96 protein-coding genes, 3 tRNA genes, 1 other RNA gene and 1 pseudogene are annotated in these 104,395 nt (G+C 71.8%); 46 read left to right on the forward strand and 55 right to left on the reverse strand.

All coding sequences use genetic code 11. The features are described 5' to 3' along the window. Positions 1-138 precede the first annotated feature (138 nt). The 14 genes from BCR15_RS01210 to BCR15_RS15045 all read right to left on the reverse strand — a co-directional run bounded on the left by BCR15_RS01210 (position 139) and on the right by BCR15_RS15045 (position 16,405). On the reverse strand, positions 139-1,797 hold the full coding sequence (locus BCR15_RS01210; RefSeq protein ID WP_141679974.1) for an alpha/beta hydrolase: 1,659 nt from the start codon (positions 1,795-1,797) through the stop codon (positions 139-141). Beyond that, entirely contained in the window at positions 1,790-2,641 is an 852-nt protein-coding gene (locus BCR15_RS01215) for a PSP1 domain-containing protein (RefSeq protein ID WP_068749642.1), read from the reverse strand. Before BCR15_RS01215 ends, BCR15_RS01210 begins: the two co-directional genes overlap by 8 nt. Positions 2,642-2,718: 77 nt before the next feature. Then, a complete protein-coding gene (locus BCR15_RS01220; RefSeq protein WP_068749644.1) occupies positions 2,719-3,843 on the reverse strand; it encodes a DoxX family protein in 1,125 nt (374 codons plus the stop codon). Between the two features lie 81 nt (positions 3,844-3,924). Then, on the reverse strand, positions 3,925-5,073 hold the full coding sequence (locus BCR15_RS01225) for a DNA polymerase III subunit delta' (RefSeq protein ID WP_385900596.1): 1,149 nt from the start codon (positions 5,071-5,073) through the stop codon (positions 3,925-3,927). A gap of 31 nt (positions 5,074-5,104) precedes the next feature. Continuing rightward, a complete protein-coding gene (gene tmk / locus BCR15_RS01230; RefSeq protein ID WP_068749648.1) occupies positions 5,105-5,719 on the reverse strand; it encodes a dTMP kinase in 615 nt (204 codons plus the stop codon). After that, positions 5,716-7,098: a hypothetical protein gene (locus BCR15_RS14835; protein ID WP_068749649.1), complete on the reverse strand. Its 1,383-nt coding sequence runs from the start codon at positions 7,096-7,098 to the stop codon at positions 5,716-5,718. The genes tmk and BCR15_RS14835 overlap by 4 nt, the downstream gene beginning before the upstream one ends. Before the next feature lie 24 nt (positions 7,099-7,122). Beyond that, complete coding sequence (topA, locus tag BCR15_RS01240) at positions 7,123-9,783, reverse strand: type I DNA topoisomerase (RefSeq protein ID WP_068749650.1); 2,661 nt, start codon at positions 9,781-9,783, stop codon at positions 7,123-7,125. Between the two features lie 86 nt (positions 9,784-9,869). Beyond that, positions 9,870-11,339, reverse strand: a complete 1,470-nt coding sequence (locus BCR15_RS01245; protein ID WP_228383375.1) for a methyltransferase — start codon at positions 11,337-11,339, stop codon at positions 9,870-9,872. Positions 11,340-11,379: 40 nt separating this feature from the next. Next, positions 11,380-12,429, reverse strand: coding sequence for an L-glyceraldehyde 3-phosphate reductase (mgrA, locus tag BCR15_RS01250; RefSeq protein ID WP_068749655.1), 1,050 nt, complete (start codon positions 12,427-12,429; stop codon positions 11,380-11,382). A 46-nt stretch (positions 12,430-12,475) separates the two neighbouring features. Then, complete coding sequence (locus BCR15_RS01255; protein WP_141679975.1) at positions 12,476-12,835, reverse strand: Rv3654c family TadE-like protein; 360 nt, start codon at positions 12,833-12,835, stop codon at positions 12,476-12,478. Beyond that, positions 12,832-13,188 (reverse strand): TadE family type IV pilus minor pilin, encoded by a 357-nt coding sequence (locus tag BCR15_RS01260; protein ID WP_141679976.1) that lies wholly within the window; start codon positions 13,186-13,188, stop codon positions 12,832-12,834. The genes BCR15_RS01255 and BCR15_RS01260 overlap by 4 nt, the downstream gene beginning before the upstream one ends. 10 nt (positions 13,189-13,198) lie before the next feature. Further along, a complete protein-coding gene (locus BCR15_RS01265) occupies positions 13,199-13,405 on the reverse strand; it encodes a DUF4244 domain-containing protein (RefSeq protein WP_068749663.1) in 207 nt (68 codons plus the stop codon). Positions 13,406-13,553: 148 nt separating this feature from the next. Beyond that, positions 13,554-15,803: a DEAD/DEAH box helicase gene (locus tag BCR15_RS01270; RefSeq protein ID WP_068749664.1), complete on the reverse strand. Its 2,250-nt coding sequence runs from the start codon at positions 15,801-15,803 to the stop codon at positions 13,554-13,556. 191 nt (positions 15,804-15,994) lie between these two features. After that, positions 15,995-16,405 (reverse strand): hypothetical protein, encoded by a 411-nt coding sequence (locus BCR15_RS15045; protein WP_068749666.1) that lies wholly within the window; start codon positions 16,403-16,405, stop codon positions 15,995-15,997. On the opposite strand from BCR15_RS15045, the pseudogene BCR15_RS15055 reads away from it, so the two are divergent. After that, positions 16,395-16,948 (forward strand): annotated as a pseudogene (locus BCR15_RS15055) (polysaccharide deacetylase family protein). The gene BCR15_RS15045 and the pseudogene BCR15_RS15055 overlap by 11 nt on opposite strands. A 5-nt stretch (positions 16,949-16,953) precedes the next feature. Here BCR15_RS15055 and BCR15_RS01285 read toward each other — a convergent pair. Genes BCR15_RS01285 through ssd form a run of 4 tightly spaced genes read right to left on the reverse strand, consistent with a single transcriptional unit; the run spans position 16,954 to position 20,453 of the window. Further along, positions 16,954-17,541, reverse strand: a complete 588-nt coding sequence (locus BCR15_RS01285; RefSeq protein ID WP_176715164.1) for a type II secretion system F family protein — start codon at positions 17,539-17,541, stop codon at positions 16,954-16,956. Next, positions 17,538-18,320: a type II secretion system F family protein gene (locus tag BCR15_RS01290; protein ID WP_068749670.1), complete on the reverse strand. Its 783-nt coding sequence runs from the start codon at positions 18,318-18,320 to the stop codon at positions 17,538-17,540. The genes BCR15_RS01285 and BCR15_RS01290 overlap by 4 nt, the downstream gene beginning before the upstream one ends. After that, on the reverse strand, positions 18,317-19,459 hold the full coding sequence (locus BCR15_RS01295) for a TadA family conjugal transfer-associated ATPase (RefSeq protein ID WP_068749672.1): 1,143 nt from the start codon (positions 19,457-19,459) through the stop codon (positions 18,317-18,319). Before BCR15_RS01295 ends, BCR15_RS01290 begins: the two co-directional genes overlap by 4 nt. Beyond that, a complete protein-coding gene (gene ssd / locus BCR15_RS01300) occupies positions 19,452-20,453 on the reverse strand; it encodes a septum site-determining protein Ssd (RefSeq protein WP_176715165.1) in 1,002 nt (333 codons plus the stop codon). The genes BCR15_RS01295 and ssd overlap by 8 nt, the downstream gene beginning before the upstream one ends. Before the next feature lie 123 nt (positions 20,454-20,576). Here ssd and BCR15_RS01305 point away from each other — a divergent pair, with 123 nt between their 5' ends. The 7 genes from BCR15_RS01305 to BCR15_RS01330 all read left to right on the forward strand — a co-directional run bounded on the left by BCR15_RS01305 (position 20,577) and on the right by BCR15_RS01330 (position 24,496). After that, a complete protein-coding gene (locus tag BCR15_RS01305; protein ID WP_061620511.1) occupies positions 20,577-21,320 on the forward strand; it encodes a class I SAM-dependent methyltransferase in 744 nt (247 codons plus the stop codon). Positions 21,321-21,394: 74 nt separating this feature from the next. Continuing rightward, complete coding sequence (locus BCR15_RS14840) at positions 21,395-21,889, forward strand: phage holin family protein (RefSeq protein WP_068749676.1); 495 nt, start codon at positions 21,395-21,397, stop codon at positions 21,887-21,889. 40 nt (positions 21,890-21,929) lie between these two features. Continuing rightward, positions 21,930-22,091, forward strand: coding sequence for a Sp36 family protein (gene sp36 / locus BCR15_RS14845; protein WP_176715166.1), 162 nt, complete (start codon positions 21,930-21,932; stop codon positions 22,089-22,091). Beyond that, positions 22,091-22,546, forward strand: a complete 456-nt coding sequence (locus tag BCR15_RS01315; protein ID WP_068749681.1) for a RidA family protein — start codon at positions 22,091-22,093, stop codon at positions 22,544-22,546. Before sp36 ends, BCR15_RS01315 begins: the two co-directional genes overlap by 1 nt. After that, complete coding sequence (nth, locus tag BCR15_RS01320) at positions 22,546-23,226, forward strand: endonuclease III (RefSeq protein ID WP_068749683.1); 681 nt, start codon at positions 22,546-22,548, stop codon at positions 23,224-23,226. The genes BCR15_RS01315 and nth overlap by 1 nt, the downstream gene beginning before the upstream one ends. A 20-nt stretch (positions 23,227-23,246) precedes the next feature. Then, entirely contained in the window at positions 23,247-23,864 is a 618-nt protein-coding gene (locus BCR15_RS01325) for a TlpA family protein disulfide reductase (RefSeq protein WP_078920069.1), read from the forward strand. Next, positions 23,861-24,496: an NUDIX hydrolase gene (locus tag BCR15_RS01330; RefSeq protein WP_228383374.1), complete on the forward strand. Its 636-nt coding sequence runs from the start codon at positions 23,861-23,863 to the stop codon at positions 24,494-24,496. The genes BCR15_RS01325 and BCR15_RS01330 overlap by 4 nt, the downstream gene beginning before the upstream one ends. 51 nt (positions 24,497-24,547) lie before the next feature. Here BCR15_RS01330 and BCR15_RS01335 read toward each other — a convergent pair whose 3' ends face one another. After that, positions 24,548-24,859, reverse strand: coding sequence for a WhiB family transcriptional regulator (locus tag BCR15_RS01335; protein ID WP_068749685.1), 312 nt, complete (start codon positions 24,857-24,859; stop codon positions 24,548-24,550). A gap of 146 nt (positions 24,860-25,005) precedes the next feature. On the opposite strand from BCR15_RS01335, the gene BCR15_RS01340 reads away from it, so the two are divergent. From BCR15_RS01340 to BCR15_RS01355, 4 genes are all read left to right on the forward strand, one after another. After that, positions 25,006-27,414 carry a transglycosylase domain-containing protein gene (locus BCR15_RS01340; protein WP_068749687.1) on the forward strand — a complete coding sequence of 803 codons (2,409 nt, stop codon included), beginning with the start codon at positions 25,006-25,008 and terminating at the stop codon, positions 27,412-27,414. Further along, a complete protein-coding gene (locus tag BCR15_RS01345; RefSeq protein ID WP_068749689.1) occupies positions 27,414-28,322 on the forward strand; it encodes a metallophosphoesterase in 909 nt (302 codons plus the stop codon). Before BCR15_RS01340 ends, BCR15_RS01345 begins: the two co-directional genes overlap by 1 nt. Positions 28,323-28,367: 45 nt before the next feature. Further along, positions 28,368-28,441: transfer RNA gene (locus BCR15_RS01350), tRNA-Pro, on the forward strand. A 301-nt stretch (positions 28,442-28,742) separates the two neighbouring features. After that, entirely contained in the window at positions 28,743-30,182 is a 1,440-nt protein-coding gene (locus BCR15_RS01355; protein ID WP_068749692.1) for an NAD-dependent succinate-semialdehyde dehydrogenase, read from the forward strand. A gap of 7 nt (positions 30,183-30,189) precedes the next feature. Here the strand turns inward: BCR15_RS01355 and BCR15_RS01360 are convergent, their stop codons facing one another. Beyond that, entirely contained in the window at positions 30,190-30,801 is a 612-nt protein-coding gene (locus BCR15_RS01360) for a hypothetical protein (protein WP_141679980.1), read from the reverse strand. A gap of 130 nt (positions 30,802-30,931) precedes the next feature. Between BCR15_RS01360 and BCR15_RS01365 the strand changes: the two genes are divergently transcribed. Continuing rightward, positions 30,932-32,815, forward strand: coding sequence for a phosphoenolpyruvate carboxykinase (GTP) (locus tag BCR15_RS01365; protein WP_068749697.1), 1,884 nt, complete (start codon positions 30,932-30,934; stop codon positions 32,813-32,815). Between the two features lie 9 nt (positions 32,816-32,824). Here BCR15_RS01365 and BCR15_RS01370 read toward each other — a convergent pair whose 3' ends face one another. After that, positions 32,825-34,102 carry a thymidine phosphorylase gene (locus BCR15_RS01370; RefSeq protein ID WP_068749699.1) on the reverse strand — a complete coding sequence of 426 codons (1,278 nt, stop codon included), beginning with the start codon at positions 34,100-34,102 and terminating at the stop codon, positions 32,825-32,827. 195 nt (positions 34,103-34,297) lie between these two features. Here BCR15_RS01370 and BCR15_RS01375 point away from each other — a divergent pair, with 195 nt between their 5' ends. Both BCR15_RS01375 and BCR15_RS01380 read left to right on the forward strand, forming a co-directional pair. After that, the gene (locus BCR15_RS01375) at positions 34,298-35,488 is read left to right on the forward strand and encodes an MFS transporter (RefSeq protein WP_068749700.1); all 1,191 of its coding nucleotides are present in this window, start codon (positions 34,298-34,300) and stop codon (positions 35,486-35,488) included. 18 nt (positions 35,489-35,506) lie between these two features. Next, entirely contained in the window at positions 35,507-36,553 is a 1,047-nt protein-coding gene (locus tag BCR15_RS01380; protein ID WP_068749701.1) for a Gfo/Idh/MocA family protein, read from the forward strand. Here the strand turns inward: BCR15_RS01380 and ptsP are convergent. The 9 genes from ptsP to BCR15_RS01425 form a co-directional block, all read right to left on the reverse strand. Further along, positions 36,550-38,211, reverse strand: coding sequence for a phosphoenolpyruvate--protein phosphotransferase (gene ptsP, locus BCR15_RS01385; RefSeq protein ID WP_068749703.1), 1,662 nt, complete (start codon positions 38,209-38,211; stop codon positions 36,550-36,552). The two genes, BCR15_RS01380 and ptsP, sit on opposite strands and share 4 nt — an antisense overlap. Further along, entirely contained in the window at positions 38,208-38,483 is a 276-nt protein-coding gene (locus BCR15_RS01390; protein WP_068749705.1) for an HPr family phosphocarrier protein, read from the reverse strand. The genes ptsP and BCR15_RS01390 overlap by 4 nt, the downstream gene beginning before the upstream one ends. A gap of 15 nt (positions 38,484-38,498) precedes the next feature. Then, entirely contained in the window at positions 38,499-39,827 is a 1,329-nt protein-coding gene (locus tag BCR15_RS01395) for a sn-glycerol-1-phosphate dehydrogenase (RefSeq protein ID WP_068749707.1), read from the reverse strand. Beyond that, entirely contained in the window at positions 39,820-40,182 is a 363-nt protein-coding gene (locus BCR15_RS01400; protein WP_068749709.1) for a PTS glucitol/sorbitol transporter subunit IIA, read from the reverse strand. Before BCR15_RS01400 ends, BCR15_RS01395 begins: the two co-directional genes overlap by 8 nt. Before the next feature lie 21 nt (positions 40,183-40,203). Further along, positions 40,204-41,253: a PTS glucitol/sorbitol transporter subunit IIB gene (srlE, locus tag BCR15_RS01405; protein WP_068749710.1), complete on the reverse strand. Its 1,050-nt coding sequence runs from the start codon at positions 41,251-41,253 to the stop codon at positions 40,204-40,206. Further along, positions 41,246-41,809, reverse strand: a complete 564-nt coding sequence (srlA, locus tag BCR15_RS01410) for a PTS glucitol/sorbitol transporter subunit IIC (RefSeq protein WP_068749711.1) — start codon at positions 41,807-41,809, stop codon at positions 41,246-41,248. Before srlA ends, srlE begins: the two co-directional genes overlap by 8 nt. A gap of 109 nt (positions 41,810-41,918) precedes the next feature. Beyond that, positions 41,919-42,389 carry a transcriptional regulator GutM gene (locus BCR15_RS01415; protein ID WP_078920064.1) on the reverse strand — a complete coding sequence of 157 codons (471 nt, stop codon included), beginning with the start codon at positions 42,387-42,389 and terminating at the stop codon, positions 41,919-41,921. Further along, positions 42,389-44,290, reverse strand: coding sequence for a BglG family transcription antiterminator (locus BCR15_RS01420; protein ID WP_068749719.1), 1,902 nt, complete (start codon positions 44,288-44,290; stop codon positions 42,389-42,391). Before BCR15_RS01420 ends, BCR15_RS01415 begins: the two co-directional genes overlap by 1 nt. Before the next feature lie 46 nt (positions 44,291-44,336). Beyond that, on the reverse strand, positions 44,337-45,410 hold the full coding sequence (locus tag BCR15_RS01425; RefSeq protein ID WP_068749721.1) for an NAD(P)H-dependent glycerol-3-phosphate dehydrogenase: 1,074 nt from the start codon (positions 45,408-45,410) through the stop codon (positions 44,337-44,339). Between the two features lie 213 nt (positions 45,411-45,623). Between BCR15_RS01425 and BCR15_RS01430 the strand changes: the two genes are divergently transcribed. Next, a complete protein-coding gene (locus tag BCR15_RS01430) occupies positions 45,624-46,430 on the forward strand; it encodes an HAD-IIA family hydrolase (RefSeq protein WP_068749722.1) in 807 nt (268 codons plus the stop codon). A gap of 214 nt (positions 46,431-46,644) precedes the next feature. On the opposite strand, the gene BCR15_RS01435 is transcribed toward BCR15_RS01430, so the two are convergent. The 8 genes from BCR15_RS01435 to pdxS form a co-directional block, all read right to left on the reverse strand. Then, positions 46,645-48,360 (reverse strand): NAD-dependent malic enzyme, encoded by a 1,716-nt coding sequence (locus tag BCR15_RS01435; RefSeq protein ID WP_068749811.1) that lies wholly within the window; start codon positions 48,358-48,360, stop codon positions 46,645-46,647. A gap of 45 nt (positions 48,361-48,405) precedes the next feature. After that, a complete protein-coding gene (locus tag BCR15_RS01440) occupies positions 48,406-49,863 on the reverse strand; it encodes a SulP family inorganic anion transporter (protein ID WP_141679982.1) in 1,458 nt (485 codons plus the stop codon). Positions 49,864-49,926: 63 nt separating this feature from the next. Further along, on the reverse strand, positions 49,927-50,748 hold the full coding sequence (locus tag BCR15_RS01445) for an ABC transporter permease (RefSeq protein WP_068749726.1): 822 nt from the start codon (positions 50,746-50,748) through the stop codon (positions 49,927-49,929). Continuing rightward, a complete protein-coding gene (locus BCR15_RS01450; RefSeq protein ID WP_083196554.1) occupies positions 50,745-51,587 on the reverse strand; it encodes an ABC transporter permease in 843 nt (280 codons plus the stop codon). The genes BCR15_RS01445 and BCR15_RS01450 overlap by 4 nt, the downstream gene beginning before the upstream one ends. Further along, positions 51,584-52,510, reverse strand: coding sequence for an ABC transporter ATP-binding protein (locus tag BCR15_RS01455; protein WP_068749729.1), 927 nt, complete (start codon positions 52,508-52,510; stop codon positions 51,584-51,586). The genes BCR15_RS01450 and BCR15_RS01455 overlap by 4 nt, the downstream gene beginning before the upstream one ends. Before the next feature lie 350 nt (positions 52,511-52,860). Further along, complete coding sequence (locus BCR15_RS01460) at positions 52,861-54,900, reverse strand: PhoX family protein (protein ID WP_083196555.1); 2,040 nt, start codon at positions 54,898-54,900, stop codon at positions 52,861-52,863. 175 nt (positions 54,901-55,075) lie between these two features. Further along, a complete protein-coding gene (gene pdxT, locus BCR15_RS01465) occupies positions 55,076-55,747 on the reverse strand; it encodes a pyridoxal 5'-phosphate synthase glutaminase subunit PdxT (protein WP_068749731.1) in 672 nt (223 codons plus the stop codon). Then, positions 55,741-56,634: a pyridoxal 5'-phosphate synthase lyase subunit PdxS gene (pdxS, locus tag BCR15_RS01470; protein ID WP_068749733.1), complete on the reverse strand. Its 894-nt coding sequence runs from the start codon at positions 56,632-56,634 to the stop codon at positions 55,741-55,743. The genes pdxT and pdxS overlap by 7 nt, the downstream gene beginning before the upstream one ends. An 83-nt stretch (positions 56,635-56,717) precedes the next feature. Between pdxS and pdxR the strand changes: the two genes are divergently transcribed. Continuing rightward, complete coding sequence (pdxR, locus tag BCR15_RS01475) at positions 56,718-58,088, forward strand: MocR-like pyridoxine biosynthesis transcription factor PdxR (RefSeq protein WP_068749735.1); 1,371 nt, start codon at positions 56,718-56,720, stop codon at positions 58,086-58,088. Between the two features lie 18 nt (positions 58,089-58,106). Here the strand turns inward: pdxR and recR are convergent, their stop codons facing one another. From recR to ffs, 4 genes are all read right to left on the reverse strand, one after another. Continuing rightward, on the reverse strand, positions 58,107-58,760 hold the full coding sequence (gene recR, locus BCR15_RS01480; protein ID WP_068749737.1) for a recombination mediator RecR: 654 nt from the start codon (positions 58,758-58,760) through the stop codon (positions 58,107-58,109). A gap of 7 nt (positions 58,761-58,767) precedes the next feature. Beyond that, entirely contained in the window at positions 58,768-59,097 is a 330-nt protein-coding gene (locus BCR15_RS01485) for a YbaB/EbfC family nucleoid-associated protein (protein WP_078920051.1), read from the reverse strand. 42 nt (positions 59,098-59,139) lie between these two features. Beyond that, positions 59,140-61,251 carry a DNA polymerase III subunit gamma and tau gene (locus BCR15_RS01490; protein WP_083196560.1) on the reverse strand — a complete coding sequence of 704 codons (2,112 nt, stop codon included), beginning with the start codon at positions 61,249-61,251 and terminating at the stop codon, positions 59,140-59,142. 113 nt (positions 61,252-61,364) lie between these two features. Next, an RNA gene (ffs, locus tag BCR15_RS01495) (signal recognition particle sRNA small type) lies at positions 61,365-61,461 on the reverse strand. 56 nt (positions 61,462-61,517) lie between these two features. On the opposite strand from ffs, the gene BCR15_RS01500 reads away from it, so the two are divergent. From BCR15_RS01500 to BCR15_RS01535, 7 genes are all read left to right on the forward strand, one after another. Further along, positions 61,518-62,498, forward strand: a complete 981-nt coding sequence (locus BCR15_RS01500; protein WP_068749739.1) for an asparaginase — start codon at positions 61,518-61,520, stop codon at positions 62,496-62,498. A 77-nt stretch (positions 62,499-62,575) separates the two neighbouring features. After that, complete coding sequence (locus tag BCR15_RS01505; RefSeq protein ID WP_068749740.1) at positions 62,576-63,925, forward strand: Na+/H+ antiporter family protein; 1,350 nt, start codon at positions 62,576-62,578, stop codon at positions 63,923-63,925. A gap of 132 nt (positions 63,926-64,057) precedes the next feature. Further along, a complete protein-coding gene (locus tag BCR15_RS14225) occupies positions 64,058-65,224 on the forward strand; it encodes a L,D-transpeptidase (protein WP_232087636.1) in 1,167 nt (388 codons plus the stop codon). 48 nt (positions 65,225-65,272) lie between these two features. Beyond that, positions 65,273-65,360, forward strand: a tRNA-Ser gene (locus tag BCR15_RS01520). 228 nt (positions 65,361-65,588) lie between these two features. Further along, the gene (locus BCR15_RS01525) at positions 65,589-67,034 is read left to right on the forward strand and encodes an alanine/glycine:cation symporter family protein (RefSeq protein WP_068749742.1); all 1,446 of its coding nucleotides are present in this window, start codon (positions 65,589-65,591) and stop codon (positions 67,032-67,034) included. Next, positions 67,031-67,714, forward strand: a complete 684-nt coding sequence (locus BCR15_RS01530) for a 2'-5' RNA ligase family protein (protein ID WP_068749744.1) — start codon at positions 67,031-67,033, stop codon at positions 67,712-67,714. Before BCR15_RS01525 ends, BCR15_RS01530 begins: the two co-directional genes overlap by 4 nt. Positions 67,715-67,832: 118 nt before the next feature. Further along, positions 67,833-68,243, forward strand: coding sequence for an Hsp20/alpha crystallin family protein (locus BCR15_RS01535; RefSeq protein ID WP_068749745.1), 411 nt, complete (start codon positions 67,833-67,835; stop codon positions 68,241-68,243). A gap of 4 nt (positions 68,244-68,247) precedes the next feature. Here the strand turns inward: BCR15_RS01535 and cobS are convergent, their stop codons facing one another. From cobS to cobA, 3 genes are read right to left on the reverse strand one after another with little or no spacing between them, the layout of a single operon-like run. Further along, positions 68,248-69,033, reverse strand: a complete 786-nt coding sequence (cobS, locus tag BCR15_RS01540) for an adenosylcobinamide-GDP ribazoletransferase (protein WP_256094424.1) — start codon at positions 69,031-69,033, stop codon at positions 68,248-68,250. After that, positions 69,030-69,659, reverse strand: a complete 630-nt coding sequence (gene cobU / locus BCR15_RS14530) for a bifunctional adenosylcobinamide kinase/adenosylcobinamide-phosphate guanylyltransferase (RefSeq protein ID WP_256094425.1) — start codon at positions 69,657-69,659, stop codon at positions 69,030-69,032. The genes cobS and cobU overlap by 4 nt, the downstream gene beginning before the upstream one ends. 1 nt (position 69,660) lies before the next feature. Next, on the reverse strand, positions 69,661-70,407 hold the full coding sequence (gene cobA, locus BCR15_RS01550) for a uroporphyrinogen-III C-methyltransferase (protein WP_068749747.1): 747 nt from the start codon (positions 70,405-70,407) through the stop codon (positions 69,661-69,663). A 131-nt stretch (positions 70,408-70,538) separates the two neighbouring features. On the opposite strand from cobA, the gene BCR15_RS01555 reads away from it, so the two are divergent. The 3 genes from BCR15_RS01555 (at position 70,539) to serB (ending at position 73,919) form a co-directional block, all read left to right on the forward strand. Beyond that, positions 70,539-71,531: a class I SAM-dependent methyltransferase gene (locus tag BCR15_RS01555; protein ID WP_068749750.1), complete on the forward strand. Its 993-nt coding sequence runs from the start codon at positions 70,539-70,541 to the stop codon at positions 71,529-71,531. Between the two features lie 85 nt (positions 71,532-71,616). Beyond that, positions 71,617-72,975, forward strand: coding sequence for a S1C family serine protease (locus BCR15_RS01560; protein WP_068749752.1), 1,359 nt, complete (start codon positions 71,617-71,619; stop codon positions 72,973-72,975). A gap of 59 nt (positions 72,976-73,034) precedes the next feature. Next, entirely contained in the window at positions 73,035-73,919 is an 885-nt protein-coding gene (serB, locus tag BCR15_RS01565; RefSeq protein WP_068749754.1) for a phosphoserine phosphatase SerB, read from the forward strand. Here the strand turns inward: serB and BCR15_RS01570 are convergent, their stop codons facing one another. After that, positions 73,920-74,519, reverse strand: coding sequence for a histidine phosphatase family protein (locus tag BCR15_RS01570; RefSeq protein ID WP_068749756.1), 600 nt, complete (start codon positions 74,517-74,519; stop codon positions 73,920-73,922). Positions 74,520-74,791: 272 nt separating this feature from the next. Here BCR15_RS01570 and scpC point away from each other — a divergent pair, with 272 nt between their 5' ends. The 4 genes from scpC (at position 74,792) to BCR15_RS01590 (ending at position 79,207) form a co-directional block, all read left to right on the forward strand. Then, a complete protein-coding gene (gene scpC / locus BCR15_RS01575) occupies positions 74,792-76,306 on the forward strand; it encodes a succinyl-CoA:acetate CoA-transferase ScpC (RefSeq protein ID WP_068749758.1) in 1,515 nt (504 codons plus the stop codon). Between the two features lie 106 nt (positions 76,307-76,412). Continuing rightward, positions 76,413-77,006 carry a MarC family protein gene (locus BCR15_RS01580; RefSeq protein ID WP_068749760.1) on the forward strand — a complete coding sequence of 198 codons (594 nt, stop codon included), beginning with the start codon at positions 76,413-76,415 and terminating at the stop codon, positions 77,004-77,006. A gap of 13 nt (positions 77,007-77,019) precedes the next feature. Further along, on the forward strand, positions 77,020-78,192 hold the full coding sequence (locus BCR15_RS01585) for a M20 metallopeptidase family protein (RefSeq protein WP_068749761.1): 1,173 nt from the start codon (positions 77,020-77,022) through the stop codon (positions 78,190-78,192). 28 nt (positions 78,193-78,220) lie between these two features. Then, entirely contained in the window at positions 78,221-79,207 is a 987-nt protein-coding gene (locus BCR15_RS01590; protein WP_068749762.1) for an ATP-dependent DNA ligase, read from the forward strand. Positions 79,208-79,211: 4 nt separating this feature from the next. On the opposite strand, the gene BCR15_RS01595 is transcribed toward BCR15_RS01590, so the two are convergent. Next, a complete protein-coding gene (locus tag BCR15_RS01595; protein WP_078920041.1) occupies positions 79,212-79,805 on the reverse strand; it encodes a class I SAM-dependent methyltransferase in 594 nt (197 codons plus the stop codon). A 64-nt stretch (positions 79,806-79,869) separates the two neighbouring features. On the opposite strand from BCR15_RS01595, the gene BCR15_RS01600 reads away from it, so the two are divergent. The 8 genes from BCR15_RS01600 to BCR15_RS01635 all read left to right on the forward strand — a co-directional run bounded on the left by BCR15_RS01600 (position 79,870) and on the right by BCR15_RS01635 (position 86,414). Further along, positions 79,870-80,445, forward strand: a complete 576-nt coding sequence (locus tag BCR15_RS01600; RefSeq protein WP_068749763.1) for a hypothetical protein — start codon at positions 79,870-79,872, stop codon at positions 80,443-80,445. A gap of 19 nt (positions 80,446-80,464) precedes the next feature. Then, positions 80,465-81,019 carry a type II toxin-antitoxin system PemK/MazF family toxin gene (locus BCR15_RS01605; RefSeq protein ID WP_068749765.1) on the forward strand — a complete coding sequence of 185 codons (555 nt, stop codon included), beginning with the start codon at positions 80,465-80,467 and terminating at the stop codon, positions 81,017-81,019. 105 nt (positions 81,020-81,124) lie between these two features. After that, on the forward strand, positions 81,125-82,144 hold the full coding sequence (locus BCR15_RS01610; protein WP_068749767.1) for a methionine ABC transporter ATP-binding protein: 1,020 nt from the start codon (positions 81,125-81,127) through the stop codon (positions 82,142-82,144). Next, a complete protein-coding gene (locus tag BCR15_RS01615) occupies positions 82,141-82,821 on the forward strand; it encodes a methionine ABC transporter permease (protein ID WP_068749768.1) in 681 nt (226 codons plus the stop codon). Before BCR15_RS01610 ends, BCR15_RS01615 begins: the two co-directional genes overlap by 4 nt. Before the next feature lie 91 nt (positions 82,822-82,912). After that, complete coding sequence (locus BCR15_RS01620) at positions 82,913-83,758, forward strand: MetQ/NlpA family ABC transporter substrate-binding protein (RefSeq protein ID WP_068749769.1); 846 nt, start codon at positions 82,913-82,915, stop codon at positions 83,756-83,758. Between the two features lie 190 nt (positions 83,759-83,948). Further along, positions 83,949-84,611: an HAD family hydrolase gene (locus BCR15_RS01625; RefSeq protein ID WP_068749770.1), complete on the forward strand. Its 663-nt coding sequence runs from the start codon at positions 83,949-83,951 to the stop codon at positions 84,609-84,611. A gap of 11 nt (positions 84,612-84,622) precedes the next feature. Further along, positions 84,623-85,177 (forward strand): dihydrofolate reductase family protein, encoded by a 555-nt coding sequence (locus BCR15_RS01630; RefSeq protein ID WP_068749774.1) that lies wholly within the window; start codon positions 84,623-84,625, stop codon positions 85,175-85,177. Positions 85,178-85,187: 10 nt separating this feature from the next. Continuing rightward, on the forward strand, positions 85,188-86,414 hold the full coding sequence (locus tag BCR15_RS01635) for a glucose-1-phosphate adenylyltransferase family protein (RefSeq protein ID WP_068749775.1): 1,227 nt from the start codon (positions 85,188-85,190) through the stop codon (positions 86,412-86,414). Here the strand turns inward: BCR15_RS01635 and BCR15_RS01640 are convergent. Then, positions 86,411-87,469 (reverse strand): GNAT family N-acetyltransferase, encoded by a 1,059-nt coding sequence (locus tag BCR15_RS01640; protein ID WP_068749776.1) that lies wholly within the window; start codon positions 87,467-87,469, stop codon positions 86,411-86,413. The two genes, BCR15_RS01635 and BCR15_RS01640, sit on opposite strands and share 4 nt — an antisense overlap. Before the next feature lie 117 nt (positions 87,470-87,586). Between BCR15_RS01640 and BCR15_RS01645 the strand changes: the two genes are divergently transcribed. Next, positions 87,587-88,531, forward strand: a complete 945-nt coding sequence (locus BCR15_RS01645) for a DUF368 domain-containing protein (protein ID WP_068749777.1) — start codon at positions 87,587-87,589, stop codon at positions 88,529-88,531. 48 nt (positions 88,532-88,579) lie between these two features. Here BCR15_RS01645 and BCR15_RS01650 read toward each other — a convergent pair. Then, positions 88,580-88,650 (reverse strand) — tRNA-Gly (locus BCR15_RS01650). A gap of 85 nt (positions 88,651-88,735) precedes the next feature. Here BCR15_RS01650 and BCR15_RS01655 point away from each other — a divergent pair. Further along, on the forward strand, positions 88,736-91,477 hold the full coding sequence (locus tag BCR15_RS01655) for an FAD-binding and (Fe-S)-binding domain-containing protein (RefSeq protein ID WP_068749779.1): 2,742 nt from the start codon (positions 88,736-88,738) through the stop codon (positions 91,475-91,477). A gap of 75 nt (positions 91,478-91,552) precedes the next feature. Here the strand turns inward: BCR15_RS01655 and BCR15_RS01660 are convergent, their stop codons facing one another. Then, the gene (locus tag BCR15_RS01660) at positions 91,553-92,680 is read right to left on the reverse strand and encodes a 6-phosphofructokinase (RefSeq protein ID WP_068749780.1); all 1,128 of its coding nucleotides are present in this window, start codon (positions 92,678-92,680) and stop codon (positions 91,553-91,555) included. Between the two features lie 67 nt (positions 92,681-92,747). Between BCR15_RS01660 and BCR15_RS14535 the strand changes: the two genes are divergently transcribed. Genes BCR15_RS14535 through ppgK form a run of 4 tightly spaced genes read left to right on the forward strand, consistent with a single transcriptional unit; the run spans position 92,748 to position 96,167 of the window. Next, positions 92,748-93,410: a DUF1707 SHOCT-like domain-containing protein gene (locus BCR15_RS14535; protein WP_068749782.1), complete on the forward strand. Its 663-nt coding sequence runs from the start codon at positions 92,748-92,750 to the stop codon at positions 93,408-93,410. Beyond that, entirely contained in the window at positions 93,407-93,898 is a 492-nt protein-coding gene (locus BCR15_RS01670) for a PH domain-containing protein (RefSeq protein ID WP_068749784.1), read from the forward strand. Before BCR15_RS14535 ends, BCR15_RS01670 begins: the two co-directional genes overlap by 4 nt. Beyond that, positions 93,898-95,280 carry a PH domain-containing protein gene (locus BCR15_RS01675; protein ID WP_068749791.1) on the forward strand — a complete coding sequence of 461 codons (1,383 nt, stop codon included), beginning with the start codon at positions 93,898-93,900 and terminating at the stop codon, positions 95,278-95,280. Before BCR15_RS01670 ends, BCR15_RS01675 begins: the two co-directional genes overlap by 1 nt. Positions 95,281-95,330: 50 nt before the next feature. Then, the gene (ppgK, locus tag BCR15_RS01680) at positions 95,331-96,167 is read left to right on the forward strand and encodes a polyphosphate--glucose phosphotransferase (RefSeq protein WP_078920036.1); all 837 of its coding nucleotides are present in this window, start codon (positions 95,331-95,333) and stop codon (positions 96,165-96,167) included. A gap of 22 nt (positions 96,168-96,189) precedes the next feature. On the opposite strand, the gene argS is transcribed toward ppgK, so the two are convergent. Both argS and BCR15_RS01690 read right to left on the reverse strand, forming a co-directional pair. Beyond that, positions 96,190-97,824: an arginine--tRNA ligase gene (argS, locus tag BCR15_RS01685; protein ID WP_068749793.1), complete on the reverse strand. Its 1,635-nt coding sequence runs from the start codon at positions 97,822-97,824 to the stop codon at positions 96,190-96,192. A 157-nt stretch (positions 97,825-97,981) separates the two neighbouring features. Continuing rightward, positions 97,982-99,571, reverse strand: a complete 1,590-nt coding sequence (locus tag BCR15_RS01690; RefSeq protein ID WP_256094426.1) for a xylulokinase — start codon at positions 99,569-99,571, stop codon at positions 97,982-97,984. A 139-nt stretch (positions 99,572-99,710) separates the two neighbouring features. Between BCR15_RS01690 and BCR15_RS01695 the strand changes: the two genes are divergently transcribed. Then, the gene (locus tag BCR15_RS01695) at positions 99,711-101,054 is read left to right on the forward strand and encodes a UDP-glucose dehydrogenase family protein (RefSeq protein WP_068749795.1); all 1,344 of its coding nucleotides are present in this window, start codon (positions 99,711-99,713) and stop codon (positions 101,052-101,054) included. A 94-nt stretch (positions 101,055-101,148) separates the two neighbouring features. On the opposite strand, the gene BCR15_RS01700 is transcribed toward BCR15_RS01695, so the two are convergent. The 3 genes from BCR15_RS01700 to BCR15_RS01710 form a co-directional block, all read right to left on the reverse strand. After that, positions 101,149-101,880, reverse strand: coding sequence for an L-ribulose-5-phosphate 4-epimerase (locus tag BCR15_RS01700; protein WP_068749797.1), 732 nt, complete (start codon positions 101,878-101,880; stop codon positions 101,149-101,151). 87 nt (positions 101,881-101,967) lie between these two features. Beyond that, positions 101,968-103,641: a glucose-6-phosphate isomerase gene (pgi, locus tag BCR15_RS01705; protein WP_068749799.1), complete on the reverse strand. Its 1,674-nt coding sequence runs from the start codon at positions 103,639-103,641 to the stop codon at positions 101,968-101,970. 21 nt (positions 103,642-103,662) lie between these two features. Further along, positions 103,663-104,292: a VldE C-terminal domain-containing protein gene (locus tag BCR15_RS01710; protein WP_083196559.1), complete on the reverse strand. Its 630-nt coding sequence runs from the start codon at positions 104,290-104,292 to the stop codon at positions 103,663-103,665. Positions 104,293-104,395: the final 103 nt, after the last annotated feature.

Genomic DNA, 104,395 nt, shown 5'->3' on the forward strand with positions numbered 1-104,395 from the left:
CGTCCAACGCCGCGCCAAGACCAACCACGTCTACCTCTCCCGCCGGAAGATCAGCGATCCGAAGCGGGCAAACCCAGATGAGTCAACGACTCAAACCAAGCGGGCATCTTGACATGAGGCAACAGGAGCGCCCGCGGCTCACCCGCAGGTGGTGCCGTCCTCGGGGACCTCTCCGTCGAAGAGGTAGCGGTCGACGGCCTCCGCGATGCACTCGTTGTCGCCGGTGACGGCGCCGTGTCCCGCGCCGTCCAGGGTGAGCAACACCCCGGACTCGAGCTGCTCCGCCATGGCCACGGCCTGCTCGTACGGAGTCGCGGAGTCGCCCGTGGTGCCCACCACGAGGATGGGTGGGGCGCCGGCCGCTGTGATGCGGATCTGGGGCGCGGGAGCGGCGGTCCACGTCTCGCAGGTGTAGCTCATGCCGAGATGCGGCGCCATGAGCGGCGCGTCGTCGAAGGTGTCGCGCCACTCGTCGGGGACGGCGTCCATGCCGCGGTCCGCGACGTCGGCGCACACCATGGCGGGGAAGGCGTAGGCGATGGTGTCGTACCCGCCCGGGCTGCGGCCGTTCATGAGGTCGGCGGCCTGCAGGAGCGCGCCCCCGTCGCCGCCCTGGCCCTGGGCGATCACCTCGGCGAGGGTGCGGTAGGCCTCCTCGTCCTCGTAGAGGAACAGCGCGATGCCGGCGGCCGCCAGCGTCTGCGTGAGCTCGCGGTCGCCGACGGGCAGGGGGCGGGCGTCGAGGCCGCTGAGGAACGCGCCGATGCCGTCGACGATGGCGTCGCGATCGTCGCCGAGGTCACACAGCTCGGACTCGGCGCACCACTGCGCGAAGTTGCCCAGGGCCCGCTCGAAGCCGGCCGACTGCGGTGGGGCCTCGTCGTCGCCGGTGATGTCGACGGCCGCGTCGAGCACGAGCCGGCCCACCGAGCCCGGGAAGAGCTCGGCGTACATGGCGCCGACGTAGGTGCCGTACGAGACGCCGACGTAGGTGAGCTTCTCCGCGCCGAGGAGGTGGCGCAGCAGGTCGAGGTCGCGGGCGACGTCGATGGTCGTGAGGTGGTCGAGGAGGTCCCCGGACGCGTCGCGGCAATCCTGGGCGAAATCGGCCGATCCGTCGCGCAGCGCCCGATCCTCGGCGGCGTCGTCGGGGCTGCCGTCGAGCGCCATGAAGTCGTCCGTCTCGGCCAGGCCGCCGCACACCACCCGGGTCGACTGCCCGGTGCCGCGGGGGTCCCACCCGACGGTGTCGTAGTTCTCCCAGCGTCCGGCGAGACGCTGCGCCATCTCCTGGCCTCCGAAGCCGGGGCCGCCGGGGTTGACGAACAGCGGGCCGCGCGACGAGTCGCCGCCGATGACGCGGCGGACGGCGATCTCGACGGCGTCACCGTCGGGATCGTCCCAGTCCAGGGGCGCGGTGACGGTGGCGCACTGGGCGCCGGAGCCGTCGTCGCACAGCGCCCAGTCGACGACCTGGGTCGCGTAGTCGGCGTGGCCGCCCAGCCCCTCGGCGAGGTCGACCTCGGGGGCCCCCTGCGGCTCGTAGGCGAGCTGGCGGTCGGCGTTGGCGCCGGGCTCGGCGGGGAACGTCTCGTGCTGGGCGACCGGGATCTCGGGCACCCCAGGCAGCCGCTCCCCGGACGGCACGGGCGACGGCGTCACCGGGCCGGGCGTGTTGGGCGAGGCCGGAACGTCGCGGCTGCGACCCCCCACCATGCCGCCGAGGAAGAGGGTCGACACGAGCGCGAGGGCGATCATGGCGAGGATCGCCTGCGTGATCCGCACCCGCCTACTCATCCGCGACCTCTCCGGCACCCGCGAAGGCCGGGCGCCTCCGCGCCGTCGAACATACCGACTCCAGCGGGCAGCGGACGACCTCGCCGCCAGGATGGCGCACGCTGACTGCCCCCGCGGGCACGTGGTGGGCCGTCACGATCCCCTCCCGCCCTTCGACGTCGACCCAGTCCCCGACGGCGGGCGCGCGCAGCACGAAGTCCACGTAGAGCGGGTGTTCGTAGGTCAGGCAGCACATCAGCCGCCCGCACGCCCCAGCGATCTGGAGCGGGTTCGGCGGGAGACCCTGCACCCGCGCCAGGCGCATGGAGACCGGATCGATGTCGTCGAGGAACGTGGTGCAGCACAGCTCGCGGCCGCACATCCCGACGCCGCCGATGAGGCGGGCGGCGTCCCGGGCGCCGATCTGGCGCAGGTCGATCCGGGAGCCCAGCGCGCGGGCGAGGTCGCCCAGTAGCGTCCGGAAGTCGACCCGCCGCGGCGCGGTGTAGTAGACGGCGACGAGCCTGTCGAACTGGGTGGACTGGTCGACGTAGTCCACCGCCACGACCTTCATGGGCAGTCCGTGCCGGGCGATGATGTCGCGGGCCACCTCCGCGGCGTGCGCCCGCTGTGCGCGGTTCGTCTCGTCGCGCCGGAGGTCCTGCACCGTGGCCGGGCCCGGGCACAGGGGCAGACCCTCGACGGGGCCCGCGACGTCGTCGGCGGCCCAGACGACCTGGGCCACCTCCACCCCGTCGGGCGTGGGGTACCGCACCCAGTCGCCGACTCGGTACGCGCGGTCGCCGGGGTCCAGGTAGTGCAGCTGGCCGTAACGCTCGAACGCGACCGCCATCACCCGTGCCATGGGCCCAGCGTAGTCAGGCCGCCAACAGGCGAAAGCGGCGGGCCGGTGTCCCCGACCCGCCGCTCTCGTGCCTGAACTCAGACCCGCGCCTCGCGGGCGTTCTGCCGCGCCTTGGCGAAGGCGCCGTCGATGCCCCAGCGGCCCCCGCCCAGCGTGAGGAAGACGATGCCGACGGCGAGGAGCAGCAGGTCGAGATCCCCCAGGAAGCCCTCCATGCCGTCGACGAAGGGGCTGAACTGTCCCCAGCGGATGAACGCGAGCGAGCAGCCGGCGACGATCGCCAGCAGCACGCCGACGACGCGCACCGCGAGGCCGATCACCAGCAGCACCGCCATGGCGGCCAGCCCGAAGCCGACGCTCCAGGCCACAGTCACCGGCTCGGGGATGAGCGTGCGGCCGATGAACTCGGCGGTGGCGTCGACGTCGCTGAGGATCTGGTAACCCACCACGCCCAGGATGGACGCGGTCACGAGGCGCAGCACGAACAGCCCGAAGCTGCCGAAGTGGCCCACACCGCGCGGCCGGGCGGCGGGAGCCTCCCGGACCGCGTTGGCCTCTGAGGTCGCGACCAGGCCGAGCCGCTGCGCCCGCGCCTCGCGATCGGCGCGGAGCTGCTCGGCGAGCCGCTCCTCCTCCGCGAGTTCGTCGGCGAGCCGCTGGTGCTGCGCGCCGTCGATGACCTGCGTGCGCTCAGGATCGGTGTCGCCGCGGTACAGGCCGGCCATGGCGGCCGCGCCCGCGGCGGCCCCGGCGGCGAGGGGCACAGCGGCCGGGCCGACGCCCGCGCCCGTCCCCGGCGCCACAGGGGGCAGGTGGTGCTGCGTCGGTTCGTCGAGGGCCGTCTCGTCCCGCTCGTGAAGGGTCTCCTGCTCGCCGGCCTCGGCCTCCTGCGCCGCGGTCGTGTCTTCGGCCGTCTCCTGGAACTCGGGCGACGCCGGCTCCTCGTCCCACGCATCGGGCTCGCCGGCCGGATCCGTCGGTGCCGGCTCCGGGACCGGCGTCGCGGCGGCCGGCTCCTCGATCTGGTCCGCCGGCTCTTCGACTGGCTCCGGCTGCGCCGGCGCCGGGGGAACGGGCACGGTCTGCTCCGAGGCGTAGTCGTCCCACTCGGCCGGCTCCACGGGGACGCCGTAGTCGTCCTGCTCCGCGGTCCATTCGTCGTCGCGGGGCGTCCCCTGCTGGACCCAATCGTTGTTCGACATCAGTTCCCCTATCGGTGGGCGGACTTCCCTCTCATCTTGGCACCGGCGCCGCGCCGCCCCCGCCGGGACACGCCCGGCCCGTCAGGTCCGCGACGCCCGCGACACCGACAGCAGCATGGCTTCGACCGCAAGCAGCGGGGCGACGTTGCCCTCCAGGGCCGTGCGAGCCTCGAGGATCGCGTCGAGCGCGTGGACGGTCTGTTCCGGAGTGGAGTGCCGGGCCAGCGGCTCGATCTCGTCGGCGAGGTCGGCGTTGACCAGTTCCACGCCCGGCGCCGTCTGCACGGCCAGGACGTCGCGGTAGTAGGCCGTGAGTTCGGTGAGGACGCGGTCCAGGGCGTCCCGCTGCAGGCGCTTGGCGCGGGCCTTCTGCTGGTCCTCCAGGTCCCGCACCGCCGCCTGCGCCGATCGCGGCTTCGCGCCTCGGCCGCCCAGGCCCAGCGCCTCCTGCAGCGCAGCCATCTCCTTGGCGTCGAGCTCGGCGGTGGTCTGCGCGGCCTCCTCCGAGGCCGCCGCCACGAGGTTCTCGGCGGCGTCGAGGCAGGCCGTCATCGACGTGAGGCTGCCGGGCAGCGCCAGCACCTGGCGCCGCCGGATCCGCGCGTCCTCCGAGCGCACCAGCATGCGGGCGCGGCCGATGTGGCCCTGGGCCGCCCGGGCCGCGTGCGCGGCGAGCGCCGGCGAGGCACCGTCGCGGGTGATGAGCAGCTGCGTCACGGCGTCGTCGCTGGGCGTCACCAGCTTCACCACGCGGCAGCGCGAGCGGATGGTGACGATGACGTCATCAGGGCTGGGGGCGCACAGTAGCCACACCGTGCGCGGGGACGGTTCCTCCAAGCCCTTGAGCAGTGCGTCGGCGCCGCGCTCCGTGATGCGGTCCGCGTCCTCGATCACGACGATCTGGTGGCGGCGCTTGACCGGCGACACCCCGGCCCGACCGACCAGCGAGCGCACCTCGTCGACGCCGATCGACAGCTGCTCGGTGCGCAGCAGGGTGACGTCGGGGTGCGCGCCGGACAGCGTCGTGCGGCAGTCCTCACACCTCCCGCACCCGCCGTCGGCGCACTGGAGCGCGGCGGCGAAGGCCTTGGCGGCATTCGACCGGCCCGACCCGGGTGGTCCGACGAACAGCCAGGCGTGCGACATGGCATGCCGACGCCCTTCGACCGCCCGGCGCAGCGTCGCCACCGCACGGTCCTGCCCGACGAGCTCCGCCCACACCTGACCCATGCGGGACATCCTGCCACGCCGCGCCGACGGCTCAGCCGAGCAGGCGGGCCACCCCGTCCGCGATGGCCGCGGCCAGGTCGTCGCGGCCGGAGCGCGCCGGCAGCACGAGATAGCGGTCCGGCTCCGCCGCCGCGAGGTCCAGGAAGAAGCGCCGCGCGCGCCGGTGCAGCTCGATGCCCGCGCCCTCGAGGCGGTCCTTGTCCGCGATGGCCTCGACGGCGTCCGCCGGGTCGGCGTCCAAGAGAATTGTCAGGTCGGGGCGTCGGCCGGCGACGGCCCACCAGGCGATCCGGGCCACGTCGTCGATATCCAGCGCCCGCCCGGCGCCCTGGTAGGCGATCATCGAGTCCACGTAGCGGTCGCACACCACCACCTCGCCGCGCAGCAGCGCGGGCTCGATCACCTCGTGCACGTGCTGCGCCTTGTCGGCGGCGTACATCAGCGCCTCCGCGCGGGCATCGACGTGCCCCATGGCAGGGTCGAGCACCAGGCGGCGCAGCTCGGAGCCCACCGGAGTCCCCCCGGGCTGGCGGGTGACGAGGTGGGGCGTGCCCCGGCCCGTCAACCATGCGGCGAGCCGGGCCACCTGCGTCGTCTTGCCGACGCCGTCGCCGCCCTCGAAGACGACGAACGCGCCGCCGCTCACTTCCGCGACCGCTTCTTCTTCGCCTTCGCCAGGAGCCTCCGGGCCTCGATGACCCGCTCGGGCCAGCGCTCGATGAACGCCGCGCGGGCGGCGCCGACCTTGACGCGGCGACGTTCCACGTCGCGGCCCAACTGGAACGCCTGCTGCAGGCTGACGCCGTCGAGCGCCGGCTCGCCGGCGAACGACCCCAGCGAACAGCCGCGCAGATCGTGGGTCACGTCGCCCAGCCGGCGCAGGATGCGGCCCATGACCGCGGGGAACAGCGGGGCGGCCACCGCGGCGACCACCTCGAGCTGTTCGGCAGCCCGCAGCGCGCTCTGCCACTGCTCGTCCGACGAGTCCTCCGTGAGCGACCGGCACCGGTCCGCCAGGATCAGGGTGGCCTGCTCCGCACGCTGGAACATGACCTCTGCGGCCGGCCGGTGCGCCAGATCTCCGAGCCGCGGGGCCCGGGCGGCTCCGGCCAGCGCGTCGATGATGGTCAGCAGCGGCGACTCCGCCTCGGCAGGGGTCGCGAACGGCAGACCCTTCAGGGCCGCCTCCGTCGCCTCGCGCCACTCCGGCTCCAGCACCCACGACAACCCGCGCAGGTCCCGGCCCATCGACCACAGCTTGGCGTTGATGTCGCCGACGTCGTCGCTCGCCGCGGCGCGCCGGGCGAGCTCCGCCCGCACGAGTTCGTCGAGGTGCCGGGTGAAGACGGCGGCCACGAACTCCTCCAGGCTGGCGTCGGGACGGATCTCCCGGGGCCGGGGGAAACTGGTCAGGCCCGTCGCCGGCGCCCCCAGCCGCTGCTGGATGGTCGGGAACTCCTCCAGCACGGTGGCGTTGACCGACTGGGCGGCGCTGAGCAGGAAGTCGCGCTGCTGGCCCGTCAGGTGCGCGGTGGGGGTGATGGTGATCTCGCGATACCGGGCGGTGGTGATCCCGCTGCGGCGGATGGTGACCTTCTCGTCGCGGACCACGGCGGCCATCTCGCCGGCGGTGGTCCGCAGCACCCACTCGTCGCGCTCACAGCGCAGCGCGGCCAGCGCCCCCAGCACCCCGTGGCGCAGCAGCGGCCGGATCAGCCGGGCGAACTCGTCCGGCAGATCTCCCGAGGCGCCCACCGGTTCGGCCCGCTCGGCCGGCAGATGGGGGGTCCAATCGGGCGCCGCGAGATACCACTCGCCGAAGCCGTCGACCACGCGGTGCGCCAGGGTCACCCCGGCGCGGAGGAGCCGCGCATCGACGACGTCGAGGATCGTCACGTCCATGGCGTAGCTCGCGGCGGGTCGGCGCAGGATGCGGGCGAGCCCGACCGCCTCCGACGTCAGCCGCGGGGGCTCCGCGCTGAAGGGGACCTCCAGGCGCAGTACCGCGCGACGCTTCTTGCCCATGGAGACACCCTAGTGCCCGCGCTGTCAGGACTTCTTCGCGGCGCGGGCCTTGGTCGTCGTGGTGCGCTTGGCGGCGGGACGCTTGGCGGCCGGCTTCTTGGCCGGCCCCTTGGCGCGCTTCTCGGCGATGAGCTCGAAGGCCCGCTCGGGCGTGAGGGCCTCGGGCGCGTCGTCCCGGCGCAGGGTGGCGTTGGTCTCGCCGTCGGTGACGTAGGGGCCGAACCGCCCGGACTTCAGCACCACCGGCTTACCGGAGACGGGATCGGCGCCGAACTCCTTCAGGGGCGCCGCGGCTGCGGCGCGACCTCGGGTCTTGGGCTGGGCGTAGATCTCCAGCGCCTCCTCCAGCGTGATCGTGAACAGCTGGTCCTCCGACGTCAGCGACCGGGAGTCGGTGCCGCGCTTGAGGTACGGACCGTAGCGCCCGTTCTGCGCGGTGATCTCTGCGCCGTCCGCGTCGGCGCCGAGCACCCGCGGCAGGCTCATCAGCTGCAGCGCCGTGGGCAGGTCGACGGAGTCCAGGGACATCGACGAGAACAGGGACGCCGTGCGGGGCTTGGCGGACTTCGGTGCGTCCTCGGGAAGCACCTCGGTGACGTAGGGGCCGTAGCGGCCGTTCTTCGCGACGACGAGATGCCCCGTGGCCTCGTCGACGCCGAGCTCGCGCTCCTCGGCGAGCGGACGGCTCAACAGCTCCTCGGCGACCTCGGCCGTCAGCGCGTCCGGCGGCAGGTCGTCGGGCACGTTGGCGCGGCGACCGTCGGCCGCCTCGACGTAGGTGCCGTAGCGGCCGACCCGCACGTCGATGCCGGAGTCGCCCAGGGGGAAGGTCGACAGCGCGCGGGCGTCGATCTCGCCCAGCTCGGTGACGAGGGTCTCGAGACCGTGGTGCGCGCTGCCGTCGGGGCCCCGGTAGAACTCGGACAGCACCGTGAGCCGCTGGGCCTTGCCGGCGGCGATGTCGTCGAGCTGGTCCTCGAGCTGCGCGGTGAAGGCGTAGTCCACGAGCTCGGAGAAGTGCTCCTCCAGCAGCCTCGTGACGGCGAACGCGAGCCAGGTGGGCACCAGCGCGGAGCCCTTCTTGAAGACGTAGTCGCGCGCCGTGATCGTGCGGATGATCGACGCGTACGTCGACGGGCGGCCGATCTCCAGCTCCTCCAGCTTCGCCACCAGGGACGGCTCGGTGTAGCGCGCCGGCGGCCGGGTTTCGTGGCCCGACGCGGCGACCGCCGCCACCTCGAGGGCCTGACCCTGCGCCAGGATCGGGAGACGCGTCTGCTGATCATCTGAGGCGGAGTCGTCGTCGACGCTGACCACGTACGCCTTGAGGAAGCCGGGGAAGGTGATGGTGCGGCCCGAGGCCACCAGCGCCGCCGTCGTCACGTCGGCGCCGCCGACCTGCGCGGTGTCGAACGCGGCGTCCACCCGGATGCTGAGGGACTCGCCCTTGGCGTCGGCCATCTGGGAGGCGAGCGTGCGGCGCCAGATCAGCTGGTACAGGCGGAAGGCGTCGCCGACCAGTCCCGTCTCGTCGGGGTGGCGGAAGGTGTCGCCCGCGGGGCGGATGGCCTCGTGCGCCTCCTGCGCGTTCTTCACCTTCGACGCGTACACGCGGGGCTGAGCGGGCAGGTACTTCTCGCCGAACAGCTCCTTCACCTGCCGGCGCGCCGCCTGGATGGCCTGGCCGGCGAGCGTCACCGAGTCGGTACGCATGTAGGTGATGAAGCCCTTCTCGTAGAGCTCCTGCGCCACGGACATCGTGCGCTGAGACGTGAAGCCCAGCTTGCGGCCGGCCTCCTGCTGCAGCGTCGTCGTCCGGAACGGCTCGTAGGGCTTGCGGGTGTACGGCTTGGCCTCGACCGAGCCGACGGTGAGGCGCGCGGAGCGCAGCGCCTCGGCGAGCCGGCCCGCGGAGGCTTCGTCGAGGATGAGGGCGTCCTGGCTGGTCAACTCGCCGGCCGCGTTGAAGTCGCGGCCCTGGGCGACCTTGGCGTCGCCGACCGTGGTGAGCCGCGCCGGGAAGGTCCGCGGGTCGGCGTCCGGACCGGCGTCCAGCGTGGTGTCGAGGTCCCAGTAGGCGGCGGGCACGAACGCGATGCGCTCACGCTCGCGGTCCACGACGAGCCGGGTGGCCACGGACTGCACCCGGCCGGCCGACAGCCGGGGCATGACCTTCTTCCACAGGACCGGCGACACCTCGTAGCCGTAGAGGCGGTCCAGGATCCGGCGGGTCTCCTGCGCGTCGACCAGATCGACGTCCAGCTCGCGGGGGTTGGTGACGGCCTCGTCGATGGCGGACTTGGTGATCTCGTGGAACACCATCCGCTTGACGGGCACCTTGGGCTTGAGCTCCTCCATGAGGTGCCACGCGATGGCCTCGCCCTCGCGGTCACCATCGGTGGCGAGCAGGAGTTCGTCGACTCCCGCGAGCTTGGCTTTGAGATCCTTGATCGTTGACTTCTTGTCGGGTGACACCACATAGATGGCGCGGAAGTCGTGGTCGACGTCGACGCCGGTGCGGGCCCACTTTTCGCCCTTGTACTTGGCCGGCACCTCTGCGGCCGACGTGGGCAGGTCGCGGACGTGGCCACGGCTCGACTCGACGATGTAGTCCGAGCCGAGGTAACCGGCGATCTTGGTCGCCTTGGTCGGTGACTCGACGATCACGAGACGCTTGGTTGCCATGGGTGTGGTCTGCCCTCCGGTCGGGAAACTCCTCGAACAATAGCTGAGGGTGTCAACGGCGCCGCCCCGCCCGGCCCCCGCGGGGGTCAGCGCCCGGGCAGCAGCAACTGGTCGAGCAGCGCGTCGCGCAGCGCCGGCACCACGGACGCGGCGAGCTCCGCGGCGTCCACCTCGAGGACCTGGGCCACCGCCGCGAGGACCTGCCCGACGGCCAGTTCTCCGTCGAGCGCGCCCAGGGTCGCGGCCAGGGCGGTGTCGGCCTTGAGCGCGCGGCGCAGCCCCGTCCGCTGCCGGAAGACGATGTGCTCGGGGTCGTCGGCGCCCGGGCGGCCGATGGTCTCCTGGTCGACGTCGAGGAGCCGGGGCCGCGACGCCAGGAGTTCGGCGGTGGGCATGGTCGCGGCGTCGACGGCGGCCGCGTGGCGATCGAAGACCTCGCCGACGGGCTGGGCGACGGCGTGTGGCCACGTCTCCAAGCGCAGGTGCGGCTCGGCGCGGCCCGCGGCGGTGACAAGGATCCAGCCCATCCCGACCCCCTGGACGCCCAGACGGTCGAAGTAGGCGAGCCACTCGTCGTAGGCGGGTCGCCAGCGCGGGGTACCGGCCAGGCCGGCGTCGGCGAGCCACATCTCGATGTAGGCGTAGACGTCGAGCCGCTCCCGCTCGACGACCCAGGCGTCACACCCTCGCGGCACCCACTCACGCAGCCGGTCCTCCCACGGCCCGTCGAGGATGGCCCAGTTCGTGAGCAACTGGAGGCTTCCACCGGGGCTGAGGTGGTCGGCAGAACCCCGCACCAGGGTTTCGACGAGGGAGTCGCCGACGAAGTTGGTCTCCCGATAGGTGAGTCGCTGCGAGTCCTCCCCCGGCGGGCTCATGACGAACGGCGGGTTGGACACGATGAGGTCGAAGCGCTCGCCGCGCACCGGCTCGTACAGCGAGCCCGCGCGCAGGTCGACGGCGACGTCGTTGATCCGCGCGGTGAGGGCCGCCAGCTCGAGCGCCCGGGGATTGACGTCGGTGGCCACCACCCTCCGGGCGTGCCGGGCAAGGTGCAGGGACTGCACACCGCACCCGGTGCCGAGGTCGAGGGCCCGCTCGACGGGGCGGCGCATCGTGATCTGCGCGAGCGTCGTCGACGCGGGCGACACGCCGAGGACGTAGTCGGGCCGCGTCGGCGTCATGAGCGTGTCGAGCCCCGGGGTGGGGTCGGCCACGATCCATCCGCTGGCGCCGTCGTCGGCGGAGCCGTACGGCCGGATGTCGATCGCGGCGCTCACGTCCGCGCCGCGGTCGCGGAGGTACCCGGCCGCGGTGAGGGCCGGGACATCGATCACGCCGGTGAGGGCGGCCGTCGGCACATCCTGCTGCAGGATGAAGAGCCGCACCAACAGCGCGAGAGCGTCGTCGGCCGGGCCCAGCGCCCTGTCAGCCGGGACCGTGGAGTTCCGCAGCAGGCCGTCCTGCCCTGCCTCCCCGATGCGGTCGAGGACAGCATCGACGGTGAAGCGGGCCGAGGTGAGAGCGTCGCGGAGCGCGGCTGCGTCGAGGGGCATGCGCGTCATCCTACGAGGCCGGCATCCCCGCGCCGCATCCTCAGCGCACCGAGTCGGTGGCGCCCTGCCAGATGTTGACGCCCTGCACGCCGGCGTGGCCGTCGATCCGGGCCAGTTCATCCGCGCTGAACTCGAGGTTGCCCAGGGCGCCGAGGTTGTCGTCGAGTTGGCGGACCGACGACGCTCCCAGCACGACCGAGGTCACCGACGTGTCTCCCTGATCCCGCAGGGCCCAGGCGATGGCCATCTGCGCCAGGCTCTGGCCGCGGTCGGCCGCCATGTCGTTGAGGGCGCGCAGGTGTGCGATGTTCTCATCCGAGAGCATGTCCGCGTCCAGCGACTTGCCCTGGGCCGCTCGGGAGTCGGCCGGGACTCCGTGGAGGTAGCGGTCGGTCAGCATGCCCTGCGCCAGCGGCGAGAAGGCGATGACCCCCATGCCGGCGTCGCGGCACGCCTCCAGCAGCGACGGCGACCCCTCCTCGATCCAGCGGTTCAGCGCCGAGTACGACGGCTGGTGGATGACCAGCGGCGTTCCCAGGCTGATGGCGATCTCCTGCGCCCGCCGGGTCAGGTCGGCCGAGTAAGAGGAGATTCCGGCGTAGAGCGCCTTGCCGGACCGGACCGCCTGGTCCAGCGCGGCCATGGTCTCCTCGAGCGGCGTCTCGGGGTCCGGGCGGTGGTGGTAGAAGATGTCGACGTAGTCCAGCCGCATGCGCGCCAGGGAGTCGTCGAGCGAGCTCAGGAGGTACTTGCGCGAGCCGCCGAACCCGTACGGTCCCGGCCACATGTCCCAGCCCGCCTTGGTCGAAATGACGAGCTCGTGCCGGTAGCGGGCGAAGTCCTCGGTGTAGATGCGGCCGAAGTTGATCTCGCTGGATCCGTACGGCGGGCCGTAGTTGTTGGCGAGGTCGAAGTGGGTGACGCCGCGGTCGAAGGCCCGGCGCAGGATGTCGCGCTGGGTCTGCAGTGGCTTGTCGTCGCCGAAGTTGTGCCAGAGCCCCAGCGAGATCGCCGGCAGCTTCAGCCCGGACGAGCCGAGCCGGCGGTAGGGCATGGTCGAATAGCGGTCTTCAGCGGCGACGTAGGTCATGGACTTCACTCTAGCCACGCCCGCGCGCCCGGGCCGGAGGTCGCGGTCAGGTGCCGGCCGTCGCGGTGCGCCGTGCCTCGCGGGGGCCGCCCGGGAAGGACGGTTCCAGGGCCACCAGGACCGAGATCTCGACGACGACGTGGCGACCCGACCCGCGCACGACGCAGCCGCTGACGGCCGCCCCGTTCCGGGTGCCGGAGGCGGCCGCCGCGGCGCACGGCGACTCGCCCTCCACGGCCGCGGCGACCGCGGCGAGCGCGGCCAGCTCCGCGGCCTGTTCCCCGTCTCGGATCAGCGCGAACCACTGGATGAGCACGCCAGCCGCAAGGAACACGGACACGACGGCGAGGCAGGCACCCGCGACGAGAACACTCCCCGCGGCACCCCGCTCGCCCCTCCTGCTCACGGTCCCACTCCGGGCTCGTAGGCCGCCCATGAGTCCGCGGAGACGGTGAACCTCCCCAGCAGCGGAACGGCGACGGGGACGACGACCGCCACCCGGACTCCGTCCGACTCCTGAGACACCTCGACGGCGGCGCCGTCGGGCACCCGCTCCCGCGCCAGCTCGACCGCGGCGTCGTCGCCCCGAGCGGTCTGTCTCGCGATCTGGGCGCTGGACTCACCCGCCGCGGCCTGCGCGACGCCCAGGAGGGAGAGCCCGGCGAGGCAGGCGGTGAGCAGCGCCGCTGTCAACACCCCGATGGCCAACTCGACGGTGACCATCCCCCGCTGCGACCGGGCCCTCCGTCCCGACGTCATGCTCGCGGCCCTACCGCTGCCGTGCGACCTGGGTGAAGACGCTGAGCACCCAGTCGGTGAGGGTTTCCAGGAAGCTGTTGTCGTTGAAGACGCGCAACAGGATGAGCGCGGCGGTGGCCGCGGCGAGCAGGCCGATGGCGTACTCGACGGTGGTGAGCCCTCGCTGCGCGAGGGCACGCGCCCGGGCGGCGCGGGTGGTGGTGGCGGGCAGATGCATGGTGGATCCTCTCGGGCCGGGGCCGGCTGCCGGTCAGCCGACTGCACCCGTGATGGCGGGGAAGGCCTCGCAGCTTTCACGCTCCGCCCACCCTGTGGACAGATCCGCACGGACAACACCGCGTCCTGTGGACGGCGGGATCCTCGGGTCACCCCAGGAGGAGGGCGAGCAGCTCCGTCGCGTCAGCCTTGTCCAGCACCTGGTTGGCGTTGCCGCACTTCGGTGAGACGACGCACGCCGGGCAACCGGTGTCGCATCGGCAGGAGCCGAGACGCTCCAGGGTGGCGGCGAGCCAGCGTTCGGCGACCTCGAACCCGCGCTGCGCGAATCCGGCCCCGCCCTCCATCCCGTCGTGCACGAAGATGGTGGCGAGACCCGTGTCGGGGTGCAGGGCCGTGCTCACACCGCCGATGTCCCACCGGTCGCACGGCGCGAAGGCCGGCAGCAGGCCGATGGCCGTGTGCTCCATGGCGTGCGCCGCGGCACCCATCTGGAGCTCGGTCCAGCCGAGGCGGCTCGCCACGTGGGCGGGCACCGTCCACCACACCGCCTGGGTGGTCAGGCGGCGGTTCGGCAGGTCCAGCGGGGTCGAGTCCCACACCTCGTGCGTGACTTCGTCGCGGCGCAGGTACGCCAGCACCCGCGAGTCCAGGCACACGTCGCCGCGCACGACCTCGGTGATGCCCACGGCCCGTCGCTCGGTCTCGCGCACGATCGCGATATCGAACGACGCCTGGGCCTGCGTGTAGTACCGCGGCCTGCTGGCCACCACCAGCGCCTGACGCTCCTCCCGGTCCAGGGTCTCGACCGTGAACGTCTCCCCCTGATGCAGGTACACCGCCCCCGGGTGCACCGTCCGGTCCGCGGCCGCGGCGTCGACCATTCCGACGACGCGCCCGGTGTCCCGTTCGATGATGTCGATGGGCCGCTCCCCCAGCGACCGCAGGTTGATGAAGTCGACCGCCCGGTCCGGGCGGGTCCAGTAGTAGCGCGCCCCCCTGTCCCGGAGCACGCCCTGCGCCGCGAGCGCCCGCGCCGCGGCCTGCATGGTGGGGCCGAACCACCGCTCATCCGCGGACGAGAGCGGCAGCTCCTGCGCTGCCGCGGCCAGGTGCGGGCCCAGGACCCGGGGATTGTCCGGGTGCAGGACCGCACGCTCGACGGGGGCGTCGAAGACGAGCTCAGGATGGTCGAGCAGATACGTGTCGAGGGGATCCTCGCGCGCCAGGAGCAGCACCATTGCGTCCTGCCCGCGGCGTCCGGCGCGCCCGGCCTGCTGCCAGAACGACGACAGCCTCCCCGGGAAGCCCGAGACGAGCACGGCGTCCATGCCGGCGACGTCGACCCCGAGTTCGAGGGCGTTCGTGCTGGCCAGGCCACGCAGCCGTCCGCTGTGCAGCCCGGCTTCGAGGGCGCGGCGATCGTCGGCGAGGTAGCCGCCGCGGTAGCTCGCGATGCGGGTGGGCTCGGTGGCGAGCTCCTGGGCCGCCAGCGACACCAGTTCCGCTCCCTGCCGCGAGGGGACGAACGCGATGGTCTGGGCTCCGGCGTCGGTCAGGCGGGCCAGGAGTTCCGCAGTGTCACTCCGCAGGGACGACGACGGCCGCCAGAGCGCCACCGTGCGCCGGCCGTGGGGCGAGGCGTCCGTGTCCACGACGGTGACGTCGTCCACGCCGGCCAGCGCCGAGGCGAACTCGCCGGCATTGGGCGCGGTGGCCGACGACATGGCGACCACCGGCTCGGCGCCGTACTGGGCCGCGAGCCGCCGCAACCGTCTGAGCACCTGCGCGACGTGGGCGCCGAAGACCCCCTGGTAGCGGTGTGCCTCATCCACGACGATGTAGCGCAGGGAGCCGAGGAACGAGGCCCAGCGCTGGTGGGCCGGCAGCACCGAGAAGTGCAGCATGTCCGGATTGGTGAGGACCAGGTCCGCATGGTCGCGCGCGAAGCGGCGTTCCGCGGCGTCCGAGTCGCCGTCCAGGGTCCCCACCCGCCACTTCTCGGGTCCGAGCGCCTGGGTCGCCCTGGCCTGGTCGTGCGCCAGCGCCTTGGTGGGGGCCAGGTACAGGGCGGTGTGCCGGGCCGCGGTCAGGCGGGCGCGGGTGGAGGTGACCGGCACCCCCAGCCTGCCCTCCGCCGTGGCCGCGATGATGGGAAGGAGGTAGCCAAGTGACTTGCCTGACCCGGTGGGGGTGCAGATGATCGCGTGGCGGCCGTGGAACAGCCGCTCGGCGAACTCCCGCTGATGCCGCCAGGGCGCAAGGATCCCGGCGGCCTCCAGGCGCGCGACGGCGCGGGCGGACAGCCAGTCGGGCCACGCGTCCGGTGCGCCGACGGCGGACTCGCGCACCGAAACGGCGGCCACTTCCTCTCGGCTCAGCAGACCCTCGTATCGCACCTCACCACTGTGCCAGGCAGCACCGACAGGCGTAGAATCGAGGGTGTCGAGGAGGATGCGGTGCACCGGTCAACGGGCGCGGGTAATCCCCGCCGCCGGGCGTGGAGCGCGGTGGCGGCCGGGGCGCTGACGGCCGCCCTGATGCTCGCAGCCTGTGGGACGCCCGCCACCCGACCAGGTTCCGACGGCAGCTACAGCCCCGCTCCGACCCGGACGTCAAGCGCACCGGAGTCACCGGCCAGCCCCACGCCGACGTGTCCGCCGTCCTCGGCCGCGCCGTCGCCGTCATGCCCGTCCCCCACCCCGACCTCCTCGTGGGCCCCCACCCCATCCAACACGCCGCCCACCCCTGCCACCAGCAGCGCGGCGACGACGGCCGCGCCCAGCACGACGCGCCCGGCCTCGTCTCCCCCGGCTTCCACCTCGACGCAGGCCCCGGCGACATCCGCCCCCGCCACCCAGACCAGCAGCGCGCCGGCCGTGCCCTGGGCCGGCCTCGTGGCCGAGTGGGCGGGGCTCGATATCGAGACCTTCGACACGTCGCGCCGGGTCGTCGCGCTGACCTTCGACGGCGGCGCCTCGGCCGATGCGGTGTCGAGCATCCTGCGGACCCTCCAGGCGCAGGGTGTGCCCGCGACCTTCTTCGTGACCGGCCAGTTCGCCCGCGCCTACCCCAGCCAGACGCGGGCGATGGCGGCCGCCGGTCATCGGTGGGCAACCACAGCGACACGCATCCGTACTTCACGCAGATCCCGGACGTTGAGATCCGCGCGCAACTGGCGGCGGCGGAGCGGTCCATCTCGGCGCTGACCGGCGCGACCACGCACCCGCTCTTCCGGTTCCCCTACGGCGACGTCTCGCCCTATGACATCGGGGTCGTCAACCGGGCCGGCTACATCCCGATCCGCTGGACCGTGGACACGCTGGGGTGGAAGGGGACCGACGACGGCATCACCACCGACATCGTCCGGCAGCGGATCCTGGACCGGCTGCGGCCCGGCGCCGTCGTGCTCATGCATGTCGGTGCCCATCCCGAGGACGGGTCGACGCTGGATGCCGATGCGCTTCCGGGCATCATTCAGGACCTGCGTGAGCGCGGCTACGGCTTCACGACGGTGCCGGATCTGCTCGACGACGGTCGGTGAGGGCGTCACCCGAGCAGGTCCGTGACGAGCCCGGCCACGATCGGCACCACCCCGACCAGCACGAAGGACGGTAGGAAGCACACCATGAGCGGCAGCGCCGAGCGCACACCCACCGTTCGGGCGCGGCGCATGGCGGCGTCGGCGCCGTCCTGGCGGGCGTCCTCCGCGTGGGCCCGGAGCAGCCCCGCGGCCGATGTCCCCCAACGCTCGGCTCCGGCGATGTCCGCGGCCACCCGCCCCCACACGGGATGAGACCGCACTCCGGTCCACGCCTCGCTGGTCGCATGGCCCGCTGCTGACCTGGCGGCCACCGCCGCCAGGACCCCGGCCGTGGCCGCGGGGCTGATGTCGGCAACGACGCGCACGGCGCGGCTCAGGGGCAGACCCACCTCGAGGCAGGCGGCCAGGAAGTCCAGCGCGGCCGGCAACTCGGCGAGCTGGGCGCGGTGGACCGCCCGCGGAGCGCGGGGGCGGCTCAGTATCCGGATCCTGAACGGCGGGTGCTGCCGCCGCCGCAGCCGCGCGGTATGCGCTGGCGCGAGCAGCCACGCGCCCACCGCCGCCAGCACCGCAGCCGGCACGAGCGTGCTCACCGCACCCCCCTCCCTGCGAGGCGGTCGACCCACAGGACGCCGCCCGCGGCCAGGACGGCGCCGCCCAAGACAAGCCACTGCCCCCACGGTCGGCCGATCAGGATGTCCATCGTGTCCACCCCGGACATGGCGCCCAGGAGCAGCGCGGCGATCGGCAGGGCTCCCATGATGCGGCCGGTGGTTCGGGCGGCCGCCAGCTCGGTTTCGACGACCGCAGCCACCCGCCGGCGGCCACGTAGGTCCTCCGCGACCCTGCCCAGGACCTCGGCGACGGGGGCGCCGGTCTGCTCGCTCAGCCGCCACGCGGCGGCCACCATTGTGAGGCCCTCATACCCGGGGGCGTCGGAGCTGCGGGAGAGTTGCCCGGCGACGTCGGTGCCGAGCCGCGCAGCCGCCGCGGCCGGCCGGAGCAGCGGGAACTCCTCCGCCGCGTTGCCCAGCGCAGCCGCGGGAAGTTGTCCGGCCCTCAGCAGCCCTGCCAGCGCCCTGGTCGCCGCGGCGCAGTCGGCGGCTCCCGCCTCCTGCGCGCGGCGCCGGCGCCCGGCGGCGCCGAGGTGAAGGACGGTGCCCGCGATCACTCCCACGGTGAGCAGCCATCCGGCCCACCGGGGAGCCACCAGCAGGGCTGCGGCGGCAGCGCCCACGGCGGCGATCGCGACCATCCGCGACCGGACGGGGAGGGCGGCCCGGCGCGCTGCCCGCGCACCGGCCGCAACGCGCCGCTCCGGGCCGATCGCCACCGCCGCGGCCAGGGCCGCGAGCGCCGCGGCGGCGATCATGACCCCACCAGCTCCAGCAACGCGGGGCCCTCCGGGCCGAGTGCCATCCCACCGGGACCAAGCGTGACGGCGGGCGCCACCACCACGAGACCGTCGGACGCGCGCCGTACCAGTCCGATCTGTTCGACGCGCCGTGCGCCGCCGGCCGCTCTGCGGACGTGGATCACCACGCGCAGCGCCGCCGCGACCTGCGCGTGGCACGCCTCGCGGCCGAGCCCACCCAGCGCCGCGAGCGCCTCGAGCCGCGCCGGCACGTCCGCGACCGAGTTGGCGTGCAACGTGCCGCAGCCTCCCTCGTGGCCCGTGTTGAGCGCGGTGAGTAGGTCCGTGAGTTCGGCGCCCCGCACTTCGCCGACCACCAGCCGGTCGGGGCGCATCCGCAGGGCCTGCCGCACCAGCATGGTCAGCGGGATGGCGCCTGCCCCCTCGGCGTTGGCCGGGCGCCCTTCCAGCCTGACGCAGTGCGGGTGGTCGGGCACCAGTTCCCGTGCGTCCTCGACCAGGACCAGCCGCTCGGATGCCGGGACCTCGGCCAGCATGGCCCCGAGCAGCGTGGTCTTGCCCGACCCCGTGCCTCCGGTGACGAGGAACGGCACCCGCCCGGCGACGATGGACCGCAGCAACCTGCTCCCCTCGGGCGGCATCGCCCCCCACGCCTGGAGCTCGTCCAGGCCGACGCTGCGCGCGGCCGGGACCCGCAGCGAGATGGCGGTGCCGGGCGAGGCGACCGGAGCCAGCACGGCGTGCAGCCGGACGCCGCTGGGCAGCCGACCGTCGACGAAGGGCGAGGCATCGTCGAGTCGCCGCCCCGCCTGCGCCGCGAGCCTCACGGCGAGCCTGCGCACCTGGTCGTCGTCCAGGAACTCGACGTCGGTGCGCTCCATGCCCATGCCCCGATCCACGTAGACGTCTCTCGGGCCGTTGACCACGACGTCGGTCACGCCCGGGCGGCGCAACAGGTCGTCCAGCGGGCCGGCCCCGGCGCTCCACACCCTCAGCCGAGTGAGGGTGTCCGCGACGGTGGTGTCGGTGACGATGGCGCCGAGGGACCGCAGGGCCGCTGCGACGTCGGCCGGGGTGTAGGGCCGCCCCAGCTCGGCCAATCGTCCTTGCAGCGTGCTGAGGTCCGGCTCAGTCACCGCACAGCTCCCGGGCGAGCGCGCGCACCTGACGGGTGAAGCGGCGGGCCGGGCCGTCGGCCGGCGGAAGCCCCAGCTCCGCGAGTCGCGGCACGGCCCTGTCGTCGTCGACGGTGCAGACGACGGGCATCCCGAGCGCGCGGCCCACCACGGCTGCCGGCAGGCTCCGGCCCCGTCCGCGGCGGATGACCAGCTCGCTCGGCGCAACTGCGCCCGCCTCCACCCGCATGCGGGCCGCGGCCACCGAGCGGACGTCGGCTCCGACCACCAGGAGTGTGCGGTCCGGCGCCAGGAGGGGTGGCGCCGGACCGTCCACCACCACCAGCGCGTGCTGTCTGCGCAGCGCCCCGACGACGGCGGTCACCGCCTCCGGCGTGGGGGTCCGCGGCCCCTCGCGGTCCTGCGTGACGACCGGAACGCCACCCATCGACGGCAGGCCGGCCGCCAGGTCCCCCAGCTCGCCGCGCGCCGCCGCCAGCTGCGACCATCTGGCGCCCTCCGCCGACTCGATGCCCATCAGCAGATCCAGCCCGCCGCTCGACGGCGCCAGGTCGACCACGGCGGCCGCCGTACCCCGGGGTGCCGTCATCGCGATCCCGACGGCGAGCGTGCTGACGCCCAGCCCACCCGAGGCACCGACGAGGGAGATCAGGCGACCGTTCGGCACGCCCATGGACCGGACCCCGGCCAGGGCCTCCGCGAGCCGTCCCCCGCCGTCGGGCAGCGGCAGTACGGGCAGCCCCAGGTCCGCCGAGCAGCGGGCCAGCTCGGCCGCGTCGGCGCCCACCAGGAAGGCACGGCCCGGGGGCACGGATGTCCAGCGGGCCGCCACCTCCGTGGCGACGAGCCGCAGCGCCGCGCCTGCCCACCGTTGCCTGGACTCGTCCGCGTCCCTCGCGTGCCGGAGTTCGACCTGCTGCGCGGCGGCGATGACCTCGACCGCCTCGACGACGACGGGGTCCCGGGCGCAGAGCAGCGCGTGCGTGTCAGTCATGCCCCCGTAGTGGGCGGTGCGGGCGACGATCTTCCACGCGGATGCCGACCTGTGGACAACCGGCCGGTCCACCGGCGCCCGAACCCCGGCTACCCTGGTGGCGTCCAGACCAGGAAGGAACCGATGAGCCGCACCGCCTTTCCCACCGACGCCCTCGACTGGCTGACGGTGTGGCACGGTGTGCGCGGCCTGGCCGTCGACGCCGAGCCCCATCTCGCCCGTCGGCTCACGGACGCCGGGCACGCCCTGTTCGCCCTGAGCGACGACGTGGACCGCGTCCCGCGGCTGTCCGGCATCCGCAACGTCACCCCCGTCGTCGGCCGGCCCGAGGCTCTTCCCATGGACCCTTTCGCGGTCGAGGTCGTGCTGGCGCACCAGTGCCTGCACCGTTTCGATCTCGAGCAGGCGCTGCCGCAGTTCGCGCGCGTGCTCAGGCCGGGCGGGTGCCTGAGCGCGTCCTATCTCATCCGCGACGACTCGGTCCCATGGGTGCGCCGGCTCGCCGCGCTCCTGCGCCGCTTCGATCCCATGGCGATGAAGGGCGATTACGGGCACGAGGCCCTCGCGGCCCTGGACGAGAGCCGCTACTTCCCGGAGGTGGAACGCCGGGCGTTCCGCGTGTGGCGCAGCGTGAGCCGCGACGACCTGCAGAACCTCGTCCGGGCGCAGCCCCTGGCCAGCCACCTCGACGAGGCGCAACTGAGCCAACTCCTCGACCAAGTGGCGGACCTCTACGACGGCGCTGTGCGCCCGGGCGAGAGCCTGCGTCTGCCGTTCCAGCTGCTGTGTTGGCGCGCGTGGGTGTCCCACGAGGAGTTGACCTCGCCCGTCCGGCTGCCCGACAGCGGCCTGGCCATCCCCCTGTGACGGGGCCAGGAGTGGGTCGCACGCCCACCGGCGCGCCCGAGGGCACTAGGCTGACCAGTGCCGAAAGGAGCACCATGCCCAGTGAGCCCAGCCATCCCCTGGTCGACATCAAGGATGCCGTCTCCGACTTCGTCGCCCGCGAATCGGAACTCGCAGCGGCCGAGCTGAAGCCCGCGGCGAAGGCCGCCGGCATCGGCGCAGGCCTGTTCGCCGGCGCGGCCGTGTTCGCCTTCCACGCCATCTGGATGCTCGTCATCCTCATCGCGCTGGCCGTCGGCCTGCTGCTGTACGCCGTGACCCCGCTGGGCCCCTGGGGGTCCTTCACGCTCGGGTTCCTCATCAGCATGCTGGTGTCCGTCGCCGCGGCGCTGGTGCTGGCGGTGCTCGGCCGGAACCGGTTCCGCCGGGTGAAGAAGCCCGACGCCACCATCGCCGAGGCGAAGGCCACCCTCGACGCCGTCGTGGCCGCGGTGACCGCCCGGAAGCCGGGGGCCGACGTGACGATCCGGCCGCAGGATCTGCCGCGCTTCCGCGACGCCGACGTCAGCGGACCCACGGCGCGCCCGTGAGGCTGGCCGTTCGACGGTGCCACCTGGCAGGCTTGGCCCCATGACCAAGTGGGAATACTTCGTCGCCCCGATCCTCTCGCACGTGGCGCAGCAACTGCTCAACAACTTCGGCTCGGAGGGCTGGGAACTGATCCAGCTCGCTCCCGGCCCCAACCCCGACACCCTCGTCGGCTACTTCAAGCGGCCGATCCAGGGCGCCTGATGCTCCCCTCCGAGCGCCTGGCCGGCCTCGGCCTCGCGCTGCCGCCGGTCGCCGCGCCCGTGGCCGCCTACATCCCGGCGACCCGCGTCGGCGGTCAGGTGTGGACCTCGGGACAGCTGCCGTCCGTCGCGGGACGCCTCGTGGCGACCGGCAAGGTCGGCGGCGCGGTGTCACCTGAGGAGGCGGCCGACGCCGCGAGGGTCGCGGTGCTCAACGCGCTGGCGGCCGCGGCGGACGTGGCCGGCGGCCTCGACCGGATCACCAGGATCGTCAAGCTCGTCGTGTTCGTGGCCAGCGAGCCGGGATTCACCGGCCAGCCGGCGGTCGCCAACGGCGCCTCGACCCTCGTGGGCGAGGTGTTCGGCGACCAGGGCGCGCATGCCCGGTCCGCCGTCGGGGTCTCGGTGCTGCCGCTCGACGCGCCCGTCGAGATCGAGTTGGTCGTCGAGGTCTGATGGCTGCCCCGGGTGACCCGGCGGCCATCCACGCCGCGCTGCGGGCGGCCTACCCGGACGCACGATGCGAGCTGGACTTCCGCTCCCCGCTCGAGCTGCTCGTCGCCACCGTCCTGTCGGCCCAGTCCACGGACCGGCGTGTCAACGCCGTCACCCCCGCGCTCTTCACGCGGTTCCCGACGGCGGAGGCACTGGCCGGCGCGCCGCTGGAGGAGATCGAAGAGCTCATCCGTCCCGTGGGATTCTTCCGGAGCAAGGCCGCCGCCCTGACCGGCCTGGCCCGGCGCATCGTCGACGACTTCGACGGCCGGGTGCCGGACACGCTGGAGGACCTTGTCACGCTGCCAGGCGTCGGCAGGAAGACGGCCAACGTCGTGCTCGGCAACGCGTTCGGCGTCCCGGGAGTCACTCCGGACACGCACCTGATCCGCCTGGCCAACCGCTTCGGCTGGGTGACGAGCACCAAGCCGGACGCCGTGGAGCAGACGGTCGGGGCGCTGTTCCCGCCCGATGAATGGGTGATGCTGTGCCACCGGGTCATCTGGCACGGCCGACGGTGCTGCCACGCGCGGCGGCCGGCGTGCGGAGCCTGCCCGGTCCGGGATCTGTGCCCGAGCCGCGACATCGGGGAGCAGGATCCGGTGCTGGCCGCCGGTCTGATCCGTGAGCCGCGCGCTTAGCGCAGGTACGCTCGGAGGCGATGAGACTCCCCCACGCACTCGCCGTCGCCCTGGCCGTCGTCGCCCTTGCCGCCTGTTCGCCCGCGGCCTCAGGCCCGTCGGCAGACTCGGTCGCGCCGGCGGAGACGGCCGCCACGGCCCCGGCGGACCTCGCAGCGTTGCGGGAGCAGTTCGGGCTGCCGGACTGCCCGGCCACCGACGCGGCGGCGGCTCCGGTCGCCGGCGGCCTGCCCCAGACCGCCCTGCCGTGCCTCGGCGGGGACACGACCGTCAACCTCGCCGGGCTGCCCCGCACGCCGACGATCATCAACCTGTGGGCCCAATGGTGCGGGCCGTGTCGCGAGGAGGCGCCGTTCCTGCGGGAGGGGCTGGCTGAGCTGGACGGCGTGAGCTTCGTCGGCGTCAACTACAACGACCCCAAGCCGGACTGGGCCGTGGAGTTCGCGGGGCTCGTGGGCTGGGTCTATCCCCACGTCATGGACCAGGACAAGACACTGCAGGTGCCCCTGCGGGTCCCCGGGCTGCCCACGACCTACTTCGTCGACGCCGACGGGCGGATCACGGGAGTGCACGCCGGCCCGCTGGAGTCGATCGAGCAGCTGCGCGAGCTGGCCACCACCTACCTGGGCGTCCCGTGAGGCATCCAGCGGTCTTCCAGGAGCTGTGCCGGGCCCTCGACGCGAAGCCGGTCGTCCGGCACATCGGGCTGGACCGCAGCCCGCGTGGGGAACGCTCGGCGGCGGTGCTGATGCTGTTCACCGACGAGCCCGACCCCGCCCTCACGTTCGTCACCCGGGCGGAGACCATGCGCCGCCACGCGGGACAGATCGCCTTGCCCGGTGGCGCGGTCGACCCCACCGACCGCGACCTCGCGCACACCGCCCTGCGGGAGGCCGACGAGGAGGTGGGCCTGGCCGCGGAGCACGTGACGATCCTCGGCCATCTGCCCCCGCTGTGGGTCCCGGCGTCGCGCTACGACGTCACCACGGTGGTCGCAGTGTGGCCCGGTGGGCATCCCTTGTTCGTGCGGGACCCGCGCGAGACGGGAGCCGTCCACGCCTTCCGGATCTCGGAGCTCGTCTCACCGGCGACGCGCGCGCTGGGGCGGCACCCCGGTGGATTCGAGGGGCCAGCCTTCGTGCTGGGCGATCAGTTCATCTGGGGGCTCACCGCTCACCTGGTGGACTGGACCCTCGACCTGGGCGGCTGGGCCGTGCCGTGGGACCGCGGCCGAGTCGAGCCGATACCCGAGCGCTACCTCCGGGACTAGGGACGACGGACGGCGCGCAGCCCGGCCGCGCGCCGTCGTCGTCAGGGAGATCTAGTGCCGTCGGGACGGCAGCACCGAGATGGGTGCGTCCGCCGTGTCGTGGTGGCTGACCAGGACGTCGTGCCACGAGGTGATGTCCGGCCTGGCGCGCAGGAGCGCCCTGCGCTCACGCTCCGTCATTCCGCCCCAGACGCCCCACTCGATGCGGTTGTCCAGGGCCTCTGCCAGGCATTCGGACCGCACGGGACAGCCGACGCATACCGACCTCGCCCGTTTCTGGTCCTTGCCTTCCGGAAACAGAGCGTCCGCCATGTCGCGGCACTTGGCGTGCAGCGTCCATTCGCTAGCTTCGGCGAGTGACATATCCCCTGCCCTCCCTTGCGCAGTTGCTGTCGATGACTCTGACGCTAGCGCATTGTGGGCGCATCGCAACAGGGGCAATCTCTCGCTGACTATGGCCCGGGCCCGCGTCCGGGGCGTCGTCGGCACCGTCACGTAGACTGGCGGGCATGAAGTCTGCCTCGCTCAGCCAGAAGGCGTACTCCGTCCTCATGTTCCTCGCCGTGAGCGTGCTGGCGGGGCTGCTCCTGTCAGGGCTGGCGGTGCCCTTCGCGGCGCTGGCGGGTGGCGGCGCCAAGATGGCGGCGGACTCACTGGAGTCCCTGCCTGCGGACTTCGAGACCCCGCCCCAGTCGGAGCGCTCCCGGATCCTCATGGCCAACGGCGAGGTCCTGGCGACCTTCTTCAACGAGAACCGGGTCTACGTCCCGCTGTCGGAGATCTCCCCGCTCATGCAGGACGCGCAGATCGCGATCGAGGATCACCGCTTCTACGACCACGGGGCCATCGACTTCCAGGGCTTCGGCCGCGCTGCCGTGAAGACCCTCACCGGAGACACCCAGGGCGCGTCCACCCTGACGCAGCAGTACGTCAAGCTCGTCCGCGTCGAGGCCGCGTCAGCCGCAGGTGACAAGGACGGCGTCCGCGAGGCGACCGAGGTCACCCTCGAGCGCAAGATCATCGAGGCGCGCTACGCGATGGCGCTGGAGGAGCGCCTCTCCAAGGACGAGATCCTGGAGCGCTACCTCAACATCGCCTACTACGGCGACGGCGCGTACGGCGTGGAGGCCGCGGCGCAGCACTACTGGGGCACGACGGCGAAGGATCTGACGCTGGAGCAGGCCGCCATGCTCGCGGGTCTCGTCCAGAACCCCGTGGCGCTCAACCCCGTCAAGAACACGGCCAAGGCGATCGAGCGCCGCAACGTCGTCCTCAACCGGATGGCCGAGCTCGGCATGATCAGCGCGGAGCGGGCGGCCGAGGCGAAGGCCGTCGCGTTCGACCCCGCCCAGGTGCGGCGCGTCCCCAACGGATGTACCGCGTCGCCCTACCCGTTCCTGTGCGACTACGTCCGCCGGACGCTCCTGAGCGACGCCATGCCGTCGATGGGCGACACGGTCGAGGAGCGCGAGAACCTGCTCAACCGCGGCGGGCTCACCATCCAGACCCTCATCAATCCCGACGCCCAGGCCGCGGCCGAGGCGGCGGTGGCCGACCTCATCGCGCCGACCGACCCCGTCCTCGCTGGAGCGGCGCTCATCGAACCGAAGACCGGCCTCATCGTCGCGCTGGCTCAGTCGCGGCCCAAGATGGGCACCGACGCCGGGGAGACGTACTACAACTACAACGTCGAACGCTCCATGGGCGGCGCCGAGGGGTACCAGGCCGGATCGACGTTCAAGACGTTCACGATGGCCGCCGCGCTCGACATGGGGATGACCCCGGAGCGCGAGTACAACGCGCCGGAGCAGCTACCGCTCAAAGGCATGACGTTCCGCAACTGCTCGGGGCCCTTCGAGTTCACGCAGGACCACACGGTCCGCAACTACGACCGCGGCTACGGCACGATCGACATGATCCGGGCGGCTGAGAACTCGGTCAACACGTACTTTCTGCAGCTGGAGGCCGACGCCGGCATCTGCGCCTCCATCGACATGGCCGCCGCGGCGGGCGTGAAGATGTCGACGGGGCAGGACCTGCGGGTCAACCAGAACTTCCCGACGTTCGTGCTCGGCACGGCCGAGGTCACGCCGCTGTCGATGGCCGAGGCCTACGCGACGTTCGCCAACCGCGGCGTGCACTGCACCCCGATCATCCTGCAGTCGGTCATCACCAAGGATGGCGCCGAGCTGGCCGTGCCGCCCGCGGACTGCCAGCAGGTCATCCGCCCCGAGGTCGCCGACGGCGTCAACTACATCCTGCAGAACGTCGTCGCCGACGGCACGGGCCGCCCTGCGGCCCTGCGCGACGGCCGCCCGCAGGCGGGTAAGACCGGCACGATCAACGAGAACCAGGCCGTCTGGTTCGCCGGGTACACGCCCGAGATGGCCGGCGCCGCCTGGATCGCGATCGACAAGACGAACCCCTGGTACGAGACGAAGAAGAAGACGCTGAAGAACGTCCGGCTCCCGAGCGGCACGTATCTGCGCGGCACCGGCGGCGGTGACGCCGGACTCATCTGGAAGGCCGCGATGGCGTCGGCGCTGGCGGACAAGCCGAAGACCGACTTCACCGCCCCCACCAGCGAGATCCTCGAGGGCGTCAAGGTACGGCTGCCCGATGTCTCGGGCATGGGTTACAACGAGGCCAAGCGCACCTTGGAGGCGGCCGGCTTCCAGACTCAGCGGCAGGGTGTCTACTCGTCGCGCCGCGAGGGCACGTTCCTCGGGATCTCCCCGAGCGAGACGGCCGTGAAGTTCTCCACCATCCGGCTCAAGGTCTCCCTGGGCCCCAAGCCCGAGCCGAAGCCCCAGCCGGAACCGGAGCCGGAGCCGACCAAGGAGCCCGAGCCGCCCAAGGAGACGAAGCCCACCAAGCCTGCGGAGAGCAAGCCGCCGGCGGACGGAGACGGCGACTGATGCACCACGCCATCCGCCCCGTCGCGGCGACGCTGGCCGTCGGCGGGGCGTGCTTCGGCTGGGGGCTGGTCGAAGCCACCGCCTACACGGTGCGCCGGGTGGAGTTGCCCGTGCTGCCGGCCGGGGGTCGCGAGCTGAGGATCCTGCACGTCTCGGACGTCCACCTCATGACGTACCAGCGGCGGAAGCTGGCGTTCCTGCGGTCGCTCGCGGACCTCGAGCCCGATCTGGTGCTCAACACGGGCGACAACATCGCGCAGTCGGAGGCCATCGAACCGCTGGTCACGGCCTGGGCCGGGCTCCTCGGGGTGCCCGGTGCCTTCGTGTTCGGGTCCAATGACTATTTCCGGCCCCAGTTCCGCAATCCGGTCCGGTACTTGCTCGAGGGCAGGTCGCACGGGTCAGGGGCGCCCAAGTCGCCGACGCTGCCGTGGGAACAGCTGAGGGACCGGTTCGCGGGGCGTGGCTGGGTGGATCTCACCCACCGTCGGACGACGCTGGAGGTCGCGGGCTACCGCCTGGCGTTCCGCGGCGTCGACGACGCGCACCTCGGGCGCGACGACTACGCCACCGTCGCGGGTCCTGCCGATCCGACCGCGGACCTCAACATCGCGGTCACGCACGCGCCCTATCTGCGGCTGCTGGACGCCATGACCGCCGACGGGATGGACCTCATCGTCGCCGGCCACACGCACGGGGGCCAAGTCTGCGTGCCGGGCTACGGGGCGCTCATCACCAACTGCGACCTCGACACGGGTCGCGTGAAGGGCCTGTCGTCGCATCGCGCGGGCGGGCGCACCGCGCACCTGCACGTCTCCGCCGGCGTCGGGACGTCGCCCTTCGCGCCGTACCGGTTCGCCTGTCGCCCGGAGGTCACGCTCCTGACGCTGGTCCCGGTTTCGCCCTGACGACGCCGATGGGCTAGTATCTCCGTTGGCTCTTTCAGAGCCGATCGGGGTGTGGCGCAGCTTGGTAGCGCGCGTCGTTCGGGACGACGAGGCCGCAGGTTCAAATCCTGTCACCCCGACGAAGGTCGAGAGAAATGGGCAAGCGCCCGTGGCTCTCGACTTTTTTCTTTCCGCAGACTTGGCGCTTGTCCATTTCCGAGGCCGAGGAAGGGGTTGGAGGGACGAAGTCCCGGAACACCCCGACGAAGTCCGAGAGAAGTGAGCAAGCTCCCTTCCTCGGACTTGTTGCTTTCAGTGAGACTCGGAGCTTGTTCACTTCCGAGGACAAGGAGGGGGTTGGAGGGACGAAGTCCCGGAACACCCCGACGCAGACCGAGACCGCCACCCTAAGCTGGTCGGACACCGACCTCGGGAGCGACGATGACCTGGACAGCGCTGCGGACCACGCACTACATCGGCGGACGTTTCACCGACGACGAGCCCACCCTCAGCGTCGAGAACCCGGCCACGGGCGAGGAGTTGGCCAGGGTCGCCGACGCGGACGCCGCCACCGCCATGGCCTGCCTGGACGCCGCCGTCGAGGCCGCCCCCGACTGGGTGGCCACCGAGCCCCGCTTCCGGGGCGAGCTGCTGCGTGCGGCCTGGGCCCGCATCATGGTGCGGGCCGACGAGTTCGCCGAGACCATGACCCTGGAGATGGGCAAGCCGCTGGCCGAGGCCCGCGGCGAGGTGACCTACGGGGCGGAGTTCCTGCGCTGGTTCGCCGAGGAGACTCCCCGCATCCACGGCCGCTACACCGTGGCGCCGGTCGGGGGCCAGCGGCTGCTCACGATGAAGCAGCCCATCGGTCCGGTCCTGGCGATCACCCCGTGGAACTTCCCGCTGGCCATGGCCACCCGCAAGCTCGGGCCGGCCCTGGCCGCCGGCTGCACCGCGGTCCTGAAGCCGGCTCAGCTGACGCCGCTCACCTCGCTGTTGCTGATGGACGTGTTCGACGAGGTCGGTGTGCCGGCCGGCGTGGTGAACTGCTTCGTGTCCTCGTCGGCCTCCACCACCACCGCTCCGCTGATCGCCGACCCGCGGCTGCGGAAGCTGACGTTCACCGGATCGACCAGCGTGGGGGTCAAGCTGCTCGAACAGGCCGCCGCCAACGTGTTGAAGTGCTCCATGGAACTCGGCGGCAACGCGCCGTTCCTGGTGCTGCCGAGCGCGGACGTCGACCGCGCGGTCGAGGGCGCGATGGTCGCGAAGATGCGCAACATCGGTCAAGCGTGCACGGCCGCGAACCGGCTCATCGTCCACCGTGACCTCGCGGAGGAGTTCACGGCGAAGCTGGCTGCCCGCGTCGGGGCGCTCACGGTCGGTGACGGGATGGCCGACGGCGTCGACGTCGGCCCCCTGGTCTCGGCGGCGGCGCTGGACGACGTCGAGGCCATGGTGACGGAGGCGGTCGCCGACGGGGCGCGGGTCGTCGTCGGCGGGTCACGCGTCGACGGGCCGGGTCACTTCATGCGGCCCACCGTCCTGGCCGACGTGCCGCCGTCGTCGCGGTGCATCCGCGAGGAGATCTTCGGGCCGGTGGCGCCCATCGTCACCGTCGACTCGGTGGACGAGGCCGTGGCGCTGGCCAACGACACCCGCTACGGGCTGATGAGCTACGTGTTCGCCGAGAACCTCGACGAGGCGCTCTCGACGGCCGAGCGGCTGGAGTCCGGCATGGTCGGGCTCAACTCAGGACTGGTGTCCAACCCGGCCGCGCCGTTCGGCGGCGTCAAGAGTTCCGGCCTCGGCCGGGAGGGCGGCCCGGAGGGCATCGAGGAGTTCCTCGAGATCAAGTACGTCGGGGTGTCGCTGCGCTGAGTGGGCCTCAGTAGTCCCGCGCGGCGCCGACGTCGTCGAGGCAGCGCAGGCCGGGCACGCCCGGCGGGATGTCGTTCTGGGTCAGGTCGCGGCACGGCATCGCGTCCTGGAACGCCACGATGTAGTGCCAGCGGCCCTCGGTGATGCCCCAGACGGTGCGGCTGTCGCCACAGGTGGTGGACTCGTCCCCGACGACGAACCCGTCCGGGTGGACGGCGCTCACCGACACGTGAGTGGTGACGCAGCCCGTCTCGTCGGCGTAACCGATCCGGACTCCGAGGAACTCCTGGAAGGACGCGGGTAGGCCGGCCGCCGCCTCGACGTCGGCCTTCGTCGACATCGCGGCCGTCACGGCGGTCCAGGGCCCGCCCTGCGGGGTGGGTTTGGCGACGGGGCTGAGCGTCGCTGTGGGCGCCAACTCCAGGGAGGGCTCCGGCTCTGCGGCCGTCTCCTCCGGCGCCGGCGAGGTCTCCAGCGGGGGCAGCGAGGTCGGCGCCACGGCGCTGGCCGCGCTTCCGGACGGTGTCGGAAGCGGAGCGGGGTCGTCCACGGCGGCTCCGCAGGCAGCCAGCAGCGCCACCGCGGCCAGGGCCGCGCCCGCCATCATCACATCGCGCACAGCCCCGACGGTACCAGCGACCCGAACGGCGCCGCCGCCTCCTCTCACGCCGCAAAGAGGGCTAACGTGGGGGTGGGCGCGCTCAACGACGACGCGCGTCCAGTAAGGCAGTGTCGCTTCGAGGAGACAAATGTCCACCGCCATTGATGTCCGCCGTACCCGCGTCGACCTTCCCACCACGGGCACGCCGCCCACGCACCCCCGCCTCCTGGCCTGGCTGGACGAGGTGGTGGACCTCTGTCAGCCGGATGCTGTCCACTACTGCGACGGGTCCGAGGACGAGTGGGCCGCGCTGGTGGCCGAGTTGGAGACCAAGGGCACCATCATCCGGCTCAACGCGGACCTCAAGCCCAATTCGATCCTCGCCCGCACCGACCCCGACGACGTGGCGCGCGTGGAGGACCAGACGTTCATCTGCTCCAAGGACGAGCGCAACGCGGGCCCCACCAACAACTGGATGGACCCCGACCAGATGCGGCGGATCATGACGCCGCTGTTCGACGGCGCCATGGCTGGACGCACGATGTACGTGATCCCCTTCTGCATGGGCCACCTGGACGCGCCGGACCCGAAGTTCGGCGTCGAGGTGACCGACTCCGCCTACGTCGCGTTGTCGATGAAGATCTTGACGCGCATGGGCGCCGAGGTGATGGCCCGCATGGAAGAGCACGACGCGGACTTCGTGCCGGCCCTCCACTCCGTCGGCATGCCCCTGACCGATTCGATGACCGACGTGCCGTGGCCGTGCAACGAGACCAAGTACATCGTCCACTTCACCGACGACCGGGTCATCTGGTCCTACGGCTCCGGCTACGGCGGCAACTCGCTGCTGGGGAAGAAGTGCTACGCCCTCAGGATCGCGTCGGTGATGGCCCGCGACGAGGGCTGGCTGGCCGAGCACATGCTGATCCTCAAACTCATCTCGCCCGAGGGCCGCGAGTACCACATCGCCGCCGCGTTCCCGTCGGCCTGCGGCAAGACCAACCTCGCCATGCTGGAGCCCACGATCCCCGGCTGGCGGGTGGAGACGCTGGGCGACGACATCGCCTGGCTGCGGTTCGGCGCGGACGGCCGGCTGTACGCCACCAATCCCGAGACCGGATTCTTCGGCGTCGCCCCCGGCACCAGCTATGCGACGAATCCGAACGCCATGCGCACCATCGAGGGCGGCAACTCGATCTTCACCAACGTCGCGCTCACCCCCGACGGGGACGTGTGGTGGGAGGGCATGACGGCCGAGAAGCCCGAGCAGGTCGTCGACTGGAAAGGCAGGCAGTGGCGCGGCGTCGGCGGGCCGGTGGGAGGGCGCCCGGACGAGAAGGCCGCGCACCCGAACAGCCGGTTCTGCACGCCGATCGAGCAGTGCCCGATCCTGTCCGACGACTACCACCGCCCTGAGGGCGTGCCCCTGGACGCGATCATCTTCGGCGGGCGCCGCGAGAACACCATCCCGCTCGTGACGCAGTCCCGGGACTGGCAGCACGGCGTGTTCATGGGCGCCACCTGCTCGTCAGAGACGACGGCGGCCGCCTCCGGCGCCGTCGGGGTGCTGCGCCGGGACCCGATGGCCATGCTGCCGTTCATCGGCTACCACGTCGCGGACTACGTCCAACACTGGATCAACATGGGGCGCCGCTCCAGCGCGTCGGCGCTGCCGAAGATCTTCTACGTCAACTGGTTCCGCCGCGACGCCGACGGCCGCTTCATGTGGCCGGGCTTCGGGGAGAATTCGCGCGTCCTGAAGTGGGTCGCGGAGCGGGTCGACGGGAAGGTCGACGCGGTCGAGACGCCGATCGGCTATGTGCCGGCGCCGGGCGGCTTGGACGTCGACGGCCTCGACATCAGCGACGAGGACCTCGCCGGGGTCGTCGGATACACGGAGACCGAGTGGCGCGACGAGGTGCCGCGCATCGGCCGCTGGTTCGACACGTTCGGCTGGCGCCTGCCCCGCGAGATGGTCGACGAGCTGCGCGCGCTGGAGACGGCCTTCGGGAGGGCGCCGAGCCGGATGTGACTGCCTTCGTCAGTCGAGCCGGCCGAGGATGAGCCCCGGCACCTCGACGGCGGCATCGCTGTAGTCGACGGCGCCGTCGAGCGCCGCCAGCGCCCGATCGAAGCGTTCAGGGGTCGCGGTATGGAGCGTGAACAGCGGCTGACCCGCGGCGACCCGGTCGCCGGGCTTGGCATGCATCTCGACGCCGGCCACCGCCTGCACATCGTCCTCCTTGCGGGCGCGACCCGCGCCGAGCCGCCACGCGGCCACGCCGACGGCGAACGCGTCCATCCGGCTGACGAATCCCCCGCGCTCGGCCACGACCGTGTGCCGATGCTCGGCCACCGGCAGCGGCGCGTCGGGGTCGCCGCCCTGCGCCGCGATCATCCGCCGCCACACGTCCATGGCGCGCCCGTCCCGCAAGGCCGGGGCCGGGTCCACGTCCGGCTTGCCGGCGGCCGCCAACATCTCCCGGGCCAACGCCACCGTGAGCTCGACCACGTCCGCCGGGCCGCCGCCCGCGAGGACCTCGAGGGACTCCCGCACCTCCAGCGCGTTGCCGGCGGTGCGGCCCAGCGGGGTGTCCATCCCGGTGAGCAGGGCGACGGTGGCGACGCCCGCGTCCTTGCCGAGGTCCACCATCGTGCGGGCCAGTTCGGTGGCCTGGTCCAGTGACTTCATGAACGCGCCGGAGCCCACCTTCACGTCGAGCACCAGGGCGCCGGTGCCCTCGGCGATCTTCTTGCTCATGATGGAGCTGGCGATCAGGGGGATGGCCTCGACGGTGCCGGTGGTGTCGCGCAGCGCGTAGAGCTTCTTGTCCGCCGGCGCGAGGCCGGACCCGGCGGCGCAGATGACCGCGCCGACGTCGTCGAGTTGACGGAGGATCTCGTCGTTGCTGAGGTCCGCGCGCCAGCCCGGGATCGACTCGAGCTTGTCGAGCGTGCCACCCGTGTGCCCGAGCCCCCGGCCGGACAGCTGCGGCACCGCGACGTCGAACACGGCGACGAGCGGGGCCAGGGGCAGCGTGATCTTGTCCCCCACGCCGCCGGTCGAGTGCTTGTCCGCGGTCGGGCGGGTGAGCGACGAGAAGTCCATCCGCTCGCCCGAGGCGATCATCGCGGCGGTCCACCGGGCGATCTCGGCGCGATCCATGCCGCGCAGGAGGATGGCCATGGCCAGGGCCGACATCTGGTAGTCGGCGACCCCGCCGGTGGTGTACGCGTCGATCACCCAGTCGATCTCCGCGTCGGAGAGCCTGCCCCCGTCGCGCTTGGTCCGGATGAGGTCAACGACGTCGAAGTTCATGCGCCCCAGGCTACCGACGCCCCGCCCCACCGGCACGACACGCCGTCGAACTGTCCCCTGGACCGCCCTCACGCCGCCGGACCCCGAGTTGGCCCGTCATTGGTGCTGCGGGGGTCGATCTGGCAGGATCGAAGCGCTCCAACCCCCACCCGCCGCGCCGAGCGCGTCGGGCCCCTCCTGCCCTCGGAAGTACCCATGCCCAAGGAAGTCGTGCGCGCCCGCTGGGGCGTCATCCTGCTGTTCTGGCTCAACGGCGTCGCGTGGTCGTCGATCCTCCCGCGCTACCCGGAGATCAAGGCCGCGCTGGAAGCGTCGAACACCGCGTTCGGTATCGCGGTCGGGCTGGGGCCGGTGGGTGGTCTGATCGCCGGGCTCTTCACCGCCCGGTTGGTGCGGCGGTTCTCGTCGGCGACGGTGGCGACGACGACCCTGCTGCTCGGCATCCTCACCCTCAATGCGGTCGCCAACGCGCCGACGCTGGCGCTCTTCGCCGCCTCGCTCGCGACGATGGCCGCGATGGACGCCATCACCGACATCTCCATGAACGCCCACGGGCTGCGGGTCCAGAAGCTCTACGGCCGTACCATCCTCAACTCCTTCCACGGATGGTGGTCGATCGGCGCCGTGTGCGGCGGCATCCTCGGTTCGGCCGCCGCGCAGGTGGACATGCCGCTGTGGCTGCAGGCCGTCCTGGCCGCCGTCGTGTTCGGGGGCATGGCCGTGTTCGCCCGCACGCTGCTGCTGCCGGGCAAGGACCAGGCGCCCGTCGACGAGGAGGCCGCGGCCGAGCTCCGCCCGCAGCGCCGCATCCCCGCCTCACTCTGGCTGCGGCTCATCGCGCTCGGCCTGCTCGGCGCGTCCGTCGGCCTGGTGGAGGAGAGCGCCGCGTCGTGGGGCGCGATCTACATGGACGGCATGTTCGAGGTCATGCCCTTCGTCGCCGGCCTCGCCTTCGTCGCGCTCCAGGGCGCCCAGATGATCGGCCGGTTCACCGGCGACGCCCTCGTCAACCGCATCGGCGCGCGCCCCGCGGTCACGCTGGGCGTGAGCGTGGCCGCGCTCGGGATGGGCCTGGCCGTCGCGTTCCCGCACCCGGCCTCCACCATCGTCGGCTTCGCCTGCGCCGGATGGGGCATCGCGACCGGCATCCCGTCGGCCATGCACGCGGCCGACGAACTGCCCGGCATGGCGCACGGCTCCGGGCTGACGTTCGTGACCTGGCTCATGCGGCTGGGCTTCTTCGCGGGACCGCCGCTGATCGGCATCGTCGGCGACACCGTGAGCCTACGGTGGGCGCTCATCGTGGTGCCGATCACCGCCCTCATCGCGCTCGCCCTCACCCCGGCGCTGACGCCGCCCCGGAACGCGCGGCCGACCGTCCTCTGAGGTGGTTGACTGGGCCCTATGACGTTCACGCTGCCCGTTTCCCGCACGCCCGACCCGATGGACGCTCCCCCGCTGCGGTGGGGCATGCTCGGCACCGGCTGGATCGCCGAACGCTTCGTCGAGGCGCTGCACGCGCACACCCGGCAGCGTGTGGTCGTCGTGGGGTCGCGGACCGCGGAGAAGGGCGCCGAGTTCGCCGCCCGGCACGGGATCGAGCGGAGCACCGTCGGCTACGAGGCGGTGGCGGCGGACCCGGCGGTGGACATCGTCTACGTCGCGACCCCGCACAGCGAACACCGCGACAACGCCCTCCTGGCCATCGCCGCCGGCAAGCACGTGCTGGTGGAGAAGGCGTTCACGCGCAACCTGGCCGAGGCCACCGAGGTGGTCGACGCCGCCCGCGCGGCCGGGGTCGCGGTGATGGAGGCCATGTGGACCCGCTTCCTCCCCCACATGGACGTGGTGCGCCAGGTGCTCGCCGACGGCGCCCTCGGCGAGCTCGAGACCGCGTTCGCCGACCACGGCCAGTGGTTCCCAAAGGACCCGGATTTCCGGCTGTTCGACCCCGCCAAGGCCGGCGGCGCGATGCTGGACCTCGGCGTCTACCCGGTGAGCTTCAACCACTTCGCCCTCGGCGCCCCCGGCCGCGCGCTGGCGGCAGGGACGACGGCGTTCACCGGCGTGGACCGGCAGATCTCGGCCGTGCTGACCGGATTCGAACGGCACCCGATGGCCCACGGCATCGTCACGACGACGCTGGCCGCCCTCACCCCCACCCTCGCCTTCGTCGCCGGCGACGAGGCGCGCCTCGAGATCCCCGGCCCCTTCTACGGCCCGCAGCCGGTCACCGTGACCCGGCGCGACGGCAAGCAGGCTACCTCCGAGGCGGGTCCCATCCCCGGACACGAGGGGCTGTGCTACCAGGCCGCGCACCTCGCCGCCTTCGTCGCCGAAGGCCGGCTCGAGTCCGACATCCTCCCGCTGGACGAGACGCTGGCCGTGATGGCCACGATGGACGAACTGCGGCGCCAGGTGGGCGTGTCGCTGCCGGGCGAGACACTCTAGGCGAGGAGTTCGGCGACCTCAGCGTCGAGCAGGTCGACGACGGCGGCGCGGGCCTGTTCGGGCCCTGTGCTCGCGAGCACCGCGTCGAGCATCGCCCGGCAGGTGTCCAGGTCGTGGCGGGCCAGCGAGACCTTCACCGAGCCCACCTTGCCGACGGCCATCGAGAGCGACGAGACGCCTGCCCCGGCCGCGACCAGGGCGAGCAGCGGGTCCCCGCCCACCTCGCCGCAGATGCCCACCGGCTTGCCCTCGGCCCCACGGACGGTGGCGACGATGAGCTCCCAGAGGGCCGGCTGCCAGCCGCTGAGCAGGTGCGCCAGGGCCCCGTTCATGCGGTCGGCGGCGAACAGGTACTGCGACAGGTCGTTGGTGCCGATGGACGCGAAGTCGCAGGCCGCCAACAGGTGCCCGGACCGGATGGCGGCCGCGGGGACCTCCACCATGGTGCCCGCCGTCGGGAGTCCGGCGTCGCGACAGCGGGCCGCGAACCAGGCCGCCTCCTCCGCCGTGGCCACCATGGGCGCCATCACCCACACCTCGGCGCCGGTGGCCTCCCGCGCCCTCGCGAGCGCGGTCAACTGGTCCGTGAGCAGGTCGTCGCGCTCGCGCTGCAGGCGTAGGCCCCGCACGCCGAGCGCCGGGTTGTCCTCGGCGCCGAGGTCGGCGAAGGCCAAGGGCTTGTCCGCGCCGGCGTCGAGGGTGCGGACCACCACCTTGCGACCCGCGAACGCCTCGAACACGGCCGTGTACGTGGCCGTCTGCTCCTCCACGGTGGGGGCGCTGGTGCGCTCCAGGAACAGGAACTCGGTGCGGAATAGCCCTGAGCCCTCCACATCGGCCTTCGCGGCGCGCTGCGCGTCGTCGACGGTGCCGATGTTGGCCAGGATCTGGACGCGGTGCCCGTCGCGCGTGGCGCCCGGCCCCTGCGCCACGGCCTGCAGCGCGAGTCGGTGCTCGTTGCGCGCGCCCAGAACCGCGGCCACCCCCGCGTCGGGATTGACCACGACCTCGCCGGTCGCCCCGTCGAGGCCCAGCGTCTCCGGCGAGGCCGAGAGCACGCCGGTGGCCCGCACCACGGCGGGGATGCCCAGCTGGGCCGCGAGGATCGCGGTGTGGGAGGTGACGCCGCCTGCCTCGGTCACGATGCCGAGGACCCGTTCCGGGTTCAGCGTCGCGGTGTCGGCGGGTGCCAGGTCCAGCGCGACGATGATGCTGGGTTCGTCGAACTCCGGCACCCCCGGGGCCGGGCGGCCGAGGAGTCGGGCGGCGGCCCGCTGGAAGACGTCGCGCAGGTCGGTCTGCCTCTCGGCCATGTAGGCGTCAAGCCCCGCGAGGAGTGCGCAGTACTGCTCAACAGCCAGGTAGAGCGCGTCGACGGGGCCGTGCCCGTCGGCGGCGAACGAGCCCACCGCGAACACGAGCCCCGGGTCACGGGCCATCATCGCCGTGGCCTCGAGCACCGGCTTGGCGTGCTCCTCGGCTCTCGCGGCGCGTGCCTCCATGTCTGCCGCCACCGACTCCAACGCCTCGGCCACGGCCGACTCGACGGCCGCGGGATCGTCGGAGCGCTCACCCGGCGGCGTGATGAGCGCGGTGGTGACGACCACTGCCGGGCCGTACACGGAGCCCGGGCTGACGCCGATCCCGCGGATGCTCATGCCGCGGGTTGGTCGTGGTCGATCGAGAGGAATGCGACGAGCGTGTCCAGGGCAGCCTCGGCCCCGTCGCCGTTCGCGGCCAGCGTGACAACCTCCCCATGCTTCGCACCGAGCGTCATCACGCCCAGCATGCTGCGCGCGTCGACGGGGGGACGGCCCTCCTTCTGGATGGTCACCCTCAGGCCCAGTCCGTTGACGGTCTGGACGAACAGGTTGGCGGGGCGGGCGTGGAGGCCCGAGGCGGAGGCGATGGTGACGTCGCGGCTAGGCATGACAGGGGTCCTTCTCTAGATCCAGATTCGGGTGAAGACGTCCTCGACGAGGTCGTCGAAGATGCCGAGCTCCCACGCCACGTCGAGCGCGGTGTAGCGGGAGCGGTAGTACATGGCGCGCGGGAACGTGGCCCGCACGTCGTCGGGAGTGAGGCCGATGTCCTCCGGGCGGGCGGAAGCTCCGGCCAGGCGAAGCTGTTCGCTCAACTCATCGGTGGCGACCAGCTGGGCGCGCAGGCGGTCCGCGACGGCGGGCCACTGGTCGACGAGCGGCTTCAGCCTGGCGTACAGCTCGTTACCCGAGGCGTACTTGGCCTTGGTCTCGCGGACCGCGTGATCCGCGAGCGCGCCGTCGAACGTGGTGCGGATGTCGGCCTCGATCTCGTCCCATGGCTGCCGGGCGTCAGCGGCGGCGCGCAGGTCGATGGCCGCGATGTCGCGGGCCAGCAGCGCCTCGTAGAACGCGCACATGGCCAGTGACCCGATGGCCACCTTGCCGCCGTGCGACAGCGGCGGGTCGAGGTCCACGCCCAGGTGGGCGAGTTCCCACAGGTGGGAGAAGTAGTGCTCGGCGCCGGAGGCCGGGCGGGTGCCGCCATAGGCCTGCATGGCCAGGCCGGACAGACACAGCCCCTCGACCAGGCCCTCGAAGGCGTCAGCGTCGCCGGCAGCCAGGGCAGCCGGCCGCGACAGTGCAGGAGCAACGCCGGACTGGACCATCGCCCAGACGTCCTCGTCGATCGGCTCGATGCCGGTGACGTCGGCGAGGATCCAGTCAGCGCCACCGGGGATCTTCGCGGCGAGGTCGCCGTAGCCGGAGGCGGTGAGGAAGCCGGGGGCCGCGGCCACCACGTCGAGGTCCATGATGACCACGACCGGTGCCTTGCAGTTACGGGTGACCTTGACGCCCTTCTCGCTCATGGGTGCGCCGGCGCCGGTGTAGCCGTCCATGGACGCGGCGGTGCCGACGACGGCATAGTCGCGGGTCATCTCGAACGCGGCCAGCTTGACCAGGTCGTTGAGGGTGCCCGCCCCCAGCGCGATGGGGGTGGCCGCCCCCATCGCCGCCTTGATGACCTCGCAGTTGTCGTAGGAGGCATAGAGGGTGGGCCGGCCGGGGAAGATCAGCGGTGGGATCGTGGTGCAGCCAGCATCCTCCAGCGAGAACGTGAGCCGCTCACCGGCGGCTGCCCAGGTGTTCTGGTCGGCCACCACGATGTAGGGACCGGTGCCCAGGTGGGCGGCGAGGTGTCGGCCGGATTCGGCCAGCACCCCTCGCCCCACTGCGGCGCCAGAAGTGTCGACCGCCCTCGCGAGCGCGCCGAGCAAGGCTTGGCTAGTCACACTCGAACACCACCAGCGCACCTTGGACCAGGGCGGGAGCCTCGTCCAGCCCGGACAGGTGGATGGCTCCACCCATCCGCGGCTCGGCCTCACCGTCGAAGACCAGCGTGACGTGCCCGAGGGCCGCCAGGTTCTGCTCCGCGACGTCGCCCACCGCGCTGACGGTCCACTCCTGATGGGCGATGAGGACCCGCTGGCCGACGGCGAGTGAACCGCTCAGCTCGGCCTTCTCGATGAGGAAGCAGTAGGGACGCAGCTCCTCCGGAGCGTTGCCGCCGAAGGTGATGGCCATGTTCTCCATGAGGAAGGCCGAGGCCTCCGCGCCGACTTCGAGGACGGTGGTGGTGTACGCCATGGTGGTGTTCCTTTCAGTGTGTTAGGAAGCCGAGTACAGGCCGATGCTGGCGAGCCAGGCGATGGCGACGCGCGGCACACCGTTGAGGAAGCGCGAGTACAGCACCGCAGGCACGCCCACCTCGATGGTCTCGGGCTCGGCCTCCGCCAGACCCATACCGACGGGAATGAAGTCGCACGCGTTCTGGGTGTTGATCGCGAACAGGGCGGGGAGCGCCAAGTGGGGCGGCACGTTGCCCTTACCGATCTCCACGCCGATGAGGGTGCCGATGATCTGCGCGATGACGGCCCCGGGGCCCAGCAGCGGCGACAGGAACGGCAGCGAGCAGATGAATCCGAGCAGCAGGAGCCCCCAGCCGGTGCCGGCGAGTGGGGTGAGCAGGTTGGAGAACCAGACGCCCAGGCCGGATGCCTGGATGATGCCGATCAGCATGGCGACGAAGCCCATGAAGGGGATGATCGTCTGCAGCATGGTCTGCACGGCGTTCCGGGCCGCCTGGTAGAACACGGCGATCACCCTGCCGGCGCCCAGCCCGATGCTCTGCAGGATGCTCTTGCGCGGCTGGCGCGCCATCTGCTCGGTGAGCTTCAGCGGGCGTCCCTCCTCGCGTGCCGGGCTGGCGTCCGGCGAGGGCGCGGAGTGAGCGCCCCCCCCGACGGCGGCCGCGGCGGCCCCGACGGAGACGAGTTCGCGCTCGTCGGCGGGAGCCACCTGGCTGGACCCGACGGCGGAGACGTAGATGCCCTCGTTGATGTACTGGGCCAGGGGGCCGGTCTTGCCGGTGGGCACCACGTTGACGGTGGGGATCTGCTTCTTCGGGTAGAGGCCGCAGCGCAGCGATCCGCCACAGTCGATGACGGCGACGAAGTGCTCGTCGTCGGGGACCGAGGTGGTGAAGCCGTTGACGGGCGTGGCGCCGGACAGCTCAGCGATCCGGTCGACGACTTCGGGCCTGGACCCGCCGCCGACGATGTAGACGATCTTGTTCCGCTTGGCGTCGGGGGTGATGGTGAGCGGGCCGCCGTAGCCGCCGGGGCCGCGCGAGATGGTGATGGTGCGGTACTCAGACATGGGAGGCCTTCACTTGGGTCGAGAGGGTGACGCCCTGCTGCTTGGCGACGAACTTCGTCGTGAAGTCGGTGACCCAGCCACCGAAGAAGTTGAGGACCGCGCCGAGCAACAGGTAGCGGACTGCGAGGTCGCCGGTGTTGAGGCCTAGCGACATGATCCCCTGGGCGATACCCATCCAGACGAACAGCTCCGCCGGGTTGTTGTGCGGGAACAGGCCGTTGCTGGTGTGCATCATCTGCGCCACCGAGGCGTAGTAGCCCGGTTTGTGCGCCTCGGGGAGGAAGCGGCCAAGCGTGAAGGCCATCGGGTTGGTGAGGAAGAACGAGCCGAAGAACGGCAGGATGAGGTAGCGGCTGATCACGTTCTTGCCCGCCTTGGCGGCGAGCTTGTTGATCCGCTCCTCACCGATGAGGGCGATCAGCGAGTTCATCGCGATGAGCAGCACGAGCACGAGTGGGACGATGCCGGTCATCCACGCGGTGAAGGTGTCAGCACCTTCGCGGAAGAGACCGATGAACCACTCCGCACCATGCACGAGATAGTCGAGAATATTCATCTCAACTCCTTTCAAGGTTCGGTTCGGGGCAGCGCAGGGCGGCCCCGTCTACGCAGCCCCACGGTGGGGCTGTTGGGGTGTGGGCGACTGTGCCCGGGATGGGGGTGTGTCAGGGGGTGAGCGGCAACGGCTTGCGTCGCCACCGTGTGGTGAGTCGCGAGACTCCGCCGAGGGCCCGGGTGAGAGCGGTGGGCGGCTCGGGCGCCTGACCGCCGCCGCTGATAATGCGGTAGTTGTCGCGGGCGTTGGTGACGGCCTTGACCATCGACTTCCCCCAGCCGCTCGCCCGGGCGGGGTCGACGTCGGCGATGTGCGAGCCGTTGAAGGCGTCGAAGGCCCGGAATCGGGCGAGGACCGTAACGCCGTGCAGGCGCTGCCCCTCCACGATGACGCCGTCGTCGTCGATGACGAACATGACGATCGCCCCCTGCGCGAGTCCGCCGCGGAACTTGCCCATGGCCACGCGGCCACGGCGGCGGAGCGCCACGAAGAGCCGGGTGAAGGCCTGCGTCTGCTTGAAGGACAACACGGACTGGACGATCCAGGCCAGGCCCAGGGCGACGATGAGGATCCAGAACATCAGCGTTCTCTCTCTGTCAGGGGGTGCTTCTCAAGGACGTAGTAGAACTGTTCGAACGTGGTGACCTGGCTGAGACGCTCCAGGAGGTCCCGCCGTGCGCCGAGCCGGAGCACCTCGTCGTAGACCTGTACGAGCACGCCCTCGCTCCGGCCCGGGTCGGAGGGGACGCCGAGTAGCACGATGAGGCGCACGCCCTCGGCGTCACCGTCGCGCGGCACCACACCGATCGAGAGCATCACGTTGGTCTGGGTCTCCAGCGCGGCGTGCGGGAAGCCGAGGAGTGGGTCCAGCCGCGTCTGCGACTGGCTCTCCCGCTGCCGAACCCGCTCCCCGAATCCACGCTCGACGAGGCCGCGGGCCTCCAGGTGTCCGGTCATGTAGTCGACGGCGTCCTCGTAGTCCGTGCCCGCGGGCAGCGCGAAGAAGTGCGCCTCGTCGAGGGAGCCGGCAAGAACCGACCCCCCACGAGGTACCCCACCGTCGAGCGGGATGTGCAGCTGGAGGCGGTCGAGCTGGCGGCTCAATCCCGCTCTATCGAGGATTCGGGTGACCCGCACCACGGGAACCTCGGCGGCCACCTCGTCGTCCCCGTTGACGACGACGAGGTCGACCACCTTCAGGTTCTCGGGGGTGGCCTCGGCCACCTGGAAGACCTGGTAGCGCGTGGACGCGGGGAGGAGCCGGGTCAGCTGGAGCCGGACGAGTTCCGCCGTGACGCGGCCCTTCGACGTGACGATCGCCACGCGCAGGAAGGCGGGCGGCTCGGCCTCGCCGCTGTCGAGGAAGACCTGGAAGTACGTGGCCAGCAGGGCCACCTCGGAGTCGTCGACGGGGAGGCCCACCTCGGACTGGATCACCTGCGACGCCACCGTCGCCATCTGGTAGGCGACGGGGTACTCGACCCGGATGTCGCCGACGGCGGAGTCGTCCACCCAAATGCGGTAGCGCATCCGGTTGATCATGTAGGCCACGTGGCGGGCGAACTCGGACATGAACCGACGACCGGCGAGGTCGATGTCCATCTCCTCGTTGACGGCGGCCAGGACCGCGCGGACGAGCGACTCCCCGTCGCCGGTGGCCGTGAAGCGCGAGGCCGCCACCGCATCCTCGGGGGCGCGCATGCCTGCCACGGGGAGGGTGAGGAAGGTGACCTCGTCACCGCTCAGCTCCACGCCCAGCTCGGCGCTCAGGCGGGCGGCCACGGACGCTGCGAAGTCATGCGCGGGGGTGGCGGCCAGCCCCGCGTAGCGCTGGGGAAGGTAGTCGATCGTGCGCCCCATGCGGGCCCTGTCGACAGCTACCGTCGCCCAGCGCGTCAACTCGGGCGCGTAGGCCCGGTCCAGACCCGCCTCGGTCGCCATGTCGCGGACGATGGCGCCGACCTGCTCCTGCCAGGGCTCATGTGGGTAGGCCGTCGGGAAGTGCCAGCGCAGGACGTGGAGCCGCTGCTGCAGCTCCGGGCCCTCCAGCTGGAGCCCGACGTTCGGCCGGCCGCTGATGGTGAGGTCGGACTCGGCCACGATGGCCCGGACGCGCGCGAGGTCGGCGACCACCGTCGTGCGTCCCACTGACATGGCGGAGGCCAGTTCCTCGATCCTGACCGGGACGATGGCCCGGAAGATCCTGGCCACGATGAAGGATGCGCGGGTGGCGAGGTCGTTGAAGGAGACGTCGTCCGACACTCCCCCTTTGACCGCCCGGTAGCGCGTCGGGTCGGCGATCAGAAGGCGGTACCGTCCGTCGTCCATGGTGATGGAGGCGGCCGTGCCCAGCAGGTCCTGCAAGGCGGTCACGTCTGCCGTGATCGTGCGGCGGCTGACGCCCAGATCGAGCGCCAGCTCGTCCGCGGACACGGAACGCGCCGCCTCGAGCTGATCGAGGATGGCAGCGGGTCGGCTCATTGTCATCACCTCACTTCGTTGTCGGTGGCTGTGCTCCGGGAGGGGGTCAGGCGGCTACTGTGACGCAGTCACCGAAGAACGAGTCCCACGGCACATTGACGCCGCGGTCCAGCCCCACCACCTCGTAGAGGTGGCGCAGCAGCGGGAACTGCTCCGGGTTCACGACGCCGCGCTCGGTGAGACGCTCCATCGCGGCGCCGATCACCTTGATGGCCGCCGCACCCTCAAGGGTGACGCCGGGCATCCGGGCGGCCGCCTCGCTGAAGGTGAGGCCGGCGCCGACGAGCCGGCCACACTTGACGTTCCTGCCGCCCATGGACGTGACGAAACAATCGCCGATGCCGGGCAGGCCCAGCGGAGTGGTGGGCTCGCCGCCCAGGAGGTGCATGAAGTCGATCATCTCGATCGACGCCTGCCCGAACAACGCCGCGCCGTAGTTGAAGTTGACGTAGCGGTCACCGGCCTCGTCGCCCATGGCGTCGAGAATGCCCGACATGAACCCGGCCCCGAACGCGTAGCAGTTCTTGGTGGCGGCGCAGACCTCGACGCCGACGAAGTCGGAGTTGAGCCACACGTGGTAGAAGTCCGTGGCGAAGAGGTCGCGCCACATCGGCAGCACCGAGGCGTCCTCGCCGGTGAACACCACGGACGTGTGGCGGCGCACCGCGACCTCGCCGGCGATGGACGGTCCGGCGATCGCGGAGAAGGTGAGCTGCTCACGCAGCTCAGCGGGGATCTGCCCGGCCAGGACCCTGGGGAGGATCTCGAGGTTGCCGTCGGCGTCGGCCTCCATACCCTTGGCGAGAGCGATGACGTGCATGCCCGGGCGGAGGAGGGACGCCAACTGCTCGCCTGCCCACCGGACGCCGAAGGAATTGACTCCGCTCATCACGAGGTCCACACCCTCGAATGCCGCAGCCGCATCTTCGAGGTGATGGGCGGTGACCCCGGCCGGCAGCGCGAGGCCGAGGTTGGGATGCACGCCCGTGGTCTGGATGGAATCGATGATGTCGCGGTCCAGGTGGGTACCCACCAGTCGCACCTGATGCCCATTGTCCGTCAGCGGCGTTGCCAGAGCGCTGGCCATGATGCCCGAACCGAGGACGACGACTGTAGCCATGTGAGCTCCCATTCTTCGCGCTCCACTGCGCGACACCGTTGTTACTGAAGGTGAGGCTGACGCTACCTGTGAACGCCCTACGTTTCTCTTCTGAACGAGTCGGCTTTCTTCCGGTTCGGCGCTCCTGACCGGCCTAATTCCCACGACCAGCGCAACGTCACGTGGCAGGGTTGGACATCATCCGGACAAAATGGCCGGTGCGCGAGGAGACCCATGAAGCCCATCACCGTGTCCTGGTACGACGCGTACGTCTTCGACCTCGACGGCACCATCTACCTCGGCGACGAGCTACTGCCGGGTGCGAGGACCGTGATGGAGGGCTTGCGCGCCGAAGGCAAGGTGGTGAAGTTCCTGTCGAACAACCCCACCAAGGACCCGGTGCAGTACCAGGCCAAGCTGGAAACGCTCGGCCTGCCGACGGCCCTGGAGGACATCGCCAACACCATCGTCACCACCACCCGCTGGCTGCTCGACCACCATCCCGGAGCCGCGCTGTTCGTCGTGGGCGAGGAGCCGCTGAAGCGCGCGCTCCAGGGAGCCGGGTTCCGGCTGACGGAGGATCCCGCCGAGATCGACGTCGTCGTCGCGTCCTACGACCGCACCTTCGACTACCGCAAGCTGCAGATCGCCTTCGATGCGCTGTGGTTCCACAAGCGCGCCATCCTCATCCAGACCAACCCGGACCGGTTCTGCCCGTACCCCGGGGGTCGCGGCGAGCCGGACTGCGCGGCGATCACGGCCGCCATCGAGGCCTGCACCGGCGTGGCGTGCTCCGTCAACCTGGGCAAGCCCTCGCCGGTCATGCTGGAGGCGGCGCTGGGCGGCCTCGGGCTGGAGGTGTCGCGGTGTCTGATGGTCGGCGACCGGCTGCACACCGACATCGCGATGGCGGTCGCGGCGGGCATGCCGTCGGCTCTGGTCCTGACCGGGGAGTCGACGCGCGACGACGTCGCGGCGCTGCCGGAGGACCAGCGTCCCACCTACGTCGTGGACCGGATCGACCAGCTCCTGCCCTCCTGACCGTCCGCGAGTCAGGCCGGGATGACCTAGCTGAATGAGACCTCCCTCAGAGCAGCCCCCGAGATCTCCGTTACTCCTCAGAGTCAACGCGACTGCTTGCCCGGTGCAGTCACAACCCTTCGAGACGGGCCACGCCGCTTCGCGGACGGCCCTCCTCAGGGAGCGGAGGGGGACGGGCCACGTCGCTGCGCCGGCTGTCTCGCCCCCAGCGGACCTAATCGAGAACGAGTTCGGGGTAGACCGGCTGCCACATGCGGTCGAACACGTCCTGGACCGGGTTCTCCAGCTCGACGCCCGCGACGCCGTCCTCGGCCGCGGCCCTCGCCACCGCGATCGCGACGGTCGCGGACACCCGCCTGAGGTCGCCGATCCGGGGCAGCAGCGGGGCGCCCGGCGCGCGCAGATGCACGAGCGACGCGACGGCCCTCGCCGCGGCCGCGATCATCCGGTCCGTCACGCGGCTGGCCCGGCACACGGCCACCCCGAGTCCCAGCCCGGGGAACACCAGCGCGTTGTTGGCCTGCGCGACGTGATAGACCGCCTCGTCCCGGACGACCGGGTCGAACGGCGAGCCGGTGGCCAGCAGCGCCGCCCCGTCGGTCCAGTCGAGGACGTCCGACGGCGTGGCCTCGGCCAGCGTCGTCGGGTTCGACAGCGGCATGACGATGGGCCGTGCCACGTGGGCCGCCATGTCGCGGATGATCGGCTCCGAGAAGGCGCCCGGCTGTCCGGATGTGCCGATGAGGATCGTGGGATGCACGTTGCGCACGACGTCGGCTAGCGTGACGCGGCCGCGGCCGTCGGTGTCCCACGCGGCCACCTCGTCGGGGCGCCGCGCGTAGGGGCGCTGGAAGTCGCGCACCCCGGCGGAGTCCTCCAGGATGAGGCCGCGGCTGTTGAGGCACCAGAACCTGTCGTCGGCCTCCTGCTCGGACAGTCCCGACTCGACCATCATGTCGCGGCACAGGTCCGCGATGCCGATGCCGGCCGTTCCGGCGCCATGGATGACGATGCGCTGGTCGCGCAGCCGCTCCCCCAACCCCTTGATGGCCGCCAGCGCGGCGGCGCTGACCACAGCCGCGGTGCCCTGCACGTCGTCGTTGAAGGTGCAGATGCGGTCACGGTACCGGGTCAGGATCGTGTGGGCGTTGGCCGCCCCGAAGTCCTCCCAGTGGATCATGGCGTGCGGGTAGAGCTTCTGCGCGGCCGCGACGAAGGCCTCGATGAACGCGTCGTAGCGCTGGCCCCGGACCCGCGCGTGCCGCAGCCCCGGGTACAGGTCGTCGTTGAGCAGCCCCAGGTTGTCGGTGCCGACGTCGAGGCCGACGGCGAGCATGCGGTCCGGGTCGACGCCCGCGCCGGCGGTGTAGAGGCTCTTCTTCCCGTGGCAGATCTGGATGCCGCCCACACCCTGGTCCCCGATGCCGAGGATGCCCTCCGAGTCGGTGACGATGATGATGTCGACGTCGTCCGCGCCCCGTCCACTGGCCTCGAGCGACTGCTCGATGGTCTCGGGAGCGTCGATGGACAGGAACACGCCGGTCAGGCGGGTGAACTGGTGGCTGAACTGCTCGATGGCGTCGCCGATCGTCGGGGTGTAGACGATCGGCATGATCTCCTCGAGGTGCTCGCTGAGCAGCCGGTAGAAGAGCACGGTGTTGCGGTCGCGCAGGGCCGTCAGCCGCCGGTACTTGGCCATCGGCGTGCGGGCGTCGAGGAACTGTTCGTAGGCGCGGTGCAGCTGGGCGTCGATGGGCGTGATGCCCGTCGGCAGCAGCCCGACGAGGCCCAGTTGCTCACGCTCCTCGTGCGTGAAGGCGGTGCCACGGTTGAGTCGCGGGGTCCACAGGATGTCTCCGCCGCGGATATGCACCTTGACCCGGGAGCCGTGGTTGCCGGGAAGGACCTCGTAACGTCGCTGTTCGGTCACAGCGGCCACGCTACTCCGACCACCGTGGCCGGCGACGGCGGGGCATCAGACCCGCGACGCCAGGTCCCGCTCGACGCGGGTGACGGCCTGGGAGAGTTCCCGCACGTGGCAGTCCTCGTCGAAGGCCCGCATGAGGCGACAGGTCCGCTGCTGCGACTCGGTCATGCCCTGCACCACGAACACGATGTCGCGGGCCCGCAGCTGCCTGGCCACCGCCTTGATGGCATCTGCCCCGGACGCGTCCAGGATGCGCATGCGGTGGCAGCGCAGGATCACGGCCTGGGTGCCCTCGTCCACGGCGGTGACTTCGTCGACGAAGCGGCGGGCGTCGCCGTAGAACAGGGCGCCGTCGACGCGGAAGATCGCCACGCGTGGGCGTAGGTGCTCGTGGCCGGGCGAGAAGTCGACGTCGCCCTCGCGGGTGTTCGTCGGCAGGTTCTGCCGGGCCACGACGGAGTACGAGGCCATGTGGCGCAGACTCATGAGGGCCGCCATGCCGATGCCCAGCAGCACCGCGGCCACCAGGTCCAGCAGCACCGTGGCACCCAACGTCAGCCAGAAGGTGTTGCGGTCCGCGCGCGTCACGTGGGTGAGCGTCCGCACGAGCCGGAGGTTGATCATGCGCCCAGCCGTGACCAGCAGCACGCCGCCGAGCGCCGCCATGGGGATCCGCGACACCAAGGGCGCGAGCAGCAGCATCACGAGCAGCAGCACGACGGCGTGGGAGACCGACGCCAGCCGGGTGCGGGCCCCCGACCGCACGTTGACGGCGGTGCGGGCGATGGCGCCGGTGGCGACCACGATCGCGATCAGCGACAGCGGGAGGTGCCGGAAGAACCGGTGGCCCACGAGGTGCAGCGCGATGACGCCGGCCGCGACCACCAGTGGCTGCCAGGCACGGGTCCAGTCCGTGGCGCCGAGCGTCAGCCACGACGACACCAGCGTCGACTCCGCCTCACCGCGTTCAGTGCCGAGGATCAGCGGGAGCTGCTGCAGCCCGATGATGACGCCGATGCCGATGGTGAATCCCTCGACGACCGAGACCGGGATGAATTCGACGGCCCGTCCGACCGCCGTCAGCGCCATGGCGATGACGAGGAGGCCAGCGAGGATGGCCAGCAGCGGCACGGTGGCGACGCCGTGCTTGGCGATCACCGGGAGCAGCACGACGGTCATGGCGCCCGTCGGCCCGGACACCTGCAGGTGGCTGCCGCCGAACACCGCCGCGACGACGCCGGCCACGATGGCCGTGACGAGCCCTGCCGCGGCGCCCACACCGGAGGCGACCCCGAAGCCGAGCGCCAACGGCAGGGCCACGACGCCGACCGTCACGCCGGCGAGCAGGTCCTTGGCCCAGGACGAGCGCAGCCCCGTGTAGTCGCGCCGCGTCGGCCACAGGCCGGCCACGCTGATGAGGTGCTGGCCGACGAGGGAGCGGTAGTGCTCCACGGCCTCTCGGGGGGTGAGCCTCGTCGCTTCGATCCTGAAATCCCTGTTGCCCACGTGCACCCCTTCCTCCGACAGGGTACGCCTGTGGGCACCCGGCTCCGGACCCGGGGCGGGGCCTCAGCGCAGGAAGAGGGCGCGCAGGCGCAGCGTCGCGACGGTGGTGCCGATCACGATCATCACCGCGAAGTAGCCCAGGTGACCCCAGATCGAGGGCTGGATCAGCCCCGTCGTCAGCTGCCGCACCATGTCGACGGCGTGCCACAGCGGCATGGCCATGATCGCCCACTGCACCGACTCCGGGTAGACGGAGATCGGGAAGAAGGTCGCTGAGAGCAGGAACATCGGCAGCATGACGAAGTAGACGATGTCGAGGTGCTGGAACGACTTCATGTAGCTGGTGGCCGCCAGGCCGACGGCGGCGAAACCGAAGGCCACCATCAGCGCCGCCGGGATCGCCAGCACGGCCGTCCAGGCCAGGTTCAGGCCCAGCGCCGTCGTGACGACCATGAAGCCGCAGGCGTACAGCAGGCCGCGGAAGAGGGCCATGATGATCTCGCCGAGCGCCACGTCCATCGGCCCGAGCGACGTCGACAACATCTGGTCGTACAGCTTGCCGTAGCGCATGCGGAAGAAGACGTTCATCGTCGAGTCGTACAGTGCTCCGTTCATGGCGGAGACCGCCATGAGGGCCGGGGCAATGTACGCCGCGTAGGGCACGTCGCGGCCGTAGAAGTCGACGGTGCCGATGAGGGCGCCCAGCCCGAGGCCCATCGACAGCAGGTAGAACACGGGCTCGAAGAAACCCGTCAGCACGATGAGCCAGTTGTTGCGGGCGATGACGCGCATGCCGCGGGCCACGACGGATCGGGTGTTGCCGCCGTAGAGGCCTCTAAGGGGCGCGGGCACCCGGGGCGCCCGCGCGCGCAGTCCGACGCTCATTCGTCGAGCCTCCGGCGGAACGTCCTGATCGACGACCATGCGCCCACGGCCGCCACCAGGAGGAGGAAACCGACGTGCGTGGCGACCCGGGCCGCCGATAGCACGTGCCCGTACATGGCCCAGCGGCCCAGCTCGGCGGCGTGCCACAGCGGGGAGATCCACCCGATCGGCTGGAGGTATCCGGGGAGCGTGTCGAGGGGGAAGTAGGTGCCGGAGAACAGCGTCAGCGGCACGACGACGAACCGCTCGATGAACGACAGCTGGCCGCGGTCGTCCTTCTGGGTGGCCACCCAGGCCATGACGGCGAAGCCGAACGCCACCGACAACAGCAGCCCCACGGGGAGCAGCGCCAGCGCGCGCAGCGGGTCCGCGATCCCGAACAGCACCAGCGCCGCCAGGTAGAACGCGATGACCGGCACCACGCGCAGCAGCGCCGCCACCTGCACCCCGACCGCCATCTGGGCCGGGCTGATGGGCGTCAGACGCATCGCGGTGAAGGTGTTGAACCACTTGAAGCCACCGAACACGCCGTAGGTGTTCTCCTGCGAGGACGTGAGCATCACCGTCGACATCACGAGAGCCGGCGCGATGAACGTGAGGTACGGCACTCCCTCGATGCCGGAGCCGCCGTCGACGAGGACCCCGAGGCCGGCGCCCAGCCCCAGAAGGTAGACGACCGGCGAACCGATGCCGGTGACGAGGAGCGTCACGAGATAGCGGCGCATCCGGTGGATGTGGTGTTCGACGACCGCCCACCAGCCCCATCGCGCGACGACGCGATGGTCGGCGGCCATGCTGCGGTCGACGGCCGGTGCGTGAGTGGTGAGGCGCGCGCTCACTCGATCAGGCTCCGTCCGGTGAGGCGGAGGAAGACGTCTTCGAGCGATGACCGCCTGACGAGGGATGTGACCGGGTCCAGCCCGCGCTCGACCACGGCCTGGAGCGCGTGCTCACCGTTGTCGGCGTACACCAGGACCCGGTCCGGCAGCACCTCATGCCGGTCCCCGATCCCCGCCAGATGGGCGGCCGCGTCGGCGTTGCGGCCGGAGCCGAACCGCACCTCGAGCACCTCGCGGGTGGAGTAGTGCCTGATGAGCGACGACGGGCTGCCCTCGGCGACGATCCGCCCCTTGTCGATGACCACGAGCCGATCGCACAACTGCTCCGCCTCGTCCATGAAATGGGTGGTGACGACCAGCGTCACCCCCTCCTCCTTGAGCCTGAACAGCCGGTCCCAGAGGATGTGGCGGGCCTGGGGGTCGAGCCCGGTCGTGGGCTCGTCGAGGAGCATGATCTGGGGGTTGTTGATCAGGCCGCGGGCGATGGTGAGACGGCGCTTCATGCCACCGGACAGGCCGTCGACCCGGGCGGTCCGCTTCTCCCGCAGCTGGGCGAAGTCGAGGAGTTCTTCGGCGCGCTGCTTGACGTAGGAGCGCGGCAGCCCAAAGTAGCGGCCGTACACGGTGAGGTTGTCGATGACGCGCAACTCCTCGTCGAGGAGGTCGCCCTGGGGGACGATGCCGAGCTGCGCGCGGATCTCGGGACCGTGCCGGTTGGTGTCGAGGCCGAGGACGGTCAGCTCGCCGTCGGTGCGGGTCGACGTCGCGGCGATCATGCGCATGGTCGTGGACTTGCCCGCCCCGTTCGGGCCGAGGAACCCAAAGGACTCCCCGCGGGCGATCTCGAAATCGATCCCGTCCACCGCGGTGAGGGTGCCGTAGCGCTTCGTCAGCGCGCGGGCGGTGATCACTGGCTCCGTCACCCGTGCCACACTACGACACCCCACCGCCGATTCCTCCGGCCTGGCATCGTCGCGCACGAAGAGACCGCCAGTGGAACGCGCCCCCAGATCCCTGACGAAGCCCGCCGCCGACGGCGCACCCCCCGATCCCTGAGGAAGCCCACCGCCGCAGGCGCACCCCCCGATCCCTGAGGAAGCCCACCGCCGACGGCGCACCCCCCGACCCCTGAGGAAGCCCACCGCCGACGGCGCGTGGGCTGTCTCGAAGGGTCGTCACGCAACCTCCACGCCAGACAGAGGTGAGCCAGGCCCACAACCCTTCGAAACGGCCGACGGTCGCTACGCGACGCCGACCTCCTCAGGGGAGGATGTCACCTCCGCGAGCGGTTGCCCGACGTGCGCGTCACCTGGACGATGCTCGGACGCGGGGCGGCGACCTTGTCGCCCGCCTGGACCCGGCCGTCGGTCAGCTGGTCCGGGAAGTGCGACGTGTGGGCGCCCCATTCGCCGTCCTCTCCCGGGTGCTGCACGGCGACGAACACCGACTGGTCCTGGTCGTGGATGACCGGGCCACAGGTCTCAGCGTCGACGGGGACCGCGAGGAACTGCTGGACGCGGCCACGCTCCGGGCCAGTGAGCGTCACCTTGTGCAGGGCGTCGCTGACGCCGAGGGTGCCGGGCTGCCCGTCGGTCGAGATCCAGAGGGTGCCCTCCGAGTCGAACGCCAGGTTGTCCGGGCAGCTGATCGGCGACACCTTGTCCTTCGGGAAGCCCGCGAAGTAGGCCGAGACCGAGGACTCCGGATCGCCGCACAGCAGCAGGATGCTCCAGGTGAAGGTCGCGGCGGCGGCGTCGTCGTCGGACTCCGTCAGCTCGATGACGTGACCGTCGCGGTTCGCGGTGACGGGGTTGGCCTCGTCGACGGCGGTGCGTCGGCTGTTGTTCGTCAGCGCCAGGTACACCTTGCCGGTGACCGGGTTGGGCTCGACGTCCTCGGGCCGGTCCATGGGGGTGGCGCCGACCTTGTCCGCCGCGAGGCGCGTGAACACGAGCACCTCCTCCGCGCTCATGCCGGGAACGTGGGAGTCGGAACCGCTCACCAGCGGGATCCACTCGCCGGTGCCGTCGAACGCCCCGTCGGCCGGGAGAGCACCGGTGCCGGTGATCTCGGCCTGCGGCGAGTTGCCGGAGAACCGCGCGACGTACAACGTGCCGTCCTGCAGCAGCGTCATGTTGTGCGCCCGGTCACCCTCGCGGTACGTGCCCGACGAGACGAACTTGTAGACGTAGTCGTGACGCTCGTCGTCGCCCATGTAGACCACCGCGTGGCCGGACGGGGACAGCGCGACGGCGCCGGCCTCGTGCTTGAAGCGGCCCAGCGCGGTGTGCTTGACCGGCGTCGACGTCGGGTCCTCGGGGTCCACCTCGACGATCCAGCCGAAGCGGTTGGCCTCGTTCGCGTAGCCGGGTTTGGTGAGGTCGAACCGGTCGTAGTGGAGCTCCCACCCGCGGCTCGTGGCCCGGGCGCCGATCCCGTAGCGCCCTTCCTCGTCCGAGCCGGTGCCGCGGAAGTACTGGTTGAAGTTCTCCTCACCGGACAGCACGGTCCCCCAGGGGGTGGTGCCGCCGGCGCAGTTGTTGAGGGTGCCCAGGACCCGCGTGCCGGTGGGGTCCTCGACGGTCTTGAGCAGGTCGGAGCCCGCCGCCGGGCCGCTCACGGTGAACTCGGTGAAGCCGGTGATGCGCCGGTTGCGACGGCCGCCGCGCACGTAGCGCCAGACGTCGCCCTCCTTGTCGCGGGAGAGGTCGACGATGGAGAGCCCGTGCGCGGCGAGGGCGGCGTCGACGACGTCCTTGGGGTTCGACGCCCGGTACTCCGGGGCGAACATAATGTTCTCGTTGGTGTACTCGTGGCTCGTCACCAGATAGCCCGCCCTGTCGTTGCGGCCGTCGGAGATGATGTTGAGGTAGTCGCAGTTGTAGCCGAACTGCGTGCTCTGGGTGGCGCCGGTCTGGGCGGTTATGTCGAACTCGGGCGCGTCGGCGAACAGCGGGTCGCCCCATCGGATGATGGCGTCCCAGCGGTAGCCCTCGGGCACCGTGACCGTGTCGACGGTGCGGGCGGTGGGCGCGATCGCCGTGAAGGGCAGCTTGCCGCCGCCGCGGGGCGGGTTGCCGTAGTCAGCGGCGGCGGGCCGCCCGGCCCAGCCGACCACGATCGCGCCGGTGACGCCCGCGCCGGCACCGAGCGCGGCACGGCGGGAGAACACCCCGCTCACGATGTCGCGGAACGACTCGGTCCCGGACGTGTTGGGGGCGGGGTGCGCGCAGGCGCTGCCGCACTTGAGTTCGCAGGTGACGGCGGATCGGTTGCCGCGGGTGTGGCCGAGCATCGGAAGCAGGCGCTTCATTGTCAGTCTCCTCAGGGGTCGGTGGACTCCCCCATCCAAGGCCACGTGGGCGGCGAGGTCCCCAACCTTCGGGTGACTGTTGGGTGAACGTTTGGCGAACCCGCCTGGGGTGCCGGTCGGCGCCGGGGGCCGCCCTGGCCAGCACGAATGACAGGCGAACTCGGGTGTCGCGGCCCTATGAGGGCGCGACGGGGGAGTTCGACGGCGTGTCGTGCAGGTCAGCGCCGGCGAGCCAGAGGCGATGGAGCGTCGCGTCGGGGACCAGCTCGGGGTGGAACGTGCACGCCACCACCGGACCCTGCCGGACCGCGACCGGTTCGCCGTCGCGGACCGCCAGTACCTCGACGCCGGGCCCGACGCGCTCGATGCGCGGCGCCCGAATGAACACGCCCCGCATCCGACCATCGGTCGGGTCGGCCCCGGTCCCGGTCCCGGAGGCGAGCTGACCGTCGGTCGTCGCGGGCACCGTCAGGTCCACGTCCCACTCGCCCGAGGCGAGCTGCCCCCCGAACGCGTTGCGGCGCACGGTCACGTCCAGCCCACCGACGGTGGGCAGCCCGGCGAGCGCAGCCGGGTCCGCCACCTCGTCGGCGAGCAGGATGAGCCCCGCACACGTCCCCAGGGCCGGCATCCCCGCGTCGATGCGCGCCCGGACCGCCCCCAGGAGGCCGCTGCCGCGCGCCAGCCGCGCGATCGCCGTCGACTCCCCGCCGGGGATGACCAGGCCGGCCAGGCCGTCGAGGTCGTCGGTCCGCCGGACGCGCCGCGTGTGGCAGCCGAGACCGGCGAGGACCGCCTCGTGTTCGCGGACGGCCCCCTGCAGCGCGAGAACGCCGACTGTCACCATCCGCGCTCGGCAAGCCGGTGGGGGGCCGGCACGTCGGCGACGTTGATGCCCACCATCGCCTCGCCCAGTCCCCGCGACACCGCCGCGATGACCTCCGCGTCGTCGAAGTGCGTGGTCGCCTCGACGATGGCCTTGGCCCGCTTGGCGGGGTTGCCGGACTTGAAGATGCCGGACCCGACGAACACGCCGTCGGCGCCGAGCTGCATCATCATCGCGGCGTCCGCGGGCGTGGCGACGCCGCCGGCGACGAACAGCACGACGGGGAGCTTGCCATCGCGCGCGACCCGCCGCACGAGTTCGTAGGGGGCGGCCAGTTCCTTCGCGGCGACGAAGAGCTCGTCGTCGGTGCGGGACGCGAGGGCCCGGATCTCGCCCAAGATCGTGCGCAGGTGCCGCATGGCCTCCGACACGTCGCCCGTGCCCGCCTCGCCCTTGCTGCGGATCATGGACGCGCCCTCGGTGATGCGCCGGAGGGCCTCACCGAGGTTGGTGGCCCCGCACACGAACGGCACGCGGAACCGGGTCTTGTCGATGTGGTTGACGTAGTCGGCCGGGGACAGCACCTCAGACTCGTCGATGTAGTCCACCCCGAGCGCCTCCAGCACCTGCGCCTCGACGAAGTGGCCGATCCGCGCCTTCGCCATGACGGGGATCGACACGGCGTCGATGATGCCGTCGATGAGGTCGGGGTCGCTCATCCGCGCCACCCCGCCCTGGGCCCGGATGTCCGCCGGCACGCGCTCCAGCGCCATGACGGCGACGGCGCCCGCCTCCTCCGCGATGCGGGCCTGCTCGGGGGTGACGACGTCCATGATGACGCCGCCCTTGAGCATCTCGGCGAGGCCGGTGTTGACGAGGGAGCGGTCGGCAGCGAGTTCTACAGTCATGCAGTCGATCCTCGCCCCGCACACTGGACCAGACAAGAGCCAGATAGCAGTGCAGTCTAGTGGTCCAGTTGTACCCTGGGGTGATGCACGACGCGCTCGCCACGGTGACCCTGGACCGGGCCACGGGGTCAGCCCCGCTGCCCACGCAGATCGCCGCGGCGCTGCGGGCGCTCGTGGCCACGGGAGCGCTGGCCTCCGGCGACGCGGTGCCGTCGAGCCGGGCGGCCGCCCGTACCCTCGCGGTCTCGCGGGGCACCGTCACGGCCGCCTACGACCAACTCGTCGCCGAGGGCTACCTAGTCGCGCGGGACCGCTCCGGTGTCCGGGTGGCCCCCCGACTGCTGGCCACCACGCCCCGGTCGGAGCCCAAGGGCCCGGGGCGCGGAGCGCCACCGCGCGTGCACGCCGACTTCACGGCCGGGGCCGAGCCGGAGCGGCCCCTCGACGACGCGGCGTGGCGCAGCGCGCTGCGGGCCGCCGTCGCCCCCGGGGGCCCGCAGCTCGAGGACGCCGTCGCGCAGCACCTGCGCCTCGTCCGGGCCATGGCGGTGCCCGCGGCGACCGTCGTCGTCACCGCGGGAGCCAGGGCCGGGCTCGCGCTGCTGTTGGGCGTGGCGGCACGCCGGTCCGGCCGGACGCCCCGGGTCGCCGTGGAGAGCCCCGGGTTCCCGGGGCTGCGGCGCGTGCTGGAGGCGCTCGCCGTCGACGTGATCCCGGTCCCGGTGCGGGAGGGCGGGATGGACGCTGCGGCGCTGGACGCCGCGCTGCCGCTCGACCTCGTCGTCGTGACCCCGAATCACCAGTTCCCATCCGGCACCTCGATGCCCGTCGCCGCCCGGCAGGCGCTCATCGCGTGGGCGACCCGCAGCGGGGTGCTGCTGGTCGAGGACGACTACGACTCCGAGTACCGGCACCTGGGCCCGCCGCTGCCCCCGCTGTGGAGCCTGGCGCCGGACCGGGTCGCGCACCTCGGCACGTTCTCGGCCGTCCTCGGCCGTGACGTGGGAACCGGGTACCTGCTGGTCCCGCCGTCCTGGGCCGACGACCTGTCGGCGGCGCGGCAGGCCCTCGGTGCGGGCGTCGCCCCCCTGCTGCAGCGGGCCCTCGCCCGCTACCTCCAGGCGGGCGGCCTCAAGCGGCGCCTCGGGCGCGCGCGGCGTCGCTCGTCCGCCGCGGCCGAGGCCGTGGCGGGGCATCTCGACGCGCTGCGGGCCGCGGCCGGGGTGACGTCGGTCACCGACAGCGGGCACCTGCTGGTGCTCGAGATGGGGCCGGCGGAGGCGGCCCGCGTCCGCGAGGCCTGCGCGGCCGCGGGGCTCCGGGTCGCGGACCTCGCGGAAGGATGGGCGGGTGGGCCGGGGCGCACCGGCGTCCTGCTCAACTACGGGGGCCGCAGTCCTGAGGAGGCGACGTCCGCCGTCGCGACGCTCCTGAGCGCGCTCGCGCCCAGATGACCGGGCAGGCCCGCACGGTCAGGGTGTCGCCGGGGATGAATGCGGCAGGCCCGCCTGGGCAGGCCGCGGGTCGGGCTCGAACATGGCTCGCCGCCCCTCGAAAGCCCGGCCGAGCGTCACCTGGTCCGCGTACTCCAGGTCTCCGCCCACCGGTAGTCCGCTCGCGGGCCGGGTGACCCGCACGCCGAAGTCGCGCAGCATCCGGCTGAGATAGGCGGCGGTGGCCTCCCCCTGCGTGTCCGGATCCGTGGCGAGGATGACCTCCGACACCTCGCCGTCCGCCAGCCGCTGGAACAGCTCACGCGTGTGCAGATCCGCCGGCCCGCGGCCGTCGATGGGCGAGATGGAGCCGCCCAGGACGTGGTACAGGCCGCGGAACTCGTTGGTGCGCTCGATGGCGACGACGTCCTTGGACTCCTCCACCACGCACAGCTGGGACCGGTCCCGACGCGGGTCGCGGCAGACGCGGCAGCGCTCCTCCTGAGACACGTTGAAGCACACCTCGCAGAACCGCGTGGACTGCTTGACGCGCCGCAGCGTGTCCGCGAGCTCGATGACGTCCTCCTCGGGGGCGTCGAGCAGGTGGAACGCGATGCGCTGCGCGCCCCGCGGACCGATGCCCGGGAGGCGGCTCAGGGCGTCGATGAGGTCCTGGATGGGCCCTTCGTACACGGCCGGGTCAGCCGCCGAGACCGGGCATGCCCGGCATGGCGGGGAGGTCGGGCATCGCGGCGGCCGTCGCGGCGTCCGCCTCCGCCTTCGCGGCTCGGAAGGCCGCGATGACGAGCGCCGACAGGGTCTCGGTGTCCTCGGGGTCCCACGCCTCGGGCGTGATGTCGAGCTCCTCGAGGTCGCCCTTGCCGCTCACGACGACGGTGACCGCACCGCCGCCGGCCGTGCCGGTGAAGCGGGCGTCGGCCAGCTGCTCCTGCGCGCGTTGCAGGTCCTCCTGCAGCTGCTGGGCCTGCTGCATGAGGGCGTTGATGTCGAAGTCACCGAACATGGTCATCACTCCTGGAATGGGTCTGGGGACAGCTTATGCGCCCGCGCCTCAGGCATCGTCGGCGTCGCGCACCGCGATGATCTCGGCCCCGAAGGTGCTGCTGAGCAGTTCCTCGGCGTTGTGGGCGCTGTCCAGCACTTCGTCGTCGGACGAGATGTCGACGTCTGGCTCCGGTGGCTCGGGCGCGCGGACGGGCTCGGGGGGCGGGGGCGGCGCGACGGGGGCGCCGGACGGCCGCTGGGCGGGCCGTTCCTGGGCCTGTTCCCCCGACGCGAGGACCGCGTTGATCCGCAGCTCGACGCCGATGGTCTCGATGATGGCGTCCGCGAGGACGTCCTGGCTGCCGCCGCTGCCGAAGTTGTCGCGCGGCCCGGTCTGGGCGAACCCGAGGTGGAGCACACCGTCGGCGACGTCGAGCACCTGCGCGTGTTGGCTGAGCAGCATGAAGGTGAAGCGCCGGCGCCGCTTGACCTCCTCCAGCACGTTGGGCCACACGCGACGCAACTCCGCCGCGGTGAGCTGCCCGGGGCCGCCGTCCGGCCGGGGCCCGGCCGGGGCCGGAGGCTCAGGAGCCGCGGGGGGCGGCGCGACGGTGGATCCCGGCGGGGCGCCGGCGGGACGGCGCCGGGGCGGCTCACCGGCCGGCCGCCGCTCGGCCACGGGTTCGCGGACTGCGGCGGAAGGGGCGGGAGGAGCAGGGGCCGCGGCTGCCGGGGCCGGGGCGGGCTCCGGCGCCAGAGCGGGAGCCGCCGGAGCAGGCTGTGCCTGGCCGGAGGCTCGGCGGCTCTGGTCCGCCGGACGCTGCATCCGCACCGTGGGCTCTCCGGCGTCGGCCCAGTCCTCGACGGGGGCCGGCCCCGCCTGGCCGCCCATCATCCCGACGCGCCGTTCGAGGCGGTCCATGCGGGCATGCAGGCCACGCTCGTCCGAGTCGGCACCGGGCAGCAGGACCCGGGCGCACATGAGCTCGAGGTGCAGCCGGGGGGCCGTGGTGCCGCGCATGTCCGTCAGGCCGGTGGCGATGACCTCCGCGGCGCGGGTCAGCTCCCCGGCGCCGAGGCCGGCCACCTGCGTCTGCAGGCGCTGCGCCTGGTCCGCGGCGACGTCGAGCAGCCCGTTGGTCGCCGCCTCGGGCACGGCAGCGAGGATGACGAGGTCACGCAGCCGCCGGAGCAGGTCCTCGGCGAAGCGACGCGGGTCCTGGCCGACCTCGATGACCTTGTCCACCGTGCGGAACACCCCGGCGGCGTCCCCGGCGGCGAAGGCGTCCATGATCTCGTCGAGCAGGGCGTCGGGCGTGTAGCCGAGGAGAGCCGCGGCCTGGTCATAGCTGATGCCGTCATCCCCGGCGCCGCCGAGCAGCTGGTCGAGGACCGAGAGCGAGTCACGCACCGACCCGGCGCCGGCGCGCACGACGAGCGGGAGCGCGGCCTGGTCCACCGCCACGCCCTCGGTGCGGCAGATCTCGCCGAGGTAGTCGGTGAGCAGCCGGGGCGGAACCAGGCGGAACGGGTAGTGGTGCGTGCGCGAGCGGATGGTCCCGATGACCTTCTCCGGCTCCGTGGTGGCGAAGATGAACTTGGTGTGCGGCGGGGGCTCCTCGACGAGCTTGAGCAGGGCGTTGAAGCCCTGCGTCGTGACCATGTGCGCCTCGTCGATGATGTAGATCTTGTAGCGGCTCGCGACGGGCGCGAAGTAGGCGCGCTCGCGCAGGTCCCGGGCGTCGTCGACGCCGCCGTGCGACGCGGCGTCGATCTCGATGACGTCGATGGAGCCCGGCCCGCCGCGCGCCAGGTCCTGGCAGGAGTCACACACGCCGCACGGGGTGGGAGTGGGCCCCTCGACGCAGTTCAGGCAGCGCGCGAGGATGCGGGCCGAGGTGGTCTTGCCGCAGCCGCGGGGCCCGGAGAACAGATAGGCGTGGTTGACCCGGTTGCTGGACAGCGCCCGCTGCAGCGGGACGGTGACGTGCTCCTGCCCGATGACGTCGGCGAACGTGTCCGGCCGATAGCGGCGGTAGAGCGCCAGCGGCGACGGCGGGGCCTCGGGACGGCGCGGCGCGGGCGCTGGGACGGCCGCGGCGGCAACAGCCGGCGCCGCCTGCGTGCTCTCCTCCGCGGGCTCGTCGTCGGGCTCGTCGAACAGCCCGGGGCCCTCCATCGGCTCGAAGTCCGGAAGGTCCGCTGAGCCGTATCCCTCGTCGAGGAGGGCGTTCTCGTACTCGTCGTCCACGCGCCCACCCTATTCCAGAGGCCAGACAATTCCAGGGCAAAGAAAAGGGCCCCTCGCGCACCCGGCAGAGCTCACTTACCCTTGCTGCCTTCCGACCCTGGGGGGGTTGGGCGAGATACCGCCGCGCGAGGAACCTTCGCCAACCTTACCCCATGGAGGGACGGCTCCCGCCACTCCTGCCCTAGGCTCCCCGCATGGTTAGTGCAGCGGATCCGGTTCTGGCCGAGGTGTGGCGCGGGGAGCATCTCGAGTGTCTCCACCACGGGGCGTTGGCCGTGACGGGCCCCGGCGGCGACACCAGGCTCACGCTCGGCGACGCGAGCTCCCCCATGCTGCCCCGATCGTCGCTCAAGCCCATGCAGGCCGTCGCGATGCTGCGCCACGGCCTCGACCTCGACGGGGCGCTCCTGGCACTCGCCGGCGCCTCGCACTCCGGAGAGCCCTTCCACCTCGACGGCGTCCGCGCGATCCTCTCCGGCGCCGGCCTGACGCCCTCGGACCTCCGGACGACGCCGGGGCTCCCCCTCGACCAGGACGCCCAGGCGGCGTGGCTGGCCGCCGGCCACGGCCGCGAGCCGCTGGCCCACAACTGCTCGGGCAAACACGCCGCGATGCTGCGCACGTGCGTGCGGGCGGGGTGGGATCCGGGCTCCTACCTCGAGCCGGCGCACCCCTTGCAGCTCGCCTGCGCGCGGGCGATCGCCGACCTGACGGGCGAGGACGCGGGCGGCCCGGTCGTCGACGGCTGCGGGGCTCCGGCCTTCGCCGTCAGCCTGGTGGGGCTGGCCCGGTCCTTCGGGCGGCTCGCGGCCGCCGCCGAGGGGCCCGAACGGCACGTCGCCGACGCCTTCCGCGCCCACCCGGAGTACGCCTCCGGGACCCGCCGCGACGAGGTGGTGCTGCACCGCGAGGTCCCCGGCCTCATGTGCAAGGTCGGGGCGGAGGGCTGCTACGCGGTCGGCCTGCCGGACGGCACGGGCATCGCCGTCAAGGTCGGCGACGGTCACCACCGCGCCACGGTGCCGGTGCTCATCGCCGTGCTCACCGCGCTCGGCCACGGCACCGCCGCCCTGTCGGCCCTCGATCCGGAGCCCGTCCTCGGGCACGGCCGGAGAGTGGGCGCCGTCACGCTCGCCGAGCCCGTGCGGGGCGCGATCGCAACGTCCCTCGGCTGAACCGGCCCGGGCGGCCGGCCACTGGCCGCGTCCGATAAGCTGCGCGCGCCCACCGTCGCCCACCCCAGGGGTCCCTTGTGAACGCCGTCGTCATCTCCGTCGTCGTCATGCTGGTGCTGTCCGTGCTCCGCGTGCACGTCGTACTGGCCCTCTTCCTCGGCGCGCTGACCGGCGGCCTGCTGGCGGGGTTGGGCCTCGAGGCCACGATGGTCGCCTTCCAGGACGGCCTCGCCGGGGGCGCGAAGATCGCGCTCAGCTACGCCCTGCTCGGTGCCTTCGCCATGGCAGTGGCGCACTCGGGCCTGCCGCAACTGCTGGCCAACTGGATGATCCGCAAGCTCGACGCCGACGACCTATCCCCGTCGCACAAGGTGACCCGCTGGACCACCTTCGGCCTCATCGCGGGCATCCTCGCGATGTCGATCATGAGCCAGAACATCATCCCGGTGCACATCGCGTTCATCCCGCTGCTCATCCCGCCGCTGCTGGTCATCATGACCCGGCTGCGGCTCGACCGGCGCGCGATCGCGAGCGTCCTGACGTTCGGCCTAGTGACCACCTACATGTTCCTGCCGATCGGCTTCGGCAAGATCTTCCTCACCGACATCCTCTACGGCAACATCATCTCCTCCGGCCTAGACGTCAGCGACGTCAACCCGATGACGGCCATGGGCATCCCCGCCCTGGGCATGGTGGCCGGCCTCCTCCTCGCGGTGTTCGTCACCTACCGGCGCCCCCGCGACTACGACCCCGACGCCGTGGTCGACCATGACGCGCCCGCCGAGATCAAGCCCTACCGCATCGCCGTCGCGCTCGTGGCGATCGTCGCGTCGTTCGGCGTCCAGACCTGGCTGACGATGGCCGGCTCCGACGCCGACCCCCTCCTCGTGGGCGCCCTGCTCGGCCTGTGCCTGTTCATCATCACCGGGGCCGTCAAATGGACCGACGCCGACGCCGTGTTCACCGGAGGCATGCGGATGATGGCGCTCATCGGCCTCATCATGATCGCGGCCCAGGGCTTCGCGTCGGTCATGCGCGCGACGGAGCAGATCGCGCCGCTGGTCGAGGGCACGGCGGCCCTGTTCGCGGGCAACAAGGGCGTCGCCGCCATCGCGATGCTGCTCGTCGGCCTGCTGGTGACCATGGGCATCGGCAGCTCCTTCTCGACGCTACCGATCATCGCCGCGATCTACGTCCCCCTCTGCGTGTCGCTCGGATTCTCGCCCCTGGCCACGGTCGCCATCATCGGCACGGCCGGTGCCCTGGGCGATGCCGGCTCCCCCGCGTCCGACTCCACGCTCGGTCCCACCGCCGGCCTTAACGCCGACGGACAGCACGACCACATGCGCGACACGGTGATCCCGACCTTCCTGCACTTCAACCTGCCGCTGCTGGCGGCCGGATGGCTCGCCGCGATGGTGCTCTGAGCCGCGGCGAGATATCGGATCTCGATGCAACCCCGCCGAGCGCGGGGGCGTAGACAGGGTGTCAGGAGTTTTCGTCCCGACCCGGCCCGGGCTTAGCATGGCCGTGGTCGGATCACAAGGGAACTGAGAGATATGCGCACACCTGTCCTCCGAGTCGCCGTCGCGGCGCTCGGCCTCCTCCTCATCACGCCGCTGGCTCACGCCGAGACGGCAAGCCCGGTGCCCGACCTGTCGGCGTCGGCCAGCCCCACGACGACGGCCAGCACCACGCCCACGACGGCGGCGTCCCCGACGCCCACCGTGACCGCATCGGCCAGCCCGACGAAGTCGGCCTCGCCCACCCCGACCCCGACGCCCACGCCGAGCCCGACGCCCAGCCCCACGCCGACCGTCTCGGCGGCGCCGCTGACGGCGGCGCAGAAGCTGTACGTGACGCCCGGCTACCACTACGTCAACGGCCGGTACTGGAAGACGCGCTGCGAGATGTACTCGACCACCACCGTGCGCTGCTTCACCGACATCTACGCCACCGTCATCAAGAGCGTCAACGGCGTCTGGTACAAGCAGAACACCTGGACGTTCAACAACCTGACCTACCTCCCGTCACCTGAGGCCGCATGGAAGGGCAACAACCTGGTCTCCGGCGACGTGTTCTACTCCGGCGGGCGCACCTGGAAGAGCGAGTGCAACACCGCGGCGACGGGGTACGGCGCGTGCCGTGTCTACATCTGGGCCTCCGCCCCCTCGCTCAGCGACGGCGTCGTCAAGCAGGTCTGGAGCTGGCGCTTCAACGGGTTTGTGAACTTCTCCACGCCGACGCGGCCCGCGGTGACCCGGATCCCGGCCACGGCGCCGACCCCCTCGGGCGTGCCGTCGCCCGGCCCGCTCCAGCCCATCGTCTACAACGCCCTCGTGCAGAAGGGCTTCCGGCTCGACTCGCGGTGCCTCACCGGTCGCGGGTTCTGCGTGTCGAAGGATCAGCGCAAGATGGCCTGGGTCGTCAACGGGAAGGTCGACGTGGTGCTCGACGTGCGCTTCGGCTCCGAGCTCACGCCCACCCGCAACGGCGCCTTCACCATCGGCTGGAAGTCGCGCGACCACGTGTCGAGCCTGTACCACACGGCCATGCCGTATGCGATGTTCTTCAGCGGCGGCCAGGCCATTCACTACTCCGCCGACTTCGCCGCCAACGGCTACAACGGGGCGTCCCACGGCTGCGTGAACGTCCGCGACCGGGCCGCGATCGCGCGCCTGTTCGACCTGGCCCGCGTCGGAGACAAGGTGATCGTCTACAACTGATCCACGTGATTTGAGCCGCCGTCGGCCCCTCGGGTAGGGTTCCTCCTTGGAGGATTCGCCTAGAGGCCTATGGCGCTCGCTTGGAAAGCGGGTTGGGTTCACGCCCTCACGAGTTCGAATCTCGTATCCTCCGCCACATCGGGTCCTGCCCCCTCGGGGATAGGACCCGATGTTCGTTGCCGGGGGTGCCCCCGAGCCCCGAGGCGTAGCCTGGAATCACCGCGACAGCACCGCCACCCCGTCGCCCACCTGGGGCGGCGCCGGTGGCACCCCCGGTGGGGTTCGTGCCCTACAGGTCGCCGCCACGTCGTCGGTGCCATGATGTCCCCAGACATCGACCGCCCCCTCACGGACGGAGCAGACCATGGACGCGATCCTGGGGTTCCTGGACACCATCAACACCTACATGTACACGTGGGTGCTCATCTACGTCCTCGCGGCGGTGGGGATCTACTTCACGGTCCGGACCCGGGGCATGCAGCTGCGCATGTTCCCCGCGATGATCCGCACCATCCTCCACTCCGGGCGCCATGAGGGGACGGGCATCACGCCTTTCCAGGCGTTCGCGATCGGCCTCGCCTCGCGGGTCGGCACGGGCAACATCGCGGGGGTGGCGATCGCCATCACGCTCGGCGGCCCGGGAGCCGTGTTCTGGATGTGGGTCATCGCCCTCATCGGCATGGCCACCGCCTTCGTGGAGGCGACGCTGGCCCAGATCTTCAAGGTGTCCTGGCCCGACGGGACCTACCGCGGCGGCCCCGCCTTCTACATCTGGCGCGGCCTGAAGTCGTGGCGGTGGGGGGCCGCCTTCGCCGTCGCCCTGCTGTTCACCTTCGGCATCGCGTTCGAGATGGTGCAGGCCAACACCATCGCCCAGACCCTGGACACCTCCCACGGCGTTCCGGTGTGGGTCTCGGCGATCGCGCTGGCGATCCTGACCGGAGCCGTCATCCTCGGCGGCATCAAGGCCGTCGCCCGCGTGGCCGAGTGGGTCGCGCCGATCATGGCCGGCCTCTACATCCTCCTCGCACTGGTCATCCTCGTGCTCAACATCGACCGGCTCGGCTTCGTGTTCTACGAGATCATCGCCTCCGCCTTCGGGCTCAACGAGGCCCTCGCGGGGACCGCCGGCGGCGTGACCGCGGCGCTCCTCAACGGCGTCAAGCGCGGCCTCTACTCGAACGAGGCGGGAATGGGTTCCGCGCCCAACGCCGCCTCGACCGCGACCACGAGCCACCCCGCCCGCCAGGGCCTCATCCAGTCGATGGGCGTCTTCGTCGACACCATGCTCATCTGCTCGGCCACCGCGTTCGTGATCCTTCTGTCGGACGCCAGCGTGTACGCACCCGGCATGGACGTCGAGGGCGCGACGCTGACGCAGTCGGCCGTCGCGCACCATCTCGGGGAGTGGATGACGCTGCCCATGACCATCCTGATCTTCACGTTCGCCTACTCGACGATCATCGGCAACTACGCGTACGCCGAGGTGAACCTCGACTACCTGACGGGGCGCAAGCACGAGCACGACCTCGCCCTGCGGCTCGTGGTCATCGCCTCCGTCGTCGTCGGGGCCTTCCTCAAGCTGGACGTGGTGTGGAGCCTAGCGGACGTGTCCATGGGCGTCATGGCCCTGATCAACCTCGTCGCGATCGTCCTGCTCGGCAAGTGGGCCTTCGGGACGCTGCGCGACTTCACCGAGCGCAAGGGCGCACCCTTCGTGGCCACGGACAACCCCTACCTGCCCGGGAAGCTGGAGTCGGACATCTGGGTCGCGGACAACCCCACCCTGGCGCGGCTGCCCGAGCAGTGACGCGTCGCGCGTCCGGGTCCGGCGTCGGCGCGGGGCCGGACCGCACGATTGCCTGCGAGGACCGCGACTTCGTCGAATGGCACGGCGGGTGCGAACACGCCCTTGTCTGGGCGGTGGAGGCGGACGCGGCTCCCGTCCGGGCGGCGGTGGCCTCGGCGCGGGAGCGGTGGGGCGACGTGCTGCTCCCCCGCCACCAGCGCCAGCCCCACATCACGGTTGCCTACGCCGGCCCCGTCCCGACGCCGGGGGCGACCCCCGTCGACGCGCCGTACACCCCGGACCGGCTGGTGTCGGACCTCGAGCGGCTGCGGGCCGTCGGCATCGGCCCGTTCGCGGTCAAGGTCAGCGGGTGGGACACGTTCCCGATGGTGCCCTACCTGCCCGCGGCTGCCCCTGAGCTCGTGCGCCTCAACGCCGCGCTCACGCAGGGATCGCCACACGACGGCGGCTACGTGCCACACGTGACGATCGGGCACTACGCGGTGTCGCGGCCGATGGACGAGTTGCGGGCCCGGGCCGCCGGGTGGCGGGCGCCGCGGATCGACCCGCTCGATGTCGCGGAGATCTCCCTGCTCGCCTACGCGACCCGCGACATCGCCGGTCCGCTCACCACCGTCGGGCGTCTCCGTCTGGCCGACGGCGCGTGGCTGCGGACAGCCCTGCTGCCTGGATTCGGGTGAGTGCAGCGGCCGTTGACTCCACCCGGTCATGGGCGGAGAATCGAAGGAGAACTTCCGCCATGGTCGCGGAGGTGCGCGGGGTGACACCCCGTCACCCCGGGGAGGAGAGGAGTTCGCCATGGCACTGGTGCGCCGCGATTGGCCGGACCTGCAGGATCTGGTGCAGCGGTGGTTCGAGGGGGACGTGGACAAGTCCTGGTTGCGCGTCGAGGAGTTCACGGAGGACGACACCCTGGTCGTCCGCGTCGAGCTGCCGGACATCGACCCGGACAAGGACGTGGAGATCGCGATCGACGGCGGCGACCTGACCATCCGCGCGCAACGGCAGGCCAAGTCCGAGCACAAGGACAAGGACGGCTACCGGTCGGAGTTCCGGTACGGATCGTTCTACCGGACCGTGAAGCTGCCCTCCGGGGCAACCGCGGACGACGTCACGGCCACCTACCGCGACGGCGTCCTGGAGATTCGCGTGCCCGTGGCCGCCCAGGTGGCGGCGCCCGCGGCGAAGATCCCGGTTACGCGAGGCTGAGGCGTCAGGCGCCCAGGGCGCCGGCGAGGACTGCGGACCCGACCAGGCACGCCGCCTGCGTCACCTCGATGACCGACCCGAACACGTCGCCGGTCATGCCGCCGAGGCGGCGCGCCAGCCGTCGTGCCCACAGCAGCCCGACCGCACCCGCCGCGGTCGCCGCGACCGCGAGGGCAACCGCCCCCGGGACCCCACCCGCCAACCAGCCCGCGCCCGCCGCGACGACCAGGCCCGCGACCGCGGTCCCGGCTGCGGTCAGGGGCCTGGTCACCCCGACGAACAGCGCGCCGAATCCCTGCTGACGGGCCGAGAGCCGCGACACCGTCGCCCCGGTCACGACGGCCCGGCCCACCATCGCCGCGACCGCCAACGCCGCCGCCGCCAAGGCGCCACCGCGCTCCGCGAGCGACGTCAGCGCTGCCGCGTCGATAAGGAGGCCGAGGGCCAGGGCCGCTACCCCCATGGGTCCGATGTCGGACTTGCGCATGATCGCCAGCGCCGCCTCCGCGGGCTTGCGCGACCCCAGCCCGTCGGCGGTGTCGGCCAGTCCGTCCAGGTGCAGCGCGCCCGTGAGACCGGCGGCGACGGCGAGGGCCAGCGCGGCCCCCAGGAGGCCACCCGCCCCGGAGGCGGTCACCAGCCAGAGGACGGCGCCGGCGGCGGCACCGACGAGGAGCCCCACCCACGGGAAGGCCGCCATGGCCCGGGACGCCAGCCGCCGGTCGATCTCCGCCACCGACGGCACGGGAATGACCGTGAACAATCCCAGCGCCGCGACGAAGCCCGTCACTTGATCCGCCTCGCGATCCCGGCCGTGCACAGCCAGACCTCCCGTGACGCCTCCGCGAGGCGCGCGTTCAGCCGGCCGAGCTCGTCGCGGTACAGACGGCCCGACGGCGTGGCCGGCACCACGCCCGATCCCACCTCGTTGCTCACGATGATGACCTCGCGCGTCGTCCGGCGCAGCGCGTCGGCCACCCGCGACACCTCCCGCTCGACCCGCTCGCGCCAGCCGGGCGAGTCGTCCCATGCGCCCGCGGCCATGAGGACGCGGTCCAACCAGACGGCCGCGCAGTCGATGAGTACCGGGGCGGCGTCGTCGCGGTCGAGGACGGAGGCCAGGTCGATCGTCTCCACGGTCCGCCACGAGCCGGGGCGACGGTCGCGGTGCAGGGCGACGCGGTGCGCCCACTCGGGGTCGTCGTCGCGCACCTCTGAGGTGGCGACGTAGTCGACGTCACGGGCCCCCGCCAACTGCGCCTCCGCCCACGAGGACTTGCCTGACCGGGCCCCGCCCAGGACCAGGGTCGGAACCGGCGCGTGGGCCATGGGAGCCACGTCGGCGCGCTCGGCGAGCCGCTCCAGCAGCTCGACGGCGGCGGCGTCGGCGGGGTCGATGCGGACGGAGAACTCCACTTCAGGCCTCGAGCTCGAGCTCGGCGACGGCCCCGATCACCACGATCGCCGGCGGCCGGATGTCCGCCCGCGCCGCCTCGCCGGCGATGCTCGCCAGGGTTGCCCGGATCGTGAGCTGCCCGGGTGTGGTGCCGTCGGCGATCACGGCCGCGGGCGTGTCCGGCGACAGCCCGTGCCGCTGCAGCTCGGCGGAGATCTCCGGCAGGTTCTGGACGCCCATGAGTACGACGAGGGTGAGGTTGGCTCCGGCCAGCGCCGCCCAGTTGACCTCGCTGCGCGGATCCGACGGCGGAACGTGCCCGGAGACGACGACGAAGCCCTGGGTGAGCCCCCGGTGCGTGACGGGGATCCCCGCCAACGCCGGGACGCTGACCGCCGACGTGACGCCCGGAACGACCCTGACCGGGATCCCCGCGGCGTGGCAGGCCAGCCACTCCTCGCCGCCCCGGCCGAAGACGTAGTTGTCCCCGCCCTTGAGGCGCACCACGCGCCGCCCCTGGCGGGCGCGGTCGACGAGGATGGCGTTGATCTCCTCCTGGGGCGTGAACTCGCCGCGGGGAATCTTGCCGACGTTGATGATCTCCGCGTCCGCGCGCGCCTCGTCGAGGCACCGCAGCGCCCCGAGCCGGTCGTGGACGATGACGTCGGCCGCCCGGATCGCGTCCAGGCCGGCGACCGTCATGAGGCCGGGGTCTCCGGGGCCTCCCCCGACCAGCACGACGGTGCCGGGCGCGAACTCCTGCTCCATGGACTCTCTCCTCGCTAGGTTCGGGGCAACCCTATCGACGGCGCGGCTCTCGGCCGAAGGTGCCCAGCGTGTGCGCCGTGGGGCCGCCCGATGCGGCGGCGACGGGGCGGCCGGCCCCGTAGACTCCCTCCATGCGTGATGCCGTGGATGACCTGATCTGGGACGAGGCCCCGCGGCAGGCGGGCGCCGTGGCGCTGCTCGACGCCCCCGCCCTGCTCGACGATGCCCGCACCCTCACCGACGACGTCCGGGTGTGGTGCGACGACTGGCGCGACGCGGAGCTGGTGCCGGCGGAGTATCTGGTCGAGCACCCGACGGACCTCGCGGGCGTCGACCTCGCCCTGGCGCGGCTGCCGAAGTCGCTCGGCGCCCTCGACGAGATGTGCGCCGTCGTCCAGGGGGCCACGGACGTCACGTTCATCGGCGGGGCTCGGATCAAGCACCTCAACCGCTCGATGAACGAGGTCCTGGGCCGCCACTTCACGGCGGTGTCGGCGAGCCTCGGCCGCGCGAAGAGCCGGGTGCTGCGCGCATGGGGGCCCAACGGGCTGCCCAACGAATGGCCGAAGGTCCGCGAGCACCCCGAACTCGGCTTCGCCGTCGCGGCGCACGGCGCCACGTTCGGCGGCACCAAGATCGACCCGGGCTCCCGGCTGCTCATCTCGGCCCTGGCCGGCGCCGGCCGCACCCCCGGCCTCGAGGGCGACGACGTCCTCGACTTCGGGTGCGGCAACGGCACGCTGACGATGTGGCTGGCCCGCGAGGGCCGCCGCGTCTCCGCGACGGACGTCAGCTGGTCGGCCGTCGCGGCCACCGCCGTCGCGGCCGAAGTCAACCGGGTGGACGTCGACGTGGCCTGGGGCCCCGGGCTGGCGGCGCAGGCCGACGCCAGCGTCGATGCCATCGTCACCAATCCCCCGTTCCATCGCGGGATGGCCAAGGACTCCGAGGACACGCTGGCCATGTTCGACGACGCCCGGCGCGTGCTGCGGCCGGGCGGCCAGCTGTGGTGCGTGTTCAACTCGCATCTGCCGTGGCGGCGCGAGTTGAACGACCGCGTCGGGCCCACCCGGGTGGCCGCGCAGGACCCTCAGTACACGGTGACAGTGACGACGGCGCGCTAAGCGCTATCAGAGTCAGCTCAGGGGTTTCACAGGAAGCTCATAGACTCGATGGGTTACCTGGGGTGGTACCGATCAGGAGGCCTGAATGACCAACGAGCAGCACCCGAACCCCTGGAGCCGTGACGGCTGGCGGGCGCCCGACACGTGGCAGCCCCCGGCGCACCCGAATGCCCCGGCTCAGCCGGGCCCGCAGAGCCACCCCGCGCAGGATCAGCGCACGCCCTACCCGCAGCCGACCCCCCAGCCCGAGTCGCACGTCTCGGCGTCGTACGGCCCGCCGAGCCCGTTCGGGACACCCACCCCGACGACGTCGGCGCCGCGCAGCCGTTCGCGGGTCGCAGGCCTGCTCGCCGTGGCGGTCCTGGCCGCGGGTGTGGGCGGCGGAGCCGGGTTCGCCGCGTCGCAGTGGTCGGGCGGCCTCGCTGACTCGGCCGCATCGGCGTCGGCCTCGGCCAGCACCGAGGCGACCGAGACGCAGATCGTCCAGGCGGATCCCAACAACCCCAACTGGACCGAGGTGGCGGAATCCGCCGTCCAGGCGGTCGTCGCGATCCAGGTCCAGGGCCAGGACGGGTCCGCCGGGCAGGGCTCGGGCGTCGTCATCGACGCCGACGGCCACATCGTCACCAACAACCACGTCGTGTCGGGCAGCGGCTCGAACGCCCAGATCGTCGTGCTGCTCGACGACACGTCGTACGCGGCCGAGGTCGTCGGGACCGACCCGTCGACGGACCTCGCCGTGATCAAGCTCGTCGACCCGCCGTCGAAGCTCACCGTGATGTCCATCGCGGACGAGTCGGAGCTCCAGGTCGGGGACCCGGTGATGGCGATCGGCAACCCGCTCGGACTGGCCGACACGGTCACCACCGGCATCGTCTCCGCCCTCAACCGCCCCGTCACCACGCGGGCGGTGAGCAACACCACCATCGCGCAGGGCCGCGACGACCTCGTCGTGACCGCCGCCATCCAGACCAACGCCGCGATCAACCCCGGCAACTCCGGCGGGGCCCTCGTCAACGGCGAGGGGCAGCTCGTGGGGGTCACGTCGTCGATCGCGTCGCTCGCCTCGTCGTCGTCCAGCCAGGCCGGCAACATCGGGCTCGGCTTCGCGATCGGCGCCGGGCAGGTGAAGTACGTCACGGAGCAGCTGATCGAGAAGGGCGTCGCTGAGCACCCGCAGATCGGAATCAGCGCCTCCGACGTCAGCCGCACCGGCCCCCTCGGCGCCGTCGTCGCCGAGGTGGTCGCCGGCTCGCCGGCCGAGGCGGGAGGGCTGCGGGCCGGTGACCTCATCACCGAGGTCGACGGCGCCCCCGTCTCGTCCACCGAGTCGCTGGTGGCGCTGGTGCGCAACGGACAGGTCGGGCGCGAGATGACGCTGAGCGTCGTGCGCGACGACGAGGAGATCGAGATCACCGTCACCCCGGTCGCGGCCGCCCGCTGACGGTCCACGGCGGGCGCAGCCACGGCTTGCGCCCGCCGCTGCCGGTTAGCCTGTCCCTCATGGAGATCCGCGTCACGCTCGCCGCCCAGGGCCCCATTCCCGAGTCCCTCGTCGCCCTCATCCCCAGCACGGGCCACGTCATCAGCGACGAGACCCTCTACGGGCAGCGGATCAGCATGTTCACGGAGCACGACGACCCGCGGGCGCTGCGCGCCGCGCTGCGGGCGGTGGCGGGCGATGTCGCGGTGGGGGTCGTGACCGGGCCCTTGGCCAAGGTGCCGGCCCGGCTGCTCCTCATGGACGTCGACTCCACGCTCACCACCACCGAGGCCATCGATCTGCTGGCGCACCACGCGGGGGTCGGGCCGAGAGTCGCGGAGATCACCGAGCGCGCCATGCGCGGCGAACTGGACTTCGCGCAATCGCTGACGGAGCGGGTCGCGACGCTGGAGGGGCTGCCCACGGCCATCTTCACGGAGGTGGGGCAGGCCATGACGCTGTCCAACGGCGCGGCGGAGCTCATCGCCGCCGCACACGCCAGCGGCGCGAAGGTGGGCGTGACGTCGGGCGGGTTCACGCAGCTGGTGGCGCCCCTGGCGGAGCGGCTCGGCCTCGACTTCTTCAACGCCAACCAGCTCGAGACGCACCACGTCGGCGGCGAGGAACGCCTCACCGGCCGCGTGAGCGGTCCCATCGTCGACCGGGACCAGAAGGCCCGGGACCTGCTGCGCTTCGCCCACGCCGAGGGCATCGACCCGGCGCTCACCGTCGCGGTCGGCGACGGCGCCAACGACCTCGGCATGTTCGCCGCGGCCGGACTGTCGGTGGCCTACTGCGCCAAGCCGGTGACGGCGGCGGCCGCGGACGTCGCGATCGGGTTCCCCCGCCTCGATGCCGTCGCCGCGTTCGCGTTCAACACCGTCCGGGCCCCCCTCGAGGCCTGATCAGCTGTTCCAGCGGACCAGCGCGGGCGAGTCCTTCTCCCAGCCCAGGATCCCCAGGGCGCCCGTGACGAACGGGAAACTGGCCGCCAACGGAACCGGCTGCTCGATCCACAGCATGGCGAGGGCCCGCAGCGCGTGCCCGTGGCCGAACACGAGGATCCGCGGCAGACCGGACGCCTTGGCGCGAGCCACCACGCGGCCCAATCGTTCCTCCACCTGCTGCCGGGACTCGCCGGGGGCCATACCGTCGCGGTCCAAGTCCGGAGCCCCGTGGGTCCAGATGCGCCACCCTGGGACGAGTTCGCCGATCTGGACACTGGTCAGGCCCTCGCCCGGGCCGTAGTCCCACTCGACCAGGTCCGGGTCGATCTCCGGCGAGTCGAAGCCCGCCAGCCGCGCCGTCTCCCGCGCCCGCAGCCGGGGGCTGCTGAGGACCAGGTCGAAGTGCTCGCCCTCCAGCCTGCGTGCGATGACCTCGGCGTCCTCGCGTCCCTGTGGCAGCAGGTCCAGGTCGGTCGTGGACGTGTGGCGCCCGTCCCGCGACCACTCCGTCGCTCCGTGGCGCACCAGCCAGAGTTGGGTTCGATCATCCTCGGCCACAGCGGCCTCCTCCCGTTGCGTCCCCAGCCTAGGCACACCCGTCAGCCGGCACTCCTAGCACGCCGAACCCGCTGTGGTCCGACCACCCCGGCGCTGTCGGTGCCCCACAGGGATGCAAGGATGATCCCGTAGCAGCCGACGGGGCCCGGCGGCCCCTGAGCGCCGCTGGTCCGTGTGTTGCCGTCCCGCCGTCCGAGAGCCAAACGGGCGGCGGAATCGGTGCGCCCCTCCCGCTAGGGTGGGACCGCACCGCAATCTCTCAAGGAGGACAGATGTCAGGTCGCATCCGCAACGAGGCGTTCAAGCAGAAGGTGATGTCGGCCCACGACGCCGCCGCCCTCGTCGAAAACGGATGGAATGTCGGCTTCTCGGGGTTCACCGGGTCCGGCTACCCGAAGGTGTTCCCGGAGGCACTCGCCGCCATCATCGACGCCCACCACGCCAAGGGTGAGGAATTCCGCATCGGCGTGTGGACCGGAGCGTCGACCGCCCCCGAGCTCGACGGCGCCCTGGCCCGCACCGGCGGCATCTCCTACCGCGCGCCCTACCAGTCGGACCCCGAAATGCGCAGCGCCATCAACACCGGCGTCTCGTACTACCAGGACATCCACCTGTCCCACATGGGGCCGCAGGTCTCGCAGGGCTTCCTGGGCCACCTCAACCTGGCCGTCGTCGAGGCCACCGCGATCACCGAGGACGGCGACATCGTCCCGTCCTCGTCGGTGGGCATGAACCGCACGTACCTGGACCACGCGGACAAGATCATCATCGAGGTGAACTCGTGGCAGTCCGAGGACCTCTTCGGCATGCACGACATCTACTACCCCATCGGCGCGCTGCCCCCGAACCGCGTGCCCCTGCCGATCCAGAACGCGGGCGACCGCATCGGCGGCAAGGTGCTGAAGGTCGACGCCGACAAGGTCGTCGCGGTCATCGAGACCAACTCGGCGGACCGCAACACGCCGTTCAAGGCCCTCGACGACGATTCGCGCGCCATCGCCGGTTACTTCCTCGACTTCCTCGGCAACGAGGTCAAGGCCGGCCGCCTGCCGGAGAACCTGCTGCCGCTGCAGTCGGGCGTCGGCAACATCGCCAACGCGGTGCTCGCCGGCCTGTTGGAGGGTCCCTTCGAGAACCTCACCTCCTACACCGAGGTCATCCAGGACGGCATGGTCGACCTGCTGGACTCGGGCAAGCTGACGGTCGCGTCGGCCACGGCGTTCTCCCTGAGCCCGACGGCGGCCGAGAAGATGAACGACAACGCCGCGCACTACCGCAACAAGATCGTGCTGCGTCCCCAGGACGTGTCGAACCACCCCGAGGCTATCCGCCGCATGGGTGTCATCGCCTGTAACGGGATGATCGAGGCCGACATCTACGGCAACGTGAACTCGACCCACGTAATGGGTTCGCGCATGCAGAACGGCATCGGCGGCTCGGGCGACTTCACCCGCAACGGGTGGGTGTCGTGCTTCGTGACCCCGTCGACGGCGAAGGGCGGGGCCATCTCCTGCATCGTCCCGATGGTCAACCACGTCGACCACACCGAGCACGACGTGCAGGTCCTCATCACCGAGCAGGGCCTCGCGGACCTGCGCGGGCTGGCGCCTCGCCAGCGCGCCATCAAGGTGATCGAGAACTGCGCGCACCCGGACTACCGTGAGCCGCTGCTCGAGTACGTCAAGCTCGCCGAGAAGAAGGCCAACGGGCACCACACCCCGCACGACCTCGCCACCGCGCTCGGCTGGCACGTCCGGTTCCTCGAGACCGGCACCATGGCACTCTGACCCACCCACACCGCGGGGCCCCGTCGCTTCGGCGGCGGGGCCCCGTGCCATGCGGCAGGATGGGAGCGCCCGCCCGCATCTCCCCCGGACAAGGAGTCCCCCTGCCATGACGCTGCTCGTGTCGTCGTTCGTCACGTTCCTGCTCGTCATGGACCCGCTCGGCAACGTGCCCCTGTTCCTCACCTCGCTGCGCAACACCAAGCCGGAGCGTCGCCAGTGGGTGATTCTGCGGGAGTGCCTCATCGCGCTGGCGGTGATGGTGACGTTCCTGTTCCTCGGACAGGGCCTGCTGACCCTGCTCCACATCGACGGGGCCGCCCTGCAGGCGGCCGGCGGCGTCATCCTGCTGCTCATCGCCATCCGCATGGTGTTCCCCACACCGGAGCGGAACCTGTCGGAGCCCCAGACGCACGACGAGCCGTTCATCGTCCCGTTGGCGGTGCCCTACATCGCCGGCCCGTCGCTGCTCGCAGTCATCGTCGTCCTCGTCAGCCAGGATCCCGGGGACTGGCCCTGGTTCCTCGGCGGCCTGGTCGCGGCGTGGGCCCTCACCGCGGTCACGCTGTACTTCTCCGGCTTCCTGCAGCGGGTCGTCGGCACCCGCGCGCTCGTCGCCGTCGAACGCCTCATGGGCATGATCCTGGTGATCATGGCCGTGCAGATGACGTTCGAGGGCGCGAAGGCCTTCTTCCTCGCCTGATATGAATGGGTGCATGACCCCGGACCTCATCGCTCTGCGCCACGCCCTCCACCGGATCCCCGAGGTGGGGCTCCAGCTACCGAAGACCCAGGCCATGATCCTCGACGCGCTGGACGGGCTCCCGCTGGAGATCACCCTCGGCGAGACGGTCACCAGCGTGGTCGGGGTCCTGCGCGGCGGAGTACCGACGGCGGGCAAGCGTCCGGTCGTCCTCCTGCGAGCCGACATGGACGCGCTCCCCGTCGAGGAGCGCACCGACCTCGAGTACGCCGCCGACACCGGCACGATGCACGCCTGCGGACACGACCTGCACATGGCGATGCTGGTCGGGGCCGCACACGAGCTCTGCGCCCAGCGCGACCGGCTGGCCGGCGACGTCGTCTTCATGTTCCAGCCCGGCGAGGAGGGGGTCGACGGCGCCCGGTACATGCTCGAGGAGGGCCTCCTCGACGTCGCCGGGTCTCGGCCCGACTGGGTCTACGCCATCCATGTGTGGGCGGCCCTGGACCCCCACGGCACGTTCTCCACCAAGCCCGGCACGGTCATGGCCAGCTCCGACGTCGCCAAGGTCCGCGTCGTCGGCCGCGGCGGCCACGGCTCCACACCCCACGCCGCCGCCGACCCCGTCCCGGCGCTGGCCGAGATCACCACCGCCCTCAACACCATGGTGACCCGGCGGTTCGACGTGCAGAACCCCGTCGTCGTCACCGTCGGGCTGCTGCAGGCGGGCACCATCGCCAACGTCATCCCCGAAGACGGCCGGCTCGAGGCGACGCTGCGCACCTTCGACACCGACGTCCGCGCCAAGCTGCTCGCGACGATCCCGGAGGTGGTCTCAGGCATCGCCGCCGCGCACGGCGTCACCGGCGAGACCGAGATCGTCGAGCAGTACCCCGTCACCGTCAACGACCCGGCGGAGGCGGACGCGGTCGCCGCGGCGGTGACCGACCTGTTCGGCGCCGACCGGCACCTGCGCTGGGAGAAGCCCCTGGCCGGCGCGGAGGACTTCTCGCGCCTGCTGCTGGAGGCGCCGGGCTGCTTCATCGGGCTGTCGGCGTGCCCCCCGGAGCTCGATCCGGCGACCGCCCCGTTCAACCATTCGGCCTACGCCCGCTTCGACGACGGCGTGCTGGCCGACGGCGCCCGGCTGTTCACGGAGCTGGCGCTGCGCAAGATCGGCGCCTGACCCCGGCCGCGCGGGCATGATGGACGCCATGCGCCCCATGCTCGCCACGCCGTCGCGGACCCCGGGGGTCCCGCCGTCGGGGCCCGGCTGGGTGCACGAGGTCAAGTGGGACGGCATCCGCGCCCTCGCCGAGACCCGGGCCGACGGCATCCGGCTCCTCAATCGGACCGAGGGCGACATCACGGTGGCCTACCCGGAGGTCGCCGCCGGGGCGGCGGGGCTGCCCGACGGGCTCGTGGTGGACGGTGAGGTGGTGGCCCTGGGACCCGACGGCACGCCGTCGTTCCACGCGATCATGCCGCGCATGCACGTGCGCGACGCGGCGCGGGCCGCCCGCTGGGCCGCCGAGCGTCCCGTCACGTTCGTCGTGTTCGACGTGCTGCGCGTCGGCGGGCAGGACGTGACCGCCCGGCCGTGGACCGAACGCCGGGCGCTGTTGGAGCGGCTCGACCTCGACCGGCCGGCGTGGCGCCGCTCCGAGACCTTCGACGACGGCGACGCCCTCGCCCGCTTCACCCGCGAAGCCGGCCTGGAGGGCGTGATGAGCAAGCGGCGTGACTCGCCCTACCTGCCCGGCCACCGCAGCGAGGCCTGGGTGAAGACCCCCCACCGCTCGGAGCTGGTCGCCGTCATCGGCGGCTGGCTGCCCGAGTCGGGGAACCTGCACGCGCTCGGCGCGCTGTGGGTGGGCCAGCCTGCCGACGAGGCGACGTTCGACTCCCGGCCGGTGCTCTACCCGATGGGGCGGGTCGGTTCCGGCCTGGGCCGGGGCGAGCGGGACACGCTCCTGGCCGTCCTGCGCGACACGGAGCGGCCGACGCCCCCGTTCGATCCCGCGCCCACGGACCCGATGGCGCGCCGGGCGCGGTGGGTGGAGCCCATGCTGTGCGTGCAGGTGCGCTACCTGGAGGTCACACCTGACGGGGCGCTGCGGCAGCCGGTGCTGCGGGCGCTGCGGCCGGATGTGTCGCCGGTCGACGCGGCCGCGGCGGCCCTGCTGCCGACGGCTCCCTGAGCGGTCACCCGGCGTCGCGGCGGGCGAGCAGCACGAGGTCGTCGAGGTGGTGGGCGCCGGCGCCGACGGCGACCGAGCGTGGCCGTCGCTCGTGCACCTCGATCGTCCACCCCTCCCCCAGGCGAGCCGCCAGGTCGTCCGGCATGAGCAGCGTGGCCGGGTCCACGTTGCCGTGCTTCGGCTCGAAGTCGGCGTGGTGGACCAGCAGCAGCCGACCGCCGTCGGCGACTAGCGCGAGCATCGCGTCGACGGCCGGTGAGTCCTTCAGCAGGGGCACGTAGAACGCCGACACCAGCTGGTAGTCGTCGTGCGGCAGCTCGCGGGAACCGATCTCGCCGGCCACCCACTCGACGATGAGGCCGGTGCCCTCGGCGGCGCGCTGACCGCGTTCCAGCGCCACCAGCGACGGGTCGAGCGCCGTGACCTCCCAGCCGTGGGACGCCAGCCACAGCGCGTCCGCGCCCTCGCCGCAGCCGACGTCGAGCGCTCGGCCGCGGGGCAGCCGGGTCACCTCGGCCACCAGTGCCTGGTTGGGTTCCCCGCTCCAGAGGCGGTCGGCGTCGCGGTAGACCTTGTCCCAGTCATGCTCGTGCGTCATGGCTCAGTATCCCGCCCGGCCGCTCGAGCGGGCAACAGCCCGGCAGCGGGCTACGCTGGGGGCGATGTCCGAGCAGCCAGAGATCGCGACGCTCCCCCCGATCGAGGAGCTGCGCGACGACGTGCCCCTGAGCCCGCGGACCGGGGAGCCGCGCCGCCCGGCGGCGGTGGTCGCCTCGGCGCTGCTGCAGTACCTGGCCGCGGCCGCGTTGGCCGCGGCCTACGCGCTGCACTGGTGGGCGGCCGCGCACCCGGACACGTACCCGACGTCGGCGCGCCTCGTCGAGTGGGTGTCGCCGAAACCAGGCACCTGGCAGTCGCTCACGGCCGAGGGGGCACTCGCTGCCGCACTCGTGCTGGCCGCGGGGGCGTGCGGGGTGGTCGGGTTCCACGCCTGGAACGGCTGGCGGTGGACGCGCTGGGGCGGGGGCGTCGCGGTCGTCCTGGCCGGCGCCTTCGCGGTCGTGCTGACGGACTGGGCGTTCGTCGGCGCGGGGCTGAGCCTCGTCGGCGGCGCCCTGCTCCTGCTGCGGCCGGTCGGCGTCTACGTCCGGCGCTGGGAGCAGGTCCGCGCCGTGTCCCCCACCCCTTACCGGCGGCCCGACTACATCGTGTACGGACGCCTGCCTCGGTTCCGCTGACTCGCGTAGGCTCGCCGACATGGCTCGCAATCCCCTGTTCGACGGCGCCCTGAGGGTCGTGCGCGAGGTCGCGCTGCGTGCCCTGGAGCGCGCCAGCCGGCCGACGTCACCGACGAAACGCCGCCGGACCACGCCGCGACCGGCCCCGCGGCCCACCCCCACGACGCCGGCCGACTACCCGGGAGACTTCCGCGGCTCGCCGGCGATCACCTACCATCCCCTGGCGGACGAGCGGCCCGATCCCGGTGAGGTCGTCTGGACGTGGGTGCCCTACGAGGACGATCCCACGCAGGGCAAAGACCGGCCGGTGCTGCTCATCGGGCGCGACGGGCCGTGGCTGCTCGGCCTGCAGGTGACGTCGCAGGACCACGACGTCGACGAGGCGCAGGAGGCGGCGGCAGGCCGCTACTGGATGGACATCGGCACCGGAGGCTGGGACCACCGGGGCCGCGCCAGCGAGCTGCGAGTCAACCGCATCGTGCGCATCGACCCGGACGCGGTGCGCCGCGTGGGCGCGGTACTGGACCGCGAGACGTTCGACGCCGTCGCGCGCGAGGTCCGCCGCCACTACTGAGCATGCCTGCCGGTGTTGCGCCGGCGGTGAACAGCGCCCCACCCGATTCGGGGCGCGGGGCCCTCCCCTGATTGAATAGTGCAGCAGCAGGAACGAGAGGGCCCCATGATCACCGTCACCGACCTCACGAAGGTCTACCGACAGGGCAGGCGCGAGGTGCGCGCCCTGGACGGCGTGACGCTCACCGTTCCCGCGGGATCCATCCACGGCATCATCGGTCACTCGGGAGCCGGCAAGTCCACGCTCGTGCGGTGCCTGACCCTCCTGGACCACCCGACGTCGGGCAAGGTCGAGATCAACGGAGTGGACCTCACCGCCGCACGTGCCGACGCGCTGCGCACCGCGCGCCGCCGGATCGGCCTGGTCTTCCAGCAGGCGAACCTGTTCGACTCCCGCACCATCGCGGACAACGTCGGCTACCCCCTGGAGCTCATCGGCATGAAGAAGGCCGAGCGCGACGCGAAGGTCGCCGAGCTGCTGCGGGTCGTCGGTCTGCCGGACTCCGGTCCCGCCTACCCGGCGCAGCTGTCGGGCGGCATGCGGCAGCGGGTGGGGATCGCCCGCGCGCTCGCCACCGAGCCCGACGTGCTGCTGTTCGACGAGCCCACGTCGGCACTCGACCCGAAGACCACCGACGAGATCCTGGACCTCATCCTCAGCCTCAAGGGCCGCGACGGCCTGGCGGTGCTGGTCATCACGCACGAGATGCACGTCGTGAAGAAGATCTGCGACTCGGTGTCCCTCCTCGACGGCGGCCGCATCGTCGAGTCCGGCCCCCTGGTCGAGGTCGTCAACAGCCTCGACAGCCGCCTCGCCGAGGCGCTGCTCGGCATCCCCCCGCACGCCCCGCTGGATGCGGTGGGCGGCACGCTCGTCGACGTCCTGTCCTCGGGCGAGCGGGCTGCCATGCCGGTCGTCGCCCACACCTCTCACGAGGTGGGCGCCGAACTCAACATCGTGGCGGGCAGCGTCGAGCATCTCGCCGGCACCACGTTCTCTCACCTGCGGATCTCGGTACCGCCGGGCACCGACCCCCAGCGCGTCATCGACGTACTGCGCAGCCAGGGCGCCGACGCGAAGCTCACCACCGTCACGCCCGCCGCCGTCGAAGGGCTGGTCCCGTGATCCTCCTCGACACCTGGTTCAACAATCCGGCGCTGCAGAAGGCCGTCCTCCCCGCCATCTGGGAGACGCTGCTCATGGTCGGCATCTCCAGCCTCGCGACCGTCGCCATCGGGCTGCCACTCGGCGTGGTCCTCTATGTCACGCAGAAGGGCGCGCTGGGCGAGAACCGCTGGCTGAACGTCGTCTTGTCGAGCATCGTGGTCAACATCACCCGCTCCATCCCCTACGCCATCCTCATGCTGGCGCTCATCCCCGTCACCCGCTGGATCGTCGGTACGGCCCTGGGGCCCATCGCCGCGTCGGTGTCGCTGGCCATCGCCGCCATCCCCTTCTTCGCCCGCCTCGTGGAGACCGCTCTGCGCGAGGTCCATCCGGGCAAGCTGGACGCCGCGCACGCCATGGGGTCGACGAAGATGCAGTCCATCACCAAGGTGCTCATCCCTGAAGCCATGCCTGGGCTCGTCGCCGGGGTCACGACGACCGTGGTCACGATCATCGGCTACTCGGCGATGGCGGGCCTCGTGGGCGGCGGCGGCCTGGGCCGGCTCGCGTACAACTACGGCTTCCAGCGCTACCAGCCCGACGTCATGGTCGTCACGGTGATCCTCATCGTCATCATGGTGCAGGGCGTCCAATGGCTCGGCGACACCGTCTCCCGGCGCGTCGACCACCGATAGTCCCCCCACGTCTCGTGGGTCGCCCGCGTCAGCGGGCACAGCAGAAATCGGCCAACTTGTTGTTGGCCCCGAGCAGTAAGGAATCCTCCTGATGCGAGTTCTCACCGCCGTCGCTGCCTCGTTGGCAGCCACCCTCGCTCTGTCCGCGTGCGGCTCCGCAGAGCCTGACGACAGCAGCGCACCCGCCGGTTCCGCCTCCGCGGGCGAGGTCACCAGCCTCGTCGTCGGCGCCAGCCCGGTCCCCCACGCCAAGATCCTGGAGTTCGTCCGCGACAACCTGGCCGAGGAGGCCGGGCTCGAGATCGAGATCCGCGAGTTCGACGACTACGTGCTGCCCAACGAGGCCCTCGCCTCAGAGGAGCTCGACGCGAACTACTTCCAGCACCAGCCCTACCTCGAGAGCCAGATCGAGGAGAAGGGCTACGAGTTCACCGCCGGCGAGGGCGTGCACATCGAGCCGCTCAAGGTGTTCTCGGACAAGCACGACTCGATCGACGCCATTCCCGACGGCGCGACCATCGTCATCACCAACGACGTGTCGAACCAGTACCGCGGCCTCAAGCTGCTGGAGAAGGCCGGCCTCCTGACCGACGTGCCGGACGGCGCGACCGTTTTGACGCTCACGGACGCCGAGAACCCGAAGGGTCTCAAGTTCGAGGAGACGCAGCCAGAGGTGGTCGTGCAGCAGCTGTCTGACCCCGCCGTCGACGCGGCCGTCATCAACGCCAACTTCATCCTCACCGCCGGGCTCGACCCGAGCGAGGCCATCGAGTCCGAGGAGGTCGAGGGCAACCCCTACGCCAACATGCTCGTGTGGCGCACCGGTGACGACAACCCGGGCGTCCAGAAGCTCGAGGAACTCCTGCACTCGCAGGAGGTCGCCGACTTCATCGCCGAGACCTGGCCGTCGGGTGACGTGATCCCGGGCAACGCCTGATCCGTCGCTGGCGAGGGCCGTCGCGGGTGACCGCGGCGGCCCTTTGTCGTGCCCCGGGGCATTCCCGCCGCCGGGACAGGGCGGCCACGGCCGGCCTGGCCGAACGCGGCATCGGGGTGTGCCGCAACCAGGGCGTCCAGACGCCCCAGCGACCCACCGCCCTCGTGTGCTGACGCCGTAGGCTGGGCGCGTGAGCACTCCCCGCGCAGTCCTGTTCGACCTCGACGGCACCCTGGCCGACACCGTGCCGCTCATCGCGCAGCACATCAGCGACACCCTGGTCGCCCACGGCATCGCCTGCGAACCGAAGGACGTGTACCCGCTGATCGGCCGCCCCATCGAGGACGCGATGCACGAGTTGCACGAGTTCTCCGGCGACGGCCAGTCCCGGATGCGGGCGATCATCGCGGAGTACCGCGCGGCGCTGCACGAGGCGGTGAACGCCGCAGGTCCGGACCTCGTCCTGCCCGGGGTGCGGGGGATGCTGCGGGACCTTCGCGACGCCGGCTTCGCCATCGGGGTGGTCACGGCCAAGGGTGGTCCGCAGGCCGAGCACCTGCTGACCATCACGGAGCTGCGCGAATTCATCGACGTCCTCATCACCACCGACGACGTGACCCGCGGCAAGCCCGATCCGGAGTCGGCCCTCCTGGGGCTCGACCGGCTCGGTGCGACCGCCGGCGACACCTGGTACGTCGGCGACGCCGTCTCGGACGTCGCCATGGCCCTGGCCGCCGGCATGCGGGCCCTGGGCATCACCACCGGCGCGGCGACCGAGGAGGAGCTGCGGGAGGCGGGCGCCGAGGTCGTCGTCACGCACGCGTCCGACGTGGTGGGCCTGGTCCGCGGGTAGTCTCGGCGGGTATGGGACGCATCGTCTTCGACACCGCCACCAGCCTGAACGGCTACATCGCCGACGAGAACAACTCCCTCGCCTGGCTCTTCGCCGTCGACGGGGGCGAGCACCCGGATGAGGGCCTGTTCCCCTCCGGGATCACCGTCATGGTGGAGGGGTCCACCACGTACGAGTGGGTGCTGGCCGAGTCAGACATCCTGGCGCACCCCGAGAAGTGGAGCGAGTTCCACGGCGACCGCCCCACCTTCGTCTTCACGAGCCGCGACCTCCCCGTCCCCGCCGGCGCGGACGTCCGATTCGTCTCCGGGCCCGTGGTCGACGCGTTGCCGGCCATCCGGGAGGCGGCCGGCGACGGCGACATCTGGGTCGTCGGCGGCGGTGACCTGGCCGGGCAGTTCCTCGACGCGGGGGCGCTCGACGAGATCGCGCTGTCCGTGGCGCCGGTGGCGCTCACGGGGGGCGCGCCGCTGCTTCCGCGGCGGGTGGAGTCGGACCGGCTGCGCCTGGTGTCGGCCGCCGCCGTCGGCCAGTTCGCGCGGCTCGTCTACCGGGTCGAGAAGTAGGAGGCCTGAGATGTCGCGGCCAAGGGTGCTCGCGCTCGTCATGGCGGGCGGCGAGGGCGGCCGCATGGAGGTCCTCACCGACCGGCGGGCCAAGCCCGCCCTGCCGTTCGCGGGCGTCTACCGGCTGATCGACCTCCCGCTGAGCAACCTGCGCAACAGCGGCATCGACGACGTCTGGATCGTCGCGCAGTACGAGGTCCAGACCGTGGTGGACGTCGTGGCGGGGGGACGGCCGTGGGACCTCGACCGCACGCACGGCGGGCTGCGGTTCATCACCCCCGAACAGCGCCGCGACCTCGAGGAGGAGGCGGGCTGGCACGAGGGCAACGCCGACGCCATCCACCAGACCCGCGATCACATCCGCGAGCTCGACCCCGACGTCGTGCTCGTCCTCAGCGCCGACCACGTGTACCGGCTCGACTTCTCCGAGGTGGTGGCCGCGCACCTGGACCGCGAGGCCGACCTCACGATCGTCTCCACCCGGGTCCCCATCGGCCAGGCCCCGCACCACGGGGTCGTCGTCGTCGACGACGACGGCCGGGTGACCGGGTTCGCCCACAAGCCGGAGGACCCGCCGTCTGACATCGTCACCACGGAGGTGTTCGCGTACCGCACCGCGGCTCTCCTGGGGACGCTCGAGAGCCTGGCGCGTGAACTCGGCTCAGGCAGCTCGACGAACCTCGGTGACTTCGGGGAGCATCTCGTGCCGAGGCTGGTCGAGGACGGGTCGGTCCACGACTTCCGCCTCGGCGGGTACTGGCGCGACCTCGGCCGCCCCGAGACGTACTTCGCCGCCCACATGGATCTGCTCGAGGAACGCCCCGAGCTGCAGCTCGACGACCGCACGTGGCCGATCTTCACCCGGGACCACCAGCGCCTCCCGGCGCGCGTGCGCCGCGGAGCGGTCATCGAGAACTCGCTGGTGTCCCCCGGCTGCGTCATCGACGGCACCGTCCGCGACTCGGTGCTGGGTCCAGGCGTCACCGTCGCCGCGGGCGCGGTCGTGGAGCACGCCGTCGTCCTGGCCGACGTCGAGATCCGGGAGGAGGCCCAGGTCCGCTTCGCCGTCGTCGACGAGAGCGCCGTCGTCGGCAAGGGCGCTGAGGTCGGTGAGGACCTGGCAGGAGAGGTGTCGACCGAGGATCTCGTGCTGGTGGGCATGGGAGCCCACGTGCGGGGGCGCCGTAAGCTGCGGCGCGGCGACCGGGTCGAGCCTGCCGGGGGCGGCCGGGACTAGCCCAGAGTCGCCTCGAAGCCGCCGCTGGTGAGCATCGGGACGAAGCCCAGCGCCTCGTTGACCGCGAGCATGTAGCGGTTCTCGGCCGCATTCCAAGTCACGATGCCCGCGGCCGACGGAGCGAGGCGGCGGACCTGGATCAGGTTGGCCGCCTTGACGAGCATCCCGAGCCGACGCCCGCGGTGGCCGGGGAGCACGATGGTGTCCATCTGGTCGACGAACGCCGCGGGGTTGGCCCGCGACAGCGCCAGATCGCTGAGCGCAACGACCTCCCCCGTCGGCCGATGCAGCACCACGGCGTGGAACAGGCGGTTGCCGAGCAGCAGGACGCGTTCGCGTTCCCGCACCCGGTCCGCGTCCCATCGCGTCTCGACGACCTCCAGCGCACCCAACGGCTGGTCCACGGCCATCCGCTCCCGCAGCACCGCCACGCCCGCCAGCAGGTCGTCGGGCGACTCGCCCTCCCAGGTCCGCACCTCGTAGTCCTCGCCTGCGACGGCGCCGGCCTCGGCCAACGCGGTGTCGGGGTCAACGCCGGGGGCGGCGAAGTCGTAGCGGCTGACGCGCTCCACCATCCCGAGCGACAGTCCGTGCCGCAGCGCGAGCCGGACTCCTGGGTGCCGCTCATCGATGGCGCCGTGGCCCGACGGCGGGCGCAGGGCCGCGCCGTCGGTCACGGGGGTCTCCACCCAGGCCCGGACCCGGCGCACATCCTCGGGGAGCTCCGCGCGCAGTCGCGCCACCAACGCCTCGGCGACACCTCGCCCGCGGAACCCGGGGTGCACGAACACGGCCACGGTGACGCTGTCGGGGGCGTCGACGAGGTCGGTCTCGGCGACCAGGTAGCCGGCTGGGACGTCTCCGACGTGGGCGAGGTAGCGCAGCCGGCGCGTGTCGGCGTCGGCCCGCTGGGTGGTGAACAGCTCGAGCGGGTCGACGTCCCAGTGCGGTCCGCCGCTGAGTTCACGTTCGTTGGCGTTGACGAGGCCGCAGAACTCGAGCCAGCGCGGCTCCTCGGGCGAGTCCGGCGGGCTCAGGGGCGTGATGGTGAGCACCGGGCGAGCCTAACGGGCGCCGGTGCCGGGCGGACAGTCCCAGGCCCGCGGCATATCGGCCCGGCCGGTGCGGTGCCGTAGTGTGGAGGGGCTGACGCCTTCGAGAAATGAGAGCCCATGGCCGCACCCGCCCTGCACGATTCGGTCATCGACCGCCCCGAGAGCCTCCGCTCATGGATCGGGCGGCTGTTGAAGGGTGTCGCGGTGGGCGTCGGGGCGATCCTGCCCGGGCTCTCCGGCGGTGTCCTGGCCGTCATCTTCGGCCTGTACGACCCGATGATCCGGTTCCTGGCCGACATGCGGAAGCGGTTCTGGCGCAACGTCGCCTTCTTCATCCCCATCGCGCTCGGCATGGCGATCGGCATCTTCGCGTTCTCCGTCCTGGTCAAGGCGGCGTTCGACTCCTACGCGGCCCAGTTCACGTGCCTGTTCATCGGCTTCGTCATCGGCACGTTCCCCTCGCTCTACCGTCAGGCGGGGCGTCATGGGCGCACCTCGCGGCATCTCGTCATCCTCGGCGTGGCCGCGGCGGCCATCTTCCTCCTCATGCTCGCCGGAGGGCAGATGCTGGTGCAGGTGACACCGAGCATCCCGGTCTGGTTCGGGTCCGGGGCCCTCATCGGCCTCGGCGTCATCGTGCCGGGCATGTCGCCGTCGAACTTCCTCATCTACTTCGGCCTCTACGACAAGATGGCCGGCGGCATCAAGGACGGTGACCTCGGGGTCATCATCCCGCTCGCCGTGGGCGTCGTGGTGTGCGTGCTCCTGCTCGCGAGAGGTGCGGCATGGCTGTTCGACCGCTACTACGGCGCCATGTACCACCTGATCCTCGGCATGGTGGTCGGCTCGTCGCTGGCGATCTTCCCCACCGTCGTGTTCCCGGCCTTCACCGACGCCGGCCTGACCGCCAGCGGGCTGACGCTGCCGGTCGCGGTGCTGTTCGCCGTCGCGATGCTGGTGGTGGGCGCGATCGCCTCCTACCTGTTCAGCAAGGTGGAGGACAACGTGAGCGACAAGCGCCACGAGATCGAGGAGTCCGCCAAGACGATCGCTCCGAGCTGACCGTCCGGGAACGAGCGCGCCCCGGCGGGGTCGCCGGGGCGCGCGTCGAGCGGGCGACGGGAATCGAACCCGCGTATCAAGCTTGGGAAGCTAGCGCTCTACCATTGAGCTACGCCCGCGCGTGGCCCCTAGGTTAGCAGGGTTTTCCGCCGACCCGGAACACGGCCGGCGCCACACCGAACAGCTTCTGAGTAGGCTGGCGGCGTGAGCAGCACCCTCGGCGACGTCACCGTCGACGACCGTGCCATCACCCGCCTCGCGATGTCCCACGACGCCTCGCCGTTCTTGCTGACGCCGTCGGGGGTCGCCACGCCGTCGAGCGTCGACGAGGTGGCGTCGCTCATGGTCGAGGCGGCCCGCACCCGCCGTCGCATCACCTTCCGGGGCGGCGGCACGAGCCTCTGCGGGCAGTCGATCAGCTCCGACCTCCTGGTCGACGTCCGCCGCCACTTCCGCGACATCGAGGTGCTCGACGACGGCGCCCGCGTCCGGGCCGGCGCCGGGGCGACGCTCCGCGCGGTCAACACCCGGCTGGCCCGCTACGGCCGGCGGCTGGGCCCGGACCCCACGAGCGACGTCGCCTGCACCATCGGCGGCATCGTCGCCAACAACTCCAGCGGCATGCTGTCGGGCGTCGAGCAGAACAGCTACCAGACGCTCGAGTCGATGGTGTTCGTCCTGCCGAGCGGGCGGGTCGTCGACACCGCAGATCCCTCCGCCGACATCACGCTGCGCCTCGAGGAGACGCCGCTGGTCGGCGGGCTGCACATGCTCCGGAGGCGGCTGCGGACCAACCCCGCGGCGATCGCCGACATCAACCGCCTCTACAGCGTCAAGAACACCATGGGCTACGGGCTCAACGCGCTGCTCGAGTTCCACCGCCCCGTGGATATCATCCGACACCTGCTCATCGGATCCGAGGGCACGCTGGGCTTCGTCGCGGAGGCCACGTTCCGCACAGTCCCGCTCGCCCGGCACAGCGCCGCCGCGCTGGCGCTGTTCCCGAGCCTCGACGACGCCACCGCCGCCGTGCCGTCCCTCATCGAGCACGGCTTCGAGGCCATCGAGCTCATGGACGCCGCGTCCCTGCGCGTCGCACGGGCCCAGCCCGACGCCCCCACCATCCTCCGCGAGGCACCGCTGACCACCGAGGCGGCGCTGCTGGTCGAGCTCCACGAGGTCAACGCGGTCACGCTGGCCGAGCGGCTCGAGGCGGCGGGCGCCGAACTGCGGTCCATCCCGGCGCTGGCCCGCGTCGAGCTCACCACGGAGGTACGCGAGCGCAACGCGCTGGTCGAGCTGCGCCGCGGCCTGTACGCGCTGGTTGCCGGGGCGCGCGCCTCGGGCTCCACGACGCTCCTCGAGGACGTCTGCGTCCCGCCGGAGCACTTCGCCGCCGCCTGCCGCGACCTCGTCACCCTGCTCGACAACTCGGGCTACCCCGAGGCGCCCATGTTCGCCCACGCCCGCGACGGCAACATCCATATCCTGCTCAGCGAACGCTTCGACGACCCCGTCGGGCTGCTGCGCTACCGCAAGTTCACGCGCAAGCTCGTCCGCCTCACGCTGCGGCACCACGGCGTCCTCAAGGCCGAACACGGCACCGGGCGGGCCATGGCGCCCTTCCTGCGCGAGCAGTACGGCGACGAGCTCTACGAGGTGATGCGCGAGATCAAGCACCTGTTCGACCCCCACGGCGTCCTCAACCCGGGCGTCATCATCTCCGACGACCCCGACGCCCATCTCAAGCACCTCAAGCTGATGCCGACCATCGAACCCGAGGTGGACGCGTGCATCGAGTGCGGCTTCTGCGAGCCGGTGTGCCCCTCGCGGGACCTCACGCTCACCCCCCGCCAGCGCATCGTGCTGCAACGAGAGCTCAGCGCCCGCCGCGACGACGCCGAGCTCGTCGCCCAAGTCGAGGCCGACTACGACTACGCCGTCCTGGAGACGTGCGCCGTCGACGGCATGTGCGAGGTCGCCTGCCCCCTCGGCATCAACACCGGCGACCTGGTCCGCAGGCAGCGGCAGGAGCGGGCCGGCGGTGTCGAGACCGCGGCCTGGAACAGGGCCGCGAAGGCATGGGGGCTGGCCACTCGCATGGGGTCGGCCGCCCTGACGATGGCCAAGTCCAGCGTGCCGCTCGCGACGGTCGCGACCCGGCTGGGCCGGCGCACCCTCGGCGCCGAGGCCGTCCCCGGCTACGACGCGACCCTCCCGCCCGGCTCCGGCCTGCGGCGCCGCCCCCGGCGGCGCAACCGCTCCCGCCCCGCCGTCGCCGCCTACTTCCCGTCCTGTCTGCAGTCGATGTTCGGGCCGTCAGGTCAGGGCGTCTTCGCGGCCTTCAACGAGCTGTGCAACCGGGCGCAGGTGCCAGTGGCTCTCCTCGACGCCGAAGACCTGTGCTGCGGCTCGCCCTGGCGGGCCAAGGGCCTGACCGAGGGTTACCAGACGATGCAGGCCAAGGTGCGGGAGGTTCTCGGCCGCCGCGAGGACACGACCGTCGTCGTCGATGCCGCCAGCTGCACCGCCGGCCTCACCACGATGACCGACGGCTGGGGCCCGGAGGTGCTGGACGTCGTGACCTTCGCCGCCCGTGAGCTGGTGCCGCGCCTTGAGGTGAGACGCTCGCTGCCGTCGCTCGTCCTCCATCCCACCTGCGCCTCGACCCGCCTCGACGTCAACGACGACCTCCTGGCCATCGCGCACTTCATCGCCGACGAGGTCACCGTGCCGCCGTCGTGGGCCTGCTGCGGCTTCGCCGGCGACCGCGGCCTCCTGCACCCGGAGCTCACGGAGGCCGCCACCCGCGACGAGGCCGCCGAGGTCCGCACGGGATTCTTCGCCTACGCGTCGCTCAACCGGACGTGCGAGATCGCGATGTCGCGGGCGACCGGCCGCACCTACGTGCACATCCTCGAGTTGCTGGCTGAGGCCACCAGATAGCCCGGCACTTTTCTCGCTGGAGAGCTTCCTGCGTGCATATGCACAGGAGAAGCCCTGGAGCGAGAACTATGCAGGTCAGTCGCCGAAGCCGGTGCCCACGTGCCGGGCCGCCGCGATCCACGGATGGTCGACGGGGACGGTCTTGAGGTTGCCGGCCACGTCCTCCAGGGGCACGGGCACCGCCTCGCCGGCCTGGGACGCCACGGTAACGCCGAAGTGACCCTCCGCGACCAGGTCCGCCCCGGCGGTGCCGAGGAGCGTGCCGAGCAGCCGGTCGTTGGCGTCGGGGGTGCCGCCGCGCTGCACGTAGCCGAGGATCGTCACGCGCGACTCGAGCCCGGTCGCCGCCTCCAGCTCGGTCGCCACCTTGAACGCGTTGTCGCGGTGGCCCGCCTCCACCGACGCCTTGTGCTGCTTGGCCGCGGCCTTCGCCTCCGGCGTCGACGCCGACTTCACCAGCGCGATCGCCGCCTGCAGGTCCGCGCTGTCCGCGACGTCGCGGGCCCCTTCGGCGATGGCGATGACCGAGAAGTTGCGGCCGGACGCGGCGCGCTTCTTGATCGACTCCGCGATCGACTCGACGTCGTACGGGATCTCCGGGATGAGGATGATGTCCGCCCCGCCCGCGATGCCGGACCCGAGCGCCAGCCAGCCGGCCTTGTGCCCCATGATCTCGGCGATGATGACGCGGTGGTGCGAGTGCGCCGTCGAGTGCAGCCGGTCGATCGCCTCGGTGGCGATACCGAGCGCCGTGGAGAACCCGAAGCTCGTGTCGGTGTGCGCGATGTCGTTGTCGATGGTCTTCGGCAGGTGGATGACGTTGAGGCCCGCCTCGCGCAGCCGGTTGGCGTTCTTGGCCGTCCCGCCGCCGCCGATGCACACCAGCGCGTCGAGCTTGTTCCTCTCGCAGTTCTCGACGATGGTCGGCACCATGTCGCGGACCTCGCCGTCGACGACCATCTTGTGAGCCTTGTCCCGCGACGTACCCAGCACCGTCCCGCCGACCGTCAGGATGCCCGACAGCGCCGTGCCGTCGAGTTCCTGCCAGCGGTCCTCCGCCAGGCCCCGGATGCCGTCGCGGAATCCGATGAGCTCCATGCCGTGCGTGCCGATGGCGGCCTTCCCGAACCCGCGGATCGCCGCGTTGAGCCCCGGGGAATCACCGCCGGCCGTCAGGATGCCGACCCGCTTCTTCGCGCCCATTGTCTGAACCTCCTCGTCCACCCACACCCTAGCGAGGACTGGCCCGCCCGCCCATAGACTGGACCACATGCCCGAACCGAACCGCCTCGACGTCCTGCGGTGCGCGGACCAGGACCGCGAGGTCGTGGCGACGCTGCTCAACAACGCCTACGCGGACGGTCGGCTCACGTTCGACGAGCACGCGGAGCGCATCGCACGCGCCTACGACGCCAAGACCTTCGGTGACCTCACCGCGCTGACGACGGATCTCGTCGTCGTCGACCCGCCCCGCCCCGCCCCGCAGCCGCTGAGTGCCCCCACCCCCGGCTACCCGCCCATGCCGGCCGCTCCCCCGCGCAGCGGCCTGCCCGTCACGCCCGGCGCGTTCACGGGCGGCAACGCGCTGCTGTCGACGTTCAACCCCGGACGCATCGGCGTGGTCGCCGGTGAGGTCACGCTGAACACGTGGCTGGGCGAGACCCGCCTCGACCTCATCGGCGCCGCCTTCGAACGCCGCGACACCACCATCCACGTCGGCGGCGGACTGTGCGACGTCAAGATCCGGGTCCCCGAGGGTGTGGACGTCAACCTGTCCGGAGTGAGCCTCATCATGGCCGAGTCGAAGGTGACGGGCCTCCTGCCCCGCCCCGACGGCATCCGGCTCACGCTGGTGGGCACGCTCATCATGGGCGAGCTGAAGGTGGTCGGCCCGGCGATGGACCGCCGCCGCTACGAGCGGTTCATCCGGTGACCGAGGACCTCTTCGCGCCCCCGGGCACGGCCTGGCAGCGGCTCTCCCCGAACTACCTGCGCATGAAGCTCCTCCTCATCCCACTCGGCTGGACCGCGCTGTTCGTCGGCCCCGCCGTCGCCGCGTTCCTGGTGGGGCCGCCGGCGTTGGGCTGGGCCGTGGTCGCGGTGTGGGCCGCGCTGCTCGCCTGGCGGCTGATCCGGGCGCCCCGGGCGTTCCGACGGTGGGGCTACGCCGAGCGCGACACCGACGTCTACCTCACCAGCGGCCTGTTCCACCGGCGGCTGGTGTGCGTGCCCTACGGGCGCATGCAACTCGTACAGCTGCAGTCCGGGCCGCTCGAGCGGGCCTTCGGGCTGGCCACGGTGGAGATGATCACGTCGTCGACGCAGGGCGGCGTCACCATCCCCGGCCTCGCCCAGGCGGACGCGGCCGCGCTGCGCGACCGGCTGATCGCCCGCGGCGAGACCCAGCAGGCCGGCATCTGATGAGCCTCTCCCCGGCCGACCCGTCGGCCCCGGCTGTCGTGCCCGCCCGTCAGGTGGTCGAGCACCCGAGCCCGCTCACCGGCGTGGCGCACGGCGGCATCGCCCTGGCGGCGGTCGTCGTGTTCTTCGTCCAGGAGTTGGGCGACGGCGGCCTCAAGGACCTCAGCGGCCAGGCGGTGGTCTTCGGGATCCTCGCCGCCGCGGCCGTGCTGCTGGCCGGCATCTACGGACTGTTCGCCTGGCGGACCACGGCGTTCATCGTGGACGACGCCGAATTCCGGGTCGAGCGGAGCTTCATCTGGAGGTCGTCGTCCAAAGTCGACTACACCAAGGTGCAGGCGGTGGAGATCGCCCAGCCACTCGTCGCCCGGCTGCTCGGGTTGGCGAAGGTCCACATCGACGTCGGCGGCGCCGGCGGACTCAACCTCGCGTTCCTCACCAGGACCCGGGCGGAGGCGCTGCGGGAACACCTCCTCGCGCGGATGGCCCGTGCCCGTGCGCTGCCCCCCGGCCCGGCGACCGCCCCAGGTGACACGGCACCGGCCGGCACCCCTCCCCTGGACCAGGCCGAGCCGCCCGAGGTGCTCGTCCACGCCGTCACGCCCGCCACCCTCCTGCTGGGCACCGCCGTCTCGAGCCCGGCCGCGGCCGCGCTGCTCGTCGCCGGCGCGCTGCTGGCGGCGTCCATCTGGGGCGGGGGCTCGATCACCTCCCTCGGCGCGCTCCTGGCGTTCGGGGGCTGGGCGTGGTCCAACGTCGGCCGCAACTGGGGGTTCCGCATGACGCGCCGCGGCGACACGCTGCGCATCTCCCGCGGATTCGGCTCCACCACCGCGCAGGGCCTCCGCCCCGACCGCATCCAGGGCGTGGCCGTGCAGCAGGACCTCCTGCAGCGCATCACGGGCCTCTACCGCGTCACCGTCACGGTGTTGGGCTTCGCGGAGTCCGGCGACGAGAGCAACGGCGCCGCCAACTCCGTCGTGCTCCCGTTCGGCACGTGGGCCGACGTCCTCACGGTGCTGCGGGCGATCTGGCCGGAGCTGGACCTCACCCGGGTGCAGCCGGTGCCGCAGCCCGACCGCGCGCGCTGGCTGACGCCGCTGGCGTTCGAGCAGCACACGTGGGGCGTCGGCGACGACGTCGTCGTGGCGCACCATGGCCTCATTGAGCACCGCCTGACGATCGTCCCGCACCGCCGGATGCAGTCGCTGTCGGTGCACCAGGGGCCCCTGCAGCGGAGGCTGCGGCTCGCGACGGTCGCGGTGCACACCACCGACGGTCCGGTGTCGCTGCGGCTGTACCACCTCGACGCCGGGATCGCGCGGCGCGTGTTCGAAGATCAACTGGAACGCGGGCGCGCGGCCCGCGCCGCCGTCGCCTGATCCTGACCGCGCTCTCCGGCGCCGGGGGTGCTACCGCTACGCTACGGGCCATGAGCAGCATCTTCCTGGGTATCGACGTCGGCGGGTCCGGCATCAAGGGCGCGCCGGTGGACCTGGCGATCGGTGACTTCGCTGGCGACCGCCTCCGCATCCCGACGCCGGCCAAGTCGACGCCGAAGAACGTCGCGGCGGTGGTCGGCGAGATCATCGACCAGTTCGCCGGCGTCATCGGCGACAACCCCGTGGGCCTCACTATTCCCGCCCCCGTCCTGCACGGCAAGGTGCCGTTCATGGCCAACCTGGACGAGAAGTGGAACGGCTTCAAGGCCGACGAGTACTTCGAGGAGAAGCTGGGCCGCAAGGTGGTGCTCGTCAACGACGCGGACGCCGCGGGCCTCGCCGAGGTGCACTTCGGCGCCGCCAAGGACCACCCGGGTCTGGTCATCCTCACGACGCTGGGCACCGGCATCGGCTCGGCGATCATCTACCGCGGCGTGCTCATTCCCAACGCCGAGCTCGGCCATCTGGAACTCGACGGCTTCGACGCGGAGAAGCGCGCGGCGTCGTCGATCAAGGACAAGGAGGGCATCAGCTACGAGGAGTGGGCCACCGAGCGCCTCCAGCCCTACTACAGCCACGTCGAGATGCTGTTCTCCCCGGACCTGTTCGTCACCGGCGGCGGCGTGTCGAAGGACTGGGACAAGTGGGGACACCTGCTCAAGCTCAAGACGCCCATGGTCCCCGCGAAGCTGCGCAACCGCGCCGGCATCATCGGAGCGGCGCTGGCCGCGAAGGACGCCGTCGACAACCCCGACGTGCTGTCGATGATCCCGGCCGTGGCCGACGCGAACCCGGCCGATGTCGCGGAGACCGACGCCGACGAGTGACCTGATCAGACGAGGAGCTCTCTCACATACGCTCGGGCGCGTCGATCCCCAACAGACCCAGACCCCTGGCCAGCACCTGCTGCGTCGCGGCGCACAGCGCCAGCCGTGAGGCGCGGACGTCCCCCTCAGACTTCAGCACCGGGCACGCCTCGTAGAACGACGCCAGCGCTCCGGCGAGGTCATACAGGTAGTGGCACAGCTTGTGGGGCTGCAGCGAATGCGCCACCTCGTCGACGACGTCGCCGAAGCCGCTGAGCAGCAGGGCGAGCTGCTGTTCCGCGGGCTCCTCGAGCACGGTCACGGAGCCCCAGGAGATGTTCTCGGCCGCTGCCTTGCGCAGGATCTGCGTGACCCGCGCGTGCGCGTACTGGAGGTAGGGGCCGGTGTCGCCGGTGGTCTGGACCATGCGCTCGGCGTCGAAGGTGTAGTCCTTCTGCAGGCCGTTGGAGAGGTCGGCGTACTTGATCGCCGCCAGCGCGATGTTCGGGGCGGCCACCTCCTCGGCCGCGTCGAGCAGCGAGCCCAGGGTGGCGGCCGAGCCGTCGCGGGTCTTGAAGGGCTTGCCGTCGCGGCCGAGCACCATGCCGTATCCGACGTGCTGCGCGGTGACGTGCCCGGGCAGGAAGCCGGCCTTCCGGGCGGCCGCGAACACCTGCGCGAAGTGCCCGGCCTGCCGGGCGTCGGTGACGTAGATGATCCGGTCGGCGTGGAGGTCACGCACGCGGCGGCGGATCGCGGCCAGGTCGGTCGTCGCGTAGCCGTAGCCGCCGTCGGTCTTGCGGACGATGAGCGGGGCCTCGAAGCCGTCGACGAACACGCATAGGGCGCCGTCGTCGACGACCGCGACACCGGACTCCTCCAGCTCCCGCACCAGCACGGGAAGGTCGTCGTTGTAGGTGGACTCGCCGGCGAGGTCGTCGTCGGTGAGGAGGACCCCGAGGCGGCGGTAGGCCTCGTTGAACGCGGGCTTGGAGATCTCGACGAGCTGGCGCCAGATGGCGAGCGACTCCTCGTCACCGCCCTGGAACGCGGAGACGCGGGCGCGGGCGCGCGTGGCGAACTCCTCGTCCTCGCGGAAGCGGGCAGCCGCGCGCTTGTACAGCGCGTCGGCCTCGTCGAGCGTCAGCGACCCCGCGTCGATCCCCTCGTCGAGGACCTCCTCGATCAGCATCCCGAACTGGGTGCCCCAGTCGCCGATGTGGTTCTGCGGGATGACGGTGTGGCCGAGGGCGGCGAGCACGCGGTGGAAGCAGTCGCCGATGATCGTGGTGCGCAGGTGGCCGACGTGCATCTGCTTGGCCACGTTGGGCGCCGAGTAGTCGATGACCACCCGCTGCGGATACGCGACGGGGTTGAGGCCGCCGTGCGGATCCTCGAGGAGCGCGGTGGCGGCGTCGGCCAGCACCTCTGAGCGCATGCGGAAGTTGATGAACCCGGGGCCGGCGATCTCGAGCGGCTCACACAGGTCATCGACGTCGAGGCGGGCGACGATGTCGGCGGCGACCTCGCGGGGCGGGCGCCCCTCCTGCTTGGCCAGGCGCAGCGCGACGTTCGACTGGAAGTGACCGAACTGGGGCTTGGTGGCGGGGCGCATCTCGGGGTCGACGCCGGTGACGGCACGCAGCCGGGCGTCAAGGAGCGCAGGGAGGGATTGCATGGGCGCCATTCTCGCACCGTCGTCGGACTCCGCCCAAGCCGAGCGCCCTCCCGGACCGGTGGCGGTCGAGCCTGACACGCGGTCTGCGGGGGTGAGACACGAATCAGGCTCATCGCGCCCCGGGCGCAGGGGCCCAGGCGCGACGAGCCTGTCCGGTTCAGTGCAGCGTGTCGACGGCGGCGCGCTCGATAGCGAGCCCGTCCCGGTACCGCTCCATGAACCGGTCGAAGCCCTCGACGTCGGCCGCCTCCGGCTCAGCCGTCTCGATCGCCGCCCCACCGAAGACCGACGACGCCAGCCAGTCGGCCAGCGACTCCCCGTCGGCGCGCAGGAACGACGCCAGCAGGGCCATGCCCCAGGCGCCTCCCTCGCCGGCGACCTCCCCGACCGACACTGGCGTGTTCATCGCCGCCGCCAGGAACCGCTGGGCGACCCCCTTGGTCTTGAACAGCCCGCCGTGGGCGAACATCGAGTCGAGCTCGACGCCCTCGTCCTTGAGCAGGATGTCCATGCCGACGCGCAGCGCGCCCAGCGCCGCGAACAGGTGCGTGCGCATGAAGTTGGCCAGCGTGAACGAGCTGTGCGGCGTCCGCACGAACAGCGGCCGCCCCGCCTCCAACCCGACGACGTGCTCGCCGGCCAGGTAGTTGTAGGCGAGCATGCCGCCGCCGTCGGCGTCGCCCTCGAGGGCTGCGGTGTACAGGGTCTGGAACAGTGCGGTGGTGTCCACCTGCGCGCCGAGCGCGGCCGCGGCCTCGCCGAAGAGCCCGACCCACGCCTGCAGGTCGACGGCGCCGTTGTTGCAGTGCGCCATGCCGACGAGGTCGCCGGCGGGCGTCGTGACGAGGTCGATCTCCTCGTGGAGCTGCTTCAGCGGTCCCTCGAGGACCACCATCGCGAAGATGCTGGTCCCGGCCGACACGTTGGCTGTGCGCCGCGCGACGGAGTTCGTCGCCACCATGCCGGTCCCGGCGTCGCCCTCGGCGGGGGCCACGGGCACGCCGGCGCGGAGCTTCCCCGACGGATCGAGCAGCCGGGCGCCCTCCTCGGTGAGCCGTCCGGCCTCCCGGCCTGCCGGCAGCACCGCGGGCAGGATGTCGCGGAGCTTCCACGGGTAGCGGTGGTCGGCCACCAGCGAGTCGAACTGCGCGAGCATGCCGGCGTCGAACTGCCCCGTGGCGGTGTCGATCGGGAACATGCCGCTGGCGTCGCCCACGCCGAGGACCCGTTCGCCGGTCAGGCGCCAGTGCACGTAGCCGGCGAGCGTCGTCAGGTAGTCGATCTTCCCGACGTGCGCCTCCCCGTTCAGCACGGCCTGGTACAGGTGCGCGATGCTCCACCGCTGCGGGATGTTGTACTGGAACAGCTTCGTCAACGCGTGCGCCGACTCCCCCGTGATGGTGTTCTGCCACGTCCGGAAGGGCACGAGCAGCTCGCCTGCGGCGTCGAACGCCATGTAGCCGTGCATCATGGCGGAGAAGCCCATGGCGCCGACCGTCTCGAGCTGGACGCCGTACGCGGACTCGACGGCGGACGCGAGGTCCGCGTAGGCGGCCTGGAGGCCGGACCAGACGGCGTCGATGTCGTAGGTCCACACCCCGTTCTCAAGCTTCGACTTCCACTCATGTCCTCCCGTCGCGAGGGGCTGGTGGTCGGGTCCGATGAGGACGGCCTTGATGCGGGTCGAGCCGAGCTCGATGCCGAGCGACGTGTTGCCACCCACGATGGTGTCGCGCGCTGCGGTCACGTTTTCCACGATGTAAACCTCCGTTGTTGTACGCGGTCCCATCATCCCGCGCCGGAGCCTCGTTGACCAGAGCGGGGTGACCAATCGTCCCGTGCCGCCGGATAGGGACCTCGACCCGCGGGCCACTACGCTGACGGCCATGCGGATTTCGGTGATTGGATGCGGCTACCTGGGCGCGGTACACGCGGCCTGCATGGCGGAGCTCGGCCACGACGTCGTCGGCCTGGACGTCGATGAAACCAAGGTCGCCCTCCTGGCGCAGGGGCGGCCGTCCTTCCACGAGCCGGGCTTCCCGGAACTCCTCGCGCGCCACGTGGGAACCAGACGCCTGCGCTTCACGACGGACCCGACGGAGATCCGCGACGCGGAGATCCACTTCATCGGCGTCGGGACCCCGCAGCTGCAGGGCCGGCTGGGCGCCGACATGACCTACGTGCGCCAGGCGGTCGCCACGATCGTCGAGCACGCGGCACCCCCGGCCGAGGGCCGGCCGGTGCTGGTGGCGGGCAAGTCGACGGTACCCGTCGGGACGGCGGAGGAGATCGCCGAGGCTCTGGCGTCGTCGGGGAAGAACCTGATGCTGGCCTGGAACCCGGAGTTCCTGCGCGAGGGCTACGCCGTCGCCGACACTCTGCACCCGGACCGGCTGGTCTACGGGCTGCCGGAGGACCTGGAGCGCGGCGCCGTGGCGAAGGAGATCCTCGACGAGTGCTACGCGCGGCCCCTCGCCACCGGGACCCCCCTGGTGGTGGCCAACTACCCGACGGCGGAGCTGGTGAAGGTGGCCGCGAACTCGTTCCTCGCCACCAAGATCTCCTTCATCAACGCCATGGCGGAGCTGTGCGACGCCACGGGCGGCGACGTGACTCGGCTGGCCGAGGCCATCGGCTACGACGACCGCATCGGAAGCAAGTTCCTCCAGGCCGGCATCGGCTTCGGCGGCGGATGCCTGCCCAAGGACATCCGCGCCTTCATGGCCCGGGCGGGCGAACTGGGCGTCGATGAGGCCCTCACGTTCCTGCGCGAGGTGGACGCCATCAACCTGCGGCGCCGCGACCACGCCGTCACCCTCGCCGAGGAGGCGGTCGGCGGCCGGCTGGCCGGCAGGAAGGTCGCCGTCCTGGGCATCACCTTCAAGCCGGACACCGACGACCTGCGCGACTCCCCGGCGCTCGACATCGCGGGCCGCCTGTGGTCGCGGGGCGCGGAGCTGGCGGTCGTCGACCCCGCCGCGGGTGACCTGCTACGCCGGCGACAGCCCGAACTCAACGTCCACGACTCGATCGAGGACGCGATCCGCGACGCCCACGTCGTCATGGTGCTGACGCAGTGGAAGGAGTTCGTGGAGCTGGACCCGGCCGCCCTCGTGGCGCTGCCGGCCACCCCCAACGTCGTCGACGGGCGCAACGTCCTGGATCCCCGACGCTGGAGCAACGCCGGCTGGCGCTACTTCGGGATGGGCCGGGGCGTCTCCGTCTGGTGAACGCCCCGAGCGTGGGCTGGGTGCCCGAACGGTCCTGGAAGCGGTCCCCTCGTCAGCCCGCGTTTCTTAGGCTTCGAGGCCGCTCCGCGGCACCTCAGCCAGCGGGGGTGGGCTGGCCGTAGACGTTCTGGTAGCGGTCGAACAGCGAGTCGATCTTGTCCTGCGGGATCGGGATGACCTCGCCCAGCTGACGCGCGATGTGGATCGTCCGCGCGACCTCCTCGCACATCACCGCGGCCTTGACGGCGTCGCGGGCGTCCTTGCCGATGGTGAACGGCCCGTGGTTCTGCATCAGCACGGCGCGGCTGCGCGAGTCCTTGAGGGTCTCGACGATGCCCTGGCCGATCGAGTCGTCGCCGATGAGCGCGAACGGCCCGACCGGGATCTCGCCGCCGAACTCGTCGCCCATCATGGTGAGCACGCAGGGGATGGCCTCGCCGCGGGCGGCCCAGGCGGTGGCGTAGGTCGAGTGGGTGTGCACGACGCCGCCGATGTGGTCCATGTTGCGGTACACGTAGGCGTGGGCGGCGGTGTCGCTGGAGGGCTGCAGGGTGGCGGGGGTGCCGTCGTCGATCTTCACGCCGTCGAGCGTGCACACCACCATCTTCTCCGGGGCCAGGTCGTCGTAGGAGACGCCGGACGGCTTGATGACGAACAGGTCCTGGCCGATGGCGTCGGCGCAGCGGATCCGCTGCGACACGTTGCCGGCCGTCCACACCACGAGCTCCCAGCGGGGCAGCTCGGCATGCAGACGCGAGACCAGGTCCCGGGTCCGGGCGACCTCGTCCTGGAGATCGGCGGGCAGATCGGTGAGGGTGAGCGTCACGGTTCCTCCAACGTTGTAAACCTGATCAGATCCTAAGCGGCCGGCGCTGCCCGCGGCACCGGGGTCCGGCGCCACGGGCGCGACGCGTCAGACGCGGTTGTCGCGGTACCAGCGCACCAGTGCCTGGGTCGACGGGTCCTGCCGCGACAGGGCGGCGGCGTCGCCGAACACCGCCGGGGCGATGTCGAGGGCCAGCTTCTTGCCCAGCTCGACGCCCCACTGGTCGAACGAGTCGATACCCCACACGATGCCCTGCACGAAGGTGATGTGCTCGTACAAGGCGATGAGCTGCCCGACCACCGACGGCGTCAGCGCGGGCGCCATGATCGACGTCGTGGGCTTGTTGCCCGCGAACACCCGGGCCGGGACGATCTCCTCGGGCGTCCCCTCGGCGCGCACCTCGTCGGCCGTCTTGCCGAAGGCGAGCGCCGCGGTCTGCGCGAAGAAGTTGGCGAGGAACAGCCCGTGCACGTCGGTGTCGCCGTCGAGCGTCGGGTGCGCGGGGTTCGCGACCGCGATGAAGTCCGCGGGGATCAGGCGCGTGCCCTGGTGGATCAGCTGGTAGAAGGCGTGCTGGCCGTTGGTGCCGGGCTCGCCCCAGAAGATCTCCCCCGTGTCCGAGGTCACCGGCGTGCCGTCCCAGCGCACCGACTTGCCGTTGGACTCCATGGTGAGCTGCTGCAGGTAGGCCGCGAAGCGGTGCAGATACTGCGCGTACGGCAGCACGGCGTGGCTGTGGGCGCCGTAGAAGTTGACGTACCACACGTTGATCAGCCCCATGAGGAGCGGCACGTTGCGCTCGGGAGTCTCGGTGCGGAAGTGCGTGTCGACGGCGTGGAAGCCGGCGAGGAAGTCACGGAAGCCGTCCGGGCCGATCGCGATGGCGACCGGCAGTCCCACCGCCGAATCGACCGAGTAGCGCCCGCCGACCCAGTCCCAGAACCCGAAGGCGTTGGCCGGGTCGATGCCGAAATCGGCGACCTTGTCCAGCGCCGTCGACACGGCGACGAAGTGCTTGGCGATCGCTGCGCGGCGGGACTCGTCGGTGTCGTCGACGACGCCGGCCTCCGCGAGGCGCGTCAGGAACCAGTCGCGGGCCATGCGGGCGTTGGTGAGGGTCTCGAGCGTGGTGAAGGTCTTCGACGCGACGATGAACAGCGTCGTCTCGGGGTCCAGGTCCGCGACCTTCTCGGCGCAGTCGGCCGGATCGATGTTGGAGATGAAGCGGCACTCGAGGCCGTCCTGCTTGTACGGCAGCAGCGCCTCGTAGACCATGACCGGCCCGAGGTCGGAGCCGCCGATGCCGATGTTGACGACCGTCTCGATCCGCTTGCCGGTGACCCCGGTCCACTCGCCGGAACGTACCTGGTCCGCGAAGGCGTACATGCGGTCCAGCACCTCGTGCACGTCGGCGACGACGTCCTGCCCGTCGACGGTGAGTTCGGCGTCGCGCGGGAGCCGCAGGGCGGTGTGCAGGACGGAGCGGTTCTCCGTGACGTTGATGCGCTCGCCGGCGAACATGGCGTCGCGGCGGCCGGCGACGTCGACCTGCTCGGCCAGCCGGACCAGGGCGGCGACGATGTCCTCGTTGATGAGGTTCTTCGACAGGTCGACCCGCAGGTCGGCGAGGTCGAAGGTGAGCTCCTCTGCGCGGTGCGGGTCCGCCTCGAACCAGCCGCGGAGATCGGGGACGAGGGCGTCCTTGAGGACCTTCAGGTCCGCCCAGGCTTCGGTGGTGGTGGCGTCAACCGGAGTGATCATGGCCCCAGCCTAGGGCAGGGGTCACCGCACGCTGATGTGCACGTGGTCATAGTGGTTGGCGGTGACGCTGCCGCGGTCCTCCATGCCTCGCCAACCGTCACCCGCGCGCTGCGCCGTCCAGATCTGCTGCGAATAGATGACCTCGATGACGCCGAGCGCGGACGCGTTTGCGCGCGCCCAGCGGGCGATCTGCCAGCCGTACTCGCCGGACACCATCACGTCGATGGCCTGTCCCGTGCTGTGGTACGAGCCGCCGTCGCTGCGGTAGCCGCCGTAGCTGTCCACCTTGGGGAACTCGGCACAGACCGCGCGCAGGACGGCACGGGTCCGCGTCGTGAGGCCGGACTCGATGCCGGCCGCGTCCGCGCAGGGCTCGCTGGAGAAGCCCGAGCCGCCGCCCCCGGACCCGGACTCGCTCCGGCTGGCCGTGGTCGGCGCCGGCGCCGCCGGCTTCTCGGTGCTGAGGAAGCTCTCCTTGATCCATCCGGCCCGGTCGCTCAGCACGACCTGGCGCCAGCCCTCGACCGCCCAGGCGGTGATGGCCACGTCGGCGCCCGCGGCGATCGTCGTGCGCGCGTCGTAGCCGGTCCCCGGTCCGGTGCGGACGTTCACGGCCGCGGTGGCATACCTCGTTCCGGCTCTCTCCGCCACGGCGGTGTAGTCGACCGGCTCGGTCGTCGGCGTGGGCGTCGGGGTGGGGGGGGGCGGCGGGGGCGGGGGCGCGGCGGGGGGGGGGGGGCCCTTGGCCGCGCCC

The organism is Tessaracoccus lapidicaptus (assembly GCF_001693815.1).
In the GTDB taxonomy this organism is placed as follows: domain Bacteria; phylum Actinomycetota; class Actinomycetes; order Propionibacteriales; family Propionibacteriaceae; genus Arachnia; species Arachnia lapidicapta.

What these genes read in the sequence shown, in the direction of transcription:
- BCR15_RS01210 (WP_141679974.1), bottom strand. Translation starts at nt 1,797, where the DNA reads ATGAGTAGGCGGGTGCGGATCACGCAGGCGATCCTCGCCATGATCGCC.
- BCR15_RS01215 (WP_068749642.1), bottom strand. Translation starts at nt 2,641, where the DNA reads ATGGCACGGGTGATGGCGGTCGCGTTCGAGCGTTACGGCCAGCTGCAC.
- BCR15_RS01220 (WP_068749644.1), bottom strand. Translation starts at nt 3,843, where the DNA reads ATGTCGAACAACGATTGGGTCCAGCAGGGGACGCCCCGCGACGACGAA.
- BCR15_RS01225 (WP_385900596.1), bottom strand. Translation starts at nt 5,073, where the DNA reads ATGGGTCAGGTGTGGGCGGAGCTCGTCGGGCAGGACCGTGCGGTGGCG.
- BCR15_RS14835 (WP_068749649.1), bottom strand. Translation starts at nt 7,098, where the DNA reads ATGGGCAAGAAGCGTCGCGCGGTACTGCGCCTGGAGGTCCCCTTCAGC.
- topA (WP_068749650.1), bottom strand. Translation starts at nt 9,783, where the DNA reads ATGGCAACCAAGCGTCTCGTGATCGTCGAGTCACCGACCAAGGCGACC.
- BCR15_RS01245 (WP_228383375.1), bottom strand. Translation starts at nt 11,339, where the DNA reads ATGCCCCTCGACGCAGCCGCGCTCCGCGACGCTCTCACCTCGGCCCGC.
- mgrA (WP_068749655.1), bottom strand. Translation starts at nt 12,429, where the DNA reads ATGACCTACGTCGCCGCTGAAGACCGCTATTCGACCATGCCCTACCGC.
- BCR15_RS01260 (WP_141679976.1), bottom strand. Translation starts at nt 13,188, where the DNA reads ATGACGTCGGGACGGAGGGCCCGGTCGCAGCGGGGGATGGTCACCGTC.
- BCR15_RS01265 (WP_068749663.1), bottom strand. Translation starts at nt 13,405, where the DNA reads ATGCATCTGCCCGCCACCACCACCCGCGCCGCCCGGGCGCGTGCCCTC.
- BCR15_RS15045 (WP_068749666.1), bottom strand. Translation starts at nt 16,405, where the DNA reads ATGCTCGACACCGCATCGGCCGAGGCGCCGCCGTCGAAGGTCAGCGCG.
- BCR15_RS01290 (WP_068749670.1), bottom strand. Translation starts at nt 18,320, where the DNA reads ATGATCGCCGCCGCGGCGCTCGCGGCCCTGGCCGCGGCGGTGGCGATC.
- ssd (WP_176715165.1), bottom strand. Translation starts at nt 20,453, where the DNA reads ATGACTGACACGCACGCGCTGCTCTGCGCCCGGGACCCCGTCGTCGTC.
- BCR15_RS01305 (WP_061620511.1), top strand. Translation starts at nt 20,577, where the DNA reads ATGAGCCGCACCGCCTTTCCCACCGACGCCCTCGACTGGCTGACGGTG.
- BCR15_RS14840 (WP_068749676.1), top strand. Translation starts at nt 21,395, where the DNA reads ATGCCCAGTGAGCCCAGCCATCCCCTGGTCGACATCAAGGATGCCGTC.
- sp36 (WP_176715166.1), top strand. Translation starts at nt 21,930, where the DNA reads ATGACCAAGTGGGAATACTTCGTCGCCCCGATCCTCTCGCACGTGGCG.
- BCR15_RS01315 (WP_068749681.1), top strand. Translation starts at nt 22,091, where the DNA reads ATGCTCCCCTCCGAGCGCCTGGCCGGCCTCGGCCTCGCGCTGCCGCCG.
- nth (WP_068749683.1), top strand. Translation starts at nt 22,546, where the DNA reads ATGGCTGCCCCGGGTGACCCGGCGGCCATCCACGCCGCGCTGCGGGCG.
- BCR15_RS01325 (WP_078920069.1), top strand. Translation starts at nt 23,247, where the DNA reads ATGAGACTCCCCCACGCACTCGCCGTCGCCCTGGCCGTCGTCGCCCTT.
- BCR15_RS01335 (WP_068749685.1), bottom strand. Translation starts at nt 24,859, where the DNA reads ATGTCACTCGCCGAAGCTAGCGAATGGACGCTGCACGCCAAGTGCCGC.
- BCR15_RS01340 (WP_068749687.1), top strand. Translation starts at nt 25,006, where the DNA reads ATGAAGTCTGCCTCGCTCAGCCAGAAGGCGTACTCCGTCCTCATGTTC.
- BCR15_RS01345 (WP_068749689.1), top strand. Translation starts at nt 27,414, where the DNA reads ATGCACCACGCCATCCGCCCCGTCGCGGCGACGCTGGCCGTCGGCGGG.
- BCR15_RS01355 (WP_068749692.1), top strand. Translation starts at nt 28,743, where the DNA reads ATGACCTGGACAGCGCTGCGGACCACGCACTACATCGGCGGACGTTTC.
- BCR15_RS01365 (WP_068749697.1), top strand. Translation starts at nt 30,932, where the DNA reads ATGTCCACCGCCATTGATGTCCGCCGTACCCGCGTCGACCTTCCCACC.
- BCR15_RS01370 (WP_068749699.1), bottom strand. Translation starts at nt 34,102, where the DNA reads ATGAACTTCGACGTCGTTGACCTCATCCGGACCAAGCGCGACGGGGGC.
- BCR15_RS01375 (WP_068749700.1), top strand. Translation starts at nt 34,298, where the DNA reads ATGCCCAAGGAAGTCGTGCGCGCCCGCTGGGGCGTCATCCTGCTGTTC.
- BCR15_RS01380 (WP_068749701.1), top strand. Translation starts at nt 35,507, where the DNA reads ATGACGTTCACGCTGCCCGTTTCCCGCACGCCCGACCCGATGGACGCT.
- ptsP (WP_068749703.1), bottom strand. Translation starts at nt 38,211, where the DNA reads ATGAGCATCCGCGGGATCGGCGTCAGCCCGGGCTCCGTGTACGGCCCG.
- BCR15_RS01390 (WP_068749705.1), bottom strand. Translation starts at nt 38,483, where the DNA reads ATGCCTAGCCGCGACGTCACCATCGCCTCCGCCTCGGGCCTCCACGCC.
- BCR15_RS01400 (WP_068749709.1), bottom strand. Translation starts at nt 40,182, where the DNA reads ATGGCGTACACCACCACCGTCCTCGAAGTCGGCGCGGAGGCCTCGGCC.
- srlE (WP_068749710.1), bottom strand. Translation starts at nt 41,253, where the DNA reads ATGTCTGAGTACCGCACCATCACCATCTCGCGCGGCCCCGGCGGCTAC.
- srlA (WP_068749711.1), bottom strand. Translation starts at nt 41,809, where the DNA reads ATGAATATTCTCGACTATCTCGTGCATGGTGCGGAGTGGTTCATCGGT.
- BCR15_RS01415 (WP_078920064.1), bottom strand. Translation starts at nt 42,389, where the DNA reads ATGTTCTGGATCCTCATCGTCGCCCTGGGCCTGGCCTGGATCGTCCAG.
- BCR15_RS01420 (WP_068749719.1), bottom strand. Translation starts at nt 44,290, where the DNA reads ATGAGCCGACCCGCTGCCATCCTCGATCAGCTCGAGGCGGCGCGTTCC.
- BCR15_RS01425 (WP_068749721.1), bottom strand. Translation starts at nt 45,410, where the DNA reads ATGGCTACAGTCGTCGTCCTCGGTTCGGGCATCATGGCCAGCGCTCTG.
- BCR15_RS01430 (WP_068749722.1), top strand. Translation starts at nt 45,624, where the DNA reads ATGAAGCCCATCACCGTGTCCTGGTACGACGCGTACGTCTTCGACCTC.
- BCR15_RS01445 (WP_068749726.1), bottom strand. Translation starts at nt 50,748, where the DNA reads ATGAGCGTCGGACTGCGCGCGCGGGCGCCCCGGGTGCCCGCGCCCCTT.
- BCR15_RS01460 (WP_083196555.1), bottom strand. Translation starts at nt 54,900, where the DNA reads ATGAAGCGCCTGCTTCCGATGCTCGGCCACACCCGCGGCAACCGATCC.
- pdxT (WP_068749731.1), bottom strand. Translation starts at nt 55,747, where the DNA reads ATGGTGACAGTCGGCGTTCTCGCGCTGCAGGGGGCCGTCCGCGAACAC.
- pdxS (WP_068749733.1), bottom strand. Translation starts at nt 56,634, where the DNA reads ATGACTGTAGAACTCGCTGCCGACCGCTCCCTCGTCAACACCGGCCTC.
- pdxR (WP_068749735.1), top strand. Translation starts at nt 56,718, where the DNA reads ATGCACGACGCGCTCGCCACGGTGACCCTGGACCGGGCCACGGGGTCA.
- BCR15_RS01485 (WP_078920051.1), bottom strand. Translation starts at nt 59,097, where the DNA reads ATGACCATGTTCGGTGACTTCGACATCAACGCCCTCATGCAGCAGGCC.
- BCR15_RS01490 (WP_083196560.1), bottom strand. Translation starts at nt 61,251, where the DNA reads ATGGAGGGCCCCGGGCTGTTCGACGAGCCCGACGACGAGCCCGCGGAG.
- BCR15_RS01500 (WP_068749739.1), top strand. Translation starts at nt 61,518, where the DNA reads ATGGTTAGTGCAGCGGATCCGGTTCTGGCCGAGGTGTGGCGCGGGGAG.
- BCR15_RS14225 (WP_232087636.1), top strand. Translation starts at nt 64,058, where the DNA reads ATGCGCACACCTGTCCTCCGAGTCGCCGTCGCGGCGCTCGGCCTCCTC.
- BCR15_RS01525 (WP_068749742.1), top strand. Translation starts at nt 65,589, where the DNA reads ATGGACGCGATCCTGGGGTTCCTGGACACCATCAACACCTACATGTAC.
- BCR15_RS01535 (WP_068749745.1), top strand. Translation starts at nt 67,833, where the DNA reads ATGGCACTGGTGCGCCGCGATTGGCCGGACCTGCAGGATCTGGTGCAG.
- cobA (WP_068749747.1), bottom strand. Translation starts at nt 70,407, where the DNA reads ATGGAGCAGGAGTTCGCGCCCGGCACCGTCGTGCTGGTCGGGGGAGGC.
- BCR15_RS01555 (WP_068749750.1), top strand. Translation starts at nt 70,539, where the DNA reads ATGCGTGATGCCGTGGATGACCTGATCTGGGACGAGGCCCCGCGGCAG.
- BCR15_RS01560 (WP_068749752.1), top strand. Translation starts at nt 71,617, where the DNA reads ATGACCAACGAGCAGCACCCGAACCCCTGGAGCCGTGACGGCTGGCGG.
- serB (WP_068749754.1), top strand. Translation starts at nt 73,035, where the DNA reads ATGGAGATCCGCGTCACGCTCGCCGCCCAGGGCCCCATTCCCGAGTCC.
- scpC (WP_068749758.1), top strand. Translation starts at nt 74,792, where the DNA reads ATGTCAGGTCGCATCCGCAACGAGGCGTTCAAGCAGAAGGTGATGTCG.
- BCR15_RS01580 (WP_068749760.1), top strand. Translation starts at nt 76,413, where the DNA reads ATGACGCTGCTCGTGTCGTCGTTCGTCACGTTCCTGCTCGTCATGGAC.
- BCR15_RS01585 (WP_068749761.1), top strand. Translation starts at nt 77,020, where the DNA reads ATGACCCCGGACCTCATCGCTCTGCGCCACGCCCTCCACCGGATCCCC.
- BCR15_RS01590 (WP_068749762.1), top strand. Translation starts at nt 78,221, where the DNA reads ATGCGCCCCATGCTCGCCACGCCGTCGCGGACCCCGGGGGTCCCGCCG.
- BCR15_RS01595 (WP_078920041.1), bottom strand. Translation starts at nt 79,805, where the DNA reads ATGACGCACGAGCATGACTGGGACAAGGTCTACCGCGACGCCGACCGC.
- BCR15_RS01600 (WP_068749763.1), top strand. Translation starts at nt 79,870, where the DNA reads ATGTCCGAGCAGCCAGAGATCGCGACGCTCCCCCCGATCGAGGAGCTG.
- BCR15_RS01605 (WP_068749765.1), top strand. Translation starts at nt 80,465, where the DNA reads ATGGCTCGCAATCCCCTGTTCGACGGCGCCCTGAGGGTCGTGCGCGAG.
- BCR15_RS01610 (WP_068749767.1), top strand. Translation starts at nt 81,125, where the DNA reads ATGATCACCGTCACCGACCTCACGAAGGTCTACCGACAGGGCAGGCGC.
- BCR15_RS01620 (WP_068749769.1), top strand. Translation starts at nt 82,913, where the DNA reads ATGCGAGTTCTCACCGCCGTCGCTGCCTCGTTGGCAGCCACCCTCGCT.
- BCR15_RS01630 (WP_068749774.1), top strand. Translation starts at nt 84,623, where the DNA reads ATGGGACGCATCGTCTTCGACACCGCCACCAGCCTGAACGGCTACATC.
- BCR15_RS01635 (WP_068749775.1), top strand. Translation starts at nt 85,188, where the DNA reads ATGTCGCGGCCAAGGGTGCTCGCGCTCGTCATGGCGGGCGGCGAGGGC.
- BCR15_RS01645 (WP_068749777.1), top strand. Translation starts at nt 87,587, where the DNA reads ATGGCCGCACCCGCCCTGCACGATTCGGTCATCGACCGCCCCGAGAGC.
- BCR15_RS01660 (WP_068749780.1), bottom strand. Translation starts at nt 92,680, where the DNA reads ATGGGCGCGAAGAAGCGGGTCGGCATCCTGACGGCCGGCGGTGATTCC.
- BCR15_RS14535 (WP_068749782.1), top strand. Translation starts at nt 92,748, where the DNA reads ATGCCCGAACCGAACCGCCTCGACGTCCTGCGGTGCGCGGACCAGGAC.
- BCR15_RS01675 (WP_068749791.1), top strand. Translation starts at nt 93,898, where the DNA reads ATGAGCCTCTCCCCGGCCGACCCGTCGGCCCCGGCTGTCGTGCCCGCC.
- ppgK (WP_078920036.1), top strand. Translation starts at nt 95,331, where the DNA reads ATGAGCAGCATCTTCCTGGGTATCGACGTCGGCGGGTCCGGCATCAAG.
- argS (WP_068749793.1), bottom strand. Translation starts at nt 97,824, where the DNA reads ATGCAATCCCTCCCTGCGCTCCTTGACGCCCGGCTGCGTGCCGTCACC.
- BCR15_RS01695 (WP_068749795.1), top strand. Translation starts at nt 99,711, where the DNA reads ATGCGGATTTCGGTGATTGGATGCGGCTACCTGGGCGCGGTACACGCG.
- pgi (WP_068749799.1), bottom strand. Translation starts at nt 103,641, where the DNA reads ATGATCACTCCGGTTGACGCCACCACCACCGAAGCCTGGGCGGACCTG.